Annotated in this window: 113 protein-coding genes and 1 pseudogene (2 of these 114 only partly in view); 44 read left to right on the top strand and 70 right to left on the bottom strand. The window is 68.1% G+C overall.

All coding sequences use genetic code 11. The annotated features are described in order from the left end of the window. Both ACIRRA_RS02150 and ACIRRA_RS02155 read left to right on the top strand, forming a co-directional pair. Positions 1-503: the 3' portion of an SDR family oxidoreductase gene (locus ACIRRA_RS02150; RefSeq protein ID WP_379383149.1), read on the top strand. The gene continues 292 nt to the left of window position 1, outside the view; only the last 503 of its 795 coding nucleotides appear in the window; the start codon falls outside the window, past its left edge; it ends in the stop codon at positions 501-503. Between the two features lie 28 nt (positions 504-531). Continuing rightward, complete coding sequence (locus tag ACIRRA_RS02155) at positions 532-1,443, top strand: SDR family oxidoreductase (RefSeq protein ID WP_379383150.1); 912 nt, start codon at positions 532-534, stop codon at positions 1,441-1,443. Positions 1,444-1,625: 182 nt separating this feature from the next. Here ACIRRA_RS02155 and ACIRRA_RS02160 read toward each other — a convergent pair whose 3' ends face one another. After that, positions 1,626-2,459 carry an SDR family oxidoreductase gene (locus ACIRRA_RS02160; protein WP_402761856.1) on the bottom strand — a complete coding sequence of 278 codons (834 nt, stop codon included), beginning with the start codon at positions 2,457-2,459 and terminating at the stop codon, positions 1,626-1,628. A gap of 85 nt (positions 2,460-2,544) precedes the next feature. On the opposite strand from ACIRRA_RS02160, the gene ACIRRA_RS02165 reads away from it, so the two are divergent. Then, on the top strand, positions 2,545-3,423 hold the full coding sequence (locus ACIRRA_RS02165) for a metallophosphoesterase (protein WP_402761859.1): 879 nt from the start codon (positions 2,545-2,547) through the stop codon (positions 3,421-3,423). Here ACIRRA_RS02165 and ACIRRA_RS02170 read toward each other — a convergent pair. From ACIRRA_RS02170 to ACIRRA_RS02205, 8 genes are all read right to left on the bottom strand, one after another. Further along, positions 3,412-4,791 (bottom strand): uracil-xanthine permease family protein, encoded by a 1,380-nt coding sequence (locus ACIRRA_RS02170; RefSeq protein ID WP_402761861.1) that lies wholly within the window; start codon positions 4,789-4,791, stop codon positions 3,412-3,414. The two genes, ACIRRA_RS02165 and ACIRRA_RS02170, sit on opposite strands and share 12 nt — an antisense overlap. A 204-nt stretch (positions 4,792-4,995) precedes the next feature. Beyond that, positions 4,996-5,403, bottom strand: coding sequence for a hypothetical protein (locus ACIRRA_RS02175; protein ID WP_402761863.1), 408 nt, complete (start codon positions 5,401-5,403; stop codon positions 4,996-4,998). Positions 5,404-5,471: 68 nt separating this feature from the next. After that, a complete protein-coding gene (locus ACIRRA_RS02180) occupies positions 5,472-7,244 on the bottom strand; it encodes a multicopper oxidase family protein (protein WP_402761865.1) in 1,773 nt (590 codons plus the stop codon). A 206-nt stretch (positions 7,245-7,450) separates the two neighbouring features. After that, on the bottom strand, positions 7,451-8,602 hold the full coding sequence (locus tag ACIRRA_RS02185) for an acetyl-CoA C-acetyltransferase (RefSeq protein ID WP_402762255.1): 1,152 nt from the start codon (positions 8,600-8,602) through the stop codon (positions 7,451-7,453). Positions 8,603-8,685: 83 nt separating this feature from the next. Continuing rightward, the gene (locus ACIRRA_RS02190; RefSeq protein ID WP_402761868.1) at positions 8,686-9,294 is read right to left on the bottom strand and encodes a TetR/AcrR family transcriptional regulator; all 609 of its coding nucleotides are present in this window, start codon (positions 9,292-9,294) and stop codon (positions 8,686-8,688) included. A 200-nt stretch (positions 9,295-9,494) separates the two neighbouring features. Beyond that, positions 9,495-10,247 carry a hypothetical protein gene (locus tag ACIRRA_RS02195; protein ID WP_402761870.1) on the bottom strand — a complete coding sequence of 251 codons (753 nt, stop codon included), beginning with the start codon at positions 10,245-10,247 and terminating at the stop codon, positions 9,495-9,497. Between the two features lie 207 nt (positions 10,248-10,454). Then, a complete protein-coding gene (locus ACIRRA_RS02200) occupies positions 10,455-11,279 on the bottom strand; it encodes an SDR family oxidoreductase (protein WP_379398149.1) in 825 nt (274 codons plus the stop codon). Continuing rightward, entirely contained in the window at positions 11,276-12,496 is a 1,221-nt protein-coding gene (locus ACIRRA_RS02205) for an acyl-CoA dehydrogenase family protein (protein ID WP_402762257.1), read from the bottom strand. Before ACIRRA_RS02205 ends, ACIRRA_RS02200 begins: the two co-directional genes overlap by 4 nt. 71 nt (positions 12,497-12,567) lie before the next feature. On the opposite strand from ACIRRA_RS02205, the gene ACIRRA_RS02210 reads away from it, so the two are divergent. The 5 genes from ACIRRA_RS02210 (at position 12,568) to ACIRRA_RS02230 (ending at position 18,662) form a co-directional block, all read left to right on the top strand. Continuing rightward, positions 12,568-14,115, top strand: coding sequence for a FadD3 family acyl-CoA ligase (locus ACIRRA_RS02210; protein WP_402761873.1), 1,548 nt, complete (start codon positions 12,568-12,570; stop codon positions 14,113-14,115). Between the two features lie 91 nt (positions 14,116-14,206). Then, positions 14,207-15,124, top strand: coding sequence for an enoyl-CoA hydratase (locus ACIRRA_RS02215; protein WP_357012276.1), 918 nt, complete (start codon positions 14,207-14,209; stop codon positions 15,122-15,124). Continuing rightward, the gene (locus ACIRRA_RS02220) at positions 15,125-16,255 is read left to right on the top strand and encodes an acyl-CoA dehydrogenase family protein (RefSeq protein ID WP_402761876.1); all 1,131 of its coding nucleotides are present in this window, start codon (positions 15,125-15,127) and stop codon (positions 16,253-16,255) included. A 19-nt stretch (positions 16,256-16,274) separates the two neighbouring features. Beyond that, positions 16,275-17,318, top strand: coding sequence for an acyl-CoA dehydrogenase family protein (locus ACIRRA_RS02225; RefSeq protein WP_402761878.1), 1,044 nt, complete (start codon positions 16,275-16,277; stop codon positions 17,316-17,318). A gap of 300 nt (positions 17,319-17,618) precedes the next feature. After that, positions 17,619-18,662, top strand: a complete 1,044-nt coding sequence (locus ACIRRA_RS02230; protein WP_402761881.1) for an acyl-CoA dehydrogenase family protein — start codon at positions 17,619-17,621, stop codon at positions 18,660-18,662. A gap of 260 nt (positions 18,663-18,922) precedes the next feature. On the opposite strand, the gene ACIRRA_RS02235 is transcribed toward ACIRRA_RS02230, so the two are convergent. Further along, complete coding sequence (locus ACIRRA_RS02235) at positions 18,923-20,389, bottom strand: RNA-guided endonuclease InsQ/TnpB family protein (RefSeq protein ID WP_402761884.1); 1,467 nt, start codon at positions 20,387-20,389, stop codon at positions 18,923-18,925. A gap of 309 nt (positions 20,390-20,698) precedes the next feature. Here ACIRRA_RS02235 and ACIRRA_RS02240 point away from each other — a divergent pair, with 309 nt between their 5' ends. From ACIRRA_RS02240 to ACIRRA_RS02255, 4 genes are all read left to right on the top strand, one after another. Further along, positions 20,699-21,667, top strand: a complete 969-nt coding sequence (locus ACIRRA_RS02240; RefSeq protein WP_402761887.1) for an RNA polymerase subunit sigma-70 — start codon at positions 20,699-20,701, stop codon at positions 21,665-21,667. Between the two features lie 68 nt (positions 21,668-21,735). Continuing rightward, positions 21,736-22,680 (top strand): LLM class F420-dependent oxidoreductase, encoded by a 945-nt coding sequence (locus ACIRRA_RS02245; protein WP_402761890.1) that lies wholly within the window; start codon positions 21,736-21,738, stop codon positions 22,678-22,680. A gap of 9 nt (positions 22,681-22,689) precedes the next feature. Next, positions 22,690-23,568, top strand: a complete 879-nt coding sequence (locus ACIRRA_RS02250) for an NAD(P)H-binding protein (RefSeq protein WP_402761893.1) — start codon at positions 22,690-22,692, stop codon at positions 23,566-23,568. Positions 23,569-23,642: 74 nt separating this feature from the next. After that, a complete protein-coding gene (locus ACIRRA_RS02255) occupies positions 23,643-24,110 on the top strand; it encodes a YbjQ family protein (protein WP_379383172.1) in 468 nt (155 codons plus the stop codon). Positions 24,111-24,126: 16 nt separating this feature from the next. Here ACIRRA_RS02255 and ACIRRA_RS02260 read toward each other — a convergent pair whose 3' ends face one another. Further along, entirely contained in the window at positions 24,127-25,035 is a 909-nt protein-coding gene (locus ACIRRA_RS02260) for a hypothetical protein (RefSeq protein ID WP_402761896.1), read from the bottom strand. A 106-nt stretch (positions 25,036-25,141) separates the two neighbouring features. Continuing rightward, a complete protein-coding gene (locus ACIRRA_RS02265) occupies positions 25,142-26,659 on the bottom strand; it encodes an amino acid permease (RefSeq protein WP_402761898.1) in 1,518 nt (505 codons plus the stop codon). A gap of 163 nt (positions 26,660-26,822) precedes the next feature. On the opposite strand from ACIRRA_RS02265, the gene ACIRRA_RS02270 reads away from it, so the two are divergent. After that, a complete protein-coding gene (locus tag ACIRRA_RS02270; RefSeq protein ID WP_402761900.1) occupies positions 26,823-27,575 on the top strand; it encodes a DUF427 domain-containing protein in 753 nt (250 codons plus the stop codon). Between the two features lie 5 nt (positions 27,576-27,580). Here ACIRRA_RS02270 and ACIRRA_RS02275 read toward each other — a convergent pair whose 3' ends face one another. Together ACIRRA_RS02275 and ACIRRA_RS02280 are read right to left on the bottom strand one after the other, a co-directional pair. Further along, entirely contained in the window at positions 27,581-28,318 is a 738-nt protein-coding gene (locus ACIRRA_RS02275; protein ID WP_402761903.1) for an SIR2 family NAD-dependent protein deacylase, read from the bottom strand. Between the two features lie 159 nt (positions 28,319-28,477). Beyond that, positions 28,478-29,392, bottom strand: coding sequence for an AraC family transcriptional regulator (locus ACIRRA_RS02280; RefSeq protein ID WP_402761906.1), 915 nt, complete (start codon positions 29,390-29,392; stop codon positions 28,478-28,480). 96 nt (positions 29,393-29,488) lie between these two features. Between ACIRRA_RS02280 and ACIRRA_RS02285 the strand changes: the two genes are divergently transcribed. Continuing rightward, the gene (locus ACIRRA_RS02285; protein WP_402761909.1) at positions 29,489-30,544 is read left to right on the top strand and encodes a saccharopine dehydrogenase NADP-binding domain-containing protein; all 1,056 of its coding nucleotides are present in this window, start codon (positions 29,489-29,491) and stop codon (positions 30,542-30,544) included. A gap of 78 nt (positions 30,545-30,622) precedes the next feature. Further along, positions 30,623-31,033 (top strand): cupin domain-containing protein, encoded by a 411-nt coding sequence (locus ACIRRA_RS02290; protein WP_402761912.1) that lies wholly within the window; start codon positions 30,623-30,625, stop codon positions 31,031-31,033. 42 nt (positions 31,034-31,075) lie between these two features. On the opposite strand, the gene ACIRRA_RS02295 is transcribed toward ACIRRA_RS02290, so the two are convergent. Both ACIRRA_RS02295 and ACIRRA_RS02300 read right to left on the bottom strand, forming a co-directional pair. After that, complete coding sequence (locus tag ACIRRA_RS02295) at positions 31,076-31,405, bottom strand: hypothetical protein (RefSeq protein ID WP_402761914.1); 330 nt, start codon at positions 31,403-31,405, stop codon at positions 31,076-31,078. After that, the gene (locus ACIRRA_RS02300) at positions 31,405-32,610 is read right to left on the bottom strand and encodes a Rieske 2Fe-2S domain-containing protein (RefSeq protein ID WP_402761916.1); all 1,206 of its coding nucleotides are present in this window, start codon (positions 32,608-32,610) and stop codon (positions 31,405-31,407) included. Before ACIRRA_RS02300 ends, ACIRRA_RS02295 begins: the two co-directional genes overlap by 1 nt. A 199-nt stretch (positions 32,611-32,809) precedes the next feature. Here ACIRRA_RS02300 and hsaA point away from each other — a divergent pair, with 199 nt between their 5' ends. The 4 genes from hsaA to hsaB are packed head-to-tail and all read left to right on the top strand — an operon-like array spanning position 32,810 to position 36,410. Then, positions 32,810-33,979: a 3-hydroxy-9,10-secoandrosta-1,3,5(10)-triene-9,17-dione monooxygenase oxygenase subunit gene (hsaA, locus tag ACIRRA_RS02305; protein WP_402761919.1), complete on the top strand. Its 1,170-nt coding sequence runs from the start codon at positions 32,810-32,812 to the stop codon at positions 33,977-33,979. A gap of 3 nt (positions 33,980-33,982) precedes the next feature. After that, on the top strand, positions 33,983-34,885 hold the full coding sequence (gene hsaD, locus ACIRRA_RS02310; protein ID WP_402761922.1) for a 4,5:9,10-diseco-3-hydroxy-5,9,17-trioxoandrosta-1(10),2-diene-4-oate hydrolase: 903 nt from the start codon (positions 33,983-33,985) through the stop codon (positions 34,883-34,885). A gap of 2 nt (positions 34,886-34,887) precedes the next feature. Beyond that, positions 34,888-35,787: an iron-dependent extradiol dioxygenase HsaC gene (gene hsaC / locus ACIRRA_RS02315; protein ID WP_402761925.1), complete on the top strand. Its 900-nt coding sequence runs from the start codon at positions 34,888-34,890 to the stop codon at positions 35,785-35,787. Between the two features lie 38 nt (positions 35,788-35,825). Then, entirely contained in the window at positions 35,826-36,410 is a 585-nt protein-coding gene (gene hsaB / locus ACIRRA_RS02320; RefSeq protein ID WP_402761928.1) for a 3-hydroxy-9,10-secoandrosta-1,3,5(10)-triene-9,17-dione monooxygenase reductase subunit, read from the top strand. Positions 36,411-36,507: 97 nt separating this feature from the next. Here the strand turns inward: hsaB and ACIRRA_RS02325 are convergent, their stop codons facing one another. The 5 genes from ACIRRA_RS02325 to ACIRRA_RS02345 all read right to left on the bottom strand — a co-directional run bounded on the left by ACIRRA_RS02325 (position 36,508) and on the right by ACIRRA_RS02345 (position 40,154). Beyond that, positions 36,508-36,921: a PIN domain nuclease gene (locus ACIRRA_RS02325; protein ID WP_402761931.1), complete on the bottom strand. Its 414-nt coding sequence runs from the start codon at positions 36,919-36,921 to the stop codon at positions 36,508-36,510. Next, the gene (locus ACIRRA_RS02330; RefSeq protein WP_402761933.1) at positions 36,918-37,133 is read right to left on the bottom strand and encodes a type II toxin-antitoxin system VapB family antitoxin; all 216 of its coding nucleotides are present in this window, start codon (positions 37,131-37,133) and stop codon (positions 36,918-36,920) included. Before ACIRRA_RS02330 ends, ACIRRA_RS02325 begins: the two co-directional genes overlap by 4 nt. A 167-nt stretch (positions 37,134-37,300) precedes the next feature. Next, positions 37,301-38,389 (bottom strand): 4-hydroxy-2-oxovalerate aldolase, encoded by a 1,089-nt coding sequence (gene dmpG, locus ACIRRA_RS02335; RefSeq protein ID WP_402761935.1) that lies wholly within the window; start codon positions 38,387-38,389, stop codon positions 37,301-37,303. A 12-nt stretch (positions 38,390-38,401) separates the two neighbouring features. Then, entirely contained in the window at positions 38,402-39,310 is a 909-nt protein-coding gene (locus ACIRRA_RS02340) for an acetaldehyde dehydrogenase (acetylating) (RefSeq protein WP_402761938.1), read from the bottom strand. A gap of 58 nt (positions 39,311-39,368) precedes the next feature. Next, positions 39,369-40,154: a 2-keto-4-pentenoate hydratase gene (locus ACIRRA_RS02345; RefSeq protein WP_402761941.1), complete on the bottom strand. Its 786-nt coding sequence runs from the start codon at positions 40,152-40,154 to the stop codon at positions 39,369-39,371. 152 nt (positions 40,155-40,306) lie between these two features. Here ACIRRA_RS02345 and kstD point away from each other — a divergent pair, with 152 nt between their 5' ends. The 3 genes from kstD to ACIRRA_RS02360 all read left to right on the top strand — a co-directional run bounded on the left by kstD (position 40,307) and on the right by ACIRRA_RS02360 (position 43,864). After that, the gene (kstD, locus tag ACIRRA_RS02350; protein ID WP_402761943.1) at positions 40,307-42,025 is read left to right on the top strand and encodes a 3-oxosteroid 1-dehydrogenase; all 1,719 of its coding nucleotides are present in this window, start codon (positions 40,307-40,309) and stop codon (positions 42,023-42,025) included. Between the two features lie 266 nt (positions 42,026-42,291). Further along, positions 42,292-43,152 carry a MaoC/PaaZ C-terminal domain-containing protein gene (locus ACIRRA_RS02355; protein WP_402761946.1) on the top strand — a complete coding sequence of 287 codons (861 nt, stop codon included), beginning with the start codon at positions 42,292-42,294 and terminating at the stop codon, positions 43,150-43,152. Between the two features lie 364 nt (positions 43,153-43,516). Further along, a complete protein-coding gene (locus tag ACIRRA_RS02360) occupies positions 43,517-43,864 on the top strand; it encodes a hypothetical protein (RefSeq protein ID WP_402761949.1) in 348 nt (115 codons plus the stop codon). A 21-nt stretch (positions 43,865-43,885) separates the two neighbouring features. On the opposite strand, the gene ACIRRA_RS02365 is transcribed toward ACIRRA_RS02360, so the two are convergent. The 9 genes from ACIRRA_RS02365 to zapE all read right to left on the bottom strand — a co-directional run bounded on the left by ACIRRA_RS02365 (position 43,886) and on the right by zapE (position 52,880). Continuing rightward, positions 43,886-44,431, bottom strand: coding sequence for an RNA 2'-phosphotransferase (locus tag ACIRRA_RS02365; protein WP_402761952.1), 546 nt, complete (start codon positions 44,429-44,431; stop codon positions 43,886-43,888). A 47-nt stretch (positions 44,432-44,478) separates the two neighbouring features. After that, the gene (locus tag ACIRRA_RS02370; RefSeq protein ID WP_402761955.1) at positions 44,479-44,934 is read right to left on the bottom strand and encodes a hypothetical protein; all 456 of its coding nucleotides are present in this window, start codon (positions 44,932-44,934) and stop codon (positions 44,479-44,481) included. Next, positions 44,931-46,205, bottom strand: coding sequence for a DUF58 domain-containing protein (locus ACIRRA_RS02375; protein WP_402761958.1), 1,275 nt, complete (start codon positions 46,203-46,205; stop codon positions 44,931-44,933). The genes ACIRRA_RS02370 and ACIRRA_RS02375 overlap by 4 nt, the downstream gene beginning before the upstream one ends. 7 nt (positions 46,206-46,212) lie before the next feature. Next, on the bottom strand, positions 46,213-47,175 hold the full coding sequence (locus ACIRRA_RS02380; RefSeq protein WP_402761960.1) for an AAA family ATPase: 963 nt from the start codon (positions 47,173-47,175) through the stop codon (positions 46,213-46,215). Between the two features lie 20 nt (positions 47,176-47,195). Continuing rightward, entirely contained in the window at positions 47,196-47,699 is a 504-nt protein-coding gene (locus ACIRRA_RS02385) for a hypothetical protein (RefSeq protein WP_402761963.1), read from the bottom strand. Positions 47,700-47,748: 49 nt separating this feature from the next. Then, entirely contained in the window at positions 47,749-48,690 is a 942-nt protein-coding gene (locus tag ACIRRA_RS02390; protein ID WP_402761965.1) for a DUF4129 domain-containing protein, read from the bottom strand. A 385-nt stretch (positions 48,691-49,075) separates the two neighbouring features. Beyond that, entirely contained in the window at positions 49,076-50,542 is a 1,467-nt protein-coding gene (locus ACIRRA_RS02395) for a UDP-glucose dehydrogenase family protein (RefSeq protein ID WP_402761968.1), read from the bottom strand. Next, on the bottom strand, positions 50,542-51,708 hold the full coding sequence (locus ACIRRA_RS02400) for a glycosyltransferase family 4 protein (RefSeq protein ID WP_402762260.1): 1,167 nt from the start codon (positions 51,706-51,708) through the stop codon (positions 50,542-50,544). Before ACIRRA_RS02400 ends, ACIRRA_RS02395 begins: the two co-directional genes overlap by 1 nt. Positions 51,709-51,929: 221 nt before the next feature. Further along, entirely contained in the window at positions 51,930-52,880 is a 951-nt protein-coding gene (zapE, locus tag ACIRRA_RS02405) for a cell division protein ZapE (RefSeq protein WP_402761971.1), read from the bottom strand. 79 nt (positions 52,881-52,959) lie between these two features. Here zapE and ACIRRA_RS02410 point away from each other — a divergent pair, with 79 nt between their 5' ends. Further along, positions 52,960-53,577 carry a TetR/AcrR family transcriptional regulator gene (locus ACIRRA_RS02410; protein WP_402761973.1) on the top strand — a complete coding sequence of 206 codons (618 nt, stop codon included), beginning with the start codon at positions 52,960-52,962 and terminating at the stop codon, positions 53,575-53,577. Here the strand turns inward: ACIRRA_RS02410 and ACIRRA_RS02415 are convergent. Continuing rightward, positions 53,570-53,887: a hypothetical protein gene (locus ACIRRA_RS02415; RefSeq protein ID WP_402761976.1), complete on the bottom strand. Its 318-nt coding sequence runs from the start codon at positions 53,885-53,887 to the stop codon at positions 53,570-53,572. The genes ACIRRA_RS02410 and ACIRRA_RS02415 overlap by 8 nt on opposite strands. 239 nt (positions 53,888-54,126) lie before the next feature. Between ACIRRA_RS02415 and ACIRRA_RS02420 the strand changes: the two genes are divergently transcribed. Further along, the gene (locus ACIRRA_RS02420) at positions 54,127-54,336 is read left to right on the top strand and encodes a type II toxin-antitoxin system VapB family antitoxin (RefSeq protein WP_402761978.1); all 210 of its coding nucleotides are present in this window, start codon (positions 54,127-54,129) and stop codon (positions 54,334-54,336) included. After that, positions 54,333-54,767 (top strand): PIN domain nuclease, encoded by a 435-nt coding sequence (locus ACIRRA_RS02425; RefSeq protein ID WP_402761979.1) that lies wholly within the window; start codon positions 54,333-54,335, stop codon positions 54,765-54,767. Before ACIRRA_RS02420 ends, ACIRRA_RS02425 begins: the two co-directional genes overlap by 4 nt. Positions 54,768-54,903: 136 nt before the next feature. Here the strand turns inward: ACIRRA_RS02425 and ACIRRA_RS02430 are convergent, their stop codons facing one another. The 7 genes from ACIRRA_RS02430 to ACIRRA_RS02460 form a co-directional block, all read right to left on the bottom strand. Beyond that, positions 54,904-55,752, bottom strand: a complete 849-nt coding sequence (locus ACIRRA_RS02430) for a helix-turn-helix transcriptional regulator (protein WP_402761982.1) — start codon at positions 55,750-55,752, stop codon at positions 54,904-54,906. 62 nt (positions 55,753-55,814) lie between these two features. Next, positions 55,815-56,990: a lipid-transfer protein gene (locus ACIRRA_RS02435; RefSeq protein ID WP_402761985.1), complete on the bottom strand. Its 1,176-nt coding sequence runs from the start codon at positions 56,988-56,990 to the stop codon at positions 55,815-55,817. Continuing rightward, complete coding sequence (locus ACIRRA_RS02440) at positions 56,987-57,451, bottom strand: MaoC family dehydratase (protein WP_402761988.1); 465 nt, start codon at positions 57,449-57,451, stop codon at positions 56,987-56,989. Before ACIRRA_RS02440 ends, ACIRRA_RS02435 begins: the two co-directional genes overlap by 4 nt. Continuing rightward, positions 57,448-58,413: a bifunctional MaoC family dehydratase N-terminal/OB-fold nucleic acid binding domain-containing protein gene (locus tag ACIRRA_RS02445; protein ID WP_402761990.1), complete on the bottom strand. Its 966-nt coding sequence runs from the start codon at positions 58,411-58,413 to the stop codon at positions 57,448-57,450. Before ACIRRA_RS02445 ends, ACIRRA_RS02440 begins: the two co-directional genes overlap by 4 nt. A 17-nt stretch (positions 58,414-58,430) precedes the next feature. Further along, positions 58,431-59,600: an acyl-CoA dehydrogenase family protein gene (locus ACIRRA_RS02450; protein WP_402761993.1), complete on the bottom strand. Its 1,170-nt coding sequence runs from the start codon at positions 59,598-59,600 to the stop codon at positions 58,431-58,433. Then, positions 59,585-60,652, bottom strand: a complete 1,068-nt coding sequence (locus ACIRRA_RS02455) for an acyl-CoA dehydrogenase family protein (protein ID WP_402761994.1) — start codon at positions 60,650-60,652, stop codon at positions 59,585-59,587. Before ACIRRA_RS02455 ends, ACIRRA_RS02450 begins: the two co-directional genes overlap by 16 nt. 26 nt (positions 60,653-60,678) lie before the next feature. Then, a complete protein-coding gene (locus tag ACIRRA_RS02460) occupies positions 60,679-62,859 on the bottom strand; it encodes an acyl-CoA dehydrogenase (RefSeq protein WP_402761997.1) in 2,181 nt (726 codons plus the stop codon). Positions 62,860-63,021: 162 nt separating this feature from the next. Between ACIRRA_RS02460 and kstR the strand changes: the two genes are divergently transcribed. The 5 genes from kstR to ACIRRA_RS02485 all read left to right on the top strand — a co-directional run bounded on the left by kstR (position 63,022) and on the right by ACIRRA_RS02485 (position 69,826). Then, positions 63,022-63,672, top strand: a complete 651-nt coding sequence (gene kstR / locus ACIRRA_RS02465; RefSeq protein WP_040854337.1) for a cholesterol catabolism transcriptional regulator KstR — start codon at positions 63,022-63,024, stop codon at positions 63,670-63,672. A gap of 267 nt (positions 63,673-63,939) precedes the next feature. Continuing rightward, the gene (gene otsB / locus ACIRRA_RS02470) at positions 63,940-66,510 is read left to right on the top strand and encodes a trehalose-phosphatase (protein ID WP_402762000.1); all 2,571 of its coding nucleotides are present in this window, start codon (positions 63,940-63,942) and stop codon (positions 66,508-66,510) included. Positions 66,511-66,730: 220 nt separating this feature from the next. After that, positions 66,731-67,678: a metal ABC transporter solute-binding protein, Zn/Mn family gene (locus ACIRRA_RS02475; protein ID WP_402762003.1), complete on the top strand. Its 948-nt coding sequence runs from the start codon at positions 66,731-66,733 to the stop codon at positions 67,676-67,678. Between the two features lie 448 nt (positions 67,679-68,126). After that, entirely contained in the window at positions 68,127-68,951 is an 825-nt protein-coding gene (locus tag ACIRRA_RS02480; protein WP_402762263.1) for a metal ABC transporter ATP-binding protein, read from the top strand. Further along, positions 68,948-69,826, top strand: a complete 879-nt coding sequence (locus tag ACIRRA_RS02485; protein ID WP_354831350.1) for a metal ABC transporter permease — start codon at positions 68,948-68,950, stop codon at positions 69,824-69,826. Before ACIRRA_RS02480 ends, ACIRRA_RS02485 begins: the two co-directional genes overlap by 4 nt. A gap of 122 nt (positions 69,827-69,948) precedes the next feature. On the opposite strand, the gene ACIRRA_RS02490 is transcribed toward ACIRRA_RS02485, so the two are convergent. Further along, complete coding sequence (locus ACIRRA_RS02490; RefSeq protein ID WP_402762006.1) at positions 69,949-70,815, bottom strand: A/G-specific adenine glycosylase; 867 nt, start codon at positions 70,813-70,815, stop codon at positions 69,949-69,951. A 194-nt stretch (positions 70,816-71,009) separates the two neighbouring features. Between ACIRRA_RS02490 and ACIRRA_RS02495 the strand changes: the two genes are divergently transcribed. After that, entirely contained in the window at positions 71,010-71,633 is a 624-nt protein-coding gene (locus tag ACIRRA_RS02495; RefSeq protein ID WP_402762009.1) for a carbonic anhydrase, read from the top strand. 150 nt (positions 71,634-71,783) lie between these two features. Continuing rightward, the gene (locus tag ACIRRA_RS02500) at positions 71,784-72,443 is read left to right on the top strand and encodes a DUF4232 domain-containing protein (RefSeq protein WP_402762012.1); all 660 of its coding nucleotides are present in this window, start codon (positions 71,784-71,786) and stop codon (positions 72,441-72,443) included. A 138-nt stretch (positions 72,444-72,581) separates the two neighbouring features. Here the strand turns inward: ACIRRA_RS02500 and radA are convergent, their stop codons facing one another. Both radA and ACIRRA_RS02510 read right to left on the bottom strand, forming a co-directional pair. Beyond that, positions 72,582-73,982, bottom strand: a complete 1,401-nt coding sequence (radA, locus tag ACIRRA_RS02505) for a DNA repair protein RadA (protein WP_402762015.1) — start codon at positions 73,980-73,982, stop codon at positions 72,582-72,584. 231 nt (positions 73,983-74,213) lie between these two features. Beyond that, the gene (locus ACIRRA_RS02510; RefSeq protein ID WP_402762018.1) at positions 74,214-74,858 is read right to left on the bottom strand and encodes a hypothetical protein; all 645 of its coding nucleotides are present in this window, start codon (positions 74,856-74,858) and stop codon (positions 74,214-74,216) included. A 440-nt stretch (positions 74,859-75,298) separates the two neighbouring features. On the opposite strand from ACIRRA_RS02510, the gene carD reads away from it, so the two are divergent. The 6 genes from carD to ACIRRA_RS02540 all read left to right on the top strand — a co-directional run bounded on the left by carD (position 75,299) and on the right by ACIRRA_RS02540 (position 80,148). Then, the gene (carD, locus tag ACIRRA_RS02515) at positions 75,299-75,787 is read left to right on the top strand and encodes an RNA polymerase-binding transcription factor CarD (RefSeq protein WP_025346809.1); all 489 of its coding nucleotides are present in this window, start codon (positions 75,299-75,301) and stop codon (positions 75,785-75,787) included. 2 nt (positions 75,788-75,789) lie between these two features. Then, positions 75,790-76,536 (top strand): 2-C-methyl-D-erythritol 4-phosphate cytidylyltransferase, encoded by a 747-nt coding sequence (gene ispD, locus ACIRRA_RS02520; RefSeq protein WP_402762022.1) that lies wholly within the window; start codon positions 75,790-75,792, stop codon positions 76,534-76,536. 14 nt (positions 76,537-76,550) lie between these two features. After that, positions 76,551-77,018, top strand: coding sequence for a 2-C-methyl-D-erythritol 2,4-cyclodiphosphate synthase (gene ispF, locus ACIRRA_RS02525; protein ID WP_364606775.1), 468 nt, complete (start codon positions 76,551-76,553; stop codon positions 77,016-77,018). 45 nt (positions 77,019-77,063) lie between these two features. Continuing rightward, positions 77,064-78,464, top strand: coding sequence for a cysteine--tRNA ligase (cysS, locus tag ACIRRA_RS02530; protein WP_402762025.1), 1,401 nt, complete (start codon positions 77,064-77,066; stop codon positions 78,462-78,464). A 307-nt stretch (positions 78,465-78,771) separates the two neighbouring features. Next, positions 78,772-79,755 (top strand): 23S rRNA (guanosine(2251)-2'-O)-methyltransferase RlmB, encoded by a 984-nt coding sequence (gene rlmB, locus ACIRRA_RS02535; RefSeq protein ID WP_402762028.1) that lies wholly within the window; start codon positions 78,772-78,774, stop codon positions 79,753-79,755. Between the two features lie 114 nt (positions 79,756-79,869). Beyond that, positions 79,870-80,148, top strand: a complete 279-nt coding sequence (locus ACIRRA_RS02540; protein ID WP_402762031.1) for a DUF4190 domain-containing protein — start codon at positions 79,870-79,872, stop codon at positions 80,146-80,148. Positions 80,149-80,184: 36 nt separating this feature from the next. Here the strand turns inward: ACIRRA_RS02540 and ACIRRA_RS02545 are convergent, their stop codons facing one another. From ACIRRA_RS02545 to ACIRRA_RS02555, 3 genes are all read right to left on the bottom strand, one after another. Then, the gene (locus tag ACIRRA_RS02545) at positions 80,185-80,997 is read right to left on the bottom strand and encodes an enoyl-CoA hydratase/isomerase family protein (RefSeq protein WP_356998741.1); all 813 of its coding nucleotides are present in this window, start codon (positions 80,995-80,997) and stop codon (positions 80,185-80,187) included. Between the two features lie 197 nt (positions 80,998-81,194). Continuing rightward, on the bottom strand, positions 81,195-82,367 hold the full coding sequence (locus tag ACIRRA_RS02550; protein ID WP_402762034.1) for an acyl-CoA dehydrogenase family protein: 1,173 nt from the start codon (positions 82,365-82,367) through the stop codon (positions 81,195-81,197). Between the two features lie 78 nt (positions 82,368-82,445). After that, on the bottom strand, positions 82,446-83,189 hold the full coding sequence (locus tag ACIRRA_RS02555) for an alpha/beta fold hydrolase (RefSeq protein WP_402762037.1): 744 nt from the start codon (positions 83,187-83,189) through the stop codon (positions 82,446-82,448). Between the two features lie 73 nt (positions 83,190-83,262). Between ACIRRA_RS02555 and mhuD the strand changes: the two genes are divergently transcribed. Continuing rightward, complete coding sequence (gene mhuD / locus ACIRRA_RS02560; protein WP_356998735.1) at positions 83,263-83,574, top strand: mycobilin-forming heme oxygenase MhuD; 312 nt, start codon at positions 83,263-83,265, stop codon at positions 83,572-83,574. A gap of 100 nt (positions 83,575-83,674) precedes the next feature. On the opposite strand, the gene ACIRRA_RS02565 is transcribed toward mhuD, so the two are convergent. The 3 genes from ACIRRA_RS02565 to ACIRRA_RS02575 form a co-directional block, all read right to left on the bottom strand. Beyond that, on the bottom strand, positions 83,675-84,118 hold the full coding sequence (locus tag ACIRRA_RS02565) for an OsmC family peroxiredoxin (protein ID WP_402762040.1): 444 nt from the start codon (positions 84,116-84,118) through the stop codon (positions 83,675-83,677). Positions 84,119-84,256: 138 nt separating this feature from the next. Continuing rightward, the gene (locus ACIRRA_RS02570; protein ID WP_402762043.1) at positions 84,257-84,697 is read right to left on the bottom strand and encodes an SRPBCC domain-containing protein; all 441 of its coding nucleotides are present in this window, start codon (positions 84,695-84,697) and stop codon (positions 84,257-84,259) included. A gap of 30 nt (positions 84,698-84,727) precedes the next feature. Next, entirely contained in the window at positions 84,728-84,940 is a 213-nt protein-coding gene (locus tag ACIRRA_RS02575; protein ID WP_402762046.1) for a DMT family transporter, read from the bottom strand. 399 nt (positions 84,941-85,339) lie between these two features. On the opposite strand from ACIRRA_RS02575, the gene ACIRRA_RS02580 reads away from it, so the two are divergent. Next, positions 85,340-85,672, top strand: a complete 333-nt coding sequence (locus ACIRRA_RS02580) for a hypothetical protein (RefSeq protein WP_402762049.1) — start codon at positions 85,340-85,342, stop codon at positions 85,670-85,672. A gap of 290 nt (positions 85,673-85,962) precedes the next feature. On the opposite strand, the gene ACIRRA_RS02585 is transcribed toward ACIRRA_RS02580, so the two are convergent. Further along, entirely contained in the window at positions 85,963-86,121 is a 159-nt protein-coding gene (locus ACIRRA_RS02585) for a hypothetical protein (RefSeq protein WP_402762052.1), read from the bottom strand. On the opposite strand from ACIRRA_RS02585, the gene ACIRRA_RS02590 reads away from it, so the two are divergent. Beyond that, positions 86,120-86,518, top strand: coding sequence for a hypothetical protein (locus ACIRRA_RS02590; protein WP_402762055.1), 399 nt, complete (start codon positions 86,120-86,122; stop codon positions 86,516-86,518). The genes ACIRRA_RS02585 and ACIRRA_RS02590 overlap by 2 nt on opposite strands. A 556-nt stretch (positions 86,519-87,074) precedes the next feature. Here ACIRRA_RS02590 and ACIRRA_RS02595 read toward each other — a convergent pair. Both ACIRRA_RS02595 and ACIRRA_RS02600 read right to left on the bottom strand, forming a co-directional pair. Next, the gene (locus tag ACIRRA_RS02595) at positions 87,075-87,923 is read right to left on the bottom strand and encodes an ABC transporter permease (RefSeq protein WP_402762058.1); all 849 of its coding nucleotides are present in this window, start codon (positions 87,921-87,923) and stop codon (positions 87,075-87,077) included. Then, on the bottom strand, positions 87,920-88,816 hold the full coding sequence (locus tag ACIRRA_RS02600) for an ABC transporter ATP-binding protein (RefSeq protein WP_402762061.1): 897 nt from the start codon (positions 88,814-88,816) through the stop codon (positions 87,920-87,922). Before ACIRRA_RS02600 ends, ACIRRA_RS02595 begins: the two co-directional genes overlap by 4 nt. A 125-nt stretch (positions 88,817-88,941) precedes the next feature. Between ACIRRA_RS02600 and ACIRRA_RS02605 the strand changes: the two genes are divergently transcribed. Continuing rightward, the gene (locus ACIRRA_RS02605) at positions 88,942-90,168 is read left to right on the top strand and encodes a histidine kinase (protein WP_356998714.1); all 1,227 of its coding nucleotides are present in this window, start codon (positions 88,942-88,944) and stop codon (positions 90,166-90,168) included. Between the two features lie 22 nt (positions 90,169-90,190). Continuing rightward, positions 90,191-90,853 carry a response regulator gene (locus ACIRRA_RS02610; RefSeq protein ID WP_402762064.1) on the top strand — a complete coding sequence of 221 codons (663 nt, stop codon included), beginning with the start codon at positions 90,191-90,193 and terminating at the stop codon, positions 90,851-90,853. A 116-nt stretch (positions 90,854-90,969) separates the two neighbouring features. Here ACIRRA_RS02610 and ACIRRA_RS02615 read toward each other — a convergent pair whose 3' ends face one another. The 20 genes and pseudogenes from ACIRRA_RS02615 to ftsH all read right to left on the bottom strand — a co-directional run bounded on the left by ACIRRA_RS02615 (position 90,970) and on the right by ftsH (position 110,860). Further along, on the bottom strand, positions 90,970-91,758 hold the full coding sequence (locus ACIRRA_RS02615) for a phytanoyl-CoA dioxygenase family protein (RefSeq protein WP_402762067.1): 789 nt from the start codon (positions 91,756-91,758) through the stop codon (positions 90,970-90,972). A 152-nt stretch (positions 91,759-91,910) separates the two neighbouring features. Next, positions 91,911-94,469, bottom strand: coding sequence for an ATP-dependent Clp protease ATP-binding subunit (locus tag ACIRRA_RS02620; protein ID WP_402762069.1), 2,559 nt, complete (start codon positions 94,467-94,469; stop codon positions 91,911-91,913). Positions 94,470-94,727: 258 nt separating this feature from the next. Beyond that, entirely contained in the window at positions 94,728-95,681 is a 954-nt protein-coding gene (locus ACIRRA_RS02625; RefSeq protein WP_402762072.1) for an esterase/lipase family protein, read from the bottom strand. Between the two features lie 189 nt (positions 95,682-95,870). Further along, a complete protein-coding gene (locus ACIRRA_RS02630; RefSeq protein ID WP_402762075.1) occupies positions 95,871-96,524 on the bottom strand; it encodes a DUF1772 domain-containing protein in 654 nt (217 codons plus the stop codon). 151 nt (positions 96,525-96,675) lie between these two features. After that, positions 96,676-97,299, bottom strand: coding sequence for an FHA domain-containing protein (locus ACIRRA_RS02635; protein WP_040854285.1), 624 nt, complete (start codon positions 97,297-97,299; stop codon positions 96,676-96,678). A gap of 190 nt (positions 97,300-97,489) precedes the next feature. Continuing rightward, positions 97,490-97,852 (bottom strand): Lsr2 family protein, encoded by a 363-nt coding sequence (locus ACIRRA_RS02640; protein WP_354831422.1) that lies wholly within the window; start codon positions 97,850-97,852, stop codon positions 97,490-97,492. Positions 97,853-97,968: 116 nt separating this feature from the next. Beyond that, positions 97,969-99,435 (bottom strand): lysine--tRNA ligase, encoded by a 1,467-nt coding sequence (gene lysS / locus ACIRRA_RS02645; RefSeq protein WP_402762268.1) that lies wholly within the window; start codon positions 99,433-99,435, stop codon positions 97,969-97,971. 159 nt (positions 99,436-99,594) lie between these two features. Then, positions 99,595-100,017 (bottom strand): rhodanese-like domain-containing protein, encoded by a 423-nt coding sequence (locus ACIRRA_RS02650; protein WP_402762270.1) that lies wholly within the window; start codon positions 100,015-100,017, stop codon positions 99,595-99,597. Between the two features lie 5 nt (positions 100,018-100,022). Then, positions 100,023-100,631: a cysteine dioxygenase gene (locus ACIRRA_RS02655; RefSeq protein WP_402762079.1), complete on the bottom strand. Its 609-nt coding sequence runs from the start codon at positions 100,629-100,631 to the stop codon at positions 100,023-100,025. A gap of 193 nt (positions 100,632-100,824) precedes the next feature. Beyond that, the gene (locus ACIRRA_RS02660; RefSeq protein WP_402762082.1) at positions 100,825-101,640 is read right to left on the bottom strand and encodes a type III pantothenate kinase; all 816 of its coding nucleotides are present in this window, start codon (positions 101,638-101,640) and stop codon (positions 100,825-100,827) included. A gap of 10 nt (positions 101,641-101,650) precedes the next feature. Further along, entirely contained in the window at positions 101,651-102,070 is a 420-nt protein-coding gene (gene panD / locus ACIRRA_RS02665) for an aspartate 1-decarboxylase (protein ID WP_354831429.1), read from the bottom strand. Between the two features lie 13 nt (positions 102,071-102,083). Further along, positions 102,084-103,010 carry a pantoate--beta-alanine ligase gene (gene panC / locus ACIRRA_RS02670; RefSeq protein WP_402762086.1) on the bottom strand — a complete coding sequence of 309 codons (927 nt, stop codon included), beginning with the start codon at positions 103,008-103,010 and terminating at the stop codon, positions 102,084-102,086. 146 nt (positions 103,011-103,156) lie between these two features. Beyond that, positions 103,157-104,095 (bottom strand): annotated as a pseudogene (locus ACIRRA_RS02675) (Rossmann-like and DUF2520 domain-containing protein); the annotation flags it as partial. Between the two features lie 123 nt (positions 104,096-104,218). After that, positions 104,219-105,271 carry a DUF6779 domain-containing protein gene (locus ACIRRA_RS02680; RefSeq protein WP_402762089.1) on the bottom strand — a complete coding sequence of 351 codons (1,053 nt, stop codon included), beginning with the start codon at positions 105,269-105,271 and terminating at the stop codon, positions 104,219-104,221. Positions 105,272-105,340: 69 nt separating this feature from the next. Then, the gene (locus tag ACIRRA_RS02685) at positions 105,341-105,811 is read right to left on the bottom strand and encodes a DUF3180 domain-containing protein (protein ID WP_402762092.1); all 471 of its coding nucleotides are present in this window, start codon (positions 105,809-105,811) and stop codon (positions 105,341-105,343) included. Between the two features lie 16 nt (positions 105,812-105,827). After that, positions 105,828-106,361: a 2-amino-4-hydroxy-6-hydroxymethyldihydropteridine diphosphokinase gene (gene folK / locus ACIRRA_RS02690; protein WP_402762095.1), complete on the bottom strand. Its 534-nt coding sequence runs from the start codon at positions 106,359-106,361 to the stop codon at positions 105,828-105,830. 4 nt (positions 106,362-106,365) lie between these two features. After that, positions 106,366-106,782: a dihydroneopterin aldolase gene (gene folB, locus ACIRRA_RS02695; protein WP_402762098.1), complete on the bottom strand. Its 417-nt coding sequence runs from the start codon at positions 106,780-106,782 to the stop codon at positions 106,366-106,368. After that, positions 106,779-107,642, bottom strand: a complete 864-nt coding sequence (gene folP, locus ACIRRA_RS02700; RefSeq protein WP_402762272.1) for a dihydropteroate synthase — start codon at positions 107,640-107,642, stop codon at positions 106,779-106,781. The genes folB and folP overlap by 4 nt, the downstream gene beginning before the upstream one ends. Before the next feature lie 77 nt (positions 107,643-107,719). Further along, positions 107,720-108,319, bottom strand: a complete 600-nt coding sequence (gene folE / locus ACIRRA_RS02705) for a GTP cyclohydrolase I FolE (RefSeq protein ID WP_402762101.1) — start codon at positions 108,317-108,319, stop codon at positions 107,720-107,722. A 177-nt stretch (positions 108,320-108,496) separates the two neighbouring features. Beyond that, positions 108,497-110,860 (bottom strand): ATP-dependent zinc metalloprotease FtsH, encoded by a 2,364-nt coding sequence (ftsH, locus tag ACIRRA_RS02710; protein ID WP_402762104.1) that lies wholly within the window; start codon positions 110,858-110,860, stop codon positions 108,497-108,499. Positions 110,861-111,228: 368 nt separating this feature from the next. Here ftsH and ACIRRA_RS02715 point away from each other — a divergent pair, with 368 nt between their 5' ends. After that, positions 111,229-112,008 carry the 5' portion of a hypothetical protein gene (locus ACIRRA_RS02715; RefSeq protein ID WP_402762106.1) on the top strand. The gene runs 87 nt beyond the window's last position, so only the first 780 of its 867 coding nucleotides appear in the window; it begins with the start codon at positions 111,229-111,231; its stop codon lies off the right edge, out of view.

A 112,008-nucleotide genomic window follows, 5' to 3' on the forward strand; every position in this document is an offset into this window, starting at 1 on the left:
CCGACGCCAGTGCCAACTTCCACGCCAAGATCGTGCAGCTGAATCTGCTGGCGCCACTACTGGTTTCGCAGGTGGCCAACGAGGTGATGCAGAAGCAGGAGACGGGCGGATCGATCGTGATGATCTCCAGCGTCTCCGGGCATCGGCCCTCGCCGGGCACCGCGGCCTACGGCGCGGCCAAAGCCGGTGTGGACAGCCTGGTTTCGTCGCTCGCGGTGGAGTGGGCTCCGAAGGTCCGGATGAACTCCGTCATCTGCGGCCTGGTCAACACCGAGTCCTCGCACCTGCACTACGGCGACGAGGAGGGCATCGCCTCGGTGAGCCGAACGGTTCCCATGCAGCGCATGGCGACGCCCGAGGACATCGGTCGCACCGCCGCGTTCCTGGCCTCGCCCCTGGCCGCGTATGTCACCGGCAGCGCGCTACTCGTGCACGGCGGCGGCGAGAAGCCCGCCTTCCTCGAAGCATCCACCGCAGACGTCCCCGCCGTCTCGGGTCACTAGACCGATCGAACACGAAGAGGTAATCGATATGACCGACAACAAGATCTGCGACGGCCGCGTCGTCATCGTGACCGGCGCCGGTCGTGGCATCGGCCGTGCCCACGCCCTCGCCTTCGCCGCCGCCGGCGCGAAGGTGGTCGTGAACGACCTCGGCGCCGAACTCGACGGCGCCCCGAGCCCCGACTCCCCGGCCGCGCAGGTCGTCGAGGAGATCAAGGCCCTCGGCGGCGAGGCCATCGTGAACGGCGACGACATCTCCGACTGGGAGGGCGCGCGCCGCCTGATCCAGACCGCCGTCGACACCTTCGGCCGCCTGGACGTACTGGTCAACAATGCCGGCATCGTCCGCGACCGCATGCTGGTCAACCTCGCCGAGGACGAGTGGGACGCGGTCATCAAGGTGCACCTCAAGGGCCACTTCGCGCCCATGCGGCACGCCGCCGAGTACTGGCGCAACGAGGCCAAGGCCGGTCGCACCCCCGAGGCCCGCATCATCAACACCAGCTCCGGCGCCGGCCTGCTCGGCTCGGTCGGCCAGGGCAACTACTCCGCGGCCAAGTCCGGCATCGCGGGCCTGACCCTCACCGCCTCGGCCGAATTCGCGCGCTACGGCATCACCGTCAACGCCATCGCCCCGGCGGCCCGCACCCGCATGACCGAGACGGTCTTCGCCGACATGATGGCCGCCCCCGAGGACGGCTTCGACGCCATGGCCCCCGAAAACGTCTCGCCGCTGGTTGTCTGGCTGGGCAGCGCCGACTCCGCCGGTGTCACGGGCCGCATGTTCGAGGTCGAGGGCGGCAAGGTGACCGTCGCCGACGGCTGGCGCCACGGCGTCTCCATCGACCGCGGCGCCCGCTGGGAGCCGGCCGAGCTGGGCCCGGTCGTGCGCGACCTGCTGTCCAAGGCCACCACCCCGGAGCCGGTCTACGGCGCGTAACCTCCCCCGCCTCTTCGGGCCATCAGCGGGCGGCAGAGAGCCCCGATCGTCGGCATTCCGCGCCGGCGGTCGGATGCCCTCGACAGTTCCGGACGTACCAGCTGCGTTACCCCGATCTCGCGAAACCGGTCGTTCCGTACCCGATTACTGATCTGCTCCGGCACAACGCCGCGCCGTGCCCGCTACTTCTTGCGGATGCCGGAAACCAGGGCGAACAGGGTGTCCAGGACCGGGGTTGGGGTCAGGGTAGTGGCGATGACCTGGATCTTTCCGGCTAGGCCCGGGATGTAGCGGGCTCTGGGGTGCTTTGCGGTGAGGGCCTTTTCGACCTCCTTGACGACCGAGTCGACCGGGGCCGCGATCTTCGGGACCTGCTGGGACATCTTGCGCAGGCCCGCGAGGTGGGTGCTGTAGAGCTCGCGCTGGGCGTCGGTGAGGTGGGCGGTGGTGGTGTCGACCATGTCGGTCGCTCCGAACCAGAGGTCGGTGGCGATCGGCCCCGGCTCGATGAGGGACGTGTGGATTCCCCAGGGGCGCAGCTCCACCCGGAGGGCGTCGACCAGGCCCTCGAGGGCGAACTTCGAGGAGTTGTAGGCGCCGGTCCCGGGGATGGAGATACGGCCGGACAGCGAGGAGATGAAGACCACGCGGCCGCGAGTGGCGCGCAGCCGCGGGAGGACGGCCTGGGTGACCGCGACCGCACCGAAGACATTGACCTCGAACTGGTTTCGGAGGGTGTTCAGATCGAGGAGCTCGACCGGACCGTCGACGACGATGCCGGCATTGTTGACCACGGCCGTCAGGTCGGCGGGCAGCACCTCGTCGAGGGCGGCGATGTGGTCCGGATTCGTGACATCGAGGACGACCGGAGTGATACGGGAGTCCGCCGCGACCAGCGCCTCACCGTCGGAGAGCTTGCGGACGCCGGCGTAGACCTGCCAGTTCTGCTGCGCCAGACGCAGGCAGACGGCCTTGCCGATGCCTCGTGCCGCGCCGGTAACCAACACAGAGTTCATGGAGGTCAGCCTAATTCGGGCTGGCCGAAGGCGGCGTGCGGGAATTGCGGATGCCGTCCGGGGACGGGGGTGTCACCATGTGGCGATGGGGAACGTCCTGGTTGTCGGAGACCTGCACGGGAACACCGCGCATGCGCTGGCATTGGTGCGGGTCGCGGCGCGTAACGACTGCGCGCGGATGTTCGCGGTGGGGGACTTCGGGGCGTGGGAGCACATGCACTCGGGGCGGCGGTATTTCGACGTGGTGAACAAGGCGGCCAAGCGCGCCGGGGTCACCGTGTACTTCCTGGACGGGAACCACGACAAGAGCTCGCTGCTGCACGAGCTCTACGACGAGCATCCCGACGACGAGGGATTCCTGGTGTGCCGCAAGCACCTCCGGTATGCCCCGCGCGGGCACCGCTGGACCTGGGAGGGCACCAGCTTCGCCGCCTTCGGCGGCGCGCGCTCCACCGACAAGGGCTGGCGGCTGGCCCGGGAGGCCCGCAAGGCCGAGCAGGTCGCCAAGCGACGAAGCTACGGCTCCTCCAAACGGCCGGAGACCGCGGGCATGCTGTGGTTTCCGGAGGAGGAGATGACCGACGCCGAACTGACCGACCAGCTCGAGGCCGACAGCTCACCGGTGGACGTGCTGCTCACCCACGACAAACCGCGCGCCTCGCAGCCGAAGTGGAATCGCAAGGACAAGGACGAGTGCTATCCCAACCAGGACCGCATCCAGCGGGTGGTGCGGGCCCTGCGGCCCAGCGTGCTGTTCCACGGCCACCTGCACGTCCGCTACACCGACACCATCGCCTCCGGTGACGGGCAGTGGACCCGGATCGAGGGGCTGGCCTGCGACCCGGAAGCCTCGCAGTATCTGGAGTACTCGTCCGAACACTCCTGGTACGTGCTGCAGCTGCCCTACGCCGGGGAGCAGGCCGACGGGCCGGCCGAGGCCGAACCCCGTTCGCTACCCGCCTGATTCGTCATAGGAGGAGGTGCCTTCGTCCAGGAGCGGCTCTTCCACTTTGAAGTGCGCGGGCGCGAAGACACGCAGCACGTGGTAGCCGGTGATGACGACCAGGGTGCCCAGGGCGATGCCGCTCAGGGTGAAGTTGCTGGTGAACTTCATGCTCACATTGCCGATACCGATGATCAGCCCCGCGGCCGCGGGCACCAGGTTCAGCGGATTGCGGAGATCGACCCTGGCATTGGTCCAGATCTGCGCGCCCAGCAGGCCGATCATGCCGTACAGGATGACGGTGATCCCGCCCAGCACCCCGCCCGGAATGGCCGCGACGATGGCCCCGAACTTGGGGCACAGGCCGAACAGCAGCGCGAAGAACGCGGCGGCCCAGTAGGCGGCCGTGGAGTACACCCGGGTGGCGGCCATGACACCGATGTTCTCCGAGTAGGTGGTGTTGGGCGGGCCGCCGACCGCGGTGGACAGCATGGAGGCCGCGCCGTCTGCGGCGATGGCGGTGCCGAGCTTGTCGTCCAGATCGGCGCCGGTCATCTCGCCGACCGCCTTCACGTGCCCGGCGTTCTCTGCGACCAGCGCGATCACCACCGGCAGCGCCACCAGCACCGCCGACCACTGGAAGGACGGGGCATGGAAGCTGGGCAGGCCGAGCCAATCCGCCTTGGCCACACCGGACAGATCCAGCCGCCAGTGAGCGGTGACCTTGCCGCTGCCGTCCGCCGAATGGATCTGCCCGAACACCCGGTCCAGCACCCACGAGAGCCCGTACCCGAACACCAGGCCCAGGAAGATCGCGATACGCGCGAAGAATCCGCGCAGGCCCACCACGGCGAGACCGGTGAACAGCATGACCAGCAGCGCGGTCCACTGATCCTGCGGCCAGTAGGTCGCGGCGGTGACCGGGGCCAGGTTGAAACCGATGAGCATGACCACCGCGCCGGTCACCACCGGCGGCATGGCGGCGTGAATGATGCGCGCGCCGAACCGCTGTACGGCCAGGCCGATCAGGAACAGCGCGGCGCCCACCACCAGGCAGGCGCCGGTAACCGTCGCGCTAGTGCCGCCCTGCGCCCGGATCACCGCGGCCACACCCACGAACGACAGTGAGCAGCCCAGATAGCTGGGCACCCGGCCGCGGGTGGCGAGCAGGAACAACACGGTCGCGACGCCCGACATCATGATGGCGAGATTGGGATCGAGCCCCATCAGCACGGGCGCAACGAAACTCGCGCCGAACATGGCCACCACGTGTTGCGCGCCCAGCCCGAAGGTGCGCGGCCACGACAGCCGCTCGTCCGGCCGCACCACCGCCCCCGGCGCGGGGGTGCGCCCGTCGCCGTGCACCTTCCAGCGGACACCCAGATCCATGAACCGCCCGCTTTCTCCCGAAGGCCCGAAACACGTCCGCGGCCATCCTAATCAGAGCAAACGCCCAGCTCCCGCCGCGCTCCCCACCCTGCCCGCCGAGCCCGGCCGATGCGATGCGAGTACACCGGGCCGGACCGGCGGGCCGTCTTCACACCCCTGGGCAATGTCCCGCAACCCCGCCCGCCGTGCGGGCAGCCGCCCGGCTCAGGGCAGACCGTAGCGGTGCCGGACGGCGGCGGGCAGGGCGTACGGGTTCGGGGCATCCCCTCGCGGCGGTGCCAAGTCATCGTGTGGCGCAGTAGTTTTCGACGACTCCGGGACCGGTCGCATCAAGAGACGCCAGGCGGTCGCCACCGCGGGATCGGCGGTGAGTTCACCTCGCAGGCGATCGGCGCATTCGACTGCGCGTGCGAGCGCCTGCTCGTGCGCGCGCGAAATCGCCTGTGCCATCCGCGAATCCGGTAGTTCCAGGGCGGCGATCCGGCCGTCCGTGGCGACCACGATCCGCACCCCGTCCACGTCGGCGCGAACCCGCACGCCGTCGATGGCGTCCTGTACCCGCCGGGCCTTGCGGGCTATCTCCTCGAACCGGCCCTCCACCGATCTCGACATGCAACGCAGTGTAGGAATCCCGGCCGAAATGCCGTGGCATCCCGGCAACTTCGCGCGCCCCGCGGAGGTCAGGGCTGGACGCGGATCTGCTGCATCATGTCGTGGTCGGCATGGTCGAGGTTGTGGCAGTGCCACACATAGCCGTGGATCGCCGGGGTGTCCGCCATACCGCCCGCCATACCGGTACCGGTGGGCGCCATGGCCTCCGCGCCGGGCGGCACGGGGACCACCGCATCGGGATCGAAGCCGAGCTCCGAGACCGACGGCCACTTCACCAGGATTCGGGTGATGGTGTCGGTCGGGCACTCGATGGTGTCCTTCCACCCGGCTTCCCAGGGCGGCGGCCCCTGCTGGGGCCCGATGGCGAACCCGTCGGCCGAGGGCGCCCAGCGGGTGCCGAACGCCGGCGGGTAGTTGGCGAAGAAGTAGGCCGAGGTGAGCATGGGCTGGCGGCCGATCACCCGCATCCGGGCCAGGTGCAGGTGGATGGGGTGGTCGAACGGGGTGGTGTTGACGATGTCCCACTGTTCCACGGTCCCGGTCCGCGCGATGTCGATGTCCGAGCTCAGGAAGGGCAGGTTGTTCAGCGACATCATGGTCGGGAAGACCGCCGCGGCCCGGGAATCGTCATTGAGGCCGAGTAGCGTCACCGTGCGCACCGAGCCCGGCCGGTAGGTGGGTTCCAGCGGGTCCGGTAGGCCGGGGCCGCCCCGCAGCAGTCGCGGGATGTCGTGGGCCGGTCCGTCGCCGGCGCCCGTGAACCGCATGATTGGCCGCAGCTCGGGAGCCATGAACACGGCATTGCCGAAATCGTTTTCGGCGGAATTGATCAGGTCGACGGTCTCGCCGTCCTTCAGGCCGCTGAAATCGACGAGCAGGTCCACCCGTTCACCGGGGCTCACCCGGATCGACGGTGTCGGCACCGGCCGGTCCAGCAGGCCCAGATCCCCGCCGATCGCGAAGAACAGCATGCCGTTGGAGAACCCGAAGATGTAGGGCCGCGAGTTGGAGCCGTTGAGCAGCCGGAACCGGTAGACGGTGCGCCGCACCTCGAGCCGCGGCCACACCACCCCGTTCACGCAGCACACGTCCCCCATCTGCCCGGATTGGTTGTAGCCCTGTGGAATGTAGGTGGCCACCATGGGTTGCAGACTGCCGTCGGCATTGAAGGTCCGGTCCTGCACGATGAGCGGGATCTCGAACTCGCCGCTGGGCAGGCCGATCGGGTTGTCGTCGCGGCCGGTATCGAATTCGTCGCGCAGGTAATACATTCCGGCCAGCCCGGCCTGGATGTTCAACCTGGTGATCCCCATGGCGTGGTCGTGATACCAGAGGGTCGCGGCCTCCTGCCGGTTGCCGTACTCGAAGCTGGGCCCACCGCCATTGCGCCACCCGATGAGCGGGTGTCCGTCGGAGTCGGGGGAATTAGCGCCGCCGTGCAGGTGCACGGTGAAGCGGGGATCGGTGCGATCCAGCTCGGTGACGCCGTGCATGGTCAGGTCCACATGTTCGGCCAGCACATGGGTGCCCAGCTCGTTACGAAAACCGATGCGCGCCACCTGATCCCGATGTGCCTCCAGGTTCGGCCCGAGCACCGGCTGCCCGAAGCCCCAGCTGCGGGTCTCCGGCAGTTCCCGGTGATAGCGGTGGGTTCCCGAGGTGGCTGCCAATTCCCCTGCAGCCCGCCGGGTTTCGGGGATGGGCAGATCGTCGACGAATGGCTGCAGCGCGGGCGAATGGTAGTTGAACGGTGTGAACGTCGGCGGGGGCAGCGGTGGCAGCGGCACGGGCGGCGGGGGCAGGGGGACCGGATCGGCGGCCGCAGAAGCCGTGTAGCCCATGCCCGCTAAGCCGAAGGCCCCCAGGAGGAAACCTCTTCTCGGCAGGTACTCGTCCATCACAGTCCCCACCCCGGATAACTTCGCCGTCAACCGGCCCGTCGTCCGACGATAGCGGACGTTGCCGGGCCCCAGACGCGAAAGCGGCGCGGCTCCGACTCTCCGCGCCGCGAAACTCGGTGTGCCGCTTCCGAAACGCCGTACCGGGACTAGCCCAGGCGCTCGATGATGGTGACGTTGGCGGTGCCGCCGCCCTCACAGATGGTGAGCAGACCGTAGCGACCGTTCACCCGCTCCAGCTCGTTGAGCAGGGAGGCGAACAGCTTGGCACCGGTCGCGCCCAGCGGGTGGCCCAGCGCGATGGCGCCGCCGTTGACATTGACCCTGTCGGGGTTGGCGCCGGTCTCCTTGATCCAGGCCAGCACCACCGAGGCGAAGGCCTCGTTGATCTCGATGACGTCCATGTCGTCGATGGTCAGACCGGTCTTCTCCAGGGCCCACTTGGTGGCCGGGATGGGCGCGGTCAGCATGTAGATCGGGTCCGCGCCGCGCGCGCTCACGTGGTGGATGCGCGCCCGCGGGGTGAGCCCGTACTCCTGGACCGCCCAGTCCGAGGCCAGCAGGGTGGCGCTGGAGCCGTCGGAGATCTGGCTGGCCAGGGCCGCGGTGATGCGGCTGCCCTCGGCGAGCGGCTGCAGCCCGGCCATCTTCTCCAGGGTGGTCTCGCGCGGGCACTCGTCGATCCAGAAGTCGCCGACCGGCACGATCTCGCGGTCGAACTTGCCGTCCACGATGGCCTTGCGGGCGCGCTCGTTGCTGCGCAGCGCCCACTCCTCCATGTCGCGGCGGGAGACGTCCCACTTCTCGGCGATCATGGTGGCCGAATTGAACTGCGACACTTCACCGGTGCCGTAGCGGTGGTCCCAGCCCTGCGCGCCGACGAACGGCGAGTCGAAGCCGTAGGCCTGCCCGGCCAGCATGGCCGCGGAGATCGGGATGGCGCTCATGTTCTGCACGCCGCCGGCCACGATCACCTCGGCGGTGCCGGACATGATGGCCTGGGCGCCGAAGGTGATGGCCTGCTGCGAGGACCCGCACTGCCGGTCCACGGTCACGCCCGGCACCGACTCGGGATAGCCCGCGGCCAGCCACGAGGTGCGCGCGATGTTTCCGGCCTGCGGGCCGATGGTGTCGCAGCAGCCGAACACCACGTCGTCCACCGCGGCCGGGGCCAGGTTGGTGCGCTCGATGAGCCCCTTGATGGCGGCGGCGCCCAGATCGGCCGGGTGCACGGCGGCCAGCGAGCCGCCCCGCTTGCCGACCGGGGTGCGCACGGCGTCGATCACATACGCCTCACGCATCGGCGAATACTGGCGGCGGGACGGTGCTGACATGGGGAACTCCTACTGGCTGCTGCTGCGGTGAAGTTGTCGCTGAGCGTTGGTTATGTGCGTTCTTCGGGGCTGGTGAGCCCGTCGAGCACGATGGTCAGGTACTGCTTGGCGAGGTTGTCGACGGTGATCCGGCCGCCGGGCTGGTACCAGCGCACCGATACCCAGACGGTGTCGCGCAGGAACCGGTAGGCCAGTTCGATGTCCATCTCGGGCCGGAAGCTGCCGTCGGCGACGCCGTTGGCCAGCACCTGGTGCCAGAGCTCACGGAACTCGCTGTTGTATTCCGCGATGTAGTCGAATCGCGGTGTGCCGCTGAGTCGTTTGGCCTCGGCCTGGTAGATGGCGACGGCCGCGTGGAACCGATCGAAGGATTCGTAGGAAGCGGTGACCAGTGCTTCCAGCGTGTCGCGGGCGGGGACGCCGGCCGCCACGATTTCGCGGTAGCGACCGAAGAGGTCGTCGAGGAACCCGCGCAGGATTTCGTCCACCATGGCTTCTTTGGAATCGAAGTGGTGGTAGAGACTCCCGGATAGAATCCCCGCCGCGTCCGCAATGTCACGAACCGTGGTGGCGCGCAGGCCCCGTTCCGCGAACAGGTTCGCGGCCAGGCCGAGCAGCTCGGTGCGACGTGCTGATTTGGAGGGGTCAGGTTGGGTCACCCCGTCAATATACAACCAAGCATTTGCTTGGTCCACCACGGTGTCCAGTTGCGGCGCCTTCGGCGTCGCGAGCCGCGGCCCTGTTACCTCGGTCTTCCCTCCTCCGCTCCGCTCCCCCGCTCCAAGGCGGAGGTCTATCAAGCCGCAGTCCAGACCGACGCGGGCCACGGCCTGTGGGGATTGCGACACCCAGGGGAGGATCAGCGCATCGAATACCGCAGCGGCGACGAGACCGATAGGTCGGCCAGCAGGCGATCACAGATGACCACGGGTGAGACCCCCGCCCGCGCCATCCGCGCCACCAGCGCCAATCGCCGTTCCGGACTGTCCCATTCGACGGTCAGCGGCTCCCGGCCCGGCCCGGCGTCCACGGTGGCCATGACCCGCGGGGGTATGCCATCGCGACCGGGTTCCTCGATGAGCTTGAGGACCATCCCCCGCTGCCAGGCCCGATAGGTCTCCATATCGGCGCCCACCACCAATTTGTCTGTGGCAGCACATAATCCCTGCGCGATACCGTCGGCGAAGGCGACATGGTCGTAGCGCAGGCGGCGGCAGTTGCGCACCACCTCCAGCAGATCGGCCCGGACCTCGCAGAGCAGGGCCGTTCTCTTGCGGCGACGCCGATCGGCCTCGGTGTCCGAATACCCGATCCGGGACAGGCCGATCCGGCGGGCACGCTCGCGATCGCGCACCATGTCGCGCCGCAATGCGCCACGCGGGTCGCGTGTCACGTCGGTTTCGTCCACAGCGTGTTGTTCCAGGATCTGCGCCGCCCGCATGGCGGTGGCGCACTCGGAGTCGTGATCCAGTAATTCCGCACCCAAAGTCAGTGCGGCCAGAACGACATTGTCGAGTCTTCGGCGCGCCAGAACGACCTCACGCACCAGCTCGAGTTCCAATTCCTCGTGGGCCTGTTCTGGGGCTGCTTGTTGTCGGCGATCCGGACCCATGGGTCGTGCCCTTCGACTAGCGGTACCGGCCTAAACCAGGATTGCACAACCGCACCCTCGACGCGCCAGCCATTTTCTCGGCCCCTATGAAACGGCACTGCCGCGGCCCCCTGGGGGACGCGGCAGTGAGAAAAGCTGCGACCGCACGGCACAGCATTTCGCGTCGGCCGAACGCACGAATTCGGCCGCGCAGGCGGTTATTACGAATTACGCGCGCTGGCTGGAAATGGAGACCACCTCACCGGTCAGATAGGTGGTGTAGTCGCTGGCGAGCATGGCGATGGTGGCGGCCACCTCCCACGGCTCGGCGGCACGGCCGAAGGCCTCGCCCGCGGCCAGCCGGTCGAGCAGGTCGGCCGAGGTGACCTTGTCCAGGAAGGCGTGGCGGGCGATGGAGGGGGCCACCGCATTGATGCGCACGCCGAACTCGGCGGCCTCGACCGCGCTGCAGCGGGTCAGCGCCATGACGCCGGCTTTGGCGGCGGCGTAGTGGGCCTGGCCGTGCTGGGCGCGCCAGCCCAGGACCGAGGCATTGTTGACGATGACGCCGCCGTGGCCGGCCTCGCGGAAGTACTTGAGCACCGCCCGAGTTGCACGGAAAGTCCCGTTCAGCGTGATGTCGAGGACCTTGTCCCACTGCTCGTCGGTCATGTCCACGACCGGCACCTCGCCACCGAGGCCCGCGTTGTTGACCATGATGTCGATCCGGCCCAGCGCCGCGACGGCACCGGCGACCAGCGCGTCCACCTGCTCGGTCGAGCTGACGTCGCAGGGCACGGAAGCGATTCGGCGGTCCGGGAATTCGGCCTGCAGCGCCTGCTCGGTCTCCTTCAGGCGGCGCTCGTGCCAGTCGGAGATCACCACGTCCGCGCCCTCGGAGAGCAGGCGGCGCGCGGTGGCCGAACCGATGCCGGTGCCCGCGGCGGCGGTCACCACCGCGATCTTGCCCGCGAGCAGGTTGTGGCCGGGGGTGATTTCGGGGGCGGTGGACAGGTCGACGGTATTCAATTGACGTTCGCTTCGCTCACTCACGGTCGAGCCTCTCGGGGAAGTCCGAGCACGCGCTCGGAGATGATATTGCGCTGCACTTCGTTCGAACCGCCGTAGATGGTGTCCGCACGGGTGAAGAGGAACATGCGCTGCCAGGCGTTGAGGTCATCACCCGGGCCGTCGGCGATCAGGCCGGGCGCGCCGAGCACGTCCATGGCCAATTCACCCAGGCCGCGATGCCAATTGGCCCACAGCAGCTTGGTCACCGACGCCTGCCCGGCGGCGGTGCGGGCATCCACGGAGGCTCCGTCGTGTCCGGACTCCAGGGTGCGCAGCACGTGCGCGCGCAACACCCGCAGGCCGACCCACGCCTTGTCGAAACGGTCCGCGAGGACCGGGTTCTCGATCGCCCCGTTCTCCCGGGCCACGGCCTCGAGGTCGGCGAGTTCGCGCGCGTAGCGGATCTGCTGGCCGACGGTGGAGATGCCGCGCTCGAAGGTGAGCGTGCCCATGGCGACCTTCCAGCCGTCGCCGGGCTGCCCGACCACCAGATCGGCGGCGGTGCGGGCATTGTCGAAGAAGACCTCGTTGAATTCCGCGGTCCCGGTGAGCTGGATGATGGGCCGCACCTCGACGCCCGGCTGCTTCATGGGAACGAGCAGGTAGGACAGGCCGTGGTGGCGGGTCGAGCCCTTCTCGGTGCGGGCGACCACGAAGCACCAGTCGGACAGATGCGCCAGCGAAGTCCAGATCTTCTGGCCGTTGATCACCCATTCGTCGCCCTCGAGCTGGGCGGAGGTGGTGACGGCAGCCAGGTCCGAACCCGCGCCCGGCTCCGAATAGCCCTGGCACCACAGCTCGGTGACATTGCGAATGCCCGGCAGGAAGCGCTTCTTCTGCTCCTCGGTGCCGAAGGCGATGACCGTGGGTCCGAGCAGTTCCTCGCCGAGGTGCGAAACCCGGCTCGGGGCATCGGCTTTGGCGTATTCCTCGTGGAAGATGACCTGCTGGCGCAGGGTGGCGTCGCGGCCACCCCACTCCTTGGGCCAGCCCAGGCAGGTCAGGCCGGCGGCGGCGAGGGCGCGATCCCATTCGAGCCGCTCCTCGAAGGCCTCGTGCTCGCGCCCGGGACCACCCAGACCGCGCAGCTCGCGGAACTGGCCGTTCAGGTTCTCGGCCAGCCATTCGCGCACCTCAGCACGGAATTGGGCGTCCTCGGGGGGCTCAGTCCCGCTGGCCGGTTCGGGGGTCTGGATCATGCTCACGTCGGTAGAGTAACCTACCAAGCACTTGCTTTGTTAGACCCATTCCCGGACAGCGAGGAAGCCCTGTGACATCTCCTCCGCAGACCACACCGCTCGCCCTGCACGCGGCCGCGCACGCCTACGGCGACGCGCCCGCTGTCGGCGACGGTGCCGTGCGACTGAGCTGGTCGCAACTGCTGGACTCGGTGCGTGAGACCGCGCGTGCGCTGATGGCGCGCGGCATTCAGCGCGGCGACCGCATCGGCATCTGGGCGCCCAACACGCATCACTGGGTGACCGCGCTGCTGGCGAGCCACTACGTGGGTGCGGCGATCGTTCCGCTCAATACCCGGTACGTGGCCGCCGAGGCGGCGGATGTGCTGTCCCGGGTTCATGCCAAGGCGCTGTTCATCACGGGCGAATTCCTGGGGCGCGACCGGCTGACCGAACTGCGGACCGCCGCACCGGAACTGGGCATCGAGACCACCATCGTGATCCCCGTCGAGGGCGAGGCCCCCGTCGAGGACGCCATCGTATGGTCGGAACTGGGCAAGGTGGCCGAGGCGGTGAGCCTCGAGGAGGTCATCGCCCGCGCGGAATCGGTGTCGCCGGACGATCTTTCGGACATCCTGTTCACCTCCGGCACCACCGGGCGCAGCAAGGGCGTGCTGATCGCGCACCACCAGGTGCTGGGCAGCGCCCGGGCCTGGGCCGACTGCGCGACGCTGAACAACACCGACCGCTATCTGATCGTGCCGCCGTTCTTCCACAGCTTCGGGTACAAGGCGGGCATCATCGCCAGCCTGGTCACCGGGGCGACCATGATTCCGCAGGCCGTCTTCGACGTGCGGGAGACCATGCGGCTCATCCACGACGAGCGCATCACCGTGCTGACCGGTCCGCCGACCATCCACCAGACCATCCTCGACCACCCGCAGCGCGACGGGGCGGACCTGTCCAGCCTGCGCGTCGCGGTCACCGGCGCGGCCACGGTGCCGGTCGTGCTCATCGAAAGAATGCGCAGCGAGCTCGATTTCGAGGTTGTGCTGACCGCGTACGGGCAGACCGAATCCGGCGGGTTCGGCACCATGTGCCGGCCCGAGGACTCCAGCGAGACCATCGCCAATACCTGCGGGCGCACCATCGACGGCTTCGAGATGAAGCTCGCCGACAATGGTGAACTGCTGCTGCGCAGCGACCAGGTGATGCGCGGCTACCTCGACGATCCGCAGGCCACGGCCGCGACCATCGACGCCGACGGCTGGCTGCACACCGGTGACGTCGCCGTCATCGACGACCGCGGCTACATGAAGGTCACCGACCGGCTCAAGGACATGTACATCTCCGGCGGCTTCAATGTGTATCCCGCCGAGGTGGAACAGACCATGGCCCGGCTCGCGGGTGTCGCCGAGACCGCGGTCATCGGCGTGCCGGACGAGCGCATGGGCGAGGTCGGCAAGGTGTTCGTGGTGCGCCGGTCCGGCTCGGAGCTGACCGCCGACGACGTGAACGCCTACGCCAAGGCACAGCTGGCCAACTTCAAGGTGCCCAAGTACGTGGAATTCCGCGACGAGCTGCCCTACAACGCCGCCGGAAAAGTTCTCAAGCGGCAACTACGTGAGGAGACCGCGTGAGCGAGTCGAGCCCGGAGGCGTCGCTCCTCCACTCAGCGCTTGCGGAGCGCAACCACGTAGGGCTCTCGATCACGCGCGTAAAGGAGACAGTGTGAGCCAGGAACTGGGACCCATCCCGGACGAGGGCGAGGTCGTCCTCTACGAGAAGCGCGGGCCGATCGCGGTCGTCACGCTGAACCGGCCGGACTACCGCAATGCGCAGAACTCGGTCATGACCTACGCGCTCGACGCCGCCTTCGTGCGGGCCGTCGAGGATCCGGAGGTCAAGGTGATCGTGCTGGGCGGCGCCGGAAAGCATTTCAGCGCGGGCCACGACATCGGCACGCCGGGCCGCGACCACCACATCAAGTACGAGAACAAGGCCGCGCTGTGGTGGGACCACACCGATCGCCCGGGTGGCGATCAGCGCTTCGCCCGTGAGTCCGAGGTCTACCTGGGCATGTGCCGCCGCTGGCGGGAGATCCCCAAGCCGACCATCGCCATGGTGCAGGGCGCGTGCATCGCGGGTGCGCTCATGCTGGCCTGGTCCTGCGACATGATCGTGGCCTCCGAGGACGCGTTCTTCTCCGATCCGGTTGTCCGCATGGGCATTCCGGGCGTCGAGTACTTCGCGCACCCGTGGGTGCTGGGGCCGCGCCGCGCCAAGGAGATCCTGTTCACCGGTGAGCGTTTCACCGCCGCACAGGCTTACGAGTGGGGCATGGTCAATCGTGTCGTCCCGCGCTCGGATCTGGAGACCGAGACCTTCGCGCTGGCCGACAAGATCGCGGAGATGCCGCAGTTCGGGCTGGCGCTGACCAAGAAGGCCGTCAATCAGTGTGAGGACCTCATGGGCATGCGGGCCGGCATGGACTCGGTGTTCGGGCTGCACCACTTCGCGCACGCCCACAATGCCGAGGTCGGCGCGGACTCGCTGGGCGGGATGAACGCCAAGTCCATGAAGGCCGCCGCGACCGACGCCGCTGTCGGCCGCGAAACAGAATCCGCCAACAACGACGGGGCGAAATAAGTGGATCTCGAATTCGACGCCAAGACAGAGGAGTTCCGCGCCGAGGTGCGCGAGTTCCTGGCGGCCCATGTGCCCGCCACTCCCCTGCCCTCCATGGACACCGAGGAGGGCTTCGAGGCGCACCGCGCGTGGGAGGCCAAACTCGCCGAGGCCCGCCTGTCGTGTGTGGCCTGGCCCGCCGAGTACGGCGGCCGCGACGCCTCGCTGACCGAGTGGGTCATCTTCGAGGAGGAGTACTACGCCGCGGGTGCGCCGGGCCGCGTCTCGCAGAATGGCATCTTCCTGCTCGCGCCGACCCTGTTCGAGCACGGCTCGCCGGAGCAGCTGGCCCGCATCCTGCCGAGAATGGCACGCGCCGACGACATCTGGGCCCAGGCCTGGTCCGAGCCGGAGGCCGGCTCCGACCTGGCGGGCATCCGCTCCACCGCCAAGCGCACCGAGGGCGGCTGGCTGCTCAACGGCCAGAAGACCTGGAGTTCGCGAGCCTCGTTCGCGGACTGGGGTTTCGGCCTGTTCCGCAGCGACCCGGAGGCCGAGCGCCACCGCGGCCTGACCTACCTGATGTTCCCGCTCACCGCGGAAGGCATTACGGTGCGGCCGATTCCGCAGCTGGACGGCGAGCCGGGCTTCGCGGAGATCTTCCTTGACAACGTGTTCGTGCCGGATGCGGACGTGATTGGCGAGCCGAACAACGGCTGGAAGGTCGCCATGGCGACCTCCAGCAATGAGCGCGGCCTGTCGCTGCGTTCGCCGGGCCGGTTCAATGCCACCGCCAACAAGCTCATCGAGCTGTGGCGCGGCGCGGCCGCCGAGTCCGACACCGCCCTCGCCGACCGCGTGGTCGACGCCTGGGTGGGTGCGGAGGCGTACCGCCTCAACACCTGGGCCACCGTGACCCGGCTGGCCGAGGGCGGTCAGCTCGGCGCGGAATCCTCGGTGAACAAGGTGTTCTGGTCGGATCTGGACATCGCCATGCACGAGACCGCGCTCGACCTGCACGGCGCGGCCGCGGAACAGGAATCGGCCTGGACCGACGGCTACCTGTTCTCGCTGGCGGGCCCGATCTACGCCGGTACCAACGAGATCCAGCGCAATATCATCGCCGAACGCCTGCTCGGCCTGCCGCGATAGCCACCCGGAGGACGACGACATGCGATTCGCATTGACCGCAGAACAGAACGATTTCGCCGCCAGCCTGCGCAAGATGGGCGAGGCCGCCAAGACTCCCGGCGTCGTCCGGGCGTGGGGCGCGGGCGATTCCGCCGCCGGGCGCGCACTCCTCGGCCAGCTGGCCGAGGCGGGCGCGCTGGGCCTGACCGTCACCGAGGAGAACGGCGGCTTCGGCGCGGGCCCGGTCGAGATGATCGTGGCCTTCACCGAGATCGGCCGGGCCGCGGTGCCGGGCCCGCTGGTGGAGACCGCCGCCGCGATTCCCGCACTGCTGCAGGCGCTTCCGGACTCGGCACTCGCCGCCGAGCGGCTGCCCGAGCTGGCCGAGGGCGCGAAGCTGGGCACCCTCGCGGTGACCGCCACGGCCGGCGCGAATGCGGGCCGGGCCGGGGGCGCGGCCACCGCGCTGGACGCCGACATCGCCGACCTGGTGCTGATCGCCGAGGGCGACCGCATCGCGCTGGCCACCGCCGGTGGCCCGGTGGCGTCGGTTGACGCCGCTCGCCGCCTGTTCACCGTGACCGCCGGCGAGACCCTGGCCGAGGGCGAAGGCGTCGGCGCCGCCATCGATCTCGCCTTCGACACCGCCGCCCTGGCGGCCGCCGCGCAGCTGCTCGGTGCGGGCCGGGCGCTGCTGGACACCAGCGTCGAGTACGTCAAGCAGCGGCAGCAGTTCGGCACCCCGATCGGGCGCTACCAGGCCATCAAGCACCACGTGGCCAATGCCCACATCGGGCTGGACATGGCGCAGCCGCTGCTCTACCGGGCGGCCCTGACCCTGGAGTCCGGCGCGGACGCGCAGACCCGCGGACGCGACATCTCCGCGGCCAAGCTGGCCTGCGGCGAGGCCGCCTACCAGGCCGCCCGCATCGCGCTGCAGGTGCACGGCGCCATCGGCTACACCGCCGAATGCGATCTGTCGCTGTGGCTGACCAAGGTCACCGCGCTGCGCTCGGCCTGGGGCACCCCGGCCGAACACCGCGCCCGCATCGCCGCCGCACTGCGCGCCGGAAACGTCGCATGAGCGCCCCGGTGGCCGACGCGGCAACGCTCGACACATCGTGCGCGGGCGGGGCACACACCCCGCTCGTCGCCCGGTGCGTCCGATCGCTCCTGGCCTCGACCACGGGCGAGTACGCGCCCGGCCACCGGGAATTCACCCGTGCCGAGATCGAGCGGGCAGACCGATGACAACGCGTGCGGACCGTCGGCAGGTCGAGGCGAAATCCATTGCCAGGGTGGCGAACACCCCGGGTAGCACCACATTGATCAGCGCACCGGGCCGACGCGCCGCGCGCCACTTCTACACGTTGGGAGCGAAGGCATGAGCCTGACGGCCGAGCAACAGGAACTCGCCACGACCGTGCGCGCGGTATTGGCCAAGCACGGGGACAGCGCGGCCATGCGGCGCGGGCTGGAGAGCGAGCGCGGCTACGACGAGCAGCTGTGGAAGCTGCTGTGCGAGCAGGTCGGTGTCGCCGCACTGGCGATTCCGGAGGAGTTCGGCGGCATCGGGGTCGGTCTGGTCGAGTCCCTGCTGGTGGTCGAGGAGCTCGGGCGCACGCTGTCCGCGCCGCCCATGCTCGGCTCGGCCGTGCTGGGTGTACAGGCGCTACTGCTGGCCGGGAACGCCGAGGCCGGTGAGCGGCTGCTGCCGGAGGTCGCCGAGGGTGTCCGCACGCTGGCGCTGTGCTGGGCCGGGCCGCGCGGCTGGGACTCGTTCGGGGTCACCGCCGAGGGCGAAAAGCTCTCGGGCTCGGCGCATTACGTGCTGGACGGCGTGCACGCGGACACGCTGCTGGTGCTGACCGCCGCGGGCCTGTTCGAGGTGGACGGCAAGGCCGCGGGCGTCACCCGCACCGCGGTCGTCACCCAGGATCCGACCCGCAAGCTGGCGCGCATCGACTTCGACTCGGTCGAGGCCCGTCCGCTCGGCGAGCCGAATGTCGCCCGCTTGCGTGAAATCGCCTGGGCGGCAGTGGTTGCCGAGCAGCTCGGCGCGGCCGAGCAGTGCCTCGACATGACCGTCGAGTACTCCAAGTCCCGGGTGCAGTTCGGTCGTCCGATCGGCAGCTTCCAGGCGCTCAAGCACCGCATGGCCGACATGTACGTACTGGTCGAGTCGACCCGCTCCATCGCGTACCTGGCCATCGCGGGCCTGGCCGAGGGCACGGTCGAGGCCGTCGACGTGCAGTCCGCCCGCCTGCATGCCATCGACACCTTCAACTCGGTGGTGTCCGAGACCGTCCAGATGCACGGCGGTATCGCCATCACCTGGGAGCACGACGCGCACCTGTTCTTCAAGCGCGCCCACGCCGACGCCCAGCTCTTCGGCACTCCCGCTCGTCCGCTGGCCCGTCCGGCGTAGTTCCGGGCCAGCTCATGGACTACCCGCTCGCGGGCTCCTGACGTTGCCCAGGCCGGGATCGGAGCAGTAGCCCCGGTTCCGGCCTGAGTTGTCCTTTCGGCCTGGCCGCCTTCATCGTGGCTTTGCATCGAAGGCTGTCTCGATCACTTCCGCTGGCGCACAAAGTTATTCGGTATCGATAGCCTGACGACTGCCGTTGCCAGCGCCCCGGTTGTGCTCATTCCGGAGGCGTACAACTACGGCTTCTGCAGTATCCGGAGCTATGGGGCGGTCACCCCACATCTTCGATTGACGTCGTTGTTCGAACGACGTAGCGGTACTGCGCCCGCGTGGGATCGCTCGCGAAGAAGGGTCGGCTCGATCCGCCACCGAGCGCGGAACGACCAATCCATCTCAGCAAGGACTTGCTCCTTGGAGAAATCACACAGACCGCCCTGACCCTGGGAACGTCCGAGGATATTACGGGCAGCATTGATATCAGCATGGAGCTTCTTACCGCAGAAGCGGCACGAGAACCGCTCCTGGGAGATCCTGTTCTTCTTGTCCACGTAGCCGCACCCGGAACAGCAACGCGACGTGTGAGCCGAATTGACCTTGGTGACGGTGATCCCACGGGTCTCGACAAGTGACGCGAGCTTAGCGCCAACGGTCGCTCTGCCTGCTCGGCTCATGATCCGGTTGAGCCGTCTCGAGAGACCGCCCATCCGAAAGTCCAGCTCCTCCACCACCATCTCTCTGATGTCTTCGCCCGCCAACCGGTTGAGGATCCGGCCGACCTCGTTACGGACATACTCGCGGATACGACGGTTCAGTCTTGCGTATCGCTTGGAGTCACGTAAACGAATTCCCTGACGCTGCAACGACACTGCCAGGTCGTTGAGTTCGGTGTCCCGCTCGCAGAGCCAACGGTAGGGTGTCTGCCCGAGAAGCTTGCCGCCACTGGTAGCGAAGATGTTCCTCAATCCCCAATCCAGGCCGACGGATTCGCCTTCGATGCGCAACTGGGTAGGTTGGGACTTCTTCACCAGGGTGAAGCAGACATCACCGGTCGTGCTCACGCTGATCTGACAGAAGTTGCGTACCTCGCCAGGGGCATCGTTGAAGTAGTCGTATCCCCGGAGAGGGATGCTCACTGGGTTGCGCTTCTCGAGGGTAGATACTTTCACCCAGTAGTCCGCATGCGGCTTGTCCGATACCGAGACTCTCGCAACTGTCCCGTCCATCGCCATAGTGCGGACCTCGGAGAGGTTGGGAAACGGATGCTTTCGCAGCCACTCGTTGGCCAGCACGGTTGACATACGAAGCGCCTCCTCGGAGACCATGACTCCATGCCTTGCGTCGAGCACACAGTCGACTGCCCACCACGCCTTGCGGGCGTTGATGCGGTATAGCTGCCGGCGAAGTTCCTCGTCCTCGAAGCGGAGGGCACGAATCACGGCTCGTAGACCGACTTTTGCTGCCGTTTGCCAAGCTGCCAGCACTGCATTGACTTGGCTCGTTACCGAATTCCATTGCCGTTGAGATAGATACGACGGCAACGACTTCTTTTCCCCCGATTGGAGCCATCCGAGCTCGGTCTGCCCTGCCTTCAGTTTGCGAACCTGGATGTACTGCACATGTACCAACCCTCGCTGCCACCAGGGCAGCACAGCCGCCACTGCATCAAGCTTTCCGCGATTCGCTGTGGTCGGAAGCCGATACGTACGCATCGTGCTGCGGTCGGTCATGGAACATAACGCTAACCAGCAGATCGAATATCCGTTCGAAATCAGTTGATACTCGTCGGGAATCGCCCGATTCGGTATGAATTGCGGTGTGCCGCAGGTTGTTGCGCCAACGAACGGGACTCGTTCTCACGCCAGAGACGTTACGGCCAAGGCCAACGCGCCCCGGCGACGACTGATTCGCCCGGCGTTCGCGGACCGCACCCACCGGGTGCGGTCCGTTCGTATATCCGCACGTCGCCACCCCTGGCGATTACTTTCGACCGTCCGGGTCGTCTGAATATCGACATCGCTACGTCCCGGGGAGCTGCCATGCCGTCGACCGTGTCCGGTGATCTCGATCGCGAAGAATTCCTGCGCGCCGCCGAGGCGTATCGCGGTGAGCTGATCGCGCACTGCTATCGGATGGTCGGCTCGGTGCACGAGGCCGAGGACCTGGTGCAGGAAACGTATCTGCGAGCCTGGCGGGGTTGGGAGGCATTCGAGGGGCGGGCGTCGACGCGGAACTGGCTGTATCGGATTGCCACCAACCTGTGCCTGACCGCGGTCACGAACAAGCAGCGCCGGGTACTGCCATCCGGATTGGGGCCCGCCGCGGCGGGATCCGGGCCCAGACTGGAACAGCTGTGGCTGGAACCGTTCCCCGAGCGCTGGCCGGATACGGACCCGGCCGAGATCGTCGCCGGTCGGTCGAGTCTGCGGCTGGCGCTGGTGGCGAGCCTGCAGAATCTGCCGCCACGGCAGCGGGCCGTGTTCATCCTGCGGGAGGTGCTGGCCTACCCGGCCGCGGAGGTCGCCGACATACTCGGCATGAGTCTCGCGGCGACCAAGAGCGCACTACAGCGGGCCCGCGCCAAACTCGACGAGGTGTCCCCGCGAGCGGACGCGGTGATCGAACCGGATTCCCCGCACGCGCGGGCCCTGCTGGAGCGCTATATCACCGCGTTCGAGAACGCGGACGTGGCCGGGCTCACCGAGCTGCTGCGCGACGACGCCATTCTCGAATCCACCGCGACGGGCCGCTGGCTGGCGGGCAAGACGCACTGCCTCGATCGGCTGCTGATCTGGGCTCGCTCCGGGGAGTACCGGCTGTATCCGGTGATCGCGAACGGGCAGCCCGCAATGGTCGCCTACCGGGGCGAGCACGCGGACCCGGCGCTCACCGCGTTCGGCGTGGTGGTGCTGGCCGTCGACGACCGGCACGTCACCCACGTGACCGCCTTCATCGACCCGGGCATGGTGCGCCACTTCGGGTTTCCCGAGGTCGATCCGGGGCGCTGAGGGCGGCGATTCCTTTCGCGGGCCGGCGTGGTCTCTATCCCGACCACCGCACGAAAGGAATCCTCGTCGTGAAACTCAGCCTGTATCTACCGACCGGCACCACCCAGGAATTCGCCGGTTACAGCGACCCGACCGCCGCCTTCGAAGCCATGCGTGAACTGGCGGTCGCCGCCGACGACTGCGGGTTCCACACCCTGTGGGCCCCGGACCACTTCATACCCTTCGGACCACCCGGGGCCTATGTCTTCGAGGTCTGGACGACACTGTCCGCGCTGGCCCGCGAGACCCGGACCATCCGGCTCGGGCAAATGGTGACCGGCAACGGCTACCGCAATCCGGCGCTGCTCGCGAAGATGGCCTCGACCCTGGACGTCATCTCCGGCGGCCGCTCCACCTTCGGCATCGGCGCGGGCTGGTACGAGCAGGAGTATCAGGCCTTCGGCTACGACTATCCGGCCGCTCCCGAACGGTTGCGGCGGTTGGAGGAGGCGCTGCGGATCATCGCCTCGATGTGGACCGAACCCTCCACCACCTTCGACGGCGACTATTACCGCGCCGACGGTGTCGTGAATCAGCCTGCGGGAGTGCAATATCCGCACATTCCGCTGATGGTCGCGGGCGGCGGCGAGAAGGTGACCCTGCGGCTGGTCGCCCGTTATGCCGACCTGTGCAACGTGCAGGAGCCGCCGGATGTGGTAGCCCGCAAATTCGAGATCCTGGCCCGGCACTGCGCGGCTGTCGGTCGCGAATTCTCTTCCATCACAAAGACTTCGACGTCGTACTGCATCATCGCCGACACCGACGAGCAGGCGCGAGCGGCCGTGCCGCCGTGGGCGCCGCTGGTATTTCCCGGCGACCTCGCCGACTACGGCCTGATCGGCACCCTCGACACCATCGCCGAACGGCTCACCGCCTACGAGAAGGCCGGGGTGGACGAACTCGTCGTCGGCTTCGGCAATGCCCTCGACCCGAACACCCTGCGCACCTTCGCATCCGCATTCATTCAGAAGTGAGGTAGACCCATGTTCCTGCTCACCGGAGTCACCGGCGCGGCCGGTTCCATCGTCCTGCGCGAGTTCGTGAAACAGCAGGTCCCGGTTCGCGTACTGGTGCGCGACCCCGCCAAGGCCGTGCAGCTCGCCGCGGCGGAACCGACGATAGAGGTCGTGGTCGGCAATATGCTGCACGCCGACACTCTCGGACCCGCCATGGAGGACGTCGACCGGGCGCTGATGATCTCCTCCCCGCGCGACCGCATGCTGGAAACCCAGTGCCGATTCATCGACGCCGCCAAACAATTCGGGGTGCGGCACATCGTGAAATTCGGCGGCAAGGAATCCGGAACCACCTTCGATCTCACGGCTTTTCGCGGCACCCGCTGGCATTTGGAGATCGAGGCCTATCTGGAGGCTTCCGGCCTCGAATGGACGCATCTGCGCCCCAGCCAGTTCATGCAGATGTACCTGCCGGAGGCGCTGACCGGAGTCGACAGCGCCCGCCACGCGCTGGTCATGCCGATCGGTGCGAGCAGACTGGCCCCGGTCGACATCCAGGACATCGCCGAAGTCTGCGTCGCCATGATGCGCGCCGAGGGCATCGAAGGCCAGGCGTTCGACATGACCGGCCCCGAGGCGCTCACCTCCACCGAGATCGTCGAACAGCTTTCCGCCGCAACGGGAACCACGTTCACCTACGAGCTCGTGACTCGCCGGCGCAAACGCGAGCTGCACGCCGAGCAGGGTCTACCCGGCCCGGTCATCGACCTGCTCGACGAGCTCTACGCCGGTCGCGCCGGATCCCCCGAAGCCCACGTCGACGTGTCCACCCACGAACGCTTCGGCGTCACCCCAACCACCTTCGCCGAATTCGCCCGCCGCAACGCCCCGGCATTCACCGCCTGATCCCGGGCAAACCCGATGCGGGCCGTGCCATTCCGGTTCGGTCCGCGTTCGGTGTCACCCGTACGATCCCGCTCATGAACCAACCGATGCCGCCGCAACAGCCGTACCAGCAGCAGTACCCGCAGCAAGGCCAACAGCCGTATCCCCCGCAGGGCCAGGCTCCCTACCCGCAGCAGGGCCAGCCGCAACCGCAGCAGCAGCCGGGCCCGCAGTTCCCGATCCTGGTCTCCACCATGAACGATGTCCCGGGCCAGGAAATCGTCAAGGTGATCGGCGAGGTCGCAGGCCTGACCGTCCGCAGCCGCGGCCTGGGCGCCAACTTCGCGGCCGGATTCCGAGCCCTGGGCGGCGGCGAGATCCATGAGTACACACAGCTGCTGTACCAGTCGCGGCACGAGGCCATCATGCGAATGTGCCAACATGCCATGGCCTATGGCGCGAACGCGGTGATCGCCATGCGCTTCGACTGCAACGAGATCGCCAACACCATGAGCGAGGTCGCCGCCTACGGCACCGCCGTCGTCGTCAAACCCACGCAGTAGGCACCGGGCTCGGGGGCTATCCCTCCTTGCCGAGAATCTCGGTTATCGAGCTCGCGGTGAGCGAGCGATCGAACCAGGCATCGAGAGTATCAAGCTCACGGCACGATTCGATGCGCTGCCGAGCCTCCTGCGACACCTCGATGCCGCGCGCACGCAGGCTGCGGAGAATCGCGTCGATGAGGGTCTGGACCCGGCCCTCGACCCGGCCTTCGACCCGGCCTTCGACCCGGCCCTCGGCACGGAGCCGCTGGGAAGTCTCGGAGCGGAAGAACGAGAGATCCACGGTCATCAACTGCCTCCATGTCTGTGCGGCCGGGCTCTTGCCCAACCCGAGTTCGGTGAGTTCGGCGAAGATCAGGGCGTCATCTTCATCGATGCTCTGTAACGCGGTGGCCAGCGCTTTCAGTATCGCACCGATACTGGCGTCGTTGGCGTGAGTGATGGCGGACAGGGTCGCGAGCGGGATATCACCGGCCGCGATGCACGGATCCGACACGGCGGGAACATTGTGAGGGCCGAGAACCAGTGGACGAACGAGGAGGCTCGTCCACTGGCGGGGGCCTATAGTCAGCGGACCTTCCGCCCATCTGGCGGTCGCGGTGTCCTGGCAGACAACCAGAAGTACCGGAGGCAGTTGGTATTTCGCATGGACATGGGACAGGTAGTACGCCCAGGAGCTGGGCTTCTTCCGGTCATCCTTACCCTGCGCCTCTACCAGCAGCAGAAACGGCCCCTCGTCTGTGTCGAGGCGGAGCAGAGTATCGACTCGACGTTCGATCGGATCGATCTCGGTGAGATCGTTCGGTAACAAGGCGACCTCGCGTGGGCCAGGGAACGGTAGGCCGAGCGTTTCGAAAGCACGGCCGAAGACCTCTGGGTGGCTGCGGAAAAGCCTGTGCATCGCTTCGTGTTTCGAGCTGACCATGAGTAGGACGGTAAAGCCGGTTCCCGAATACATGTTCGAGAACCGGCTATCTCGACCGGAATCGCCCGATTCGTAGCGAGAATCGGTGCGGCGCACTGGATTCGGGTCAGTGGTGGAGGACCTCGACATCACGGACCGGCTTCTTGCGGCCGAATTTGGCGCGCAGGGGGTAGATGGCCATGACTGCCAGGAGGCTGATGGTCGAGGCGAAGAGCTGGTTGCGCTGGTCGGGGTTGCGGGCCATGGCTACGAAGACGGCGAAGAGGGCGATGATGACGGCCCAGCTGATGTAGGGGTAGCCCCACATGCGGTAGGTGAGGGCGGAGGGGTCTTCGCGGCGGAGGCGGGCGCGAAGTCGCAACTGGGAGAACATGATCGCCACATAGACGAAGGCCAGGACGACGCCGATGGAGTTCACCAGGAAGGTGAAGACCTTGTCGGGTGAGACGTAGGAGGCGATGACCGCGCCCCAGGCGGCGACAGTGCCGAGCAGGACGGCCCGGGCGGGGACGCCGCGCTTGTTGAGCTTCACCAGGGAGGCGGGGGCGTCGCCGTCGCGGGTGAGGACGTAGAGCATCCGGGAGGAGACGTAGATGGCCGAGTTCAGCACCGACAGCACCGCGGTCAGGATGACGACCTGCATGATGGTGCCGGCGGCCGGAATCCCGATGTGCTCGAGCGCGCTCACGAACGGGCTCGTCAGCACCTTGGCGTCGTTCCACGGCAGGATGGTCACCACCAGGAAGATCGAGGCCACGTAGAACAGGCCGACCCGCCACAGCACATTGTTGGTGGCGCGGGCCACCGCCGGGCCCGGTTCCTTGGATTCCGCGGCCGCCACCGTCACGATCTCGGTACCGCCGAACGCGAACATCACCACCACGATGGCGGAGAAGACGCCGCCGATCCCGTTGGGCGCGAATCCGCCGTGCCGGGTCAGGTTGGCGAAGCCCGCGTCCGAACCCGGCCACAGCCCGAACACCCAGGCCAGTCCGATGGCCAGGAAGGCCACGATCGCCACCACCTTGATGGAGGCGAACCAGAACTCGAACTCGCCGAACGACTTGACCGACACCAGGTTGACCGCGGTCATGACGACCAGCAGCCCGGCGGACAGGATCCACTGGTCGAGATCGATCCAGTTGCCGAGAATGGCCGCGCCGGCCACCGCCTCGGCCCCGACCAGGATGACGTAGAGGTACCAGTACAGCCAGCCGACGGTGAATCCGGCGAACGGTCCCATGGCCATCCGCGCGTACTCGCCCATGGATCCGGCGACCGGGCGGGCCACCACCATTTCGCCGAGCGCCCGCAGTACGCACAGCACGACGAGTCCGGCGCCCGCGTAGGACAGGATGGCGGCGGGTCCGGCGGTCTCGATGACCGAGCCGCTGCCCACGAACAGGCCCGCGCCGATCGCGCCGCCTATGGCGATCATCGTCATGTGCCGGCGCCGGAGTCCGGCACGCAGTCCCGGCTGTCCGTCGCCGCTCGGTTCCGTCAGCTGGACACTGCCGGGTTCCGGCTTCTGGACACTGCCGGGTCCCGGCTTCTGGACACTGCCGGGTTCCGGCTTCTGGACACTGCCGGGTTCCGACTTCTGGACACTGCCGGGTTCCGACATCTGACCGCCACCTTCTTGTGTTGCCCGAGTGTTGCCCGAACACCATATCGGGCCTGGTCAGGCAGGGAAAATCGCCGGTCGGGCCCCGGTTTCCCGGGCTGCCGCCGATACGCGAATCCCGCTCCCGGACAGCGGTTTACCCACGGGCGTACCGTCGGAAGGTATGACCGAGACACAGCGTGGCCGGGTACGCGTCGAACCGAGCGCCAAGCGGGTTCGCGCCTACCTGGGCGGTCACCTGGCCGCCGACACCGTCAATCCGACGCTGGTGTGGGAGGGACCCCACTACCCCACCTACTACCTGCCGGTCGCCGACCTGCGGGTGAAGCTGGAACCCAATGGCAAGACCCGCCACTCCCCCAGCCGCGGCGACGGCACCGAATTCGATGTGGTCGCCGACGGCGTGACCGCCACGGGCGCGGCCGTCCGGCACCTGGACTCCCCGATTCCGGAACTGCGCGACCTGGTCAAGCTGGACTTCCAGGCCATGGACGAGTGGTTCGAGGAGGACGAGCCCATCTACGTCCACCCCCGCGACCCCTACACCCGGGTGGACATCCTGGCCAGCTCCCGCCACATCAGGGTCGAACTGGACGGCGAGACCCTGGCCGATTCGCACTCCCCGCGCATCCTGTTCGAGACCGGGCTGCCCGCCCGCTACTACCTACCCCTCACCGATATCCGCATGGACCTGCTGCGGCCGTCGGCGACCAGGACGTCGTGCCCGTACAAGGGCCACGCCGAATACTGGAACATCCAGCTGGGCGAGACCAGCCACCCGGACCTGGTGTGGATCTACCGCACCCCGCTGCCGGAGAGCCAGAAGATCGCCGGGCTGGCGTCGTTCTACAACGAGAAGGTCGACATCTGGGTCGACGGCGAGATGATGCCACGCCCCAAGACGCCGTTCAGCTGAAACCCTCAGTCCCCCAGGATCTCCGACACCAACCGGGGCAGCGCCGCCCCGATCGGGTCGCGCACGATCTCGGCGGCGTAGTCGTCGTAGGGGGTCGGCTCGTTGTTCACGATGACCAGGTCGGCCCCCGCGTCCACCGCCACCGCGCACATGGACGCGGCGGGCTCGACCTGGAGTGAACTGCCCACGGCCAGAAAGATTTCGGCGTTCTCGGCGATCTGCACCGCCGCGCGAATGGCGGCGGTGTCGAGCTGCTGGCCGAACATGATGGTGGCCGCCTTCAGGATGCCGCCGCAGTCCGGGCACGCCGGATCCGCCTCGCCCGCAGCCACCCGTTCCAGGGTGGCGGCCATGGAATCGGTGAAATCACAGTCGATGCAGACGACTTCGAACATATTGCCGTGGATCTCCACCACACTGTCCGACCCGGCCCGCTGGTGCAGCCTATCGATGTTCTGGGTGATGATCCCGACCTGCCGCCCGCCCGCCGCCAGCCGCACCAAGGCCTGATGCGCCGCATTCGGCGTCGCCCGCCAGGCCGGATTGTCCCGCCGCGCCAGCCAAGCCCGGGTCCGTAGCTCCGCATCGGTCACGTAATGCTGATAGGTGGAGAGCAGTTCGGCGATGGGGTCCTCGGTCCAAACTCCGCGCGGCCCACGGAAATCCGGTATCCCGGAGTCCGTCGAGATCCCCGCGCCGGTCAAGACGCCGATCGGTCCCCTGCGTGCGCGCCAGTCCGTCACATGACCCAGCCTAGGCCGAACCCCGCCCCGCCCGCTGCCCGCCACGGAGGCGCCGTCGTGGTGGATTCGGCGCGACCCACGCCACGGGCAAGAGCCCCGGACTCGATTGCGGGGCAGCCGTGTTCGTTCGGCGGCCGAGTGCCGAGCCGCGGCCCCCGCTCAGACCGCCAGGACGGCGGGTTCGTCCGCGGCGCGGCGGTACCGGCCGGGGGCCGAGCCGTACTGGCGTTTGAATGCCTTGGCGAACGCGAACTCGCTCCGATAGCCGACCTTCCTCGCCACCCCGGCCAGCGGGGTGCCGGTCTCGCGCAGCAGCCGCGCGGCGGTGAGCATGCGCCAGCGGGTCAGGTAGGACAGCGGCGGCTCGCCGACCGTGGCGAGGAAGCGGCGAGCGAGGGTAGCGCGACTCACCCCGGCGACGGCACTCAGCTCCGGGACCGTCCAAGCCCGTTCCGGCGCAGCGTGAATCGCGCGCAGCGCATCGGATACGGCCGGGTCGCCGAAGGCGCCGGCCCAGCCGGTCGGCGTAGTGGACTGTTCGTCGAACCAGGCGCGCAGCATGAACAGCAGCAGGGTGTCGAGCAGCGCGGGGACGGCGGCATCGGTACCCGGTCCAGGTTCGGCGATCTCGGCGGCGAGCAGATCGACCGCGGACCGCAGGGCCGGGTGCCGGCCGGGGCGGGCCGGGAGGTGGATGAACTCCGGCAGGTCGTCGAGCAACGGGTGGCTGCGATGCCGCCCGAGCTCGTACGCGCCGCACACCAGCGCGGTCCGCGCGCCCGGACCCGCGATCTCGCGCGGCTCCCCCGGCAGGGCGACCTCGGTGATCGGCGCCCCCAGCGCATCGACCAGATCATGGTTGTCGCCGCGCGGCATGAACAGCACATCGCCGGCTCCCAGCGCGACCGGCTCTCCGTCGGGCGGCAGCAGCCAGCACGAACCCTGGAGAACCACATGGAATCCCGCGCCTGGCACCTTCGGATAGCGACGCCCCCACGGCGCGTGCCGGATGAAGAGTCCCGAGGCCGGGTTGCCGGTGCGGATGGCGGCGACCGTCTCGCTGAGGATGTCCACATCGACACCATACTGCTCACGTGATGAGCGTTTCGAGCATTGAACTGAGTAATTGAGCCATTCATATGCTCACCGCACGTGAATAACTTCATTCACATGACGACGCACGAATCGCAGACCCCTACCATCGCCGTGTACGGCGCGAACGGCCACACCGGCGGCTACATCCTGTCCGAGCTGCATCGCCGCGGCCTGGCCCCGATCCTGGTGGGCCGCAATGCCGATCGGCTTCGTGCCGCCGCCGACGCGGCCCGGCTGCCGCAGGCCGAGATCCGGATCGCGGCGGCGGACGATCACGCCACTCTGGTCAGGGCGTTCACCGGTGCGGATGTGGTGATCAGCAGCCTGCCCGGCTATGTGGACCTCGGCGAGCCCATCCTGGCCGCCGCCCTCGAAGCGGGCACGCATTACGTCGACATCTCGGGCGAGCAGCTGTTCCTCCGCCGGGTCCTCGACGAGTACGGCCCGCGCGCCGAGCGTGCCGGGGTGACGGTGCTCTCCTCGGTGACCGACAGCAATCTCCCCGCCGATCTGCTCGCGGATCTGCTCGGCGCGCGTCTCGCCGGACCGGTCGGCTTCGTGATCAGCCACCGCAGCCGCAGCGGCGGGGATGGCTCCCGCGGCAGCGCGAAAACCGTACTGGCCGGCCTGGATTGGTTCCGCGCGGGCGGCTGGCACTACGCCGACGGCGAGTTCCGCACCGGCCCGGCGGATCCGGCGGCCATGCTGTACCCCGGCGACGCCGAGCCGACCGAGGTGGCCAAGTTCGCCTTCCCCGCCGTGCTCACCATCCCACGTCACACCGATGCCGCCGCCGTCACCGGCGCCGTCGACAGCGTGTTCCGGGCGAACATCACCGGCCTGACCGCCGAGCTGGTCGCCGGCCTGCCGGAAAAGCCGAGTGCCGCTTCGGATATGCGCTACGACATGATCGTGGACGCCACCGCTGCGGATGGCCGGACGTGGCGCGGCGTGGTCAGCGGGGCCGATTCCTACCGGGATTCGGGCCTGATGGCAGTCGAAGCGGCCGTGCGGCTCGCCGGCGGCGCTGGGCAGGCGGGTGCGCTCGCGCCCGCGGAGGCCTTCGCCGCCGCGGACTTCCTGGATTCGCTCGCGCCCCACGGCATCACCTGGACGATCACCGGGGCATGAGACGGCCACGGAATGCGCCTGGCCGAAAGCGCTCGCAGTGCGGGGAATTCGGTCGAGCCCCGCAATACAGTGGGGACCATGAGCGACGACCGTCCGAAGCTGGCCGCTGAACTGGATATGGTGCCGCATCCCGAGGGCGGCTGGTATCGGGAAACCTGGCGCAGCGCAGTGGAATTCGAGCCGGAGGGCTACCCGGGCCCGCGCGCGACCGGCACGGCCATCTATTTCCTGCTGCTACCGGGCGAGAAGTCCGCGCCACACACCGTGACGTCGGACGAGATCTGGTTCTGGCACCGGGGTGGTCCCCTGCTGCTGAACATCGGGGGTGAGGAGATCGTCCTCGGACCCGATGTCGAGCAGGGGCAACGCCCCCAGGCGGTGGTTCCCGGCGGAATCAGCCAGGCCGCCCGTCCCGCGGGTGACGACTACGTGCTGGTGAGTTGTGTCGTCTCCCCCGGTTTCGATTTCGCCGACTTCCGGCTCGACTGAGCTACTTTCGGAGCCGAGCCGTCGGTCGTCGATCCCGAATCTTCAGTCGTCGATCCCGAGCAGACCCTCCGCGACCGCATGGTCGATGGTCTTCTCGAGGTTCGGGCAGGAGTCCGGTTTACCGGTGGTCGGCCCGGACTCGGCCAGCTTGCGGAAGACCGGGCAGTGCACGGCCGGATCGACCGTCCACTGCACCGTCTTCTGATTGTGGCTGTGCTTACGCACGAGCACCTCGGTGCCGCAGGTCTGACACGCGATCGGCGTCAGCCCCGACTCCATGTAGTGCTCTTTGTCGAGGACCGTCTGGGCGCGCACCTGTGCTCGCTGTTCCGGACGGTCCGCGAAATCGGGTGCCTTCGCCCAGCTGGTCATCAGACGTTCGCCTCCTGCGCGGCGGCCTCGTCGGCCTCCCGCTTCTTCCGCAGGTTCTCCTCGACCTCGAGACCCCAGGCCTCGTTGGCCTTGGAGGTGTCGATCTCGAATTCGAAGCGCTGCACCGACTTCGGGTCGACGTCGGCGACATCGACGTAGAACTGGTCGTACCAGCGGCGCAGCTGGTAGACCGGGCCGTCCTCCTCGGTCAGCAGCGGGTTGTCGATCTTGGACTTGTGCTTCCAGATCTCGACGTCCTGCAGGAAGCCCTCGCTGACGCCCTCGGTCATCTTGGCCGCGAACATCTGCGCCTGCTCCTCGGGCAGCCCCTTCGGCTTCCCCAGCGAGACGCCCCACTGCAGCATGAAGGAGTTCTGCGTGACCGGGTAGTGGCAGTTGATGAGGACCGTCTTGACCTCGAAGCCACTGTAGATGTTGAGCAGCGGGTTGATCATGTACGACGGCCCGAAGTACGACGCCTCGGACTTGAGCAGCACATCGATGCCGGCCTTGGCCGCGTTGCCGATGTCCGGGCGGGCCTTGGTCTCCAGGTACTGGGTGGCGACGTGACCCTCGAGCACGTTCTTGAAGAACGTGGGGAAGGCGTAGTGGATATAGAAGAAGTGCGCCATATCCACGATGTTGTCGATGATCTCGCGGCAGTTGGAGCCCTCGATCAGCAGCGAGTGCCAGGTCCAGTCGGTCCAGCCCTCGTTGAGCGTCTCCGACGAGCTGCCGTCGGCATTGGTGTAGGGACCCTCGATGTACGGGATGGTCACCTCGTCCGGCGGCGGGTTGCCCTCGTGGTCGTGCCAGACGAACAGCTGACCGTTGCGCTCGAGCGTGATCCACGCGCGGGTGCGGGCCAGCGGGGGCACGCGCCGCGCGTAGGGAATGCCGGTGCACTTGCCGTCGCCGCCCCAGCGCCAGTCGTGGAACGGGCACGCGATGGAGTCGCCCTTGACCTCACCCATGGAGAGGTCGCCGCCCAGGTGACGACAGTAGGAGTCCAGTACCTTCAGTTCGTTCTGGCTGTTCATGAAGACGACCAGCTTGGTACCGAATACGTTGACCGCATGCGGCTTGCCGTCACGGAAGTCCTTGGCAAGGCCGAGGCAGTGCCAACCCCGGGCGTAGCGGGTGGGCGTCGAGCCCACGTCGATCTCGCGGACCTTCCCGCGGGGCCCTTGGGCGCTTGTCGCCATCGTTGATCCTCCTATGGATGTACTAGAACACGTTACAAAATTGGCTCGCGGTTGGCCAGCGATACATCCAACTACCAGGATGGGGGCGCTCTGAGCTGCGCTTGTATTGCGTTCTCGACAGGAATAAGAACGTGTTCTACTCTCAGGGGCAAACGAAGACCGCTTCCCGTACCAGCACCAGGCAGGAGCAACTGGCGAGATGACGCAAGAAGTAGTTGAGCGGGTCGAGGCGCTGCTGCCGACCCTGCGTGAGCGCGCCCAGGAGACCGAGGATCTGCGCCGCCTTCCCGACCAGACCGTCAAGGATCTGCAGGCGACCGGCTTCTTCAAGCTCGTGCAGCCCAAGCAGTGGGGCGGCTACGCCTGCGACCCGGTGATCTTCTACGACACCGTCCGCAAGATCGCCAGCGCGTGCGGCTCCACCGGCTGGTGCGCCGGCATCCTCGGCATCCACAACTGGCACCTGGCGCTGTTCGACCAGCGCGCACAGGAAGAGGTGTGGGGCAACGACACCGAGGTCCGGATCTCCTCCTCCTACGCCCCGATGGGCGCGGGCGTGGTGACCGAGGACGGCGAGGGCTACATCGTCAACGGTTCGTGGGCCTGGTCCTCCGGCTCCGACCACGCCGACTGGGTGTTCGTCGGCGGCCCGGTCATCAAGAACGGCAAGCCGGTCGACTTCGGCTCGTTCCTGATCCCGCGGAGCGAGTACAAGATCAACGACGTGTGGCACGTGGTCGGCCTGCGCGGCACCGGCTCCAACACCGTCGTGGTCGAGAATGTGTACGTGCCCCGGCACCGTTTCCTCAGCATGAAGACCATGGGCGACCTGAAATCGCCTGGCCTGGAGCAGAATACCGACCCGCTGTACAAGATGCCCTGGGGCAGCATCCACCCCGCGACCATCACCACGCCGATCATCGGCATGGGCTACGGCGCCTACGAGGCCCACGTCGAGCACCAGGGCAAGCGTGTCCGGGCCGCCTACGCGGGCGAGAAGGCCAAGGACGACCCGTTCGGCAAGGTGCGCATCGCCGAGGCCGCCAGTGACATCGACGCCGCCTGGCGTCAGCTGTCCGGCAATATCGCCGAGGAATACGCGTACATCCTGGCGGACAAGGAAGTTCCGTTCGACCTGCGGGTGGCCGCTCGCCGCGACCAGGTGCGCGCCACCGGCCGCGTGATCGCCTCCATCGACCGCCTGTTCGAGGCCTCCGGCGCCACCGCGCTCGTGGAAGGCACTCCGCTGCAGCGGTTCTGGCGTGACGCGCACGCCGGACGCGTGCACGCCTCACAGGATCCGGAGCGCGCCTACGCCATGTTCGGCACGCACGCCTTCGGTCTCCCGATCACCGACACGATGGTGTAATCCATGACCGCAGTGACTGAAGACACTTCGCGGCCCGCCGCGGCAATCACCTACGAGTCCACCTCGCGCTTCGCGCAGGTGCGGCCGGACCTGAAGCTGCACTACCACGAGGCCGGGGTCGGCAACGGCCCCACCATCGTGCTGCTGCACGGCGGCGGTCCGGGCGCGTCCTCGTGGTCCAACTTCGCCAAGAACATTCCGGTGCTGGCCGAGGACTTTCACGTCCTCGCGGTCGACCAGCCCGGCTTCGGCCGGTCCGACAAGCCGACCGAGCACCCGCAGTATTTCGTGCACTCGGCCTCGGCGCTGAAGGACCTGCTCGACACCCTCGGCATCACCGAACGCGTACACCTGCTGGGCAATTCGCTCGGCGGCGGCGCGGCCACCCGCTTCGCGCTGGACTACCCGGACCGCGCCGGCAAGCTGGTGCTGATGGGCCCGGGCGGCCTGTCCACCAACCTGTTCGCGCCGGACCCCACCGAGGGCGTGAAGCTGCTGTCCAAGTTCAACTTCGAACCCACGAAGGAGAACCTGGAGGCGTTCCTGCGGATCATGGTCTTCGACCAGAAGCTGATCACGCCGGAACTCGTCGAGGAGCGCTTCGCCTCGGCCTCGCAGCCGGAGTCGCTGGCCGCCACCCGCGCCATGGGCAAGTCCTTCGCCGGACCGGATTTCGCCAAGGGCATGATCTGGCGCGACGCGTTCAAGCTGCGGCAGCCGGTGCTCATGATCTGGGGCCGTGAGGATCGGGTCAACCCGATCGACGGCGCCCTGGTCGCCTTGAAGATGGTGCCCCGCGTGCAGTTGCATGTCTTCGGCGGTTGTGGACACTGGGCACAGCTGGAGAAGTTCGACGAATTCAACCGCCTGGCAACCGACTTCCTGCTCGGCGTCAAGGAGAAGTGAGCATGACTATCAAGGCGCTCGGCTACATGCGCATCGAGGCCACCGATATGGCGGCCTGGCGCGAGTACGGCCTCAAGGTGCTCGGCATGATGGAGGGCGACGGGCTCAACCCCGACGCGCTCTACCTGCGCATGGACGATTTCGCCGCGCGACTGGTGATCGTCCCCGGTGAGCAGGACCGGCTGCTGGTCTCGGGCTGGGAGGTCACCGACGCCCGCGGGCTGCAGCAGCTGCGCGAGACCCTGTCCAAGGCCGGGGTCGCCTTCACCGAGGGCACCAAGGAGGAGCTCGGCGAGCGCCGGGTCGAGGGCATGATCCGGTTCCAGGATCCGGCCGGCAACACCCTCGAGGCGTTCTACGGCGCGCAGTACCTGGGCCGCCGCTTCGTCAGCCCCTACGGCCACAAGTTCGTCACCGCCGAGCAGGGCCTGGGCCACGTGGTCCTCACCTGCACGGACGACGCTGCGGCACAGGCGTTCTACCAGGACGTGCTGGGCTTCCGGCTGCGCGACTCCATGCGGCTGCCTCCGCAGCTGGTGGGCCGTCCCGCCGACGGCGACCCGGCCTGGCTGCGCTTCTACGGCTGCAACCCGCGCCACCACGCGCTGGCGTTCCTGCCGCTGCCGAACCCGACGGGCATCGTGCACCTCATGGTCGAGGTGGAGAACTCCGACGACGTCGGCCTCTGCCTGGACCGCGCCAACCGCAAGAAGGTGAAGATGTCGGCCACCCTCGGGCGGCACATCAACGACAAGATGCTCTCCTTCTACATGAAGACGCCGGGCGGGTTCGATATCGAATTCGGCTGTGAGGGACTGGAAGTCGACGACCACTCGTGGATCGCGCGGGAATCCACCGCGGTCAGCCTGTGGGGCCACGACTTCAGCGTCGGATTCAAGTAGCGAGAACGAACAGGGGCGGCCGAACATTGACTGAGGACATGACCACCGACGCGGATCCCGTCATCGACGGGCGCCAGTTCCGGAATGTGCTGGGGCAGTTCTGCACCGGCATCACCGTCATCACCACCTTCGACGGCGTCGACGGCGCGCGGGCCCCCATCGGCTTCGCGTGCCAGTCGTTCGCCGCCCTGTCCCTCGATCCGCCGCTGGTGCTCTTCTGCCCCACCAAGGAGTCCCGCTCCTGGGCGGCGATCGAACGCAACGGCAGCTTCGCCGTGAACATGCTCGCCGAGGAGCAACAGCCGGTGTGCGCCCGCTTCGGCTCCCGCGAACCCGACAAGTTCGCCGGAATCGACTGGCACACCTCGGAACTGGACCTCCCGGTGCTGGACGGCGCGTTGGCCACGATCCAGTGCACTGTGGACAACGTGCTCGACGGCGGCGATCACTACATCGTGATCGGCCGGGTCCAGGCCCTGTCGGAGTCCACCGACTCCGGCAGGCCGCTGCTCTTCTACCGGGGCCAGTACACGGCCATCGAACCGGAGAAGACGACGCCCGCGCCCTGGCGCGCGGACCTCGAACACTTCCTCACGACCACCACTCTCGATACGTGGCTGTGAGTCGGGTTCCTCCAGAACCCAGGCGATAGAAAAGTGCCCCTGTGGAATTCATCCACAGGGGCACTTTGCATCTGTGGCGGCGAGAGCAACCCCTCGATCAGGGTGTTCCCAATCGACGATGAGGTTGGCCAGTGATTGCTGCGATGCATTCGAAGTCGAGATCACGGTGCAGCAGCGTCAGCCCCCTGAGTTCGGCGGTTGCCGCGACGACGAGGTCGACCGGCCCCGCGCCACGGTGCTGCCCTCGACTGGTCAACTCGCCCTGCACCTCCCACGCCCGCTGGTAGGCACGATCGTCAACCGGCTCCCAGCCGAAGAGGATTCGAATCTGCTCGATCAGGAACTCACGATCGGCGGTCGAACGCGCGCTGTAGAAGAACTCGAGTTCGGTGATCGGGCAGATCGCGATCAGCCCTGCGGCGGCGACGCGCTGCCAAACCACCCCGTCCGGCTCTTGACGCAACAGCGGAACCAAGGCGCTCGTGTCGATGAGGAACTGGGCCCCGTTCACCGGCGATAGTTCCGCTTGTCCTCGAACATCTCCACATCGATCGCCCCATCGGCGACCGCTTCCTGTAGTCGCGTCAGCGCTACCGCGCGGCGGCGGATCTCGAGAACTTCTCGAAGGGCCGCATTCACGGTGTCCTTCTTCGTCGCTGTACCGAGCGCCTTCGACGCGTCGGCCACCAGTTGATCGTCAAGGTCGATCACAGTCCGAGCCATGAGCCACCTCCAGATATACGAACCTGAATCGATGATATCAAGCCAGATACATCAAGGATAAGTGGATCAACGAAAAGCGCTGGTCATGTCGCCGATCGATCATTAGACGGGTTCCGAAAAGCACTGGGCCGCAACCGTGTTCGGTCGCGGCCCAGTGGGGTCGAAGGTCAGGCGTTGGCGGCTGACTTTTCCTTTTCACGCTGGAGTTCCAGGGCGATGTCGATGAGCTGGTCTTCCTGACCGCCCACCAGCTTGCGCTGGCCGGCGCGGACGAGCATTTCAGCAGCCGAGACGCCGTAGCGTTCGGCCTGGCGCTCGGCGTGGCGGAGGAAGGAGGAGTAGACGCCCGCGTAGCCCATCATCAGGGCCTGGCGGTCGAGAAGGCATTCGCTCGGCATGGCCGGGCGGACAACGTCTTCCGCGGCATCGGTGACGGCGAAGAAGTCGACGCCGGTCTTGATGCCGAGCTTGTCGCAGACGCCGATGAACGCCTCGACGGGGAGGTTGCCCGCGCCCGCGCCGAAACGGCGTGCGCTGCCGTCGATCTGGGTGGCGCCGGCGCGCACGGCGTAGACCGAGTTGGCGACCGCCAGGCCCAGGTTCTCGTGGCCGTGGAAGCCGACCTGCGCGTCATTGCCGAGCTCGGCGACCAGGGCGGAGACGCGGTCGGTGACCTGCTCCAGCACCAGCGCACCGGCGGAGTCGACGACGTACACGCACTGGCAGCCCGCGTCGGCCATGATGCGAGCCTGCTTGGCGAGGTTCTCCGGGGTGGTGGAGTGCGCCATCATCAGGAAGCCGACGGTCTCGAGGCCGAGATCGCGGGCCATGTTGAAGTGCTGGATCGAGACGTCGGCCTCGGTGCAGTGGGTGGCGATGCGGCAGATGCTCGCGCCATTGTCCTGCGAGATCTTGATGTCTTCCTTGACGCCGACGCCCGGCAGCATGAGGAAGGCGATCTTGGCCCGCTTGGCGGTCTCCGCGGCGGCCTTGATCAGTTCCTGCTCAGGGGTTTTCGAGAAACCGTAGTTGAACGAGGAACCGCCCAGGCCGTCACCGTGGGTGACCTCGAGGACCGGCACGCCCGCCGCGTCGAGGGCGGCGACGATGTCGCGGACCTCGGTCACGGTGAACTGGTGCCGCTTGTGGTGCGAGCCGTCGCGCAGGCTGGTGTCCGTGACCCGGATGTCCAGATCAGCGGAGAACGGCTTGAGAACAGAGTTGTTTGCGCGGCTCGCCGCGGTCGAATTGCTCACTGTCGGAACTCCTTACACCCGAGCCGAGATGATCTGGTCGGCCAGCACGTCACCCACGCGGGTGGCGGCGGCGGTCATGATGTCGAGGTTGCCCGAGTACGGCGGCAGGAAGTCGCCCGCGCCCTCGACCTCGACGAAGATCGAAACCTTCGCCATGCCACCGGAAACCAGCGACGGCTCGTCGAACTGCGGCTCGTTGAGCAGCCGGTAACCGGGGACGTACTCCTGGATGGACTTCTCCATCCGGTGGATCGACTCGGTGATGGCGTCGCGATCCGCATCCTCGGGGATGGCACAGAAGATGGTGTCGCGCATGATCATCGGCGGCTCGGCCGGGTTCAGGATGATGATCGCCTTGCCGCGCTTGGCGCCACCGATGGTCTCGACACCGGCGGAGGTGGTCTTGGTGAACTCGTCGATGTTCGCGCGAGTACCCGGACCGGCCGACACGGACGACACCGACGCCACGATCTCGGCGTACTCGACCGGCACGACGCGGGAGACCGCGTGCACCATCGGAATCGTCGCCTGACCACCGCAGGTGATCATGTTGACGTTCAGCTCGTCACGCAGCGAGTCCAGGTTGACCGGCGGAATCACGGCCGGGCCGACCGCGGCGGGCGTGAGGTCGACGGCGCGAATCCCGGCCTCGGCGTACTTGGGCGCATACGCCCGGTGCACGTACGCGGAAGTCGCCTCGAACAGCAGGTCCGGCTTCTCCGGCAGCGCCAGCAGCCAGTCCGCGCCCTCGGCGGAGGTCTCCAGGCCCAGCCCGCGGGCGCGCTTGAGGCCCTCGGACTCCGGGTCGATGCCGATCATCCAGCGCGGCTCGATCTTCTCCGAACGCAGCAGCTTGTACAGCAGATCGGTGCTGATATTGCCGGACCCGACGATCGCGGCGGTGACTTTGCTTGCAGTCACGGCTTTCTCCTACTCGGTGAGGTCAGTGTCTGTGCGACGCCGCCTGATTGGCTCAGGTCTACGCGAAACCCAGGTGGACGGAACCGAGTCCGGCGAACTCGGCGATGAACTCGTCGCCCGGGCGGGCGTCGATGGCGCGGGTGCAGGAGCCGGGCAGCACGATGTCACCGGCCTTGAGACGCACCCCGAAGGAGGCGACCTTGCGTGCCAGCCACGCCACCGCGATGGTCGGGTCACCCAGCACGGCGTCCGAGCGGCCCTCGGCGATGACCTCGCCATTGCGGGTCAGCACGGCGTCGATGTTCTTGATATCCAGCTGGTCCGGCGAGACCCGCTGCTTGCCCAGTACGAATCCGGCGGAGGACGCATTGTCGGCGATGGTGTCGCAGAGCGCGATCTTCCAGTCCTTGATGCGGGTGTCGATGAGCTCGATGGAGGGCGCGTAGGCGACGGTGGCCTTGCGCACGTCCTCCTCGGTGCAGTCTTCGCCGGGCAGATCGGCGCCCAGGATGAAGCCGACCTCGACCTCGACGCGCGGATACAGGTACTTGGAGGTGTCGACCGGAACGTTCTCGAAGACTTCCATTTCCGCGAGCAGGTGCCCGTAGTCGGGTTCGTCCACGCCCATCATCTGCTGCATGGCCTTGGAGGACAGGCCCACCTTGTGGCCCACGACCTTGGCGCCGCCGTCGAAGCGCTGCCGCATATTGATGAGCTGGATCTCGTAGGCATCGACCACGTCGATCTCGGGATGCCGCACAGCCAGCGGATCGATCGGAACCCGGGTCCGCTCGGCCGCCGCGAGCTCGTCGGCCAGTTCCTTACGTAGCGCGTCGGTCAGCACGCTGTGTTCCTTCCATCGGGGGTACCGGCCGGTGGCCATCCAGTAACGAGACTAGAAACTGAAACGAGTTTTTGTGAATAACGTCGCTTCAGCAGTCCCATCTGCCAGACCAACATAGACCAAACCAGGATCGATTCTATAACGTGTTCTACATGACTGATCGGGATTACGACGTGGTGGTGGTCGGCAGCGGTGCCGCCGGTATGTCCGCCGCCCTCACCGCTGCGCACCACGGTCTGCGCACGGTGCTCATCGAAAAGGCCGCTCATTACGGCGGTTCTACCGCGCGATCGGGCGGTGGCGTCTGGATTCCCGGAAACAAGGTGCTGAAGGCCGCGGGCCGTGGGAACGACCTCGACGAGGCGCGCACCTACCTGTACAGCATCATCGGCGACGTGGTGCCGAAGGAGAAGATCGACACCTACATCGATCGCGGTGCCGAAGCCTTCGACTACGTGCTCGACCACTCCGCCCTGAAGATGACCTGGGTACCCGGCTACTCCGACTACTACCCGGAGGCACCGGGCGGCAAGGCGGACGGCCGCAGCTGCGAGCCCAAGCCGTTCAACCTCAAAGTCTTGGGCGAGGAGCGCTTCAAGCTGGAGCCGGCCTACAGCAAGGCGCCGCTGAATGTCGTCGTCATGCAGGCGGACTACAAGAAGCTCAACCTGATTCGCCGCCACCCGGTCGGCATCGCGCGCGTGCTGCGCGTCGGCACCCGCTGGGCGTGGGGCAAGGTCACCGGCAAGGCGCTGGTCGGCATGGGCCAGGCCATCATCGCCGGCCTGCGCAAGGGCCTGCTGGACGCGAATGTGCCGGTGCTGCTGAACACCCCGCTCACCGGACTGGTGATCGACAACGGCGTGGTCACCGGCGTCGACGCCGAGGAGAACGGGCAGGCCGTCCGGTTCAACGCCAAGTACGGCGTCATCCTGGCCAGCGGAGGTTTCGAGCACAACGCCGACATGCGGCACAAGTACCAGCGCGAGCCCATCACCACCGAGTGGACCACGGGCGCGGCCGCCAACACCGGCGACGGCATCCGGGCGGGTATCGCGGCGGGCGCGGACATCGACTTCATGGACGACGCCTGGTGGGGTCCGACCACCTTCCGCGGTGAAGGAAAGCCCTGGTTCTGCCTCGCGGAGCGGAATCTGCCCGGCAGCATCATGATCAATACGCAAGGTCAGCGATTCGGTAATGAGTCCGCTCCTTACGTCGAGGCTGTGCACACCATGTACGGCGGCGAATACGGGCAGGGTGAGGGTCCGGGCGAGAACGTGCCGTGCTGGCTGGTGTTCGATCAGCGCTACCGATCCCGCTACATCTTCGCCGGATTGCAGCCTGGCCAGCGGATTCCGTCCCGCTGGATGGAAAACGACCTGATCGTCGTCGCGCCCACGGTGGCCGAACTGGCCGAGAAGATCGGCGTTCCCGCCGACAAGCTGGCCGCCACCATCGAGCGCTTCAACGGCTTCGCCGCGACCGGCAAGGACCTCGACTACAACCGCGGCGACAGCGCCTACGACCGCTACTACGGCGACCAGACCATCAAGCCGAACCCGTGCCTGAACAAGCTGGAGGTCGGCCCGTTCTACGCGGTGAAGATGGTCCCCGGCGACCTGGGCACCAAGGGCGGTCTGGTCACCGACAACGATGCCCGCGTACTGCGCGAGGACGGGACCGTCATCGAGGGCCTGTACGCCGCCGGCAACACCTCGTCCCCGGTCATGGGCCACACCTACGCCGGTCCCGGCGCGACCATCGGCCCCGCCATCACCTTCGGCTACCTGGCCGCCCTCGATATCGCCGCCAAGGCGAAGAACGGCGCGCCGGTGGCCGAGACGGTGCCGTCCCAAGAAGCGTCCTGAACCGTCCCAACCCGGTTCAGGATCGGGTTGGGCGCGAGTCGGGTCACGTCGAGTCCGCGCCCAACCCACCCCCGTATGCCCCGTCGTACCGCTCTATCCAGGCGGGGCGCGGACAACTGAACAGCCCGTGCCCGCCGCCGCGAACGCTCTTTCCGGCGGCGGGCCGGGAACCAGACTTTCGAGCGCGACCCGGTCAGCGGGGCGGCGGCTTGCGGGGAGACGAGCCGCGCCGGACCATCGGACGCGAGTGACGAGGAGAACCTTTCATGCCCATCGATTTGAGTGTCGCGCTCGGCGCGCAGATTCCCGCGCGCGAATTCAGCTGGTCCGCCAGTGATGTGCAGACCTACAACCTGGCGCTCGGCGCGGGCAACCGCTGGACCGACGCCGCCGAGCTGCGCTACGTCGACGACCGCGAGCCGCAGGTGCTGCCGTCCTTCGCGACCGTCGCGCCATCCTTCCACGAGACCGAGCCGCCCAAGGTGAAGTTCGACGGCATCGACATCGATCTGGCGAAGGTCGTGCACGGCAGCCAGGAGATCATCGTGCACCGCCCGATCCCGGCCTCCGGCAAGGGCAGCATCGCCGGCCGGATCAGCGAGATCTGGGACAAGGGCTCCAACGCCGTCATCTGGCGCGAGGACACCGCCGTCGGCTCCGACGGCGAACCTCTCTGGACGTCGCGCTCCTCCATCTTCGCCAAAGGCGAGGGCGGTTTCGGCGGCGACCGCGGCCCCAGTGCGAAGACCGAACTTCCGGACCGGGCACCGGATTTCGAGGTCCTGACCCCCACCCTGCCGCAGCAGGCGCTGCTCTACCGCATGTGCGGCGACCGCAACCCGCTGCACTCGGATCCCGAATTCGCCCGCAATGCCGGCTTCCCCAACCCGATCCTGCACGGCCTGTGCACCTACGGCCTGGTCCTGAAGACCGCGACCGACACCGTCCTGTCCTCGGATGTGTCCCGCGTCAAGGGTTTCCGCGCCCGCTTCGCCGGCGTCATGTATCCCGGTGAGACCCTGCGTTCCCGAATCTGGCAGCAGGACGGCGAACTCGTCATCGCGGTCACCGTCGTCGAGCGCGACGACGCCCCCGTCCTCGCGGACGTGGTCCTCACCCACTCGTAACCCGAACAGGGCTTCAAGATCAGGGAGCTCTCACTGCGGGAAATCGGACAGATTTCCCCCGGTGGGAGCTCCCTGATCTTGTTGGGCAGGGTGTGCGGGGAATGCGCGCTGATTCGCGGGCCGAGACCCGGTGGGTGACACCGCAATCCGGCCATATGCCGCATACCGGATATCGGGATGGCCGCAAACCTTCAGCGCGACAGCGGGATCGGTGACGGCCGAGTTGCTCAAAGCGGCCGAAATTCGATTGATCCTGACCCAGGACGCGCTGGAGGCGTAACGTCTTCAGGAATACGGTGAATATCTGGCTAACCAATCGAATATCTAGCTGACTACGACTGAAAGACACAGAGAAGGTGAACAAATGGCCGCCTGGCAAGTGTTCACGGCCACTCTAGCAACGCTCGTGATCATGGCCGTCACCATCACGAGCCTGCACCACCCCCATCAGGATCCGAACAGACTCTCCGTAGAACGGATCCGCGATCGAATCAACAAGGAACGCAGCGTATCAGCGCTGGCAACCCCTGACGCCTCCGCCTGGTCGCACCTGGCCCCGGATCACCCGCTGAGCGTCCAGGAAGCCCATCGCACCATGCAGCAGCACCGTCGCTGCCCGGTTGCGGAGTGCGCGCGCAAAGCCGCGGCATTCCGGGCGCTCATCGACGCCGGCCGCATCAAGCCGACCCGCATGCCCCCCGCCCTCCAGTAGTCGCCGCGGCGGCCGCCCCGCTCATAGTCCGGACAGGTATCCGGGCGGGACGGCGGCCACCAGCCAGACCCCATTGGTGCTGACCCGGAATTCGTGCCCGTCGCGGTGCATCGCGCCGGCAGCCACGGTCAGTACCACGGGTCTGCCACGTCGTGCCCCGACCTTGACGGCGGTCTCCGTATCCGCCGACAGATGAACGTCGTGGCGGCGCATGGGCTTCAGCCCCTCGGCGCGAATTCCGGGCAGGGCCGCGGCAACGGTGCCGTGGTAGAGAACCGCGGGCGGTACGGTCGCCCGATACTCCAGGTCAACGTCGACACTGTGCCCCTGACTCGCGCGAATCCGGGTCCCCGTCGCATCGAATTCGAAGCGGCGCTTGTTGTTCCGCGCCACCACCTCGTCCAGTTCGGGACGCGAGAGCGCTCGCCCGTGCCGGCCCAGCGCCGGCAGCAGCGTAGCGACGTCCACCCACCCGGCCGGGTCCAGCTCGATGCCGATGGCCTCGGGGGCGTGCCGTAGATGCCTCGACAGCCGTTTCGAGGCCTTGATCATCTGTTGTTCGTCCATGGCGCGAGTGAACCAGCCCCACAGCCGGATTCGAAGCGATTTTCGCCTCAGCCGCCGGGTGTGTGCTCGGCTCGGCCGCCGGTCCGGTCGTCCGTCAGTCCGCGAACCAGCAAGGCGTACAACGCGATCACGGTGAACGGCGCGAGGATCGGCACCCAGGTGAGTCCGGTGGGCAGCACGGTCGCGGCCCCCGCCGCCACCGTGAACACCAGTGCGCCCGCCACCGACGGAATCGTCGTCGGCACCACGCCCACCGGAGCCGACACCGTAGCCGTGTTCAGCAGGTAGGTGGTCGCGACCAGCCCGATGCCGCCCGCCACCAGGGCCCCGGTCCCGACCCAGGCCAGCGCCGCCATGGCCGCGAGCACCGCCAGTACCGCGCACACCCGCCAGCGCCAGCCGGCCACCGCCAGGATGATCACCGATATCGCGGCCCACGGCAGCACGATGGCCACCGCACCCGCCAGCAGCAGCCCGGACAACACGGCGAGGAACTTGGTCATCGGCGGACCCTCACGGTGCGGCGGTGTTCGGGCAGCAGGCGCATGACCTGATCGAGGCGGGTGTCCTCGGGCCAGGGCACGATGTCGACGCCGACGGTGCCCATATCGCGATACATGGAGGTGCGTTCCAGCTGCCACATGCGCGCGAGGGTGGGATCCAGGCCGTCGCCGAACGGCGTTCCGCGCAGCACGTCGACCACCACCACGACGTGGCCGCGCTTGCGCAGATCGATGAGGGCCAGGGCGAATTGGGTGTCGAGCAGCGTCGAGAAGGCGACGATGACCGCCCCGATGGGCACCGCGGCGTGCGGCGCCAGCGTGCCCTCGGTGAGGATGTGCTCGTCACCGACATCCAGCACGGCGTCCACTATGCGATAGAACTGGCGGCGGCCGATATCCGGTCGCAGCCAGCGCGGGGTACGGCCCAGGCACACCACGGCCGTGCGGTCGCCCGCCTGCAGCGCGGACTGGGCCACCTGGGCGGCACCGCGCACCGACAACTCCAGCGAGTCCGACGCGGGCCCGGGCGCCTGCATCGACGTGTCCACCAGCACAACCACATCCGCGGCCCGGTTGGTGAAGCGCTCGGTCACGAACAGCTGGCCGCGCCGCGCACTCACCGGCCAGTTCACTGTGCGCAGCTGATCCCCCGGCGTATACACGCGGATATCCGCGTACTCCACGCCCGGCCCGGCCCGCCGGGTGAGATGGGTACCCATCCGTTCGGGAAGTTCGGTGCGCGGCAGGCGCATCCGCTGCGGATCGGTGATCGGATAGACGTACACCTCGCCCGCACGCAAGCGCACCGAGGCCACCGCCAGCCCGGCCGGGCTCAGCGCGGTCACCCGCATCGGCACCGGATATCGGCCCCACCGCGGAGCCGACAGCGCCAGCCGCAGCCCGGCGGGCGCGGTCCCGGAGTCCACCGTCTCCTCGACGTGGATCTCCATGCTCTGCAAGGGTTCCGGATGCAGCCGCAGCAGCGCGTGCCCGCGTTCCACGAACGCCGCGGCGGTCAGCACCACCTCTTCGGTCTCGAAGCAGCGCAGCACCCCCGCCCCGTCCACCTGGATACGGGTGCGGGACTGCTGCAGCGGCGCGGTGGCCAGAACCCCGAGCATGGGCGCGGCGAACACCACCAGTTGCCACTTTCCCAGTACCAGCGCCAGCACCAGGGCGGGCACGGACACCGCGGCGAGCATGAACACCAACGGTGCGGGCCGCCAGCGCAATTCGGCCTCGACCGCCGTACTGGTGTCGCGATGCTTCATACGCGCCTCAGGCCTGGGTGGCGCGTGGGACCGGCAGGCGGCGCAGCAGTTCGGAGATCACGTCCTCGCCACGGATGCGGCGGACCCACATCTCGGGGCGCAGCGTGATGCGATGGGCCATGGCCGGCACCGCGAGCGCCTTCACGTCCTCGGGGACCACGTAGTCGCGGCCGTGCAGCAGGGCCCGGGCGCGGGCCATCTGCACCAGGTCGAGTTCAGCGCGGGGGCTCGCGCCGACCTCCACCTGGGGATGCCCGCGGGTGGCCGAGGCGAGCGAGACGACGTACCCCACCACATCCGGGTGCACCGTCACGAATTCCACCGACTGCCGCATCTCCAGCAGGCCGTCGGCATCCACCACCTGCCCGATCTGGGCGGGTTGTGACCCGCGTTCCAGGCGGCGGCGGATCATGTTCATCTCGTCGGTCTCCGACAGGTAGCCCAGCCGCAGTTGCATGGCGAAGCGGTCGAGCTGGGCCTCGGGCAGCGGGTAGGTGCCCTCGTACTCGATCGGGTTGTCGGTGGCGAAGACGATGAAAGGCTGTGGCAGCGGGAAGGTTTCGCCGTCGATGGAGACCTGCCCCTCGGCCATGGCCTCCAGCAGCGCGGCCTGGGTCTTGGGCGGGGTGCGGTTGACCTCGTCGGCCAGCAGCATATTGGTGAAGACCGGGCCGCGCCGGAAACTGAAACGACCCGAATGCATGTCGTAGATCGTCGACCCGATGAGGTCTGCGGGCAACAGGTCCGGGGTGAACTGCACACGGGTGAAGTTCAGCCCGAGCGCGGTCGCGAAGGATCGCGCGATGAGGGTCTTGCCCAGTCCGGGCAGGTCCTCGATCAGGATGTGGCCCCCGGACAGCACCGCGATCATGATCAGCTGCAGTTCGTCCCGCTTGCCGACCACGACCCGGGATACTTCACGCAGCACCGCATCGGTGCGCTTGATGGTCACGTCCATCGGTGATGTCATCGCATGTCTCGCATCTCATCTCACATGTTCTGCAGTCGGCGCAGGATTTCGTCCAGGGCCTCGCGGCCGGGTGCTCGATTGACCTGATCACGTGGCGCCGAGTTCGCCGGGTCCACCCAGCGCCACAGCTCGGGCCCGAACTGCAGCTGTCCCGCCACTTCCAGCGCACGCCGGTTCTTGGCCATCCGGTGCCCGCTGGTCAGTTCGAATTCCTTGGCCAGCAGCGGCCGCAGGTGCCGATCCCAGTCGGCGCGCGAACCCTCGGAGCGGTCGGCCAGCATCTGGGCGCGCGCCTGCCAGCGGCGCAGCATCTCGACGGGGCCGTTGTCGATGTCGTTGTCGTCCGGTTCGGGCGGGGCGAGCCGGCGCGACCGCTCCACCATCGACCACAGCAGCAGTCCCAGCGCCGCGGCCACCGGAACGGCGGTGAGGGCGACCAGATGCTCGCGCTGATCACCGAGGGCGAGCAGCTCGAACAGGAGGACCAGCGCCACCGCGCCCACCACGATCGCGCTCCGATTCATGGCCGGACCCCCGTTCGACCTCGCGAGATCCACACTGCCACAGCGTCTTTCATGCCGCCTGCCCCTGTAGATCGGCCAGCACGATGCGGAGCAGTTGCTCGGCGCGCATCCGCTGCCACTCCAGCATGGAGTGCGGGCTGAACCGCGCCTCCTCGAACAGGGCCACCAGTTCGCGGGCCGACGCGTCGTGCAAGAAGCCGCGGTCGAAGGCCCGCGCCAGCACCTCGGACGGGGTGTCCGAGGCCAGCGGGGCAACCTCCCGCGCCTGCGCCAGACCGCGTTCCATGGCGACGTAGCAGGCGATGATGGCGGTGCGCGGATCCTGGCCCGGCGCGATCATGGCCGCCAACCCCATCTCGGCGACCTTGGCCAGTGAGACCGCCTCGGTGTCCGTGGGCTGCGGTAATGGCGTGCGCTCCAGCGAGGGCCGCCGGTTCGAGCTCACCGCCACCACGACCAGGCCGGTCATGGCGATCAGCACCAGCACCCCGGCGGTGATTCCGACCAGCAGCAGCGCGGTTCCGGTGAGGGTGGGCTCGGGGACCGATTCCTCCGGCGGTGCCACGGTCTCCTGGGGCTGCGGGGCGGTTCCGGTGGTGGAGACGGTCGGCGGCGTCACCACCTGGGTCTGCCGCGCCGGCGTCACCAGGTACACCGACAGCACCGCGGTCACGATCAGCGCGATGGCCGCGATCCCGACCAGCAGCAGAAGCCCGAGCCGCCGCAGGCCCGGCACGCGCACCGCGGATTCGCGATCGGGTTCTGGCATGGCGAGCGGAAGGCGATGCTGGCTGTTGATCACACCCGCCACCAGGATCACCATCGAGACCAGCAGCAGCACCGGCATCAAGGCCAGCGACACCGCGGACGACGGATGTGGCGCGGCGGGTCCTCCGGTTCCCGGAATGTGCCCGCGCAGTGCGACGACAGCCAGCATCACGAGCCCGATCAATGCGATCGCGCGCGCTGCCACCATCCCCACCCCAGTCACGAGCACTCCTAACCAGAGTCCAGCAGAAATCAGGCACATAGTTACATGCCGAGTGGTCCGTCAGGACCAAAATCGAGAAGCTGGAATCACATACCCGCCGCGCATAAATCCCCAACCTGCACGGCATCCCGCACCAGACCCGAAAACCCAGGTCATCGTGGTCGAAGCCGACGCCGCCGCCGCAACCCCACTTATCACCATCCGTGCACGATCCGGGGCATAGATCAAGATCGCGGCAACAACGGGGGCAGGCCGGTCTCGCGAGGCGGGCGGGCCGCCCGGCCCTTCGGCGCATTCGAGGCCGGAAGCACGCACCCCCGGTGGCGTGGCAGCCCGGCGACACCGCGCGCCGGGCAAGGCGGTCGACGGTCCGCGACCGTCTCGATCAGGCGGTGCGGCGGACGCGGGCGCGCAGACGGGTCAGCGGTGAGGGCTGGGCCAGGGCGCGAGCGGGTTCGGCGACCGGCTCCCGGACCGCCGGTGCCGGATAGGCGGTTCCCGCCGGAGCGCCGACGCGGCCGGCCACGGTGCGCGGCTCGACCAGGCGGCCGAGAGCGCGGAAGTCCCAGCCCGCCGCCAGCCAGGGCTCGGGGTCGAGGGTATTGCGAGCGTCGATGATGACCCGGCCGCGGGCGACCGTGCGCAGGAAACCCGGATCCAGTTCCCGGAATTCACGCCACTCGGTCAGGTGCAGGACCACATCCGCCTCGTGCAGGGCGGCCGCCGGGGTGGCGGCGAACACCAGCTGCGGGGCGACGGCGCGCGCCGGACCCGTTGCCGCGGGGTCGAATACGGTCACCTCGACCCCGGCCGCGTGCAGCCGCTGCGCGACATCGAGGGCGGGTGAATCGCGGACGTCGTCGGAGAGCGGCTTGAACGCCGCACCCAGCACCCCGACCCGGCCCTGCGGCCGGTGGCCGCCCAGCAGCTCCAAGGTATCCCGCACCACGCGCTCGCGGCGGCGCAGGTTGACCGCGTCGATGTCGCGCAGGAAGTCGACCGACTCCCCCGCACCGAGCTCGGTGGCACGGGCGATCAGGGCGCGCACGTCCTTCGGCAGGCAGCCGCCGCCGTAGCCGAGGCCCGCGCCCAGGAACCTGCGGCCGATCCGATCGTCATGGCCCAGGGCGTCGGCCAGCAGGGTCACGTCCGCGCCGGTGAGGTCGCACAGCTCGGCCATGGCATTGATGAACGAGATCTTGGTCGCCAGAAAGGCATTCGCGGAGACCTTGATCAGCTCTGCGGTCGGCAGGTTGGTGATCACCACCGGCGAGCCCGCGGCGATGGGCGTGGCGTACACCTGCCGCAGCGCCCATTCCGCGTCCGGCGTGGTGACACCGAAGACCAGGCGGTTCGGGTGCAGCGTGTCGTAGACCGCGTGCCCCTCGCGCAGGAATTCCGGGTTCCAGGCCAGATCGACCGAAATCCCTTCCGGCGCAAGCTCGGCGATGCGCATGGTGAGCGCCTCGGCGGTGCCCACCGGCACCGTGGACTTGCCGACGATCAGGCAGTTGCGGGTCAGGTGCGGCACCAGCCCGTCCAGCGCGGCGTAGAGCTGCGACAGGTCGGCGGCCCCGTTCACCCCGGGCGGCGTTCCGACACAGAGGAAGTGGACGTCGGCGAACTCGGCGGCCTCGATCAGCGAGGTGCCGAAGCGCAGCCGCCCGCCCGCCACGTGCCCGGCCAGCAGTTCCGGCAGCCCGGGCTCGTGGAATGGCACCCGCCCGGCGGACAGCGCCGCGGCCTTGGCCGGATTGCTGTCCACCCCGAGCACGTCGAAGCCGAGTTCGGCCATGCCCGCGGCATGGGTGGCGCCCAGGTATCCGGTGCCGATGACGGAGATGCGGAGCATCAGGATGCCTCCTTGGTGGCCGGGAACTCGCCCCGCGTCGAATCGGACTGCAGAGTCGAATCCGACTGCAGGCGTTCCGCGATCACCTCGCGGTAGTGACGGATGAGCAGATCGTTGACGGCCGTCCAGGACCGGTCGCGCACGCTGCGCACCGCGTTCTGCGCGGTCTGCTCGCGCAGGCGCGGGTCCTCGGCCAGGCGGCGCACCAGTTCGGTCATCGCCTCGGCGTCGCCGGGCGGATAGAGGAAACCCGTGCCGGGCGTGACCACATCGATCGGGCCGCCCGACTTGGGCGCGACCACCGGCACACCGGAGGCCAGCGCCTCCTGCGCTGCCTGGCAATAGGTTTCGTGGCGTCCGGTGTGCACGAAGACATCCAGCGAGGCGTAGGCCGCCGCGAGTTCATCACCGTGCAGCACGCCGAGGAATTCCGCGTCCGGCAACAGTTTCCGCAGCCGCTTCTCCTCGGGGCCGCCGCCCACCACGACCAGCCGGACGCCTGGCAGCGGCCGCAACGCGGCGAGCAGCTCGAGCTCCTTCTCCGGCGCGAGGCGCCCGATATAGCCGACCAGCGCTTCGCCATTGGGGGCCAGGCGCTTTCGCAGTTCCGCCGACCGCCGGAACGGGCCGAACTGCTGCAGGTCGACCCCGCGCGGCCAGCGGCCCAGTCCCGGAACGCCCATCAGCTCCAGCTGGCGCAGGCTGGCGTTGGAGGGCGCGAGGGTGCGGTCCACCCGCAGGTGGATGCGCCGGGTCAGCGCGGTCATGGCGCGGACGCCGCCGGGCAGGTCGTAGCGCAGCGCGAAACCCACCAGATCGGTCTGATAGATGGCGACGGTCGGAATCCCGAGCTCGTTCGCGACCTTGGCCGCCTGATAGCCGAGCGTCGCCGGCGAGGCGATATGCACGACGTCGGGCCGGAATTCGCGCATGATCTTGCGCAGCCGGCGGCGGGTCTCCAGCCCGATCCGGAAATCCCGGTAGAAGGGCAGCCGAGCCCCGCGCACCACGTGCACGTGGAACCCGGCGTACTTGCCGGGACCGGTCGGGGCCACCAGCGTGGCCTCGTGACCCTTGGCGGCCAGGTGATCCAGCACCCGCCGCACGGAGTTGGTGACGCCGTTGACCTGGGGAAGAAAGGACTCGGCGACGACCAGCACCCGCAGGCGGGCGCTTTTCCGGATATGGGGACTACTCGGTATGCTCGGGTTCCGCGGCGCGGAATCCCTTGCCTGCTCGCGGATTCGCATCGTTCCCCTCCGGTTCGGTGCTGCTCCTGACGCCACGGTAGGAAGCGGCCCGCAACGCCAGACCCCCTCCGCGTTGACGGCACGTGAACCGTGCGCGTCGATCAAGTCGGCCAGTTCACCGGGGCTTCGCCGAACGGCTATCGAGACTCGAGGTTTGCCGGTTCGCGCAGCTCCGCGAGCCGGCTGAGGGTGCGATAGAGATCGGGGACCCGCTCGATCACACCGCCCAGCTCCGCCAGCGGCACGTCGGCGAAGATCGACAGTTCCAGGTCGGCGTCGTAGAGCACGTCGACCAGAGTCACGAAACGCATCACCCAGTCCGGCGGCACCGTCACCATGGGCGGCACCGCGCACACCACCCAGCGGCGGACCTCGCGGGTGAGCCCCAGGAAATCGGCCGCCGACACCGGGATCCCGCACAGCTCCGCGAAATCGACGGTGAGCTCCCCGTTTTCCAGCGCTCGGGCATGCAACCGCCGATGCGCGACGGGCAGGTCGACCGCGCCGCTCACCGGGCACGCCCCGACCGCGTAGTGCCCGGCGGCGAAGCCGGTGTGCCGACCCCCGAGCGTGCGGTAGTCCCGCGGCCCGTCCACCGCCACCACGTCCAGGTGCTCGAGGATGCGCTCGATGGTCGGCACGAACATGCCGTGCATGAGGGGGTTGGGCAGCAGATCCTGCGGCGGATAGTTCGAGGTCACCACGAGGGTGACGCGCCGGGCGAACAGCGTGTCCAGCAGTCGCGCGACCAGCCGGGCATCGCCCGAGTCGTGCACATGGAATTCGTCGAAGCAGATCAGATCCGCGTCGCCGAGCAGCGCGTCCACCGAGGCGTCGATACTCCCGTACTCGTGGATTCCGGCGTTCAACTGCGCGAAGAAGGCGTGGAAGTGGTAGCGCCGCTTGCGATTCGATGACGCCGATGCGAAGAAGCGGTTCATGAGCATGGTCTTGCCGCGCCCCGGACCGCCGTACAGGTACAGCCCGCGCGGCCGCCGCCACCTCCGGCCCACCCGCTCGGCAATGGCGTCCAGCCGCTCGGCGGCGTAGCACTGGTCGGCATCGAGCACGATCTCCGGCGTTTCCATGACACCCTCCCTGCATCCTCTACTCTTATAGAGCTTCCTCTATAGTTGTAGAGGACCACGGAGATGCAGAGGAGCAAAGGTGACCACCTCCACACCCGACCGGCGCACCCTCATCGTGGACAGCGCCATCGATCTCATTGCCACACAAGGACTCCGGGCCCTCACCCACCGCGCCCTGGACACCGCGCTGGAACTCCCAGCGGGATCGACGTCCTACTACTTCCGCACCAAACGGGCCCTCGTGGCGGCCATCGTGGACCGCATCGCCACCCGCTCCCGCACCGACTTCGCGGCCGGGCAAGCGGACCTGGCGGCGCCGACGGGAGCACCCGGAACCCTCACGGACAGCGCCCGGGACCGACTGGCAGCCGGCATCGCGGGCTGGCTGGATCGCCTACTGGGGCAACGCCGCAACCACCTGATCGCCCGCCACGCCCTCATCATCGAACTGCTCGGCGATGCCGAAATGCACGACAAACTCGCGAGCTCGCTCTTCTCGCACCGGCACGCAACCGCCCTGTTCGAAACCCTCGGCGCATCCGATCCGGCCACTGCCGCAGCCGATTTCATCGCCGTCCTCGAGGGCCTGGTCTTCGACCGCTTCGCCGGGGCCCGCATCGGTCTCGCGCCGGGCACCGCGAAAAGCGTGAATCAGCTGGCGGCCGTACTGGCCACCCAGTTCAGGGTCATCAGCTAGCGCGGTAGCGGATATCCCAGATGCGCATGTTCGGCCACGGCGGCTGCTTGACCACGGCCAAGGTGCCGAGGGTCGCGGCGATCAGGCCGGTGAGGACACCGAGGGTCGCGATTCGGGAGCCGTCCACGGCCGGCTCCCATTTGACCTCACCGTTGCGGATGACGAATATGCCGATCGGCCGCGACCCGCGCCATCCACTCACGGCAGCGACAGTAATGATCGTGGTCCCGTCGGAGGTCTCGTGCGGTTCCCCGTACACCGGCGCGCTCCCCATCGCCGGCAGCTCGTTCAACCGTTCCCGCAAGGTCATCGCGATCCCTTCCCCACAGACGAATTGCGCCCCAATCTACGCCTCCGCCGGTAACCGCCACCGAATCTCGCTTAGCCGCACCCTTTTCGGGGAACGCGACGCCATGTCCGGATATCTCGGGACAACCCCCGTAACAGCACCGGCGCCGACTTCTGTCGACCAGCCATCCAGCACGGCGACCATGCCGAATACCTGCCGAATATTGCTGACACTAATGCCGGAGACATATCCTGAGATATATGAAAACGATGATCGACCTCGATGACGAAGCTCTCGCCCTGGCCGCCAAGGAACTCGGAACCACCACGAAGAAGGACACGGTCAACGCCGCGCTCAAGTTCGTGGCCGAGCGCAGGCAACGCATCGAACAGATCCTCGACGACCCGTACAGCATTGGGATCGGCCCGGATATCGGCGATCCCGAGGTCATGCGCCAGGCCCGCCGTTGAACGAACCCACGCCGCTCCGGCTGCATCTCATCGATACTTCGGCCGCCGCGCGGATCGGAGACGATGCCGTACGCGCCGTGATCACCGGGCTGATCGCCAACCGAGCCGCGGCCACGTGCGTGACCGTTGATCTCGAAGCCGGATACTCGGGCCGCAATCTGGCCGATCTGCAGAAAATCGCGCAACGCCGCCGCGCCCTCTACGTGAACCTGCCCGTCAACGAGGCGATCGCTGACCGTGCGCGTGAGGTTCAGCAGTTGCTCGCTCGCCAAGGGCTGCATCGCTCAGCCGGAATTGTCGACCTCATGACCGCTGCCGTCGCCGAATTCCACGACGCGGTCGTCGTCCACTACGACGCGGACTTCGAACACATCGCCGCGGTCACCCGGCAGCCCCATGTGTGGGTCGTGCCGAAGGGCACCATCGACTGATCGTGGCCGAGGACGCCTGGATCGACGGAGTCGCGATCGCCGGCAACGCCGCCCAGTTCCGCACCCGGCTCGGCACACTCTTCGAGGGCACGAATTCCCTTGGCCTGTTGCTCTTCCCGCCCGATCGCCTGAACGATCAGCTGCACCGTTCGGCCTCGGAGGTGCTCGCGTTCAGCAATGAGTCCAGTGCCCGCGCGGTATCGGTGCCCGGCGCCGCCGTGTAGGCGATGAGGGCCCGTACCCCGGGATCGGCCGGAATATCCAGCAGTTCGTAATCCAGCTGCAGGTCGCCGACGACCGGGTGGTGCACGACGTAGCGGCCGTATTGAAAGTCGCTGACCTCGTGCGTCTCCCAGTACTCCCGGAACTCGGGACTGCGTTCCGACATATCGCGCAGCATGGCCCGCAGTTCCGGGTCGTCGGGCCGGTGGCTGGCCTGCAGTCGCATATCCGCGGCGATGTGCCCGGCGACGAGCGCCACATCGGCCGTGATGGCCCGGATGTGCGGGTCGAAGAAGACCAGGTGCATCCACGTGCGTTCGGATTCGGGCAGTTCCGCGAAATCGATGCCGAACACCGCCACCGCGGCGGCGTTCCAACCCAGGATGTCGGTGCGATGCCCGACGATGTACGCGGGCGCGTGGGTCATGGAATCGAGCAATTGCTGCAGCCCGGGGCGCAGCGGTTCGCCCGCCCGGGAGAGCGAACGCGGTGGACGCGCCAGATTGCGCAGGTGCCGTCGCTCGTCCTCGCTCAGGAGCAGGGCGGTGGCGATGGCATCGACGATCCCCTCCGAAACCGCCTCGGCCCTGCCCTGTTCCAGCCGCACGTAGTACTCGACACTCACCTCGGCCAGATGCGCGACCTCCTCGCGCCGCAACCCGGGCACCCGACGCCGCCCCCACACCGGCAAGCCGATGTCCTCGGGCCGCAATCGCGCCCGGCGCGACCGGAGAAACTCGCCCATTTCAGACTTGTCGGACACCGCGCCGATTCTATGCGGAAGGCCCGGACGATCACCGTGATCGCCCGGGCCTACGCGGGGAACTAGTTGGCCGTGAGGACCAGGCCGGAGGTCGGGACGCCGGTGCCGGCGGTGACCACGATGTTCTCCAGGCCCTGGACCTGATTCACGGAGGTGCCGCGGATCTGGCGGACGCCCTCGGCGATGCCGTTCATGCCGTGGATGTAGGCCTCGCCGAGCTGGCCGCCGTGGGTGTTCAGCGGCAGGCGGCCGCCGATCTCGATGGCGCCGTCGACGATGAAGTCCTTGGCCTCGCCGCGGCCGCAGAAACCGAGCTCCTCCAGCTGCATGAGGACGAAGGGGGTGAAGTGGTCGTAGAGGATGCCGGCCTGCATGTCCTCCGGCCGCAGCCCGCTCTGCGCCCACAGCTGGTCGCCGACCAGGCCCATCTCGGGCAGCCCGGTCATGGCGTCGCGGTAGTAGCTGGTCATGACGTACTGGTCGGCCCCGGAACCCTGTGCGGCGCCGGCGATCAGCGCGGGCTTGTTGGGCAGATCCTTGGCCCGCTCGGCGCTGGTGACCACGATGGCCACGCCGCCGTCGGTCTCCTGGCAGCAGTCCAGCAGGTGCAGCGGCTCCGCGATCCAGCGCGAGGCCTGGTGCTCCTCGAGGGTGATGGGCTTGCCGTAGAAGTGCGCCGCCGGATTCACGGCCGCGTGCTTGCGATCGGCGACGGCCACCCGGCCGAAATCCTCACTGCGCGCGCCGTATACGTGCATGTAGCGGCGCGCCACCATGGCCACCTGCGCGGCCGGGGTGCCCAGGCCGTGGGTGTAGGAGAACGCGTTGTCCACACCGGAGGAGCTCGGGTTGCCGGTCGCGAGGTGAGTCGCGAACTGCCCGAAGCGGTTTCCGGAACGCTCGTTGAAAGCCCGGTAGGCCACAACGACATCCGCCACACCGGTCGCGACCGCCATGGCGGCCTGCTGCACGGTCGCGGCGGCCGCGCCGCCGCCGAAGGGGATGTTGCTGAAGAACTTCAGGGACGGGATACCGGCGGCGCGCGCCACGGCGGCCTGGGTATTGGTGTCCATGGTGAAGGTCGTCAGGCCGTCCACATCGGCGGGCGTGAGCCCCGCGTCGGCCAGCGCGGCGGTGACGGCCTCGGCGGCCAGGCGCAGTTCGCTGCGGCCGGAGTCCTTGGAGAAGTCGGTCGCGCCGATGCCGACGATGGCGGCGCTACGGCTCAGCCCACTCACTGTGCCTCCTGCAGGGAAATGACGGCTTTCGCCGTGATGTGGTCGCCGAGCGAGTCCTTGCCGACCACGTCGATGGTGATGTCCGCGCCATCCACCGCCGCCACGGTGCCGCTCAGAGTGAGGGTGTCACCCGCGTACAGCGGCACGCCCAGCCGCAGCGCGATCGACCTGACGATGGCCCGCGGCCCCGCCCAGTCCGTCACGAACCGCTGCACCAGACCGGTGTCGGTGAGGATGTTGACGAAGATGTCCTTGGACCCGCGCTCGACCGCCTTGTCACGATCGTGGTGCACGTCCTGGAAGTCCCGGGTCGCCAGCGCCGTCGAGACGATGAACGTGGTGTCGGCGTGAATCACCAACTCCGGCAACACGGTTCCGACCTGCACGGCCGAGAGCTCCACGGGCTCACCCGTCGCCCCACCGCCACCCCTGATGGAATCGCTCCGCGATGCTGTAGTCATTGCACGGCCTCCCAGTAGGGCACGGTGTTGTCGTCGTCGAGCTTCAGGAAGCCCACCTCGACCGGCAGGCCGACCTCGACCTCACCCGGCTCGATGCCGCGCAGCTCACCGAGCATGCGCACGCCCTCCTCCAGTTCGACCAGGGCGATCACGTATGGCAGCTGCCGTCCGGGCACCTTGGGCGCGTGGTGCACCACGAAGCTGAAGACGGTGCCGCGACCGGAGGCGACCACATAGTCGGTCTGCTCCGAGTGGTCCTTCCACAGCGCCGGAACCGGCGGGTGCTGCAGCGAGCCGTCGGGCCGCTGCTGGATCCGCAGCTCACCGAGTTTGATTCCGTCCCAGAAGAACTCGGTGTCCTTGGAGACGGTCGGCCGCACGCGCTTGGCCAGGTCTTCGGCGGATACCTCGCCGGACTCCTTGGGAGCGGCCGTCTTTCCGGTGCCGGGCGCGAACTTCAGCATGCGGAACTTCATCTCGGTGACCAGCTCGTCACCCACGTACCAGTTGGTGAGGTAGGTGGTGAACCAGCCCTCGCCGAGCCCGGTCCGCTTGGGGCCCACGATGTCGCCGATGCTGGACCGGACCGTCACCTGCTCGCCGAGCTGCAGGTAGCGGTGGTAGACCTGCTCGCAGTTGGTGGCGACCACCGAGGTGAAGCCGGCCGCGTCGAACAGGTCGTTGGTGCGGGTCATCGGGTCGTCGTCGGCCCGGACGCCGCCCAGTCCCAGCATGGTCCACACCTGCGCCATGGCGGGCGGGGCCACGATACCGGGGTGCCCGGCCACCTTGGCGGCGGCCTCGTCCACGTAGATCGGGTTGGCGTCGCCGAGGGCCTCGACCCAGTTGTTGATCATGGGCTGGTTGATCGGATCGCGCCCCGTGCGCGCGGCGGACTCACCGTCCGCCTTGATCTTCTCCAGGCCCTCGCGGATCTCGTCGGCCGTGAAACTCTTCGTCACGCTCTCTCCTCTGCGATCTAGCGCGGAACCCGCGGCAAGCGCAGGCCCATCTGAGCGATCAGCTCTCGCATGACCTCGTTGACGCCGCCGCCGAAGGTCACCACCAGGTTCTGCTTGGTCCGCTTGTCCAGCCAGACCAGCAGTTCCGCGGTGGTCGGGTCGGCGGGATCGCCGAAGCGGCCCACGATCTCCTCGGCCAGGCGGCCCGCCTGCTGCAGCGCCTCGGTGGAGAACACCTTGGTCGCCGAGGCGTCGGCGATGACATCGCGCGGATCGGCGTCGGGGCGTTCCATATTGGAGGCCACCTGCCAGTTCAGTAGCTCGTTCAGCCGCGTCATGGCGTGCAGGCGGCCCAGCGAGCGCCGCACGTCGGCCTCGCCGAGCACGCCCTGGGCCTGCGCCCAGTCGTGCACCCGGTGATAGAGCTGCTCGATCTTGCCGGACGGGCCCAGGCTCACCCGCTCGTGATTGAGCTGCGTGGTGATCAGCTTCCAGCCGCCGTTCTCCTCGCCGACCATCATGTCCGCGGGCACGCGGACATTGTCGAAGTAGGTGGCGTTGGTGTGGTGCGCGCCGTCGGCGGTGATGATCGGCGTCCACGAGTAGCCCGGGTCCCTGGTGTCCACGATCAGGATCGTGATGCCCTTGTGCCGGGACTCCGCGGAACCGGTGCGGCAGGCCAGCCAGACGTAGTCGGCCTCGTGTGCACCGGTGGTGAAGATCTTCTGCCCGTTGACGATCCAGTCGCCGTTGGCGTCGCGCACCGCGGAGGTGCGCAGGGCGGCCAGGTCGGTGCCGGCGTCCGGCTCGGAGTAGCCGATGGCGAAATGCACTTCGCCGGTGAGGATTCCGGGCAGGAACTTCTGCTTCTGCTCCTCGGTGCCGAACGACTGCAGCGCCGGGCCGACGGTCAGCAGCGTGACCAGGGGAACCGGCACGTCGGCACGGACCGCCTCGTTGTAGAAGATCTGCTGTTCCAGCGGACCGAAGCCCTGCCCGCCGTACTCCTTGGGCCAGCCGACGCCGAGCTTGCCGTCGCGGCCCATGCGCTTGACCACCGTGCGGTAGGCGTCACCGTGCCGGTTCACCAGCATCTCGGCCTCCTCTTCGGGAGTCACGAGACCGGTGAAGTACGTGCGCAGTTCGTCGCGCAGCTTGCGCTGCTCCGCGGTCAGTTCGATGAACATCTGGCTCCCAAACGGTCCAGCCGGAACGATTCGCCGCCGAGCCAGCGGGCGATGTCCTTGGCCTGTGAGTAGTAGCGGTGCAGCGGATGGGTGATATCCACCCCGAGACCACCGTGCAGGTGGTGGCACTTCTGCATGGCCGCGGGCAGTTCCGCCGCCACCGTGTACGCCAGCACGTCGAGATCGTCGTCGATGCGCTCCAGGTGCTCGGCGCCCTGTTCGTCCTGGGCCAGCGCCCAGATGGCCGAGCAGGCGGCCGCGTGCAGCGTCCGCGAGGCCACGTAGACATCCGCGATCTGCTGTGCGACAGCCTGGAATTCGGCCAGCGGGCGGCCGAACTGCTGACGGGTGCGCACGTGCTCGGCGGTCAATGACACCACGCCCGCGAGCAGGCCGTCGGCCACCGCGCCGAGGCTCGCCAGCGCGAACCGGTGCAGTTCGGTCAGCCCGCCGGGGAGCAACTGCTCGGCCGGAATCACGACCTGGTCGAACTGGAGCGAAAACTCCGGCACGCCATCGGAAGTCGGGCTCGCGGTGCGGGTGATGCCCGCGGCGTCACCGTCCACCACGGCGATGCCGTTGTCGGTGGGCACCAGGATCCAGCGCGCGGTGTCGGCGTAGGGCACCGCCACCTTGCGGCCGGTGACACGCACGGTGGCGCCGTCGGTCACCGCGGTGGTCTCCGGCTTCACGGTGAACGGCGAGCCGGTCTCGTGCAGGGCGGCGGTCAGTACCGCGCCCTCGGCCACGGCCGGAAACACCTTTTCCGCCAGGGCATCCGGCAGGCCGATCGCCTTCAGCGGCAGCACGCCGAAGCCGAGGGTGACCAGTGCGGGCGCCTGCGCGGCGGCGCGGGCCAGCTCCGTGAGCATGGCCCCGACCTCGAGCAGGCCCATATCGTCGCCGCCGAAGCGTTCGGGCAGCGGCACGGCCAGCAGGCCGCTGTCCGCGATGATCGGCCACAGCGCGATATCACGCGCGCTGTCGCGTTCCAGCAAACTTACGACAACCTCGGCGACAGCGTCCTGGCTCTCGTCCCTGGTGAAGTCCAATGCAATGCTCCCGGTTCAGGTGTGGACTAGCCGTGCGACTCGCGGGGCAACCCGAGGATCCGTTCACCGGCGACGGTCAACAGGATCTGCTCGGTACCGCCGGCAATCGACAAACAGCGTGTGAGCAGGAATTCTTTCACCGCGTCGGTTTCCAGAGCACCCGCCGCACCAGACAGTTCGACGGCGAATTCCGCAACCGCCTGCCGGTGTCTCACACCGACCAGTTTGCGCACGCTGCTCTGCGCGGCAGGGTCCCCGCCGGACAGCAGCTTCTGCGCCGCACGAGCTTCCAACAATGTTCCGGCAACCGATTCCGCAACGAGCCCGCCGAGCCGGTCCGCGACCAGCTCCGCACCCGGGCCCGAGGCCGGCGCGGCGGCGATCAGCGCCTCCAGCTCGTCCCCGATTCCCTTGCCGCCCATGGCGACCCGCTCGGCCGACAGGGTGGAACGCGCGATCTTCCAGCCATTGCCGAGTTCGCCGACCAGGCAGTCGTCCGGAACGAAGACGTCGTCGAGGAACACCTCGTTGAAGCGCGCCTCACCGGTGATCTCCACCAGCGGCCGGATGTCCAGCCCCGCGCTCTTCATATCGACCAGGAAGTAGCTGATGCCCTTGTGCTTCGGCACGGACGCGTCGGTGCGCGCCAGGCAGATGCCCCAGGTGGCGCGATCCGCCAGCGAGGTCCATACCTTCTGGCCGCGCAGCTTCCAGCCGCCCTCGACCCGCTCGGCCACCGTGCGCAGCGCCGCCAGATCCGACCCGGCGCCCGGCTCGGAGAACAGCTGGCACCAGATGACCTCACCGGTCAACGTCGGCATGGCGTAGCGCTCGATCTGTTCGGGGGTGCCCCACTGCAGCAGCGTCGGGATCGCCCAGTTGGCAATCGCGATGTCCGGCAGCGCGATACCCGCCTGGCGGATCTGATCGTCGAGGCGCGTGCGCAGCAGGGGTCCGGCGCCGCGACCGTAGGGCGCGGGCCAGTGCGAGGCCAGCAGTCCGGCCTCGGCCAGCGCGACCCGCTGCTCGGGCTCCGGCAGCGCCGCGATCTTGGCCAGGTCCGCCGCCAGCACGGCCGCCTCGGCGACATTCAGACCGGCTGTCTCCCAGTCGGATCCGGGCTCGCCGTCGGCGCCCAGGTCGACGCCGACCGTGCGGCGCATGCCGGCCAGGGTCAGCTCGGCGACCCGGGCCCGCCAGCGCGCGGTGCCGCCCAGCAGCTGCCGCAGCGCGGTGGCTCGGCGCAGATACAGATGCGCGTCATGTTCCCAAGTGAAACCGATTCCACCCAGAACCTGAATGCAATCCTTGGCATTCTCCACCGCGGCATCCAGCGACATGGACAGGGCGACGGCGGCGGCCAATTGCAGTTCCGCACTACCACTGTCCACCGCGGCGGCCGCATCGGCTGCGACGGCGCGAATCTGTTCGGCCCGGCACAGCATCCACGCGCAAATGTGTTTGACCGCTTGGAATTCGCCGATCTTGCGCCCGAATTGTTCGCGCACCTTCGCATATTCGGTGGCGGTCTCCAGGCACCAGCCCGCGATGCCCGCGGCCTCGGCGGCGACCAGGGTGGCAGCCAGGTCCAGCACCGAGAAGCCGGGCTCGAAGAGGCGATCCACGGCCACCGCGACGTCCGCGCACACCACGCGCGCCAGCGGCACGGTCTTGTCGATGCCGGCGAGCGGCTCCACAGTCAGCCCGGCGGCGTCGGCGTCGATCAGCGCCCACAGGCGACGGTCACCGTCGCGCACCGGGACCAGCACCGCCGTACCCGGTGCGGCACCCGGAACCGAGTCCCACTCACCGGACACCGTAGCGCCCGATTCGCCCACGGATATCGCGATTTCGCCCGCGAGCGCGACGCCGCATGGCGTACTCTCGTCGAGCGCCTCGCCGGCGACGAGCCCCGCCAGCGCCGTCGAGAGCACCGGTCCGCCGACCAGGTCATGTGCCGCCTGCTCCACCAGCACGGCCAGATCTCCGACGGTTCCGCCCGCGCCCCCGGCCTCCTCCGGCACCGCGACCCGGAAAATTCCGAGATCGGCCAGGCGCGGCCAGTACTCGCGCCAGAAATCGGGCGCGCCGGAACGCAGTTCCGCCTGTGCTCTGGAACGCATCGTTGCAATTGGGCGCACGGCGGTTGCCCATCCGCGCATCGACTCCTGGACGGCTTTATGCTCGTCAGTGGTGGCTATGGTCACACTCCATACCGCCTTTCCGGCGTGACTTCAGCTCCTAGAACATGTTCTAATGTTCGAGCCGGGCGGAAGTCAAGCGCCGTCCCGGTCGCGGTACGAACTCGTGCCCAGCCGACGCTGGGTGAGATGAACCGAACGATTCGTGCAGGAAAGGACTCTCAACCGATGGCCAGTCCCTCCCGATCGCAGGCCGCCGACGGGGTGCCCGGTGGACGCACCGCGCCCGTCACCACCCTCAGCGAGGAGGATCTGAGCTCGGCGGCGCAGCGCGACCGACGCAAGCGCATCCTCGACGCCACGCTCGCGCTGGCATCCAAGGGCGGCTACGACGCGGTCCAGATGCGAGCGGTCGCCGAACGCGCGGATGTCGCCGTCGGCACGCTCTACCGGTACTTCCCGTCCAAGGTGCACCTGCTGGTATCCGCCCTGGCCCGGGAATTCGAGCAGTTCGAGGGCCGGCGCAAGCCCCTCGCCGGGGCCACCCCGCAGGAGCGCATGCACCTGCTGCTCACCCAGGTCACCCGGGCCATGCAGCGCGACCCGCTGCTCACCGAGGCCATGACCCGCGCCTTCATGTTCGCCGACGCCTCCGCGGCCGCCGAGGTCGATCGGGTCGGCAAGGTGATGGACCGGTTCTTCGCCCGTGCCCTCTCCGACGAGGTTCCCAGCGACCGCCAGCTCGCCATCGCCCGGGTCATCTCCGATGTGTGGCTGTCGAATCTGGTTGCGTGGCTGACCCGCCGCGCCTCGGCCACCGATGTGACCGAGCGCCTGGAGCTCACCGTCGATCTGCTCATCGGCAGCGGCAACGAATAGCGAGTAGCACGAACGCACGCTTGCGTTCGCTCGATGCACAACGGGCTGCCCGGTCCGGAGAACCGGGCAGCCCGTTGTGTGTTTGCTGGAACCCTCCTGGTCAGCGGGGGTGAACGCGGAGCAACCCGCGCGTGTCTCACAAAAGGCGTGAACGACCCGGAAGTGTCTCGTAAACGCTATGTATCACCGCACACACGAGTGAGCAATCAAGACCCAGTAGCATCACTCGCGCCCTGAAAAATCTCCTCCGATCACTAGGTTGGATGCGTGAGCGCACAGGATTTGTCACTGGAACTTCGCCGTGCCCTGTCGGCCATCGCCCGCGTGCCACGGTTGCTGGTCGCTTCGGACTACGACGGGACGATCGCGCCCATCGTCTCCGACCCGACGAAGGCCTATCCCCATCGGGAGTCGGTGAGCGCCTTGCGCGCTCTCGCCGGACTCACCGGAACCACCGCCGCCGTGATATCCGGTCGCGCCCTGCGCGATCTCGCGGCCCTGTCCCGGCTGCCCGTCGAGGTGCAGCTGATCGGCAGTCACGGTTCGGAATTCGATGTCGGCTTCGTGCATGCCATCGACAACGACGCCAAACAGCTGCTGCAGGAGGTCACCACGACCCTGACACAGATCGCTCAGGATAATCCGGGCGCTTCCGTCGAGATCAAACCGGCCAGCGTGGCCCTGCACGTCCGCAATACCAGCCCCGAAATCGGCCGTCGCGCAGTCTTTGCGGTGCGCCAGGGCCCGGCCAGCTGGGTCGGCGTGCAGACCACCGAGGGCAAGGAGGTCATCGAACTGGCGGTGGTCGAGACCGACAAGGGCGCGGCACTCGATATCGTCCGGCATCAGCAAGGCGCCTCGGCCGCACTGTTCATCGGCGACGACGTCACCGACGAGAAGGCCTTCAAACGCCTCTCCGGACCGGACGTCGGCATCAAGGTCGGCGACGGCGATTCCCTGGCCGAATACCGGGTCGCCAGCACCGAGGAAGTGTCGAAGGCGCTGGCGTTCCTGCTCGAGGAACGCCGCACGTGGTTGGCAGGTGCCTCCGCCCCTCGAATCGAGCGGCTGACCATGCTGGCCAGCCCGCGCTCCAAAGCCCTTGTCACACCGGACGGCACCGTCACCTGGCTGTGCCACCCAGAACCCGATTCCGCCGCCGTCTTCGCCCATCTACTGGGCGGACCGGGCGCGGGCCAGTTCACCATTCAGCCCGAGCGCGCGAGCCTGCCGCTGTCGCAGCGGTATGTCGACGGCACCATGACCGTCGAAACCCGTTGGTCCAGTTTGCAGGTCGTCGACTACCTGCCGCACGACGTGGTACCCGAGCGCACCGACCTGACCCGCGTCATCACCGGTGACGCCAAAGCGGTCATCACCTTCGCGCCGCGCCCCGAATTCGGGCAGGTGCCGGTGCGGCTGCTGCACGCCACCGGCGGGCTCAAGGTGGAGGGCCCCAACGACCCGATCGTGCTGCGCTCCCCCGGCGTGGAATGGGAGATCACCGACGACGGCAACCACCACACCGCCCGCGCCGTGGTCGACCCGCGCCAGGGACCGATCGTGCTCGAAATGCGGTGCGGCACCTCCGATCTCGCACCTGCTATGCGGGCCGAGTCGGACCGGCGCCGGGAGGCCGAGCGCTACTGGGCCGAATGGGTGGGCACGCTCGAACTGCCGCCGCTCAAGCCGGATCTGATGAAGCGCTCCGCGCTCACCCTGCGCGGGCTGGTGCACGCGCCATCCGGATCCATCCTGGCCGCGGCCACCAGCTCGCTGCCCGAGGACATCGGCGGCGTGCGCAACTGGGACTACCGCTACTGCTGGCTGCGCGACGCCTCGCTCACCGCGGCCGCGCTGGTCTCGCTGGGCTCGCTCGGCGAGGCCGAGGATCTGCTGGCCTGGGTGCATCGGGTGCTCGAGACCCTGCCCGGACCCGAGCGACTGCACCCGCTGTACACGCTCTACGGCGAGACGCTGCCCCCCGAGGCCGTCATCGACCAGCTGCCCGGCTACGCCGGTTCGCGGCCGGTGCGCGTCGGCAACGCGGCGAACATGCAGGTTCAATTGGACGTGTTCGGGCCCATCGTGGATCTCATCTCCCAGCTCGCGCACGCGCGGGAACGCAAGGGCATCAACGATCCCGCGAAGGCGCTGCCGGACCCGGACTGGGAACTGGTGCACGCCATGGTGTCCGCGGTGCAGCGCCGCTGGCGCGAGGCCGACCACGGCATCTGGGAGATCCGCGGCAATCCGCGCCACCACGTGTACTCCAAGGTCATGGGCTGGCTCACCGTGGAACGGGCGCTCACCCTGTCCCGGCAGTTCGGGCGGCCGGCGGACCCCGAGTGGGAGCCGCTGCGCGACGCCATTGCCGACGAGGTCCGCACCGAGGGCTGGAACGACGAAGTCCAGTCCTACACAGCGGCTTACGACGGCACCGACCTCGACGCCGCCACGCTGCACATCGGCCTCAGCGGGCTGATCGAGCCCTCGGATCCGCGGTTCGCGGCCACCGTGGTGGCCACCGAGGCCGAGCTGCGCAGCGGATCGACGGTGTACCGGTACCACCACGACGACGGGCTGCCCGGCGGCGAGGGCGGGTTCCACCTGTGCGCCGCCTGGCTGGTGGAGGCGTATCTGCTCATCGGCAAGCGGGAGGACGCCGAGGCGTTGTTCGCTCAGCTAGTGGATGTGGCGGGACCGACCGGTCTGCTCTCCGAGGAGTACGACCCGGTCGCCGAACGCTCGCTCGGCAACCACCCGCAGGCGTACAGCCACCTCGGCCTGCTGCGCTGCGCGCAACTGCTGAGCCTGCCGGTCGCGGCGATGACCTAGGCCGGACCGCACCGCACGACCGAAGCGGCCCCCGCGAGCATCCGTTCGCGGGGGCCGTTTTCTGTGCGGCCGAGGTGCGTTTCTGCGTGGCGGAGGCAGGCCGCGGGTGTTGCGGGCCACATCTCCCAACCTGGGGCTAGGGACCCAACGGTCGTTTGCGCTACATTCAAATGGCAATCGTTTTCGTTTCTAGTACGCCGCTGTGCCAGGAGTACCCCGCGTGACCACCAGCTTCGCCCGAGGATTCGCCGTGTTCGCCGCCGGACTTGCGACGGTCGCCACCGTGACCGCCTGCGGCAGTTCCAAGAGCTCCGATCAGCCGACCGTCGTCGCCTCCACCAATGTCTGGGGCGATATCACCCGGGCCGTCGCCGGGCCGGACGTGACCGTCGAATCGATCATCAACGACCCCACGGTGGACCCGCACTCGTTCGAGGTCTCCCCCGCCGACGCCGCCAAGATCACCGATGCCAAGCTGGTCGTCTACAACGGCGGGCGCTACGACGAGTTCATCGACAAGGCCATAGCGGGCCGGAACACGAAGACGGTCAACGCCTTCGACATCGCCACCGAGGGCGACCACGCACACGAGAGCGGTTCGGCCGCACCGACTTCCGCGCAGACCGAGGCCGCCGGTCACGACCACGAGGCCAATGAGCACGTCTGGTACGACCTCCACCAGGTCGGCCACATCGCCCAGCACATCGCCGACGCCCTCGGCGAGATCGACCCCGGCCACAAGCAGGCCTTCGCCGACCGCGCCGCCGCCTTCGCCGCGCAACTGGCCCCCATCGAGGCCGTGACCGCGAAGATCGCCGCCGAGCATCCGAACCAGCCGGTCCTGCAGACCGAGCCGCTGGCCGCCTACCTGCTCACCGCCGCCAAGGCCGACGACAAGACCCCGCACGCCTTCCAGGAGGCCGTCGAACAGGGCACCGACCCCGCGCCCCAGGATGTGGCCACCGTGCGAGACCTGCTGAGCGCCAAGCAGGTCCGCGCCCTCGTCTACAACATCCAGACCGAGGACAAGCTCACCAAGGACCTGCGCGCCACCGCCGACAAGTCCGGCGTTCCCGTCGTCGAGGTCACCGAAACCCTCCCCCGGGGCCTGGACTACGTCACCTGGATGACGAACAACGCCCAGTCCCTCGCCAAGGCGCTGTCCTGACCCGCCCCACCGAGCAGAGGACAGCCCGCTGAACCACCGGAGCACACCGCGGTCGCCGAGCGCCCACCCCGCGCCCGCCGACTCGGCCGTGCCCGAAACCCGTTCGGCCACAACCCTCGACGCCGACCCCGTACGCACCAGCACCACCACCGCCGCATCCGGGAGTACCACCATGACCGCGAACCCCGCGCAGGCCACCACGAACCTCGCGCAGGCACCCGACACCGGCGTGACGACACCCAAAAGCGGTTGCGCCCTCACCGGAGCCCGCCCCCGCACCCCCTCCGGCCGCTCGACCTGCGCCGAGACTCCTCCTCCGTCGACCGACTCCGCTCCCGTCGCCGACACGAACACCATTGCGGCGCAGGCCGAAACGACGGCGAACGCTACCACCGGCGCGCCGGCCACGGGCGCTGGCAACACGCGCGGCGGCCGGGTCGCACCGGCCGTGCGGCTCTCGAATGCGCGGCTCTCGTTCGGGGAGCGGACGTTGTGGCAGGGGCTGGATCTCGAGGTTGCGCCGGGGGAATTCATTGCGGTGCTGGGGCCCAATGGGTCCGGGAAGACCTCGTTGATGCGGATGCTGCTGGGACAGCTGGGGCTGACCGCGGGGACCGCGGAGGTCGCGGGATCGCCGGTGCGGGTGGGAAATCCGGATATCGGGTATGTGCCGCAGCAGAAGACCATCGAGGGCGGGGCGCAGCTGCGCGGGGTCGATCTCGTCGGGCTCGGGGTGGACGGGCATAGGTGGGGGCTCGGCCTGCGCGGGCGCAAGGAACGCAAACGGAAAGTGGCGGCGGCGATCTCGGCCGTGGGGGCGGAGAGGTTCGCCTACGCGCCGCTGGACGCGCTGTCGGGCGGCGAGCAACAGCGGCTGCGGGTGGCGCAGGCGCTGGCCGGTGATCCGCGGGTGCTGCTGTGCGACGAACCGCTGCTGTCGCTGGATCTGGCGAATCAGCGGCTGGTCTCCGAGCTCATCGACCGGCGGCGGCGCACCCACGACACCGCGGTGCTGTTCGTGACGCACGAGATCAATCCCATTCTGCCGCTGGTGGATCGGGTGCTGTACCTGGTCGACGGGCAGTTCCGGATCGGCACGCCCGACGAGGTCATGACCTCCGAGACCCTGTCCGAGCTCTACGGCACCGAGGTGGACGTGCTGCGGGTGCGCGGCCGCCTGGTGGTCGTCGGCACCGGCGACGCCATGGACGTCCTCGGGGAATCCGGTGCGGCCCACGGTCACGGTGAGCAGGCACAGGAGGCCCGGGCATGATCGACAAGCTGTCCAAGCTGTTCTCGCAGATGTTCGACGTCTCCACCACCGCCCATCTGCTGTCCTACGACTTCGTGCAGCAGGCGGTGCTCGCCGCCGCCCTGCTCGGCCTGCTGGCCGGGGCCATCGGCCCGCTCATCATCAGCCGCCAGATGTCCTTCGCCGTGCACGGCACCAGCGAGCTCTCGCTGACCGGCGCGGCGGCCGCGCTGCTGGCCGGCATCGGCGTCGGCCTGGGCGCCATCATCGGTTCGGTGGTGGCGGCCGTGCTGTTCGGCGTGCTGGGTTCCCGTGCCCGCGAACGTGATTCGGTCATCGCCGTGGTGCTGTCCTTCGGCCTCGGCCTGTCGGTGCTGTTCCTGTGGCTCGGCCCGGAACGCGCGGGCTCCAAGTTCTCGCTGCTGACCGGTCAGGTGGTCAGCGTCGGGAACTCCGGGCTCGGCCTGCTGGCCACCTGCACCGCCGCGGTGCTGGTGGTGCTGGCCGCCGTCTACCGCCCGCTGCTGTTCGCCAGCGCGGATCCGGAAGTGGCGGTGGCGCGGGGTGTTCCGGTGCGGGCGCTGTCCATCGTGTTCGCGGTGCTGCTCGGCGTGACCGCGGCCTTCGGCGTCCAGATCGTCGGCGCGCTGCTGGTGCTCTCGCTGCTGATCACTCCCGCCGCCGCGGCCGCCCAGCTCACCGCCAGCCCCGCCCGGGTGGCGATCCTGTCGATCGTGTTCGCCGAGATCGCCGCCGTCGGAGGCATTCTGCTGTCGCTGGCACCCGGTGTCCCGATCTCGACCTTCGTCACCACCATCTCGTTCACGATCTACCTGATCTGCCGGGTGGTCGGCAGCCGTACCCGCAACCGCCGCAGAGTCCTCGTCGCCGCCTGAGTTCCGGGCCGGATCCCGCGAAACCGGCTGCGACACCGCGATCTACCGCAAGGGGGGCGGCGGATCGCCCCCACACGCCTCTCCCGGACAACGACTCCTCGGCCCGGGAGGGCGTCCGCGGGTCAGCTGCCCTCGCCCGCCAGCGCGAACAGGCCGTCGGGGGTCTGCTCGATGAGACCGTCGACCAGCAGCGAATCCAGCGCCCGATCCCGCTGGCCCGGATCGCGAGTCCAGGCCAGGTCCAGGCGAACCCGCTCCACCGGACCCGACGCCCCGCGCAGGACGTCGAGCAGGCGGCCCCGTGCCTGCCGGTCGGTGCCCTCGTACTTCTGCACGCGCCGCACCACCTCGGAGGCCGGGCGGCCCGCGGTGACCCAGGCGCACGCGGGAAGTGGACAACGCTCGCAATCCGGGGTCCGCGCGGTGCAGATCAGCGCGCCCAGTTCCATCAGGGCGGCCGACATGACGGCGGCCCGGTCGACCCGCGCGGGCAGCAGGGCCTCGGTTTCCGCGAGATCGCGGTTCGCGGGATTGCCCGCCTCGGCGCGGCCGTGCACGGCGCGGGCCACCACGCGGCGAACATTGGTGTCCACCACCGGAACACGCTGCCCGTACGCGAAACAGGCCACGGCACGGGCGGTGTACGCCCCGATCCCGGGCAGGCTCAGCAGCACGTCCACGTCGGCCGGCACCTCGTCGCCGTGCTCCTCGGCCAGCACCCGGGCGCACTCGTGCAACCGCAGCGCGCGCCGCGGATAGCCGAGTTTGCCCCAGGCGCGCAGCACGTCCCCCTGCGGTGCGGTGGCCATGGCGGAGGGCACCGGCCAGCGGGCCACCCACTCGCGCCAGATGGGTTCGACCCGCACCACCGGCGTCTGCTGCAGCATGATCTCACTCATGAGGATCTGCCACGCCGTGACGCCGGGCCGTCGCCACGGCAGGTCCCGCGCGGTCTCGCCGTACCAGTCGATGAGCGCGTCGCTGTCCACCTTCGCCTCCTCCCGGCCGTTTCGGAGGCGGGAAATCCCGCACGCCGCCACGCGCGATGGTATCCATTTCGGCGAGGCCGGTTTCCGCCCACCCGGCGGCTCACCGAGCGCGCGGCGATCCGATCGGCGCGTCTTTGCCGGACCGTAACGCTGAGGACTCGCCGGTAACCAGAGGGCTATGGAAAATGGGACGCATGCCGCATAACAACCCGATCAGTGCCTGGAAAGCCTTGCGTGAAGGCAACGAGCGCTTCGTCAACGGCGCGTTGCAGCACCCTAGCCAGGGCGCGGCCGACCGGGCCAAGCTCGTCGCCGGGCAACAGCCCTCGGCAGTTCTGTTCGGCTGCGGCGATTCTCGCGTCGCCGCCGAGATCATCTTCGATCAGGGTCTCGGCGACATGTTCGTGGTCCGCACCGCCGGTCACGTCATCGACGCCTCGGTGCTGGGCTCCATCGAATACGGCGTGCAGGTGCTGTCGGTGCCGCTGATCATCGTGCTCGGCCACGACAGCTGCGGCGCGGTCCGCGCCACCATCGACGCCCTCGATCACGGCAACGTCCCCGGCGGGTTCATCCGCTCGGTCGTCGAGCGTGTCACCCCGTCCATCCTCATCGGCCGCCGCGAGGGCCTGGAATCGGTCGACGAGCTCGAGGCCCGCCACGTCGAGGAGACCGCCCGCCTGCTCATGCAGCGGTCGATGATCATCTCCCAGCGGGTGGCCACCGGCGAGTGCGCCATCGCCTGCGTCACCTACAACCTCGGCGACGGCGAGATCAAGCTGCACCGCGTCATCGGCAACATCGGCGAAGTGGTCTAGCCCGCTCGACCGGGGTGGCGTCGTTTCGGCGGTGGATGCGCGTTCCGCGCCGGCGGGCGGCGGAATTTACCGCCCCCGTAGGCGCTTTCACGTCCGACACGCCGACACCCTGCTCGGGATGACCCGGACGGTGCCCTTACCGTTGTCACCGTGCTGGAACCGAACGGACCACTGCCACCCGAAATCTACTGGCGCCGTCGCGCGGTCGCGATCGGCGCGATGGTGCTCGGCCTCGCGCTGGTGATCTGGGTGGCCTTCGCGCTGTTGAAGGGCGGCGGCGACCACAAGACGGACGCCAAGGCCACCACCTCGAGCGCCGCGGCCACCGCCAAGCCGAGCAGTTCCTCGAGCGCTCCGGACCCGAGCTCGGCCAAGCCCTCCGGCGCCCTCCCGAGCGCCGCCGCCCCGGCCGCGCTGGGTCAGTGCCCCGACCAGTCGCTCGCCGTGAAGGTGACCGTCGGGCAGCCCACCTACAAGGTCGGCGAGCAGCCGCAGTTCGGCATCGTCATCACCAATATCTCCAGCGCCGCCTGCGAACGCGACATGGGGTCGGGCCTGCAGCTGGTCCAGGTCCAGTCCCTGGACGGCCAGCGCAGGCTGTGGTCCAGCACCGACTGCTACCCGGACGGCACCGCCGAAATACGCACCCTGGCACCCGGCCAGCAGGCCGCCTTCACCGTCACCTGGTCCGGCGCCACCTCTCAGCCCAACTGCGCGGGCGACCGCGTTCCCGTCCCGGCGGGCCCCTACACCGTTGTGGCGCAACTCGGTTCGGTCCGCAGCGCCCCCGAGCCCTTCAATCTCGCCTGAATTCAGCACACTGCGGCGGAGGCCGGGATCCGATCGATCGGATCCCGGCCTCCGCCGTTTTTCGAGAATTCCGGTAATTGCGAACCGAATTCAGGTCCGGATCGAATTCGATTCCGCGGCCTCATTCGATTTCGGCTGTCATTCCGCCATTTCCGCCGGGGCCTGCGCACCGCGCCGCCGGCGCAACCCGGTAACGGCAAGGGCGGCACGGATATCGGCGACCTCACGCAGGGTCATGCTGCGGCCGGTGCGCTCCGCGCCCGGCGGTACCAGAGCCTCGGTGAAGCCCAGCCGCTCCGCCTCCGCCAACCGGCGGGTCAGCCCGGTCACCTGGCGCACCTCGCCCGCCAGCCCCACCTCGCCCAGCACCACCAGGCCGCTGGGCAGCGCCAGATCCTGGCTGGCGCTCGCAATGGCGAGCGCGACGGCCAGATCCGCGGCGGGCTCTGTGAGCCGCATACCGCCCACGGTGGCCGCGTAGACGTCCTGCTTGCCCACGAAGACGCCGCCGCGGCTCTGCAGGACAGCCAGGACCATGGAAACGCGGTTGTAGTCCAGCCCGCTCACCGCGCGCCGCGGCGCGGGCGCCTGGGTGTCCACCGTCAGCCCCTGCACCTCGCCCAGCATGGGCCGCTTGCCGTCCATGGCGACCGTCACCGCGGTTCCGGGCACCGCGTCGCCCCGATGGTGCAGGAACAGCCCCGAAGGGTCGTCCACGCAATGGATTCCAGCCTCCCGCATCTCGAAGCAGCCCACCTCGTCGGTGCTGCCGAAGCGGTTCTTGATGCCGCGCACCATGCGCAGCGACGAGTGCTTGTCGCCCTCGAACTGCAGCACCACGTCCACCAGGTGCTCGAGCGTGCGAGGACCGGCCACCGCGCCGTCCTTGGTGACGTGCCCGACCAGCAGCACCGCGATCCCGCTCGCCTTGGCCAGCGAGGTGAGCGCCGCCGTCACCGACCGCACCTGGGTGACACCGCCGATCACGCCGTCCGCGTCGGCGGCCAGCATGGTCTGCACCGAGTCCACCACCAGCAGTGAGGGTTTCACCTGCTCCACGTGCCCGAGAATGGTCGCCAGATCCGATTCCGCGGCCAGGTAGACCTTGTCGTGCACCGCGCCCGTGCGGTCCGCCCGCAGCCGCACCTGCCCCGCCGACTCCTCCGCGGTCACGTACAGCGCGATCTCGTCGCGCGCCCGCGCCCACCGGTGCGCCACCTCGAGCAGCAGCGTCGACTTGCCCACCCCGGGCTCCCCGGACAGCAGCACCACCGACCCGGGAATGATCCCGCCGCCCAGCACCCGATCCAGCTCGGACACCCCCGTCGACCGAGCCTGGGTCTTCTTGGAGTCGATGCTCGAGATCGGAGCGGCCGCCGTGCTCGGCAGCATCGCCCGCCGCCCCACCGCGACCACCGACGCGGACGCCGCCATCTCCTCGATGGTCCCCCACGCGTTGCAATCCGGGCAGCGCCCAACCCATTTGGCGACCTCGTGCGAGCAGTCCGCGCACCGGTACAGCGATTTCACCTTGGCCACGCCGGGCAGCCTAGCCAGCGCCCCCGACAGGGTGCTTTATTTGCCCTCCGCTTCGCTCCGGGCGGGGTTCGCGGCCCTGAGGTCTCGATTCTTCCCTCCTCCGCTCCAAGGCGGAGGTCTATCAAGCCGCGGTGCAGAATCGAGACGGCCGCGAACCTCATTGCCTACCAAACACAACAGTGCCCGCACCCGGTGTTCGGGGCAGGCACTGTGCGGCTTCGGCGCGAAGGGCTACTCGCCGCCCTTCCTCTCCTGCTTCGCAGGCTCCGGGCGCGGGTTGTTCGCGCCGGCGTCGACCGGGACGTTGACGACGACCGTGCCGCCCTCCTTGAAGACGAAGGTCAGCGGGTAGGTCAGGCCCGGGGTGACGTCCTTGGTGAGGCCGGTGACCTCGATCAGGACGGGCTTGGCGTTCGGGTCGATGGCCTTGTCGGAGGCCGGCTCGCCGGCGTTCTGCTCATGCATGGCGGCCGCGGCGGCCGCGTCCTTGGCGGTCGGCTTGTCGGCGACGACGGTGGTGGACGGCTTGATCTCGATCTTGTCGGCGATCTTGACCTGGCCCAGGTCGGTGCTGATGCTGACCAGTTCGTCGGTCGTGCTGTCGCTGAGGTTGACGGCACTGAAGGCCAGCACGGCCTTGCCGCCCTTGGCGTTGTTGTACTCCTCGGTCTGCGGGAGCAGGAAGCGCACGTCGCGCAGCGCGATGGAGCCGGCATTGGCGGCGTTGCCGTTGACGGCGGCGACCTGCGTGGCGGTCTGCGAGACCTGACCGGCGCCGCAACCCGACAGCGCGAGCACCGCACCCGCGGCGAGTGCAGCAACTGTCACGGCACGCCGCCGCGACTTCGACGCAGTGGTGGCTTTCAGGGCAGTCACGGGGTCCTCCATGTCGACCGGGCTAACTCCACTATGGAGAGTAGTAGTCAATGAGAGTAATGCGTCCCTCCCCCCGCTCTACACGCGGGCGGTGTCGCATGCGCGTGGCGTGAGCCCGCCGCGGCGGCCCGGCGCGGGCGCGACATCTCACAGAACGACCGGGCGGGATGTGTCAGGGGCCCTGACAGAGATTCGGAGACGACTTCTCGAGTGATGCATTGATGTTTATGAGAGGGCGCTCGGTCGCGTATGCGAAGTACGCACTCGCATATGCACGCGAACTTCGCGATGCGCTATCCCCTTATGCCACAACGGGATGCACACGTTTTGCGTTCTGTCAACCCCCGCCGCCGCTCCGTTGTGGCCCTGACCTGCGCCGTTGATCGCGCCGTTACCGAGTCGCATGTTAAACTGTGAACATCGAAAGGGGCACGGGACACATGATTTTTAAGGTCGGAGACACCGTCGTTTACCCCCACCACGGAGCGGCGCTGATCGAAGCTATCGAAACCCGCACCATCAAGGGTGTACAAAAGGAGTATCTGGTCCTGAAGGTCGCACAGGGCGACCTGACCGTTCGGGTTCCCGCAGAGAACGCAGAGTATGTCGGCGTCCGCGACGTCGTCGGCCAGGAAGGCCTCGACAAGGTCTTCCAGGTACTGCGAGCTCCGCACACCGAGGAGCCGACCAACTGGTCCCGCCGCTACAAGGCCAACCTCGAGAAGCTCGCCTCCGGCGATGTGAACAAGGTGGCCGAGGTCGTCCGCGACCTGTGGCGTCGTGAGCAGGACCGCGGCCTGTCCGCTGGTGAGAAGCGGATGCTGGCCAAGGCCCGGCAGATTCTCGTCGGTGAGCTCGCGCTCGCGGAAGGTACCGACGACGTCAAGGCCGAGACCCTGCTCGACGAGGTTCTCGCAGCGGCCTCCTGACCGTGAAAACTACACCCGGCGACGGCAGTCGTGTCGTCGCCTTGGTTCCTGCCGCCGGCATGGGCGTGCGTCTCGGTGAGAACAAGCCGAAGGCGTTCGTCCACGTCGGCGGCAGTCCCATGCTCACTCGGGCGGTCCAGGGGCTGATCGATTCCGGATCGGTCGACGACGTTGTGGTTATGGTGCCCGCCGAACTCGTCGCCGAGACCCGCGCCCTGCTGCCGGTTTCCGCCGTGCCCGTGCAGGTGGTGGCGGGCGGGGCCGAGCGGACCGATTCGGTGCGGGCCGGTCTCGCGGCCGCGCCCGATGCCACCCTGGTGCTGGTGCACGATGCCGCCCGGGCCATGACTCCCCCGGCGCTCATCACCCGGGTGGTCGACGCGCTGCGCGCTGGCGCGCGGGCCGTGGTGCCCGCGCTGCCGGTGACCGACACCATCAAATCCGTGGACGAGACCGGTGCCGTGACGGGTACCCCGGATCGATCCGGGCTGCGCGCCATCCAGACTCCGCAGGGCTTCGATGCCGCGCTGCTGCGTGCCGCCTACGCTGTGGGTACACAGGCGACAGACGACGCGGGACTGGTGGAAATGCTCGGTGCGACCGTTCATACGGTGCTCGGTGACGCCCTGGCCTTCAAGATCACCACGCCGTTGGACCTGGTCCTCGCCAATATGCTTGCCGCCCGCCGTGATACGGCCGACATCGCAGGTGGGCTGGACACGACACGCGAAGCGGTGATCGCCCCGTGATGGATCCCATGGCGCTGCGCACCGGCATCGGCAGCGATGTGCACCCCGTCGAATCCGGCCGGCCCTGCTGGATGGCGGGCCTGCTGTTCGAGGGTGACAGCGGGTGCGCGGGACATTCCGACGGTGATGTCGCGGCCCACGCGCTGTGCGACGCGCTGCTATCGGCCGCCGGGCTCGGCGATGTGGGCGCGGTTTTCGGCACGGGTCGCCCGGAATGGGCGGGCGTGTCCGGCGCGGCCATGTTGAAAGAAGTCCGGCGTCTGCTCGACGAGGCCGGATTCACAATTGTCAATGCGGCTGTACAGGTAATCGGGAACCGCCCGAAAATCGGCCCGCGACGGGCCGAGGCTCAGCAGGTGCTGGGCGAGATTCTGGGTGCGCCGGTCTCGGTGTCCGGCACCACGACCGACGGATTGGGCCTCACCGGCCGCGGCGAGGGCGTGGCGGCGGTCGCCACCGCGCTGCTGTGTTGTCGCGCCTGACGCACCCGTCATCCGCCCATTTCCCAACAGCTAGGATGCTCTGTCGTGACTCTGCGCCTTTTCGACACCGAGACGCGGACCCTGCGTGAATTCACGCCGCTGGTCCCTGGCAAAGCCTCGGTGTACCTGTGCGGCGCGACCGTTCAGGGGGAACCCCACATCGGGCACGTGCGCAGCGGCGTCGCCTTCGATGTGCTGCGACGGTGGCTGGCCGCCAATGATTTCGACGTCGCCTTCATTCGCAATGTCACCGATATCGACGACAAGATTCTGAACAAAGCCGCCGATCACGGCCGCCCGTGGTGGGAGTGGGCCGCGACCCACGAGCGCGCCTTCGACCGCGCCTACGAGACGCTGGGCGTGCTGCCGCCGTCCGGCGAGCCGCGCGCCACCGGGCACATCACCCAGATGGTGCGGATGATGGAGCGGCTCATCGAGCGCGGCCACGCCTACGCCTCCGAGGGCAATGTCTATTTCGACGTGCTGAGCTTCCCGGACTACGGAAAGCTGTCCGGGCACAAGCTCGATGACGTGCACCAGGGCGAGAGCGCGGGCCAGGGTAAGAAGGATCCGCGCGATTTCACGCTGTGGAAAGCCGCCAAGCCGGGTGAGCCGAGCTGGCCGTCGCCGTGGGGTCCGGGTCGCCCGGGCTGGCATCTGGAATGCTCCGCCATGGCCGAGTTCTATCTCGGACCGGAATTCGATATTCATTGCGGCGGAATGGATCTGGTTTTCCCGCACCACGAGAACGAAATCGCGCAGTCGCGCGCGGCCGGGGACGGATTCGCCCGCTACTGGCTGCACAACGGCTGGGTGACCATGGGCGGCGAGAAGATGTCCAAGTCGCTGGGCAATGTGCTGTCCATTCCGAACGTGCTGGAGCGGGTCGGGGTGCGCGCGGTAGAGCTGCGCTACTACCTGGGCAGCGTGAGCTACCGGTCCATGATCGAGTATTCCGATCAGGCGCTGACCGAGGCGGCCGCCGGATACCAGCGGCTGGAGGCCTTCGTGCTGCGGGTGGCCGAGCGCACGGGCGAGGTTCCGGTCGGCACCTGGACCCCGGCCTTCGCGGACGCGCTGAACGACGATCTCGGAGTTCCGCAGGCGCTGGCCGCGATTCACGGCGTGGTGACCGAGGGCAACAAGGCACTCGATGCGGGTGACTTCTCGGGCGCGCGGATGCTGGCCGGGCAGGTCCGGACCATGCTGGGCATTCTCGGTGTGGATCCGCTGGACGAGCACTGGGCTGCGCCCGAGGACAATTCCGCCGCCATCGCCGCGCTCGATGTGCTCATCGGCGCAGAATTGCAGCGGCGGCAGCAGGCGCGCGCCGACAAGGACTGGGCGACCGCCGACGCGGTCCGCGACCGGCTCGCGGCCGCGGGCGTCGAGGTCACCGACACGCCGCAGGGTGCGGAGTGGTCCCTGGCCAAGGAGAAGAAGTGAGCGGTTCCGCATAGGCGGAACCCGGGTCACCCGAATACCGCGTGGGCTAGCCCGCGCGGTGTGGCGGAGCGCACCGAATTCGGGGTGGCGGCCCAGCGTGGGGCACAATTCGTAGCGTCCCTCCGGCAATGCCGCGCGGCTCGCGGCCATCCGGAGGCGCTGCTCTGGGGCAGCGCGAAAGTTCAGACAGGGGCGCAGCCGTTCGCTGCGCCGACCGGAGGCAGGTTTCCCGCACGATCGACCGTGAGCGGGTTGGTCCCGCGGCCGGGCCGAGGCGGGATACCCGCGTGATACGGAAGGCGAAGTGATGGCAGGCAATTCCCAGCGACGCGGGGCGACGCGCAAGTCCGGCACCAAGAAGGGGCAGACCGTCGGCTCCGGCGGGCAGCGCCGGCGCGGGCTCGAGGGCAAGGGCGCAACCCCCAGGGCCGAGGACCGCACCTACCACCCGGCCGCGAAGCGCGCCAAGGCGAAGGCCAAGGCGCAGGCGACGGCCGCCACCACCCGGTCGCGCAATGCCGCCCGGCCGATCGCGGGCCGCAAGGACAACGAGGGTCCGGAACTGGTGCTCGGCCGTAACCCGGTGGTGGAGTGCCTGCGCGCGGGTGTTCCCGCCACCGCGCTCTATGTCGCCAATGGCGCCGAGAACGACGACCGGCTCAGCGAGGCGGTGAAGACGGCCGCGGAGATCGGTATCTCGATCCTGGAGGTGCCGCGGACCGATCTGGACAAGATGAGCCACAACGGCATGCATCAGGGCATGGCGCTGCAGGTGCCGCCGTATCGGTACGCCCACCCGGACGATCTGGTCGACCGGGTGCACAACTCGGGCGAGCCGGCGCTGCTGGTGGCGCTGGACAATATCTCCGATCCGCGCAATCTGGGTGCGGTCATCCGCTCGGTGGCGGCCTTCGGCGGGCAGGGTGTGGTGATCCCGCAGCGGCGCAGCGCCAGCGTCACCGCGGTGGCGTGGCGCACCAGTGCGGGTGCGGCAGCGCGACTTCCGGTCGCCCGAGCCACGAATCTGACTCGCACGCTGAAGGATTGGGCGAACAAGGGTTACCAGATCGTCGGCCTCGACGCGGGCGGCGACACCACCCTCGACGAATTCGACGGCAGCGCACCGACGGTCATCGTGGTCGGCTCGGAGGGCAAGGGCTTGTCGCGCCTGGTGCGCGAGACCTGCGACGCCATCCTGAGCATTCCGATGGCGGGTCCGGTCGAGTCGCTCAATGCCTCGGTGGCGGCTGGTGTGGTGCTGGCCGAGGTGGCGCGGCAGCGCCGGGCCTGATTCGGTCGCTCGACCATCACATATCGAGGCTGGTGGGCCTCGATATCCAAGTGGCGCAAGCGAACACCGCGCGTCAGCCTGCCGCCGCGGGGCTTCCGCCCGTAAACTCGAGCGGTGGTATTCGATCAGCCGCCCATCGGGTCCCCCGTCGAGCACGAGCATGCGACGGCCGTCTTACTGCTGGGTGCGCTCAGCGTGTTCTGTTGCGGCGCGCTGGGTCCGATCGCCTGGGCGCTCGGACGGCGGGCGCTGAACGAGATCGAGGAGGGCGGGGGCCGCTTCGGCGGCCGGGTGCAGGTCGTGGTGGGCTATGTCCTCGGCGTCGTCGGGACCTGCCTGATGGTGGTCTTCGCCTGCATCTTCCTGCTGATGGCCATCAGCGGGCGCGCCTAGCCGAACGGCGCGATCAGGCCCGGCCGAACGGCTCGGTCAGTCCAGACCGGGCCGGCGCTCGCCACCCGTCACGGCATCCCAGGCGGGCCATTCGCCGCTGACGCTGCCGGTCCACTTGGGCGGGCGGCGGTCCTTGAGGGCCGCGACGCCCTCACCGCCGTCGGTGCTCTTGGCGACGTAGTCGTTGAGCTCGGTTTCCAAGCGGCCCACGGTTTCCGGGGTCATGGTGGGGGCCTCCCACAGCAGGCGCTTGGAAAGCGCCACCGGGAGCGGGGCCGAACCGTGGGCGATGTCGTGGGCCACCTCGAGGGCGGTGGGCAGCACCTCGGCGGCATGCAGGCAGGAATTGGCGATGCCCAGGGTGTACGCCTCGTCGCCGTCGAAGGTGCGGCCGGTGAGCAGCAGGTCGGCGGCGCGGGCGCTGCCGATCAGCCGGGGCAGGGTCCAGTGCGCGAACCCATCGGCGAGCGCGCCGCGGCGAACCTGGTTGAGCGCGTACACCGCGTCGCGGGCGACATAGCGCAGGTCGCACTGCAGCGCGATCTCCAGGCCGATGCCCACCGCGTGCCCGTTCACCGCCGCGATGACCGGTTTCCGGATCCGGAACGGTGGCGGATCGATGAGGCCGTTGACCTCGCCGACCTTCAGCGACAGGTCCGCACCCGCGCAGAACGCGGGCGGGGTCCCGGTGATGACGACCGCGCCGATGGCGTCGTCATTGTCGCAGCGGCGTAGCGACGCACCGAGTTCCGACGCCATGGCCGGGGTCAGTGCGTTCTGCTGGGCGGGCCGATTGAGCGTGAGCACGGCGACGCCGCCGGAGACGTCCACGTGCAATTCCGAACTCATGCTGGAAGATTATGCCCTCTGTGCTCAATTTGCCCTCCGCTTCGCTCCGGGCTGGTTCGCGGCGCTGGAGGTCTCGATTCTTCCCTCCCTCCGCTCCTCCGCTTCGCTCCCCCGCTCCGCTCGGTCCAGAATCGAGACGCGCCGCGAACCACTGGTTTTCGCCCTATGAAAGCCGGTCTTACCAGGCAGACCGGCTTTCAGGCGCGCAGGATCTGCCGCCCGATGGCGTACTTGTGCACCTCGGTCGGTCCGTCGTAGAGCCGGAAGGCTCGCATGTCGCGGAAGATCATCTCGACCACCGTCTCGTCGGAGATGCCGATGCCCCCGAGCACCTGGACGCAGCGGTCGGTGACCTTGAACAGCTCCTCGGAAACGTAGGACTTGGCGATGGAGGATTCGTGGCGGGCCTTGTGGCCCTGGTCCATCAGCCAGCAGGCGTGCCAGATGGTGAGCCGGCACTGGTGCAGTGCAATCTCGTTGTCCGCCAACATGAACGACACGCCCTGGTGCTCGCCGATGGGCTTGCCGAAGGCGGTGCGGGTCTTGGCGTAGTCGACCGCGATGGCCTGCGTCCGCTCGGCCGCGCCCAGCCAGCGCATGCAGTGGGTGAGGCGGGCCGGGGCCAGCCGCAACTGGGCGTAGCGCAGCGCCTGGCCGGTCTCGCCGAGCACGGATTCCCTGGGCAGCACCAGGTTGTCGAAGCGCACCACCGCGTGGCCACCGACGTAGTTGCGGTCCATGGTGTTCATGACGCGTTCGATTACGATCCCGGGCGCGTCGCCCTCGCAGAGGAACAGGGTGGGGCCCTCGGGCAGGTGCGGGTTGGCGGCCAAGCGCGCCATGATGATCCAGGTCTTGGCGCCGTCGGCGCCGGTGATCAGCCACTTGCGGCCGTTGATGGTGAAGTTCTCGCCGTCGAAGGTGGCCTCGGTGGCGAGCTGATTGGGGTCGGATCCCGCGCCGCCCGGCTCGGTCATGGCGAAGACGCTGCGCTGGTGGCCGTCGATCACCGGCTGCAGGAAGCGTTGCGCCTGTTCCGGATTCGCGATCTTGGAGAGCAGGAACATATTGCCCTCGTCGGGCGCGGCGCAGTTCATGGCGACGGGGCCGAGGGTGGACCAGCCGGCCGCCTCGTACAGCACGGCCTGCTCGATGTGGGTTAGGCCGCGCCCGCCCAACTCCACCGGTGCCTGGATGGTGAGCAGCTTCTCCGCGCGCGCCAGCTCGACCAGTTCCTGCCGCAGCTCGTCGTCGGGACCGTGTGCGGTCAGGCGCGGATCACGCTCGAAGGGGACGATCTTGTCGATGACGAACTGGCGAACCCGATCGCGTTCGGCAGCAAGGTCGGCGGGAATCGAGAAGTCGATCATCGTTTGTCACCATCCGTCGGGAGTCGCGGTCGAGCCGAGCATACGACGACCACCCCACCCGACTGAAGGCACCCGCCATCAAACGAGTGCGCGGCGCAGGAAATCCTCGACTTCGGCCCGGTAGGCGGCGGGTTGATCGTCATGGACGAGGTGGCCGGCGTCAGGGATGACGACGTGGCGGGCATCGGGGTGGAGCTCGGCCATCTCGCGCATCTGCCCCGGCGGGGTGATGGTGTGCTCGCCCTCGATCAGCAGCACCGGGACGGTGATGGATTTCCACTGCGCCCAGAAATCGCGCGTGCCCCATTCCTCGGAGATGTCCCGGAAGGTCGGGATCTCACCGTGCAGGCGATAGCCGTCGGGGCCGTGCCGGAACGAGTCGAGGAAGTAGGGTCCCGCGACCGGGCCGAAGAATTCCAGTACGGCCCGCTCGTCCGGAAACGGTTGTGGCCAAGCCGAAATCACGGCCGCCCAGTTCTCCGCGGTGCGTCCCTGGAAGTCCGGCGCCATGTCCTCGACCACCAGCGCCCGTACCCGCTCCGGATGCGCCGCGGTGAACATCCACCCGTGCAGACCGCCCATCGAATGTCCGATCACCACCATGGGTTCGGCGATGTCCGAGGTCGCCGCGGCCAGATCGGCCACGAACGCCTCGGTGGTGAGCCGGGCGGGCGCGGGACGCCCGTGCCCGGCGGCATCGAACGTGTACACGTGCCCGAATTCGCGCAGCCAGGGCAGCTGGGCCCGCCAGGTCCGGGCGCTACCCATCAATCCGTGCAGCAGCAGGATCGGCGCGCCGGCGCCGCCTTCGTCGTACAACATCGCCTCGACCATGTGTTCCGAGTTGGTTATTGCCTCGAACGATACGTGCGCGACGCGGAGTACATTCACACCCATGGCAGTCGTCAAGATCAACGCAATCGAGGTTCCCGAAGGCGCCGGCCCCGAGCTGGAGAAGCGCTTCGCGCACCGTGCGCACGCAGTGGAGAACTCGCCGGGCTTCCTGGGTTTCCAGCTGCTCCGCCCGGTCTCCGGTGACAACCGGTATTTCGTTGTCACGCAGTGGGATTCGGAGGAGTCCTTCGCGGCATGGCGGGACGGCCCGGCACGCGAGGCGCACGCGGGCGAGGCGCGCAAGCCGGTCTCCACCGGTGCTTCGCTGCTGGAGTTCGAGGTCGTCCTGGACGTGGCGGGCAAGAACGCCTGATCAACGCGGGTGGGCACGTATCGACGCAGTGCCAACGGGAATGTCACTCTTCGAACCGGTGGTTCCCGGCTGACGACAGCATCAGCCGGGAACTCGCGAGCTACGCCTCGAAGGTGGCATCCAGCTCGATGGTGTCGACGCCGGCCAGCGCCTTGGACACCGGGCAGCCCGCCTTGGCGGCCTCGGCGGCGGCCAGGAAGCCGGCCTCGTCGATGCCCGACGCCTTGCCCACCAGGGTCAGCTTGATCTTGGAGATGCGGAAGCCGCCGGCCGGGTCCGGGCCCAGGGTCACGTCGGCGGTGATGTCCAGGCCCTGCACGGTGCCACCGGCATTGCCGATCTGAGCCGACAGCGCCATGGCGTAGCAGGAGGAGTGTGCGGCCGCGATGAGCTCTTCGGGGCTGGTGGTGCCGTCGGCCTCGTCGGCGGTGCGCTTCGGGAACGAGACGTCGTACTTGCCGACGCCCGAGCTGACCAGCTCGACCTGACCGGAACCGTCCTGCAGGCCGCCGACCCAGGCGGTGCGCGCGCTACGTGTGGGCATCACTATCCTTTCGGTGTTTGATTTGCCCTCCGCTCCTCCGCTTCGTTCCCCCGCTCCACTCAGTCCAGAATCGAGACGGGCCGCGAACCTTTGGGGTGAGGTTGATCCGGTGATGAACCTGCCGGACGTATGCAGACTCTATACCGCGGCGGCGGTCCGCTGGTCCCACTGCTGCAGCACATTTGGCCAGGACTCCTCATGCCGGTCCCGGGTCACGGCGTTCGGGAAGCCGGCGTGGGTGAGGAGCAGGGCGGTGCCCGCGCCGTGCGCCGAAAGTTCCAGGGTGACCACGGTTTCCGCGCCCTCGGTGCCGCCGGTGACCCAGGTCAGCTCGACCAGGCGGTCGGGTTCCAGGCGCAGGAATTTGCCGTAGTGCGGGTGGCCGCCGCCCGCGGTGAAGAAGAACGGCTCGTTCACCGCCGGACGCATGAGGATCGAACCCGGATCGGCGAACCAGAGTCCGAACTGCCGAGTGCATTGGCGGTAGAGCTCGGCGGGCGAGGCGACCATGATGCGTTCCGCGACCAGGAAGAACGGTCGCGCGGCGAGGTCGGGTGGCCGCAGGGGCGCAACGTCCATGGGGCGCGACGATACCGTCCCGGCCCGCGCTCACTCGGGATTGACGACCCGAGCCGGCACGATGCCGCCGATGATCATGGACAGCGGCCGCACCCGGCTCGCGCCCAGCGGGTCCTTTTGCACCACGATGCCCAGCCCGATCGCGCCCACCGCGCCGATGCCGGTGAAGATGGCGTACGCGGTGCCCACCGGCAGCGACTGCATGGCATAGGAGGCGTCGTACTCGGCGCGCAGGTGGGCCATGGCCGGAATCCTCATCGAGGCCGATGCGCCAACGGTGTCCGATCGTCACGACGAGCCGACCGAGGACACGAATTTCGACCCGCGCCAGACCACTGTTTTCGGGGCGCGATCGAATGCGGGTTATGTTGTCCCACACGATCTTTCACGGTTACTCTAAGCCCGGCGGCGGGTCGGAGGGCCCACCCTGGAGACACCCGCAGCTGTTCCCCGGAAAAGCAGAGAGAATGGGGACGACCGATGTTCGACCGAGCCACGCGGTGGCACCGCAGTAGCCTCTGCGCGCTGACTCTCCTCGCACTGGCACTGCCGACAGCCAGCAGCTGCGCGAGTGAGTCCGATACCGGCTGGGCCGTCCCCCCGACCGCGGAACCCGCGGCCACCACGCCCTGCACAGACGCCGTGCAGGCCACTGACCCGAGCGACCGAATCGTCGAGCTGATCAACCTGTCTGCCGATAACAAGCTGACGTACAGCCTCGTCCACTACGCCCGAACATCCACGAAGCAATGGCGAGCCGCATGCGGACCGAACCTCACCGCGCCCCTCTCCGACCAGGTCACCATCACCTCCATACCCCAATCCGCGATGTGCGGCCTCCCCGTCGACTCGGCAAACTGCACCCTCACAGCGATGAAAACCCAATCCGACCACTGGAGCTCATGGGCCCCGATCGCCACCATTCACATCGCCGACGGGAAGGTCGTCAACATCCGAGAGCACTACGAAAGCTGACTGGCGGACACAACGAACCGCCCGACACGACCAGGGGTTCCGGTAGTAATCGCCGAAAATCCAACGAAGTTCACGTAGCGCCTGGTCAGCTGTGGTGTAGTGAGGCTACGGGGTCGTCTCGTCGAGGTATCGATAGATGGTGCCGCCTCGTACGGAACGGCCGAGTCGCGGCCGCGAACAATATCGGAGGCCATCATCCCTACCTCGTCCCGACTCGGTGCCGTACTCGGCTGCGCGGCAGTCATTCTGACCCTCGCCGCGTGCACGAATTCCAATACGACCTCGACCGCTCAGTCGTCCACACCCGCCGCTAGCGCGTCGGCGGCCGCGACCACCTCGGCCGCGCAGGCCACCAGCCCGGCCAGCAGTGCCACGGGTTCGGCCGAGGGCATCAATGTCACCATCACGGCACAGGATCCGACGACGGTCCACGTGGGCGGTGCGCCCATGCGTTTCACGGTGGCATTGACCAACTCCACCGATGGCGATATTCCGCAGGTGGCCATGGTGGTGTCGCTGGGTCACTGCACGTGCAGTTCGGGCATGGCCTCGCCCATGCCCTCCGGGACCATGCAGATGCTGGACACCGCCACCAACACCTGGCAGTCGGTGCGCTACGTGCACGAAGGCACCGGCACCGACTACCAATCGCAGACCCTGGTCCCGCCTTTCGCCCTCGAGCACGGCAAGACCGCCACCTATCAGCTGGAAATGCAGCTCGACACCAAGCAGAATTTCGCGGTCCACGAAGGCCAGTCCGCCATTCACGTGACGATCGTCGATGCCGCCACCAAGAAGCCGGTGACGGGCAAACCGACCGCGCTGCCGATCACCGTCGAGCCCTAGCCGCGGCGACCAGCGTTCAGCGGGCCGGTAGCGAAGGGTCATCAGGCTCAGACCGGCCGGGGCGTCTGCCTCGTCGGGGTCGCGATCATCATGTACGCGCCCCGCACCGCGTAGGGAACCCACGCCTCGGTTGTCGGTAAACGCTTCTGAGACACCCTTTATGCGCGACCATGAGCGGACGGCTGTTGTTCAGGCCGCGTAGTCGGTGGTGGGGATGGTGCGGGCGACTTTCTGCGGGGGCGGCCGAGGCCCTCCCCTGTGCACCTTCACCATGCCAGCTGACGCTGCGGGAACGGGGTCAGTGGTTCATTGCCCTCATAACGCACAGCGGAACATGAAACCACCAGCGCCACAACAATGCTCGCAATTCGCCGAACAGGTCGACCGGTCTCGAGACCTGGTCGGGCTCAGCGCCGGATTCCGGCCGGTTGCGCCACTTCCCCCGAGCAGCTGCCGCGCGGCGAACCACCCCTGCGTCCTGGATCCGGCGGGCTGACGCGACGACGCGACCGCTCACCGGGCGGGTGAACGGTCGATCGCGCGGTATTCGCCTGTCTCACACCATGTCACGGCCTCGAATCAGCCAGATCGTTCCGGCCGCGAAGACGACGACGTACGCGGCCAGCACCAGCAGGGACTCGCCACGGCTCAGGACATCCAGCACGCCGGGGGTGGCCGGGCCGCCCACCGTGCGCAGGGAACCCGCCAGGGAGCCGGCCGCCGTGCCGGGCAGGTGGTCGGTGACGGCCCGGATGGGCGAGAAGATCGCCGCAACGCCGCGCAGCAGGTTCTCCACCACCAGCACCCACACCAGGCCCAGGCCCACCGCCAGCGCAGGACCCCGGGCAACCGCCCCGATCAGCGCGCCCGCCAGCGTCCACATGCCCAGAATGGCGGCGCCGGAACCGATTCCGAGCAGCATCCGGCCCGCCGAGGGCAACGCCGGGGACTGGCCCTGGGTGCCGGCGATGAGTGCCGCCACGCCGGTGTCGATCACGAAGGCGGCCAGCACCAGCGCGACCACCGTCACCGCCAGGCTCAGCACCACCGCACCGATCACGTGCACCCGCGAAGGTCCCTGTGTGAGTGCGGTCTTCCAGCTGCCCCAGCCGTATCCGCTGCCCACCGCGAGCGCGCCCAGCACCAGCATGAGCGCCCCGCCGAACATGGCCATGCCCTGCGTGAACACCTCCGGCACGGCCGCGGGCAGCATCTGCTGCAGGAGCAGCTCACGCGGCAGCCCGTTGGACATGCGGGTCGCGCTGCCGGTGGTGTAGGCCAGATAGTTGAACAGGTAGGCGAAGGTGAGATTCAACAGGATCCAGGTGCCGAGCACGATCCAGAAGGTGGGCCACTTGCGCAGCCGCAGCAGTTCGGCCCGGGTGCTGGCCAGTAGGTCGGTCATTTCGACGTCTCCGTCATCTCGAAAAAGACTTCCTCCAAGGACTTTTCGTCGGTGCGCAGCTCGAGCAGCTCCGCGCCCGCCTCGATGACCGCGCGCGCCACCGCGGAAGCGTTCGCGGCCCCGGCGTCGATGCGAATACCGTTGGCGGTCACCAGCGCCGACCGCTCCCCCACCACGGCACGCACCGCCGGGAAGGCCACCTCCAGCGGCTCCGCACGCACCAGAAGCGAGGCCGTGCCACGCAATTCGCGCACGGTCGACTCGACCAGCAGACACCCGCCGGAGATGACGCCGACGCGATCACAGATCTCCTGTACCTCGCTCAGCAGGTGGCTGGACAGCACGACGGTGTGCCCGTCGGCGGCGAGTCCGGTGATGAGCTCCCGCATCTCGGCCATGCCCGCCGGATCCAGGCCATTGGTGGGTTCGTCGAGAATCAGCAGGTCGGGGCGGCCGAGCAGGGCGGCCGCGACACCGAGGCGCTGCTTCATGCCGAGCGAATAGGTGCGGAACCGGTCCTTGCCGCGGGCGCTGAGGGCCACCCGGTCCAGGGCGTCGGCGACCGCGTCGTCGCCGACACCCCGGTAACGGGCCAGGACGCGCAGGTTGTCCTGGCCCGACAGGTGGGGGTAGAAGCCGGGGCCCTCGATGAGAACGCCCGTGCGGCGCAAGGTTTCGGGGTCGCCGGGCTGCCGTCCGAGCACGGTCGCGCCGCCCGACGATGGACGGATGAGACCGACCAGCATGCGCAATGTGGTGGTCTTGCCCGCGCCATTGGGACCCAGGAAACCGTAGATCTCACCGCGGCGGACGCTCATGCTCACGGCGTCCACGGCGGTGTGGGAGCCGTAGCGCTTGGTCAGCCGATCGGTGACGACGATCGCTTCGTTCATGGGCTCAACGATCCGCCGCTGCGGGCGGGAAAAAATCCGTCGCAGCGCGCGATTCGGCGTACGTATCTGGACGTATTTGGCCGCGACACAGTGCCGCTGCCCGGATACGGCGCTACGGTGCAGCTATGGACACACGCGGGGGAAGGCTCGGGCGGCGCGACGTGCTCCCGGCACTGGTGGTGGGGGCATTACAACTCGGCTTCGGGACCTTGGCCAATCATCACCAGACGGTGATGCGCCAGCTCGATGTGTACGGATACGCGCTGCTCATCGCCGGTCCGGCACTGCTGATACTGCGCCGGCGCCGCCCGCTGGAAGTGTTCTACGCGACGCTGACCGTGGCAGTCGCATACCTACTGCTCGGTTACGGTTACGGGCCGATCTTCGTCTCGCTCATCGTCGCCTTCCTGACCGCCGCCGTCCTCGGATCCCGTTGGTACACCTACCCGTTCGTGGCCGCGGGCTACCTGCTCATGGTGTGGCCGGTGCCCGGCTGGCGCGGGTACCACACCGGCGCCTGGCAGGAATTCGGTTTACTCGCCTGGCTTTTCGTACTCGCCGCGGCGGCCGAGGGCATCCGGCAGCGGCGTGCCGCCGTCATCGCGCGGCGGCAGCGCGGCGAGGCGGCCCGCCGCGAGGAACAGGCCGAGCGCGAACGCGAACAGGCCCAGCGCGCACTGGAATCGGCCGAGCGGGAACAGCGGGTCACCGAGGAGCGTCTGGCCATCGCGCGCGAACTGCACGACGTGCTCGCGCACAGCCTGTCCCTGATCAATGTGCAGTCCTCTGTCGCGCTGGAACTGCTCGACCGCAAGCCCGAGCAGGCAGCCACCGCGCTGGCCGCCATCAAATCTGCCAGCAAGGACGCGCTCGGTGAGGTGAACGCGCTGCTGCGCTCCATTCGCGGCGGCACCGCCACCGTGACCGCGCCGACCACACCCACCATCGGCATCACCGACCTCGACAAGCTCACCGGGCCGGCCCGCGCCGCCGGACTGGTGGTGCACACCATGGTGACCGGCGGGCCGCGGCGGCTGCCGGCCGTGGTCGACGTGGCCGCCGCCCGCATCGTGCAGGAGTCGCTCACCAATGTGGTGCGGCACGCGCCCGGCGCGAGCGTGCTCGTCACCGTGCACTACGCGACCGAGCGGCTGCAGCTCACCATCGACAACACCCGGCCCACCCGGCAGCCCGCCCCGCAGTCGCCGGCCGGTGGCCACGGCATCACCGGTATGACCGAGCGCGCCCACGCCCTGGGCGGGCAGCTGTCCGCGGAACCCAAGGCCGACGGCGGCTTCCGGGTCGCGGCCCGGCTGCCCACCCACCTGGCGCGACCCGAACCGGTTGCGTAGGTTCGGAATTCGAGGAGGTGCGATGCCGATCCGGGTGGTGATCGCCGATGATCAGGCGCTGGTGCGAGCGGGCTTCGTCGCGCTGCTCGGCGCCCAGAACGATATCGAGGTGGTGGGCGAGGCCGACACCGGCGCCCGGGCCCTCGGCCTGGCCCGCGAACTCCTCCCCGACGTCGTGCTGATGGACATCCGCATGCCCGAAATGGACGGCCTGGCCGCCACCCGCGCCATTGCCGCCGATCCGGCCCTGGCCACGGTGAAGGTCGTGGTGCTGACCACCTTCGAACTCGACGAATACGTCTTCGAGGCCATGCGTTCGGGCGCCACCGGCTTCCTCGTCAAGCACACCGAGCCCGCCGACCTCATCAAGGCCGTGCGGGTGGTCGCGGGCGGTGACACCCTGCTCTCCCCCAGCGTCACCAGACGCCTGGTCGCCGAATTCGCCTCGCACGCCAAACCCGCCCCCGCTGCCGCATTCTCCGAACTCACCGACCGCGAACGCGAGGTCATGACCGCGGTCGCCGAGGGCCTCACCAATGCCGAGATCGCCGACCGCCTCTACATGAGCCCCGCCACCGCCCGCACCCACGTCAGCAGAATTCTGGTGAAACTGGGTGCGCGCGACCGCACCCAGCTCGTCGTCATGGCCTACGAATCCGGTCTGGTCCGCCCGGGCTGGCAATAGCGCCGAACTCGGCGACCGCCGGGATCACCTCGCGGCCCAGCACCCGCAGGGGCTCCAGTTCGTCGATGCCCACCACCCGTCCGATGACCACATCCGGCGTACCTCCCGGTGCGTGGTCACCGTGCCGCGCCCAGCTCCAGACCCCGCCGAATAGCCTGCTCCACCGGTGAGTACGCGCCGTCCGGGCGGTTCAGCACGCACGGTTCGCGCAACAGCAGCGGAGGCTGGGCCATGAATCTGGGGCGGCCGGTGCGATTGGGCTGGGCGGCATGCACCAGGAACGGGTGGCAGAGATAGACGTCGCCGGCCCCGCCGGTCGCGAGCGCCTCGGGCAGATCGTCCGTGGCGGAATAGAAGTCCTGGAGGTCGAACATGGTGGCGCCCTCCTCACCCAACGGCTCCAGCACCGGGGCCAGGCGCAGATGCGAGCCGACACGGATGCGGGTCGGAGCGTCCTCGGCGCCGATATCGGAGAACAGGAACAGCATGAGCAGGGCCCGGCCCTTGGAGTGGATGTTCACCCGCCAGCTGAGGTAGTCGTCGCGGGCGGCATCACCCGGGAAGCTCACATCGACATGCCAGCCGTCGTCGCCCGGCGACTCCGGACTGGGGAAGCGAATAGGCCAGCTGCCCAGGGTCTTCCGGGGCAGCCAGCGGCCGGGACCTGCCAATTGATCGAAGGCTTCGAGCAGGGGCGGGGCGGTGACCGCACGGGCGAAGGGCTCCTCGGCGTGGTCCCGGAGCCGGACGACCGGGCTGTGCCAGGTCGACGGGTCGTCGGGATCGCAACCGGTTGCACGCCACAGGATCTCGCGGCCCGCGGCAGCGGTCTCGACAGAGAAGGCCCGCTCGACCTTCACGAACCCTTCGGTGGTGAAGGCGGCGAGCTGAGCATCGGTGAGCATGCGTTCCCTTCTGGTCGGCTATCCGAGCATCGGCGATACCGGGATCGCGCCGCCACCGAATTTCCGTCCCGGACAACCGGAAAGCCCCGCTCTCCCGAAGGAGAACGGGGCTTTCGTTGTGTCGCTGAGGCTTTCCAGCCCGAGGCGGAGCGTTACTCGCCCGAGGCCGAGGACGGGGCGTCACCCGCGAGGGCGGCAACCGGCTTGTCCTCGACGGACTCGTCCGACTTCTTGGTCAGCTTGGCCTTCGGGCTGAAGGTGAACTTGGCGTTCTCGCCCTGGCCTTCGCCGTCCCAGCCCTCGACCTCCACCACCACGACCTGGCCGGGGCCCAGTTCGCCGAAGAGGATCTTCTCCGACAGCTGGTCCTCGATCTCGCGCTGAATGGTGCGACGCAGCGGGCGGGCGCCCAGGACCGGGTCGAAACCGCGCTTGGCCAGCAGGCTCTTGGCCTGTTCGGTCAGGTCGATCTCCATGTCCTTGTTCTTCAGCTGGTTGGCGACGCGGCCGATCATCAGGTCGACCATCTGGATGATCTGGTCCTGGGTGAGCTGGTGGAACACGATCACGTCGTCGATACGGTTGAGGAACTCGGGCCGGAAGTGCTTCTTCAGCTCGTCGTTGACCTTGAGCTTCATCCGCTCGTAGTTCGAGCCCTCGTTGTTCGACTGCGCGAAGCCCAGACCCACGGCCTTCGAGATGTCCGAGGTACCGAGGTTCGAGGTGAAGATCAGCACCGTGTTCTTGAAGTCGACCGTGCGACCCTGACCATCGGTCAGGCGGCCGTCCTCGAGGACCTGCAACAGGGTGTTGTAGATCTCCTGATGCGCCTTCTCGATCTCGTCGAACAGCACCACCGAGAACGGCTTCCGGCGCACCTTCTCGGTGAGCTGGCCGCCCTCCTCGTAACCCACGTAGCCCGGAGGGGCACCGAACAGACGCGAGGCGGTGAAGCGGTCGTGGAACTCGCCCATGTCGATCTGGATGAGCGCGTCGTCCTCGCCGAACAGGAAGTTCGCGAGGGCCTTCGACAGCTCGGTCTTACCGACACCGGACGGACCGGCGAAGATGAACGAACCCGACGGACGCTTCGGGTCCTTCAGACCGGCGCGGGTGCGGCGGATGGCCTTGGACACGGCCTTGACCGCGTCCTCCTGGCCGATGATCCGCTTGTGCAGCTCGTCCTCCATGCGGAGCAGACGGGTGGTCTCCTCCTCGGTGAGCTTGAACACCGGGATACCGGTCCAGTTGGCCAGCACCTCTGCGATCTGCTCGTCGTCGACCTCGGCCACGACATCCAGATCGCCGGAGCGCCACTGCTTTTCGCGCTCGGCCCGCTTGGCGACGAGCTGCTTCTCCTTGTCGCGCAGGCGCGCGGCCTTCTCGAAGTCCTGCGCGTCGATCGCGGACTCCTTCTCCCGGCGCGCCTCGGCGATCTTGTCGTCGAACTCGCGCAGGTCCGGCGGCGCGGTCATCCGGCGGATGCGCATGCGCGCGCCCGCCTCGTCGATGAGGTCGATCGCCTTGTCCGGCAGGAAGCGGTCGTTGATGTAGCGGTCGGCCAGCGTGGCCGCGGCGACGAGGGCGCCATCGGTGATCGAAACCCGGTGGTGCGCCTCGTAGCGGTCGCGCAGACCCTTGAGGATGTTGATGGTGTGCTCGACTGTCGGCTCGCCCACCTGGACCGGCTGGAACCGGCGCTCCAGGGCTGCGTCCTTCTCGATGTACTTGCGGTACTCGTCGAGGGTGGTGGCGCCGATGGTCTGCAGCTCACCGCGAGCCAGCTTGGGCTTCAGGATCGAGGCCGCGTCGATCGCGCCCTCGGCCGCGCCCGCACCCACCAGGGTGTGCAGCTCGTCGATGAACAGGATGATGTCGCCGCGGGTGTTGATCTCCTTGAGCACCTTCTTCAGGCGCTCCTCGAAATCACCGCGGTAGCGGCTGCCCGCGACCAGGGAACCCAGGTCGAGGGTGTACAGCTGCTTGTCCTTGAGCGTCTCCGGCACCTCGCCGTTGACGATGGCCTGGGCGAGACCCTCCACGACGGCGGTTTTACCGACGCCGGGCTCACCGATCAGGACCGGGTTGTTCTTGGTACGGCGGCTCAGCACCTGCATCACGCGCTCGATTTCCTTCGAGCGGCCGATGACCGGGTCGAGCTTGCCCTCGAGGGCGGCCTGGGTCAGGTTGCGGCCGAACTGGTCCAGCACCAGCGAGGTGGACGGGGTGCCCTGCTCGCCGCGCGAACCGGAACCCTCGACCGGCTCCTTGCCCTGATAACCCGACAGCAGCTGGATGACCTGCTGACGCACCCGGTTGAGGTCCGCGCCCAGCTTGACCAGCACCTGCGCCGCGACGCCCTCACCTTCGCGGATCAGGCCGAGCAGAATGTGCTCGGTGCCGATGTAGTTGTGGCCGAGCTGCAGCGCCTCGCGTAGCGACAGCTCCAGCACCTTCTTGGCGCGCGGGGTGAACGGAATGTGACCGGACGGGGCCTGCTGGCCCTGGCCGATGATCTCCTCGACCTGCGAACGCACACCCTCCAGCGAGATGCCAAGGGACTCCAGCGACTTCGCCGCGACGCCCTCGCCCTCATGGATCAGGCCCAGCAGGATGTGCTCGGTGCCGATGTAGTTGTGGTTGAGCATCCGGGCCTCTTCCTGGGCCAGGACAACGACCCGCCGCGCGCGGTCGGTGAACCTCTCGAACATCGCTCCCTCACTCTCCTGCTCCGCCATCACTGGCATCCGGCGCTTCAGACCCTGTGCTGCCCTTCTGGTCGCCAGCCTGCCATGAAGCCCTGGGGTTGCATCCCCCGACTCCACTCTAGTTGCCGGGGGTCACGCACGTCGTCCGTCCACCCTATTGCGAACCGGCGACAGTACGACTCATTCAGTCATAACGGGGCAGTTGCGCGGCCCGTTTCCGAATCGGCTACGCCCACAGCGAACAGTCGCGTTCGGGGTTCCTCAGTCCCCGGTGACGGGCGGGACGAACTCGCACGGCACCGGCTGGGCATGCTCCGGATCGAGCGCGTTGAGGGCCACCATGGCCGCGCGGTGACTGCCGGCGATGGCCATGTGATCGGAGAAGTCGACAGGGCAACCGTCCTGCATCAGATCATTGGTGACGTTCGGGGCCGGGACCAGCGCGATGGAGGGCCACACCGCCTCGTCGAAGTTGGAGGCCAGGTTGGTGTAGGTGACCGACGGGTCGTACACGCCGTCGGCGTTCAGGGCGTTGATGAACGAGGAATCGCGGAGCAACTCCGGGCACGCCTGGCAGACGACACCCATCGCGGCCAGGTTGTCCACCTGGTCGGCGCTCGCGCCGAGCTGCTGCCCGAAGGCGCGCACGACGTTCATCTGGTCGCCGAAGATACCCAGCCACGGGGGCGCGATGGCCACGAAGCGATTGACCTTGCCCGAGCCGCCGAGCCGCTTGATGTAGTACTCACCGACCGTATTGCCCTGCGAGTGGGCGACGAAGTCGACCTGAGCCGCACCGGTCGCGGACAGCACGCGGCTCACGAAAGCGCCCAGCTGAGCGGCACTCTCGGGGATCGGCTTCATACCGCCCAGCGCGGACAGCGGCCACGGCACGTCGAGAGCGCCGTAAGTCAGCGCGTAGACGCAGTATCCCTGGTTGGCGAGCAGTGGCGCGTAGGCGCCCCAGTTGGTCTGCGCACCGCCCGCGGTGCCGTGGACGAGGACCACCGGATCCGGGTGCGCCGCACTGGGTTTGCAGGACCAGTCATTGGCGCCGGGCAGCGAGCCACCGGGATTCGTGAGCTCGTTGGGGATGCCTGCGAAGAAGTTGAAAGTGACCGGGTATTCCGCTCGGGCGGTACCGCTCGCACCGATCCACAAGACCGCCAGAACCGCCATGATCAGCAGTGATCCCGGCGTTCCAGGCTTGGGCATCCTTCTCATGTTCCCTCCCAAATTAGAACGCGTTCCGCAAACCTAATCAGGAAACAAGCACGCGGGATGGATTACTGGCGGGTAAGTTCTGAAACCCGTTTCAGTACAGCAAAACGGCGGCGACCGGGACCCGCAGGCGGCTTGCGAAGCCACATCCGGGGTCCCGGCCACCGCCGGAATCGGACCGAACTACTGCTGACCGGAGACGAATCCGGGCTGGTCCGGGAAAAACTGCTGAACCGGAGCGGACCACGCCGCCGGAGCCGAGTACGCGCCCGGCGCCGGCGGGAAGCCCGGCTGCGCGGCGGGCGTGACGGTGGCGACCGTGGCGGCCGTGCTCGCCCTGGCATGCTGGACGCCGGCCACGAACAGCGCGCCCGTCAGCGCCAGGAACGCCAGCGTGTGCAGCACCGCGCGGACGATATTCCAAGCCACCCAAGAGCTTTCGAACTGCGAGCGCACCGCTGCCAGATCCTGGATCTGCCCGACGTCACCGGCATTGGCCAGCTGGTTGTTGAGCGGCACGTTCAGGCCCGAGGTGACGCAGAAGGCGATCACATTGAGGGCCAGCGCGACGCCGATCCAGATAAGCGCGGTCCGGTTGTCCTTGCCCAGGTGCAGGGCGGCGGCCAGCACGGTGAAGCCGACCGTGCCCATGAATCCGAGCATGAACCACGGATTGATGATGACCACGTTGATCTTCTGCATGACGTCGACGAAGGTGCGGTCGTCGGACTGGCCCAGGGCCGTCATCACCGAGGTCGCGTAGGCATAGAACACCCCGGCGATCAGTCCGGTGGTCAGCGTCGCCGCCACCAGCGCGGCGGTGCGAAATGCGAACATCGTTCTCTCCTGACTGGATCTGCCACCCGTGTTCGTCCCGGGTGATCGACTACCTCCAGTCAATCGCCGGCGGGCACGGAAACCCATGGCTCAGAAGCTCGCACGCATGCGCAGGGGTCCAACAGGCACGGGCAGTACCAGGATCGGCGAATCAGAGGTCGCGTTCGGAGATGACGCCGGACTGCATGGCCAGGTTGGCGAGGCGAACCCGCTTCTGGTTCTGCGGGAGGTCCTCGACGCCGAACTTCGCGAACAGCGCGCGGAGATGGGTCTTGATGGCGTCGACGCTGAGGAAGAGTTCCGCCGCGATCTGCTGGTTGGAGGCGGGTGAGGCGAACCCGTCATTGCTCCGCAGCGGCCGGCACAGCGCGATCAATACCGACCGCTGAGTTTCGGTGAGCGAGCGCAGCGTCGGCAGCCCGCCGGTGGAGGTCTGCGTGACATCGCCTGCGGCGCCGCTGAAATCGTGGAAGGTGACCCGCGACGTGCCCATCCGGATGACGTCCCCCGGCTGCAGGCGGTGGCGGCCGACCAGGCGATCCCCGTTGACGAAAGTGCCGTTGCGGGAAAGGCCGTCGTCGACGATGGTCCAGTGCGCGCCCAGGTACTCGGCGGTGGCGTGCAGCCGCGACACCTCGACGTCCCAGAAAAGCGACAGGTCGGCCTGAGGCGATCGCCCAATGGTGATTCGCGGCTGGTCAGGGGACAGCATCAGCTCATGCTGACGTCCCTCTTGATCCTTGACCCGAAGGAAGGAACCGTGGAAAGCGGTCACTGCGCCGATACCTCTTCTCTACATCCAGCCAGTGACATCGTCCTCACGTTTCAATGGTGCCTGGCCTCCCCGGCGCTAGCAAGATCGCAGTCGATCCGCCGGTTATACGCAAAGCGTATGAAAAAACCACTGCCGCCCGGGCACGCACGAAACACCCGGACGGCAGTCGAATCGGCGACTAGTCGGACAACTAGTTCTTAGCAGCGGCCTTGTTGTAAGCCTCGGTGATGTCAGCGGAGATACGACCACGAGCGGACACCTTGTGACCATTCCGGCGCGCCCATTCGCGAATGGCCGCGCTTTGTTCGCGATCGATCGACACCCGGTTCTTCGGGCCCGCGGCCGGAGCACCGGCCACCTTGGTACGACGCCGGCCACTCACGCGCCGAGCGGCCGAAACCCAACTGTCCAGACCCTCCCGCAGCTTGGCCGCATTCTCCGTCGACAAGTCGATCTCGTACGAGACGCCATCGATTGCGAACTCGATGGTCTCGTCCGCGATGGACTCACCGTCGACATCGTCGATCAAGCTAACGGTGACCTTCTTTGCCATGAGATGAACGTCCTCTCGAAATCGTGCGACCCGCATAGTCAGGCCGATTACCCGACGCCAGAATACCGCTAATTCCGATAGTCCCAGAACAGGCCCCGGAAATGCAATCCGGAGAACTATCGGGCTGCCGGACGCACAATTGGAAAGAGTATCGTTTCCCGGATTCCCAGGCCAGTCAGGGCCATCAGCAAACGATCGATACCCATACCCGTTCCGGTGGTGGGAGGCATACCGTGCTCCATCGCGGTGAGGAAGTCCTCGTCCAGGCGCATGGCCTCATCGTCACCGGCCGCGGCCAAACGCGCCTGATCCATGAAACGGTCCCGCTGGATCACCGGATCCACCAGTTCGGAATAGCCGGTGGCCAGTTCGAAGCCGCGCACGTACAGGTCCCACTTCTCGGTAACCCCGGGCTTGCTCCGATGCTGGCGCGTCAGCGGCGATGTCTCAACCGGGAAGTCCCGCACGAAAGTCGGCGCGTAGAGCTTGTCGCCGTAGACGTGCTCCCACAGTTCCTCGACCAGTTTGCCGTGGCCGTAGCCCTTGCCCTGCGGAATTTCCAGACCGACCCGATCCGCGAGCACCAGCAATTCCTCGACCGACGTTTCCGGGGTGACCTCGGTACCGATCGACTCCGACAGTGACGGGTACATCTCCACCGTCGCCCACTCGCCGGACAGATCGTATTCGGTGCCGTCGGCGAGCGTCACGACCTGCGTGCCGTAGACTTCCTGCGCGACTTCCTGGATCAATTCCCGCATCATCCTGGCGGAATCGTCGTAGGTGCCGTACGCCTCGTAGGTTTCCAGCATTGCGAACTCGGGCGAATGGGTCGAGTCCGCGCCCTCGTTGCGGAAGTTCCGGTTGATCTCGAAGACCTTCTCGATGCCGCCCACCACACAACGCTTCAGGAACAGCTCCGGAGCGATGCGCAGGAACAGCTCCATATCGAGCGCGTTCGAGTGCGTGACGAACGGACGGGCCGCGGCACCGCCGTGAATGGTCTGCAGCATCGGGGTCTCGACCTCGAGAAACCCCCTGCGCTCCAACGCATTTCGCAGCGCGCGCACGGCCGCGACGCGGGTGCGGGCCATCTCGCGGGCCTCCGGGCGCACGACCAGGTCGACATAGCGCTGGCGGACGCGCGACTCCTCGCCCATCTCCTTGTGGGCCACCGGCAGCGGGCGCAGCGACTTGGCCGCCATCTCCCACGTATCGGCCATCACACTCAATTCGCCCGTGCGCGAGGCAATCACCTCGCCGTGCACGTATACGAAGTCACCCAGGTCGACATCGGACTTCCAGGCCGCCAGCGACTCCGCGCCGACGCCATTGAGACTGATCATCGCCTGCAGCTTGGTGCCGTCGCCCTCCTGCAGGGTGGCGAAACACAGTTTCCCGGTATTTCGGACGAAAATGACGCGCCCCGCAATCCCGACCGTCTGACCGGTCTGGGTATCGGCCACCAGATCCGGGTACGCCGCGCGAATTTCACCGAGGGTGTGGGTGCGGTTCACCACCACCGGATAGGCCTCACGACCCTCCTCCAGCAACCGCTCGCGCTTCTCGCGGCGAATCCGCATCTGCTCGGGAACGTCATGCTCCACGGGGGCCACCGCGGCACGCTTTTGCACAGCAGGAACGGGGTTGCTCGAAGGAGAAGAAGGAGTGGAGGTGCTCACGGGTCCCAAGACTATCCTGCGGCGGAATTCCTTTTTTCCGCCGCCTCCCCGCCGGTTCGGCTACAGCCAGGCGAGGGTCGCGACCTCGCGTTCGAAGTGCGGGGCACTGGCCGCGGCGCTCAGCAGGCCCGCCGCTTTCAAGGCCTGATATCCGCCCTCGAGATCGGTGGCACGGCGCAGGCCCAGCTGTTGCAGGGAGGCGGCGGCCAGGCTCGAGGTGTATCCCTCCGAGCAGACGATGATCCATTCCATGTCGTGGTGCTCGGCCATCGCCAGACGCGCGGAACTCGACGGATCCAAACGCCATTCCAGGACATTTCGCTCGATCACCAGCGCACCCGGCAGGGTGCCCTCACGCATCCGCTGCGCCTGCGGGCGAATATCCACCAGGATCGCGCCCCGGGCGATGGCCTGCGGCAATTCGATCGGGAGCAGGCGGCGCAGCTGCCCGCGGGCCTGGGCGAGCATGCCGTCGATCGTCATGTGGGTCATTCGAGTTCGCCTTCGGGCTGGTCGGTGAGGACGGAACGGGTGCGCCGCAAGGTGCCGTGGCCGGTGACCTCGTAATAGGACATGGCCGTCAGCGGCGGGGAATAGGCGTGCACGCTCAGAGTCGGATTCAGCGGGCCGGTGATGCCGGCCTCCGCCTCGGGGGCACGCACCACGTCGTGCACCCAGCCGAGCGGGAAAGAGGCTTGATCACCCGCGGTGAGAGTGCGGCGGCGCAGATCCCGTCCGTTCCAGCGATATTCCGACAGCGCGCCGGAGAGCACGGTCAGCGCTCCCAGCGAGCCGGCGTGGTCGTGCAGTTCGGTGTATTTGCCCTCGACCCAGCTGATCAGCCAGATGTCCACCTCGTCATCGGCGACGAGCCTTGCGGCCCAGCGGTTTTCGGTGGGCCAGAGACCGTCGTCGGGCAGCAGGTGGTCGTAGCGGCCCTCCAGCACGTCCTGGGCGCCCTCATCGGTCAGGCGCAGCAGATCGGCCGGACGCAGCCGCGTCGGCAGGGCGGAGGCGGTGGCCCGCTCGGTGACCTCGGGCAGGAGCGGCGAGGCGGCACGAGTGTCGAGAGGGAGGGAAAGAACAGAGGAACGCATGAGCGAAACTCCAAGAAGTGTGTTTGTGGTCGGGGGCTATACGAAGCCTCGACGACCGTCGAGGCGAATCAGCCTCGACAACACTCCTGGGTGCTCACACGGAAATACACGTCGGCGAGTCTAACAGCGGTTCGCCGAGAACCACCAGGGGCTCCCGGCGACGACTGCGTCACTTTTATTCCAGCCGGTCTGTTCAGGGCCGGGCGGTGCTGGGCTCGGGCCGGGCCCGGCGCTGCTGATTGCGCTCGTAGACCAGGCGCAGGCCGTCCAGCGTCAGATGCGGCTCGTGATGCTCGATGGTCTCCGACTCCGGCACGATCAGCGGCGCGGTCGCGCCAGTGGCCACCACGGCCACATCGTCGCCGGAGAAGGCGTCGATATCGCGAATGCGATCGATCAGGCCGTCCACCAGGCCCGCGAAACCGAAAATGGCGCCCGACTGCAGGCACTCCATGCTGTTCTTGCCCACCACGGACCGCGGGCGGGTCAGCTCCGCGCGGCGCAGCGCACTGCGGGCGATCAGCGCCTCGGTGGAAATCTCCACACCGGGCGCGATACTGCCGCCGAGGAATTCCCCCTTGGCCGACACCAGATCCACACAGATGGCCGTCCCGAAATCCACCACGATGGCCGGCGAGCGGAAACGGTGATATGCCGCAAGACAATTCACGATGCGGTCCGCGCCGACCTCCTTGGGATTGTCGACCAGCAGCGGAATACCCGTGCGCACACCGGGTTCCACGAGCACGTGCGGGACATCAGCCCAATAGCGGGACAGCATTTCGCGAAGCTCGCGCAGCACAGGCGGCACCGTGGACAGCGCCGCGACGCCCACCACCTGATCGGCGTCCGCGCCGATCAGGCCGCGCACCTGCAGCGCGAATTCGTCCGCGGTCAGCAGCGGATTGGTGTGCATCCGCCAGTGCCGCACCAGCTTCGCGTGATCTCCGCTGCCGGAGAACAGGCCCAGCTCGATGCTGGTGTTGCGGACATCGATGGTCAGCAGCATGGCCCGCCGCTCAGGCCAGCGAGAGCGAACGCGGCGAGATCAGGTCGGACCCCTCCGGGGCGTGCGCCGGATCGGTGCCCAGCTCGACCGGGCGATTGCGCTCGTCGACGAAGACCACATGCGGGGCGTAGTTCTTCAGCTCGGCTTCGTCCATCATGCCGTAGGCGATCAGGATGACCAGGTCGCCGGGATGTACGAGATGCGCTGCGGCGCCGTTGATTCCGATCACGCCGGAACCGCGCTCGCCGGCGATCACATAGGTCTCGAGGCGGGCCCCGTTGGTGATGTCGACGATGCTGACCTTCTCGCCCTCGAGCAGGTCGGCGGCATCGAGCAAGTCCTGGTCCACGGTCACCGAACCCACGTAGTGCAGATCGGCGTGAGTCACCGTGGCGCGGTGGATCTTCGACGTCATCATGGTGCGCAACATCGTCGTCGCCTTCCTAGAGAGCTGCCTGGGCAGGCTGATCGGGGGCAGTGGGGTGGCCATCGAGCGGCTTGCCGATGGAGACGGGCATGTTGTCGATCAGGCGGGTGGTGCCGACCCGTGCCGCGACCAGCAGCCGGGCATTGCCGGTCGGCCATTGCTCGGAGAAGTCCGCACCCCGCAGGGCCAGATAGTCCACCTGGATGTCCGGTGCGAGATCCAGCACGGACTGCGCGGTCTCCAGCACGGCCTCCGGACCCCGGCCCGCCGCGTGCCGGCCGGCCAGCAGCGCCGCCGACAGGGTCGTTGCCAGCTCGCGCTGCTCCGCGCTCAGGTAGCGGTTGCGGGAGGACTTGGCCAGACCGTCCGCCTCGCGGACGGTCGCCGCCGGCACGATCTTCACGTCCATGTTCAGGTCGACGACCATCTGGCGGATCAGCGCCATCTGCTGGTAGTCCTTCTCGCCGAAGAACGCCTCGTGCGGCTGGCAGATATTGAAGAGCTTCGACACCACGGTCAGCACACCGGAGAAGTGGCCCGGGCGGGTAGCGCCCTCCAGGATGTCGCCGTAGGGACCGGCCTGCACCGTGGTGCGGGTGCCGAACGGGTACATGTCCTGGGCGCTCGGTGCGAACACCAGCTCCACGCCCTCGCCGCGCAGCAGTTCCACATCCGCGTCCAGGGTGCGCGGGTACTTGTCGAGATCCTCGTTCGCGCCGAACTGCAGCGGGTTCACGAAGATCGACACGATGACGGTGGTATTGGTCAGCTTGGCCAGCCGCACCAGCTCCAGGTGGCCCTCGTGCAGCGCGCCCATGGTCGGTACCAGCGCGACCCGGCGGCCCACCGACCGCAGCGCCTTCACGACCTTGGTCATGACGGCCGGATCGTGCAGCACGGTCAGCTCGCCGCGCTTGTAGGTGCCAATCAGCTTGGGGTCCATGGGCGTCAGTGTCCTTTCTCCGGCCGGTCGGGGCCCTCCGTGGTTACGCTTCGCTGCCGCCCCCGGGCCTCACCGCCCGACCGGGGTCCTTTCTCCGGCCGGTCGGGGCCCTCCGTGGTTACGCTTCGCTGCCGCCTCCGCGCCTGACCGCCCGACCGGGGTCCTTCCAGCAGATCGATCAGGGCGGGATTGGTCCCGGCGCGCTCGGCCGAACGCAGCGACAGGGCGCGATAGCCCGCGGCCAGCCGGGGATTCAGGGCTTGGAGAGCGTCCAGATGCGCGGCCACCGCGGCCACATCGCCGCGCGCCACCGGGCCGGTCAACGCGGCCGGGCCGCGGCGCAGGGCATTGTCGAGGGCGGCCGAGGCCAGCGGCGCCAGCATGCGCTCGGCCAGGCCGTTCGGCTGATCGTCGACCGTCTGCTGACCCAGCAGACCCGGACCGGACAGCGCGGCGCGCAACGCCTCGACCGCATCCACGATCAAGGTCACCAGATGGTTGCTGCCGTGGGCGAGAGCCGCGTGATAGAGGGTGCGATTCTCCTCCGCGACCCGCACCGGCTCGCCGCCCATCTCGATAACCAGCGACTGCCCGATGGCATAGCCGATGTCGTCGGCGGCGGTCACGCCGAAGCAGGCATTGGACAGGCGGGCCACATCCTCGTCGTGTCCCGTGAACGTCATGGCCGGATGAATCGCCAGCGGCAGCGTGCCCAGCGCGGTCAGCGGCGCCAGCACGCCGACCCCGTTCGCGCCGGACGTGTGCACCACGATGGTGCCCGCGCGCACCGTGTTCGCAACCGCCAAACCCGCGACCAGACCCGGCAATTCACTGTCCGGCACCGCCAGAATCAGCAGCTCACTGCGGGCGGCCACCTCCTCGGCGGGCAGGATGCGGGAATCCGGCAGGCGCGTGGCGGCACGACGCACCGAGGCATCCGAAATCGCGGACACCCCGAATACGACATGACCGGCACGCTCCAGTGCCACACCCAGCGCGGATCCGACGCGTCCCGCCGAGACGATTCCCACCGTCAAGCGTGCAGGCGCAGGATCGGTCCCGCAGACATCCTTGTCCGAGGTCACTTTGTCCTCTCGAAAGTCGTTCCAGTCCCGCCTTGCGGGTACCGGACGTTACTCGTGCGAGGATATCGCCGCCGATTCGCCAGAGCTACCCACTGTGGGATAGGCAACTCTGGCGGGTGAGGGTCAGTTGCTGTTCTCGGACTTCAGGTTGGCCATGATTTCGGCCACCGAGAGGCGGTGGGTGCCTTCGGCGTCGGTGTCGTCCTCGGACCGGCGGCGACGGCGGGCGGTGGCGCGGCCAACCGGGGCCGCGGTGGTGGGGTCGGGGGTCAGGCGCGGGACGGGGACAGGGCCGTTGGTGGCGGTGCCATTGGCAGCGGCATGGGTATCGGCGGCAGTACCGCTATTGGTGGGCGCATTGCCGTTGGCGCCGGTATGGCCGTTGACCGAGGGGACGTCGGCGGATTCGTTGGCGGCCTCCGGGTTCGGGGGCGGGATGGGCGAATCCGGTTCGGCGGCGGCACGTTCGGCCTCGTAGTCCTGACGCATGGCGTCGGTGATGATCGACGTCTCGGCGGTGACCGGGTCGTCGAAGGGGGTGGCGAAGGCCGGCGGTTCGGGGTGCGCGGGATCGAACTTCGGGGCCATGCGGGCGCGGGGGTCGTCGTCGTCCTCGGCCTGGTCGGGGGACGACCACGGGTCCCAGGGATCCGCGTCCGCCCAGTTATCGTTCGCCGCCTCGGGGGCCGGGCGGGACTCGCTGCTCGGAAGTTCTTGGACCCGAACGGCATCCGCGCGCAGGGCCGGGCGCTCGGAGGGCAGATCGCCATCGAACAGACGCTGCAGGCTCTCGCGCAGGACCGTGAGTTCGGCACGCAGCGCGGCCATCTCCGCGGCGTCGGCGCCGACCTCGTGGCGGACCCTGGTCTCGACGCCGAGCTCGTATTCGCGGCGGGCAGCAACCTCGCGCTCCAGCTGGAGTTGGTAGACCTTCTGGAGGTCACCCACTTTCGCCTTGTCGACGGCCGCTTCCCTGCGATAACGGGTGGCCGCGAGCGCGCCGATGGCGGCCGCCCAGAGGGCCGCGACCAGGCCCACCCGGATCAGGTGGAGGTTGTCACTGAAGACCAGGAAAACGCTGGCAACCAGTCCGAGGAGAAGCAGAAAGCCGGTGAAGAACTTTCCCGCATCCTCCCGGCGGCGACGGGAAGCACTGCTACGGGAGGGTGAAACCATGTCCGCCAGCGTAGCTTGATCTCGGGAGTGTGGTCCCCACCTTGGCGATGATCAGTGCCAATCTGTTAGCTATGAAGTAGCTGCCTCGTCAGGCGGCTCAATGGGAGCGCGGCAGCAATACTCCAGCCACAGGGCCGCGGCCACCAGGGCCACCCCGCCCAGCAGACCCACCACCGCGCCCGGCGTATCCGACGCCGCCGCACGCAGATCCGAGCGCTGCATGAGCAGCCACACCAGGAAACCCAGCCAGATCCCGCCCACCAGCGACCCCACCTGCGCCGACGCCTTCGCCAGCGCCACCGCCCGGGCCGCCGTGATCGCATGCAGCTGCCCCGGACCGGGACCGATCCCGTGATTCTCCTTACGCTGCCGAATCACGAAGGCCAGCACCGCCTCCAGCAGCGCCACCGGCAACAGCGAGGCGCCCGAGAACACCGATATCGGCGGGAAGCTCGAATACGCCATATTGGTGGCGACCCAGGCCACGATCGCCGCCAGCAGGACATTCGCACACAGATCCAGAATGCGGGTCGGCTTCACCGCAGCAGCTCCGGCGTCACGGCGTCCAGCCCAGTGTCAGCTCGGTGCGGCGCACCCCGCTCACCTCGGCAGAATCCAAGGCGGACAACCACTCTCGCAGCGTGCGCAGCGCGCCGGTCGCCTCCAGCTCCGCGTCGGGATCGACCTCCAGCCACGGCACCAGCACGAACGCGCGATGGTGGGCCTGCGGATGCGGCAGCGTCAGCACCGGATCCAGGCTGCGCACCACCACCCGGCCCTCGCGGCGGCGCGACTCGGCCTGCACCACGTCCACATCGAGAGTGCGCGCGCCCCAGCGGACTTCCCGAATCCGGCCCGCGGCCTGCTCCAGCTCCTGACCCAGGCGTAGCCAGTCCGAGGGCTCCATGGCCGGATCCTCGGCCACCAGCACGGCATTCAGATAGTCCTGCTGCGGCACCCCGCCCCACGGCGGGGTCGAGTACACCGACGAGACCGCCACCACGCGCGGGCCCAGCGCCTCCACGACACTGCGCAGATGCGCCAGCCGGTCACCGAGATTGGATCCGATCGACAGGACAACGCGGGTCACCGCTCTACTCCTCCGGTTCGCGACGGCGGGACGTCACTACACGGACGTCTTCGAAGGTATGCGGAATCGGCGCGAAAGGCTTGTGCAGCACCACTTCCACGGCCTGGATACGCGGATCGGCCATCACCTCGTCGGCGATGTTCGAGACCACCGTCTCGATCAGATCCTTCGGCTCCCCGGCCACGATCTGCACCACCTGCTCGGCCAGCTCGCCATAGTGCACGGTGTCGGCGATGTCGTCCGACTTCGCGGCGGCGGTGAAATCCGTCCACAGCGTCAGATCCACGACGAACTCCTGGCCGTCGCGCTTCTCGAAGTCGAAGACACCGTGATGACCGAACACGCGCAACCCGCGCAATTCGATACGGTCACCGGGCAATTCGATCCGGTCGCCCGGCGATCCGGCGCGATCGATGCTCACAGCCGCTCCCCTGTCTCCCGTTCCCGCACATACCGATCCCGCAGGCGCCTGGCCGCATTGGTGGTCGCGTCGACCACCGCGATGGCGTCCAGCGACGATCGGACATCGTGCACTCGCACACCCCAGGCACCGTGCTCGGCGGCCAGGGCGGAAATCGTGGCCGTGGCGACCTCGCGGCCGTCCGGCGAGCGCGGGCCCTCGGCATCGGCCAGCAGACCGCCCAGAAAACGCTTGCGGGAGGCCCCGATCAGGATCGGCAGGCCCGCGTCCATCATCTCGGTCATGCGATAGAACAGGCCGCCCAGCAACTCCCAGTTGTGGTCGGCGTTCTTGGCGAAGCCCAGGCCCGGGTCCAGCACCAGCTGCCCGAAGTCGACACCGCCGGCGAGGGCGAAGTCGACCTGCGCGTTCAGCTCCTCCCAGACCTTGGACACCACATCGTCGTACTGCTCGGCGGGACCGGCGTGACGGTAGTCCGCCTCGGCCCGCCAGTGCATGAGGATCCACGGGATCTTGGTCGCCGCAACGACTTTCACCATGTTCGAGTCGGCGCGGCCGCCCGAGACGTCATTGACCATGGACACACCCGCCGCGATGGCGGCCTCGGCCACGCTCGCCCGCATGGTGTCCACGCTGGTCGGCACCCCGGCCGCGGCCAGCTGCCGGATCACCGGAACCACCCGCGCCGCTTCGGTTTCCGGGTCGATACGAACCGCGCCGGGCCGGGTGGACTCACCTCCCACATCGATGATGTCCGCGCCCATCTCGTACAGGTCGAGACCGTGCGCCACCGCCAGACCCGGATCCAGGTAGCGGCCGCCATCGGAGAACGAGTCGCTGGTGACGTTCACGACGCCCATCACCACGCATGAGCGGCCCCCACGAGGAACAACCAGGTTGGCCCCCCGTGTACCGCTCTCGGCCATGGTCGGTGCGCTCACTTTCGCAGAATGAGATCCAGGGCCTCCGCGCGAGAAGAGGCGTTTGTCTGCAGCAAGCCGCGCACCGCCGAGGTGGTGGTGGAGGCGCCCGGTTTACGGATACCGCGCATCGCCATGCACAGATGCTCGGCCTCGATCACCACGATGGCGCCGCGCGGATCCAGCTTCTCCATCACCGCGTCGGCGATCTGGCTGGTCAGCCGCTCCTGCACCTGCGGGCGCTTGGCGTAGAGATCGACCAGGCGAGCCAACTTGGACAGCCCGGTCACCCGGCCGTGCGGGCCCGGAATGTAGCCGACGTGCGCGACACCGTGGAACGCCACCAGGTGGTGCTCACAAGTCGAGTACATGGGGATGTCGCGAACCAGCACCAGCTCCTGGTGCCCCTCCTCGAAGGTGGTGTTGAGCACCTCGGAGGGATCGGTGAACAGTCCGGCGAACATCTCCCGATAGGCCCGCGCCACCCGGGCCGGGGTGTCGGCGAGCCCGGGACGATCCGGATCCTCGCCGACCGCGATCAGCAACTCCCGCACGGCAGCCTCCGCACGGTCCTGATCGAACGGTCGACCGGTGTCGAGCGCGATCAGGCCGGACACGACACGATTGTTGGTGGCCGACAATCGACACCTCCTGTGTTGACTTGCCGCACATGCACACGCGGCCTGGACGCGGTCGCCGAACCACTCGGGCGGATCCGGCCGCGGGGCGTTCCCCCAGCGTCCGAACCCCGCCCGAGGCGGGCCGCGAACCCATTGAGCCTATCGGGACCGCGGTCAGCGGCGACCGTTCGGTCCGTCCCAACCGTTCTTCTCGTCCTCGTCATTCCCGGACGCCGGCTGCGCGGCCGGATGCTCCGGCTGCGAGTAGCCCGGCTGATACTGGCCGCCCGGCTGATACCGCTGGTTGCCCGCGGGCGCCCAGCCGCCGTACGCGCCGCGCGGCTGCGCCGCCGGAGCCTCGTCCTCCTGCGGCGGCCAGCCCGGCGCCGACCAACCGGCCGGAGCGCCGTAGTCCGGACGCGAACCGTGCGTCGGCGCACCGTGCCGCGGATAGGCCGGAGCCTGCGGCAGCGGATAGCCCTGCGGCGCGGGCGCCGGATAGCCGCCGTACTGCGGCTGCGCGGTGCCGTAGACCGGTTCCGGATAGCCGTTGGCGGGCTGCACCACCGGATGCGACGGCCGCGAGCTCTCCTCCGGCCACGGCTCGCCGCGCTCGGCGGCCAGCTCGCGCGGGGTCTTCACCGGCGGGCGATCGGACGGGGTGCGGTCACCGAAATCGTTGAAAGCCGTGATGCGCGGCCGCTTTTCGACCGTCGTCAGCACTTCCTCGAGATCCTTGCGGTGCAGGGTCTCGCGTTCCAGCAGCGCGGTGGCCAGGGAGTCCAGCTCGTCGCGGTACTCGTTGAGCACCGCCCACGCCTCGGTGTGCGCGGCCTCGATGAGGTTGCGCACCTCCTCGTCGATCTCGCGGGCCACCTCGTGCGAGTAGCTCGAGGCCATGCCCATGGACCGGCCCAGGAACGGGTCGCCCTGCTCCTCGCCGTAGCGGACCGCGCCCAGGCGGGCGCTCATGCCGTACTCGGTGACCATGGCACGCGCGATCTTGGTGGCCTGGTCGATATCGGACGAGGCGCCCGTGGTCGGCTCGTGGAACACCAGCTCCTCGGCCGCGCGACCACCCATGGCCATGACCAGGCGGGCGATCATCTCCGAGCGGGTCATCAGGCCCTTGTCGTCCTCGGGCACCGTCATGGCGTGACCGCCGGTGCGGCCGCGAGCCAGGATGGTGACCTTGTAGACGGGCTCGATATCGGGCATCGCCCAGGCGGCCAGGGTGTGACCGGCCTCGTGGTAGGCGGTGATCTTCTTCTCGTGCTCGCTGATCACCCGCGACTTGCGGCGGGGACCGCCGATGACACGATCGACCGACTCCTCCAGGGCCGCACCGGTGATCACGTTGCCGTGCTCACGCGCGGTGAGCAGCGCGGCCTCGTTGATCACATTGGCCAGATCCGCACCCGACATGCCGACGGTCCGCTTGGCCAGACCCTCCAGGTCGGCGTCGGTCGCGATCGGCTTGCCCTTGGAGTGCACCTGCAGAATCGCACGACGGCCGTTCAGGTCCGGGTTGCCGACCGGGATCTGCCGGTCGAAACGGCCCGGGCGCAGCAGCGCCGGATCCAGGATGTCGGGCCGGTTGGTGGCGGCCATGATGATGACGCCGGTGCGCTCACCGAAGCCGTCCATCTCCACCAGCAGCTGGTTCAGGGTCTGCTCGCGCTCGTCGTGGCCACCGCCCAGGCCGGCGCCACGCTGGCGGCCGACCGCGTCGATCTCGTCCACGAAGATGATGCAGGGGCTGTTCTGTTTGGCCTGATCGAACAGGTCGCGCACCCGCGAGGCGCCGACACCGACGAACATCTCGACGAAGTCCGAACCCGAGATGGTGAAGAACGGCACCCCGGCCTCACCGGCAACGGCCTTGGCCAGCAACGTTTTACCGGTACCCGGCGGGCCGTAGAGCAGCACGCCCTTCGGGATCTTCGCGCCCAGCGCCTGATACCGCGCCGGGCTCTGCAGGAAGTCCTTGATCTCGTAGAGCTCTTCGATGGCCTCGTCGGCGCCCGCCACATCCTGGAACGTGGTCTTGGGCATGTCCTTCGACAGCAGCTTGGCCTTCGACTTGCCGAAGCCCATCATGCCGCCGCGACCGCCGCCCTGCATGCGCGCCATCACGAAGATGAACAGGCCCAGCAGAATCACCATGGGCAACATGAACAGCAGAATCTGGCTCAGCCAGGAATCCTGCTTGACGGTGGTGTTGACCTTGGCGCCCGAATCCTGCGCGGCCTTGAAGACCTGCGCGGACACCTCGCCGCCGCCCGGATACTTGGCGATGAGCTTGGTCTCGCCCTTGGTGGCATCATTGCCGTTCTTCAGCGTGATGCGCAGTTGCTGTTCTTTGTCGTCGATCTGGACCGAATCGACATTCGACTTGTCCTGGAGCTGGGAAAGCGCCACCGAGGTATCGACGCTATGCCAGCCGCGCGTGTCGTTGCTGAAATAGCTGACCAACCAGATCACGAGCAGGAAGCCCGCGACTATGGCCAGGTTGCGGAACACAGTCTTGCGGTTCATAGAGCGTCGGCCGGCGGCCAGTCCTTTCCGGGGGGTGTATCCGGTTTGCCTGCGATGCTTGCGTGGCACGCCCGTTCCGGCGAACGGATGCGGACATGCCACGTTACCGCGTACGGTCTAGTCGTTACATCGCGCAGTTCGGCAGCTAGTGCAGTTCAACAGGTAAACGGCTGGAGAACGCGGGTGGTTCCCCGACCATCTGCGGCAACACACTGGGTCGATCACCCCCTGGTGTCGGACCGAGTGGTCACAATCATGGCATGGTCGTCTCATCGTGAGTGACGACACAACAGAGCGCAGGGGGTATGGACATAGTCGAGCTACGGACACCCACAGCGATTGTGCGTCATGGCAACGGGCGTTTGACGGTGCTGCGACCCGGAACCGACGGCGAGCGCGTGCTCGACGTGCCGGTAAGCGACCTGCTCAAGGTGCGTTTGAACCGGCGCGCCGATGACGCCGTCGTCATCGAAATATATTTGCGCTACCCGACCCCCGTCCTGACCGGCGTCCCCGCCGACCGGACCCCGCTGCCGGTGCTCATCGCCGAGCACGATGTGCCCGCCGCCACCGTCATCGTCGAGCGCATCAACAATCAGATCCTGGCCACCCAGCGACTGGACGTGGCCGCCCCCGATCTCACCCCGCCCGCACCCTCCTGGGGACGCAGCGGGCCCGCCCGCGCGGATGTGGATCGAGCGGTGCGCCGGATGGCGCCCAAGCGCGACGCCAAGCAGGCCGTCGCCGCGCTGCAGCGCTATGTCACCCCCGGTGAATACGTACTGGAGACCGCCCTCGTCACCGCGCAGGCGCCAGCGCCCCGGGCCACCGGATTGCTCGCGATCACCACCACCCGGATGATCTTCGTCTCGCTGAGCTCGGGCAAGCGTTTCGCCCACGAGCTACCGGTGGCGACCCTGCTGTGGGCACGCACGACCGACGACGCCGAGGGACCGGGCGTCGCTCCCGTCGAGTACGGCGTCGAGGTCAGCGACGGCAATCTGACCTGGCATTTCACCGGCACCGACCGGGCCGACACCGATCGGGTAACGGGCGCTTTGAATTTCGCCATCCAGCGCGAGGTGACCGACGGCGCCGCCGGGCCCGCGGATCCCGGTGTGGCGAAGCTGTACTCCGAATGGGAATTG

The organism is Nocardia sp. NPDC101769 (assembly GCF_044766925.1).
Taxonomy (GTDB): domain Bacteria; phylum Actinomycetota; class Actinomycetes; order Mycobacteriales; family Mycobacteriaceae; genus Nocardia.

Excerpts from the sequence above, each read along its gene's own strand:
- kstD (WP_402761943.1), top strand. The coding sequence starts at position 40,307 with ATGACTGATCGGGATTACGACGTGGTGGTGGTCGGCAGCGGTGCCGCC.
- ACIRRA_RS02655 (WP_402762079.1), bottom strand. The coding sequence starts at position 100,631 with ATGCGTTCCTCTGTTCTTTCCCTCCCTCTCGACACTCGTGCCGCCTCG.
- ACIRRA_RS02595 (WP_402762058.1), bottom strand. The coding sequence starts at position 87,923 with ATGACCGACCTACTGGCCAGCACCCGGGCCGAACTGCTGCGGCTGCGC.
- hsaC (WP_402761925.1), top strand. The coding sequence starts at position 34,888 with ATGACTATCAAGGCGCTCGGCTACATGCGCATCGAGGCCACCGATATG.
- ACIRRA_RS02230 (WP_402761881.1), top strand. The coding sequence starts at position 17,619 with ATGAGCCTGACGGCCGAGCAACAGGAACTCGCCACGACCGTGCGCGCG.
- ACIRRA_RS02640 (WP_354831422.1), bottom strand. The coding sequence starts at position 97,852 with ATGGCAAAGAAGGTCACCGTTAGCTTGATCGACGATGTCGACGGTGAG.
- ACIRRA_RS02485 (WP_354831350.1), top strand. The coding sequence starts at position 68,948 with ATGATCGACAAGCTGTCCAAGCTGTTCTCGCAGATGTTCGACGTCTCC.
- ACIRRA_RS02625 (WP_402762072.1), bottom strand. The coding sequence starts at position 95,681 with ATGCCCAAGCCTGGAACGCCGGGATCACTGCTGATCATGGCGGTTCTG.
- ACIRRA_RS02600 (WP_402762061.1), bottom strand. The coding sequence starts at position 88,816 with ATGAACGAAGCGATCGTCGTCACCGATCGGCTGACCAAGCGCTACGGC.
- ACIRRA_RS02175 (WP_402761863.1), bottom strand. The coding sequence starts at position 5,403 with ATGTCGAGATCGGTGGAGGGCCGGTTCGAGGAGATAGCCCGCAAGGCC.
- ACIRRA_RS02195 (WP_402761870.1), bottom strand. The coding sequence starts at position 10,247 with ATGGGTCCGGATCGCCGACAACAAGCAGCCCCAGAACAGGCCCACGAG.
- ACIRRA_RS02155 (WP_379383150.1), top strand. The coding sequence starts at position 532 with ATGACCGACAACAAGATCTGCGACGGCCGCGTCGTCATCGTGACCGGC.
- ACIRRA_RS02165 (WP_402761859.1), top strand. The coding sequence starts at position 2,545 with ATGGGGAACGTCCTGGTTGTCGGAGACCTGCACGGGAACACCGCGCAT.
- ACIRRA_RS02250 (WP_402761893.1), top strand. The coding sequence starts at position 22,690 with ATGTTCCTGCTCACCGGAGTCACCGGCGCGGCCGGTTCCATCGTCCTG.
- ACIRRA_RS02235 (WP_402761884.1), bottom strand. The coding sequence starts at position 20,389 with ATGACCGACCGCAGCACGATGCGTACGTATCGGCTTCCGACCACAGCG.
- ACIRRA_RS02440 (WP_402761988.1), bottom strand. The coding sequence starts at position 57,451 with ATGACTACAGCATCGCGGAGCGATTCCATCAGGGGTGGCGGTGGGGCG.
- ACIRRA_RS02570 (WP_402762043.1), bottom strand. The coding sequence starts at position 84,697 with ATGGACGTTGCGCCCCTGCGGCCACCCGACCTCGCCGCGCGACCGTTC.
- ACIRRA_RS02395 (WP_402761968.1), bottom strand. The coding sequence starts at position 50,542 with ATGCTCCGCATCTCCGTCATCGGCACCGGATACCTGGGCGCCACCCAT.
- ACIRRA_RS02575 (WP_402762046.1), bottom strand. The coding sequence starts at position 84,940 with ATGGCCCACCTGCGCGCCGAGTACGACGCCTCCTATGCCATGCAGTCG.
- ACIRRA_RS02545 (WP_356998741.1), bottom strand. The coding sequence starts at position 80,997 with ATGAGTTCGGAATTGCACGTGGACGTCTCCGGCGGCGTCGCCGTGCTC.
- mhuD (WP_356998735.1), top strand. The coding sequence starts at position 83,263 with ATGGCAGTCGTCAAGATCAACGCAATCGAGGTTCCCGAAGGCGCCGGC.
- ACIRRA_RS02375 (WP_402761958.1), bottom strand. The coding sequence starts at position 46,205 with ATGAAGCATCGCGACACCAGTACGGCGGTCGAGGCCGAATTGCGCTGG.
- ACIRRA_RS02270 (WP_402761900.1), top strand. The coding sequence starts at position 26,823 with ATGACCGAGACACAGCGTGGCCGGGTACGCGTCGAACCGAGCGCCAAG.
- ACIRRA_RS02240 (WP_402761887.1), top strand. The coding sequence starts at position 20,699 with ATGCCGTCGACCGTGTCCGGTGATCTCGATCGCGAAGAATTCCTGCGC.
- ACIRRA_RS02330 (WP_402761933.1), bottom strand. The coding sequence starts at position 37,133 with ATGGCTCGGACTGTGATCGACCTTGACGATCAACTGGTGGCCGACGCG.
- ACIRRA_RS02620 (WP_402762069.1), bottom strand. The coding sequence starts at position 94,469 with ATGTTCGAGAGGTTCACCGACCGCGCGCGGCGGGTCGTTGTCCTGGCC.
- ACIRRA_RS02295 (WP_402761914.1), bottom strand. The coding sequence starts at position 31,405 with ATGACCAGCTGGGCGAAGGCACCCGATTTCGCGGACCGTCCGGAACAG.
- ACIRRA_RS02370 (WP_402761955.1), bottom strand. The coding sequence starts at position 44,934 with ATGACCAAGTTCCTCGCCGTGTTGTCCGGGCTGCTGCTGGCGGGTGCG.
- ACIRRA_RS02360 (WP_402761949.1), top strand. The coding sequence starts at position 43,517 with ATGGCCGCCTGGCAAGTGTTCACGGCCACTCTAGCAACGCTCGTGATC.
- ACIRRA_RS02385 (WP_402761963.1), bottom strand. The coding sequence starts at position 47,699 with ATGAATCGGAGCGCGATCGTGGTGGGCGCGGTGGCGCTGGTCCTCCTG.
- ACIRRA_RS02680 (WP_402762089.1), bottom strand. The coding sequence starts at position 105,271 with ATGGTTTCACCCTCCCGTAGCAGTGCTTCCCGTCGCCGCCGGGAGGAT.
- zapE (WP_402761971.1), bottom strand. The coding sequence starts at position 52,880 with ATGGAAACGCCGGAGATCGTGCTCGATGCCGACCAGTGCTACGCCGCC.
- ACIRRA_RS02550 (WP_402762034.1), bottom strand. The coding sequence starts at position 82,367 with ATGATCGACTTCTCGATTCCCGCCGACCTTGCTGCCGAACGCGATCGG.
- hsaA (WP_402761919.1), top strand. The coding sequence starts at position 32,810 with ATGACGCAAGAAGTAGTTGAGCGGGTCGAGGCGCTGCTGCCGACCCTG.
- ACIRRA_RS02380 (WP_402761960.1), bottom strand. The coding sequence starts at position 47,175 with ATGACATCACCGATGGACGTGACCATCAAGCGCACCGATGCGGTGCTG.
- ACIRRA_RS02590 (WP_402762055.1), top strand. The coding sequence starts at position 86,120 with ATGCGTTTCACGGTGGCATTGACCAACTCCACCGATGGCGATATTCCG.
- ACIRRA_RS02450 (WP_402761993.1), bottom strand. The coding sequence starts at position 59,600 with ATGTTCATCGAACTGACCGCGGAGCAGCGCAAGCTGCGCGACGAACTG.
- ACIRRA_RS02260 (WP_402761896.1), bottom strand. The coding sequence starts at position 25,035 with ATGGTCAGCTCGAAACACGAAGCGATGCACAGGCTTTTCCGCAGCCAC.
- ACIRRA_RS02610 (WP_402762064.1), top strand. The coding sequence starts at position 90,191 with ATGCCGATCCGGGTGGTGATCGCCGATGATCAGGCGCTGGTGCGAGCG.
- ACIRRA_RS02180 (WP_402761865.1), bottom strand. The coding sequence starts at position 7,244 with ATGGGCTACACGGCTTCTGCGGCCGCCGATCCGGTCCCCCTGCCCCCG.
- ACIRRA_RS02495 (WP_402762009.1), top strand. The coding sequence starts at position 71,010 with ATGCCGCATAACAACCCGATCAGTGCCTGGAAAGCCTTGCGTGAAGGC.
- ACIRRA_RS02660 (WP_402762082.1), bottom strand. The coding sequence starts at position 101,640 with ATGCTGCTGACCATCGATGTCCGCAACACCAGCATCGAGCTGGGCCTG.
- ACIRRA_RS02605 (WP_356998714.1), top strand. The coding sequence starts at position 88,942 with ATGGACACACGCGGGGGAAGGCTCGGGCGGCGCGACGTGCTCCCGGCA.
- panC (WP_402762086.1), bottom strand. The coding sequence starts at position 103,010 with ATGGACCCCAAGCTGATTGGCACCTACAAGCGCGGCGAGCTGACCGTG.
- ACIRRA_RS02585 (WP_402762052.1), bottom strand. The coding sequence starts at position 86,121 with ATGGGCGCACCGCCCACGTGGACCGTCGTCGGATCCTGTGCCGTGATG.
- ACIRRA_RS02255 (WP_379383172.1), top strand. The coding sequence starts at position 23,643 with ATGAACCAACCGATGCCGCCGCAACAGCCGTACCAGCAGCAGTACCCG.
- ACIRRA_RS02615 (WP_402762067.1), bottom strand. The coding sequence starts at position 91,758 with ATGCTCACCGATGCTCAGCTCGCCGCCTTCACCACCGAAGGGTTCGTG.
- ACIRRA_RS02420 (WP_402761978.1), top strand. The coding sequence starts at position 54,127 with ATGAAAACGATGATCGACCTCGATGACGAAGCTCTCGCCCTGGCCGCC.
- ftsH (WP_402762104.1), bottom strand. The coding sequence starts at position 110,860 with ATGAACCGCAAGACTGTGTTCCGCAACCTGGCCATAGTCGCGGGCTTC.
- ACIRRA_RS02160 (WP_402761856.1), bottom strand. The coding sequence starts at position 2,459 with ATGAACTCTGTGTTGGTTACCGGCGCGGCACGAGGCATCGGCAAGGCC.
- ACIRRA_RS02290 (WP_402761912.1), top strand. The coding sequence starts at position 30,623 with ATGAGCGACGACCGTCCGAAGCTGGCCGCTGAACTGGATATGGTGCCG.
- ACIRRA_RS02285 (WP_402761909.1), top strand. The coding sequence starts at position 29,489 with ATGACGACGCACGAATCGCAGACCCCTACCATCGCCGTGTACGGCGCG.
- ACIRRA_RS02170 (WP_402761861.1), bottom strand. The coding sequence starts at position 4,791 with ATGGATCTGGGTGTCCGCTGGAAGGTGCACGGCGACGGGCGCACCCCC.
- panD (WP_354831429.1), bottom strand. The coding sequence starts at position 102,070 with ATGTTGCGCACCATGATGACGTCGAAGATCCACCGCGCCACGGTGACT.
- carD (WP_025346809.1), top strand. The coding sequence starts at position 75,299 with ATGATTTTTAAGGTCGGAGACACCGTCGTTTACCCCCACCACGGAGCG.
- ACIRRA_RS02630 (WP_402762075.1), bottom strand. The coding sequence starts at position 96,524 with ATGTTCGCATTTCGCACCGCCGCGCTGGTGGCGGCGACGCTGACCACC.
- ACIRRA_RS02225 (WP_402761878.1), top strand. The coding sequence starts at position 16,275 with ATGCGATTCGCATTGACCGCAGAACAGAACGATTTCGCCGCCAGCCTG.
- kstR (WP_040854337.1), top strand. The coding sequence starts at position 63,022 with ATGGCCAGTCCCTCCCGATCGCAGGCCGCCGACGGGGTGCCCGGTGGA.
- hsaB (WP_402761928.1), top strand. The coding sequence starts at position 35,826 with ATGACCACCGACGCGGATCCCGTCATCGACGGGCGCCAGTTCCGGAAT.
- hsaD (WP_402761922.1), top strand. The coding sequence starts at position 33,983 with ATGACCGCAGTGACTGAAGACACTTCGCGGCCCGCCGCGGCAATCACC.
- ACIRRA_RS02365 (WP_402761952.1), bottom strand. The coding sequence starts at position 44,431 with ATGGACGAACAACAGATGATCAAGGCCTCGAAACGGCTGTCGAGGCAT.
- ACIRRA_RS02185 (WP_402762255.1), bottom strand. The coding sequence starts at position 8,602 with ATGCGTGAGGCGTATGTGATCGACGCCGTGCGCACCCCGGTCGGCAAG.
- rlmB (WP_402762028.1), top strand. The coding sequence starts at position 78,772 with ATGGCAGGCAATTCCCAGCGACGCGGGGCGACGCGCAAGTCCGGCACC.
- ACIRRA_RS02415 (WP_402761976.1), bottom strand. The coding sequence starts at position 53,887 with ATGACCTTGCGGGAACGGTTGAACGAGCTGCCGGCGATGGGGAGCGCG.
- lysS (WP_402762268.1), bottom strand. The coding sequence starts at position 99,435 with ATGCGGATTCGCCGCGAGAAGCGCGAGCGGTTGCTGGAGGAGGGTCGT.
- ACIRRA_RS02565 (WP_402762040.1), bottom strand. The coding sequence starts at position 84,118 with ATGCCCACACGTAGCGCGCGCACCGCCTGGGTCGGCGGCCTGCAGGAC.
- ACIRRA_RS02555 (WP_402762037.1), bottom strand. The coding sequence starts at position 83,189 with ATGTTGTACGACGAAGGCGGCGCCGGCGCGCCGATCCTGCTGCTGCAC.
- ACIRRA_RS02300 (WP_402761916.1), bottom strand. The coding sequence starts at position 32,610 with ATGGCGACAAGCGCCCAAGGGCCCCGCGGGAAGGTCCGCGAGATCGAC.
- ACIRRA_RS02205 (WP_402762257.1), bottom strand. The coding sequence starts at position 12,496 with ATGATCCAGACCCCCGAACCGGCCAGCGGGACTGAGCCCCCCGAGGAC.
- ACIRRA_RS02265 (WP_402761898.1), bottom strand. The coding sequence starts at position 26,659 with ATGTCGGAACCCGGCAGTGTCCAGAAGTCGGAACCCGGCAGTGTCCAG.
- folP (WP_402762272.1), bottom strand. The coding sequence starts at position 107,642 with ATGGGCGTCGTGAACGTCACCAGCGACTCGTTCTCCGATGGCGGCCGC.
- ACIRRA_RS02355 (WP_402761946.1), top strand. The coding sequence starts at position 42,292 with ATGCCCATCGATTTGAGTGTCGCGCTCGGCGCGCAGATTCCCGCGCGC.
- ACIRRA_RS02650 (WP_402762270.1), bottom strand. The coding sequence starts at position 100,017 with ATGACGATCGACGGCATGCTCGCCCAGGCCCGCGGGCAGCTGCGCCGC.